This is a genomic window from Pseudomonas sp. S3_A09, assembly GCF_054668065.1.
The window spans coordinates 4,304,344-4,417,068 of the sequence record NZ_CP162752.1 but is presented as its reverse complement, the minus strand read 5'-3'; the positions used below and the strand labels follow the sequence as shown (position 1 = coordinate 4,417,068).

Genomic DNA, 112,725 nt, shown 5'->3' with positions numbered 1-112,725 from the left:
CAAGACCGGGCCATGGGAATTCCCCACTGCATCCTCGGTGCAAGCGGCCTGGAGTTGGACCAATTGCGTAAGTTGCAGGGCGACCTGATTGCGTTGCGCGCTAACCTGCAAGCCAGCATTTAAACCCCTTCCCCTTCAAGGGCGTCGACTCCGCTGCGCCCGCAGACAACGACCGTTCGTCCCGCCCTCTGAATAATTTTATAAATTTATCTTGCGCGCAAAACATTGGCGCTATACATTCTCCTCACCAACTACTTAGCGCGCAAACATTTAGCGCTAAAACAAAGAGGAAAACGCCATGCAAACGCTCTATACCGCAGTAGCTACCGCCACCGGCGGCCGTGATGGCCGTGCTGTTTCCAACGACAACATCCTCGACGTCAAACTCTCCACCCCTAAAGAACTGGGTGGCGCCGGCGGCCAGGCCACCAACCCTGAGCAACTGTTCGCTGCCGGCTACTCGGCCTGCTTCATCGGCGCCCTGAAATTCGTCGCCAGCCAGACAAAACGCAAAATCCCGGATGACGCCTCGATCACCGCCCACGTCGGTATCGGCCAGATTCCTGGTGGTTTCGGCCTGGATATCGACCTGCACATCAGCCTGCCGGGCCTGGCTCAAGACGACGCGCAAAGCCTGGTCGACGCCGCTCACCAAGTCTGCCCGTACTCCAACGCCACCCGTGGCAACGTTGATGTACGCCTGCACGTGACTGTCTAAATGACCTCGGCCGCCCCTGGAGAACGCAATGAACACAATTGGTAAAGCACTCACCGGCACCCTGCTCGCCTTGTCCATCACCAACGCCTTTGCTGCGTCAGGTGAAGTCGAACACTCCACCCAAGCTTTTCTGGACGTGTTGAACGCCGGCACCGGCAAACCGATGGAACAACTGACGCCAAAGGACGCCCGTGCCGTACTGACCGGCGCCCAGGCCGGTGTGAAGCTGACCTTGCCCAAAGCGGATGTGAGCCAGAAGACCATCCAGGTCGATGGCAAGCCGCTGGACCTGACCATCGTGCGTCCGGCCGGGGTCAAGGGCACATTGCCGGTGTTCATGTTCTTCCACGGCGGCGGCTGGGTGCTTGGGGACTATCCGACCCATGAACGCCTGGTGCGGGATCTGGTGGTGGGTTCGGGGGCGGTGGCGGTGTTCGTCAACTACACACCTTCGCCGGAAGCGCACTACCCGGTGGCGATCAACCAAGCCTACGGCGCGACAAAATGGGTGGCCGAGCACGGCCAAGAGATCAACGTCGATGGCAAGCGCCTGGCGGTAGCGGGCAACAGTGTCGGCGGTAATATGGCGGCAGTGGTCAGCCTGATGGCCAAGGACAAGGGCACACCGGCGATCAAGTTCCAAGTGCTGTTATGGCCGGTGACCGACGCCAATTTCGACACAGGGTCCTATAACCAATACGCCGAAGGGCACTTCCTCACCCGCAACATGATGAAGTGGTTCTGGGACAACTACACCACCGACGCCAACCAGCGCGCCGAGATCTACGCCTCGCCGCTGCGGGCGACCATTGACCAGCTGAAAGGCTTGCCGCCGGCGCTGATTCAAACAGCCGGCGCCGACGTGTTACGCGATGAAGGCGAAGCCTATGCCCGCAAGCTGGACGCAGCCGGTGTAGCGGTCACCACCGTACGTTACAACGGCATGATCCACGACTACGGTTTGCTCAACGTGGTCAGCCAAGTCCCAGCAGTCCGCTCCGCGCTGCTCCAGGCCTCGGATGAACTGAAGCAACACTTGAAGTAAAACGTAACGCGCATAAAAAAGCCCGACGCATGGTCGGGCTTTTTTCGTATCGGCAGGGCCAGAATTACTTCTTGGCGCGACCTTTGTACGAACCACCTTCGCGGGTGTCGATTTCGATCAGGTCGTCGATTTCGATGAAATCGGCCACTTGCAGTTCGGTACCGTTGCTCAGCTTGGCAGGCTTCATCACCTTGCCCGAAGTGTCGCCGCGAGCGGAACCTTCGGTGTATGCCACTTTACGCACGATAGTGGTCGGCAGCTCTACGGAAACCAGGCGCTCTTCGAAGAAAATAGCTTCGCAGACGTCTTCCATGCCTTCTTCGATGAACGGCAGAACGGCTTCGATATCTTCAGCGTTCAGCTCGTACATGGTGTAGTCAGTGGTGTCCATGAACGTGTAGGTGTCGCCGCTGATGAAGGACAGGGTCGCTTCTTTGCGGTCGAGGATTACGTCGTCCAGTTTGTCATCGGCGCTGTAGACGATCTCGGTCTTGTAACCGGTCAGCAGGTTCTTCAGCTTGGTCTTCATGATTGCGCTGTTACGACCAGACTTGGTGAACTCAGCTTTCTGAACCAGCCAAGGGTCGTTTTCGAGACGGATCACTGTACCGGGTTTCAGTTCTTTACCAGTTTTCATTGCATATATCCGAAATTTGGATGGGATTTACAAAATTCAAGGTGGCGTATCATATCCAACTTTCATAAAACTTCACCAGCGCCGTCGCAAGATCGGCTTGCAAACCCTGTTCCAGACACCATGTTTCGGCGCGCTGGCTCACCTCCGGCCAGTGCTCCAGCAGCATTTTCCACGGTTGAGCCATATCGGCCTCCGTGTTCCAGGCTTGCCAGAGACCGATCAACGCCGCGCTTGCCGCCGCTGATAAGTCGGCGGTGTACAGCTCCAGGAAGGCGTCGAGCTTGTCGAGATGGATGTCTTCGTCCTGACGGTAGATGTGCCACAACAACGGCCGCCCGGCCCATTGGGCGCGCACGAACGAGTCTTCGCCGCGCACGGCATTGAAGTCGCAGCACCACAGTAGACGGTCGTATTGTCCCTGGCGCACGAACGCGATGACCTGCACCGTCAGCGATCCGCGTTGCTGGATATCGCCCGCGACCAGCCGTTCCACATCGAGCCAGCGCTGCACGTCGCCCAGAATACGCCCCTCCGGAACCAGCAGATGAGTGGCACGCCCGTCCGTCGATAACACGTCGAGCCAGCTGGCGAGGCCAGCATTTTCGTAGGCGAACAGAGAGATCAGCCGCGCATCGACTGCGGGAACTATGCCCAAGGCTTGTAGGAAGTCTCGTTGTGCACCGGCATCCTGCTGAAACGCATTACGTTGTTCCAGCAACCGCGCCTCACGCAATAACCCGCCAGTGCCGGTGCGGAACCCGGGAAAGAAGAAGTACTTCTGCACGCCCTTGAATTTCACCGATGGCAGCCGATGACAGCCCACCACCCACTCTTCAGCACTCAGGTAATCCAGGTTCATCCACAACGGCGTACGTTCGCGTTCAGCCATGGCTTCCATATAGTCGGGCGGTAACTGGCAGGCGAACGCGGCGATCACCACATCCGCTGCCGGTACACTCACCCACTCGGCCGGCCAATGGCGCACTTCGACGCCTTCCTGCCATTGCAGGTCTTGCTCCACATCGATGTCCGGACACATGCGTTCGAACGCGCGCAGGTCGTCGACCCACAAGCGCACATCGCAGGCGTGCTCCGCGACCAATTGCCGGGCCAGGCGCCAGGTCACGCCGATGTCGCCGTAGTTGTCGACGACACTACAAAAAATATCCCAGCGGTCTTTCATTCCGGGCTCCAACGCTCAAAGGCTCGATTGTCCGCATAAATGCGCGGATGCAGAAGACTTGATCGCGATTATTCTGCACGGTGGCTGTGCGACAATTGCCGCCACGCCGTCAATGCCTGCCAGGAGGCCATCATGTCTGATCGTCCGTTGTCGCTGTTCAAGCTCAGTGCTTCCATCGCGTTTGGGGTGTGGTTGGGGTTTATCGCCATCGCGCTGACGGCTTGGCTGGCATCGCGCTATCTGTTCCCGCAGAGCCTGGCACCGGTGGCCCAGGCCGTGCAGCAATTGGGCAAGCCTGCGGTGGTGGCACCTGAACCGCCGAACCGCATGTTCGAGCAGTACCAGCAAAACCTGCAGAAGCAGGAACAACAACAAACCCTGGACCAGGCCCGCAACAATGCGCGTAACTTGTCCAATCCCAAATGCCAGTTCTGGCTGCAACAGGACCAGAACGCCCCCAACGAAAAGACCCGGGCCAATGTCCTGCAATTCTGCGATTGATGACCATGAATAAACACGCCGTGCACCCGCTCGTACTGGAAAAGCTCACCCTCGACCTCGACATTGCCCAACGCGCCGCGCAGACCGCCTACGAAACCGCGACCCACGAAGAAAACATCGCAGAGAACAAATACGACACCCTGGGGTTGGAAGCATCCTACCTGGCGGCGGGGCAAGCCAAACGCGTGGAGGAGATCAAGCAAGCGTTGGCGCTGTGCCAGAACATGCAACTGCGTGCTTACGATGATCAGCGGGGCATTGAAATCGGCGCGCTACTGGGCCTGGAAGACGAAAACGGTCGCCAGCAGTGGCTGTTCCTGGCGCCGGACGCGGCGGGCTTGAAGGTCGATGTGGTCGGGCAACCGGTGACCGTCATCACCCCGCGCTCGCCACTGGGCAAAAGCTTGCTGGGTAAGTTCGAAGGCGATGAGGTGGAGATTCTGGTGGCGGGCGCTCGGCAACATTTTACGGTTACCGAGGCCCGATAACCTGTAGGAGCGAGCGTGCTCGCGAAGCACACAAGCACGCCGCGTTAATCCTGGCGCCCTGCGTTATCGTTGACGATTGTCGCGAGCAGGCTAGCTCCTACAGTGGATCGCATTCATTCACTTAATGGACGGGCAGCTCAACGCCATCAAACAACGCTTCCAGCTCCTGCTTATTGTGGCACTGGATCGCCTTGGCCATGACCTCACGGGTCAGGTGCGGCGCAAACTTCTCGATGAAGTCGCACATGAAGCCCCGTAGGAAGGTGCCACGACGGAAGCCAATCTTGGTCACGCTGGACTCGAACAGCTCGCTGGCATCCAGCACCACCAGGTCTTTGTCGAGCGCAGTGTCGACCGCCATCTTGGCGACGATGCCCACGCCCAGCCCCAGGCGCACGTATGTCTTGATCACGTCGGCGTCGGCTGCGGTGAACACCACTTTCGGCGTAAGACCGCGATGGCTGAAGGCTTCGTCAAGCTTGGAACGGCCGGTAAAACCAAATACGTAAGTCACGATCGGGTATTCAGCCAGGGCTTCCAGGGTCAACTTCGGCAGCTTGGCCAACGGGTGACCTTGAGGCACGACGACGCAACGGTTCCAGCGGTAGCACGGCATCATCACCAGGTCGCCGAACAGCTCCAGGGCCTCGGTGGCGATGGCGAAATCGACGGTGCCGTCAGCGGCCATCTCGGCGATCTGCATCGGCGAACCCTGGTGCATGTGCAGGGCCACGTCCGGGTACTGCTTGATGAAATCGCGGATCACCGGCGGCAACGCATAACGCGCCTGGGTGTGGGTGGTGGCGATGGACAGGGTGCCCTTCTTCTCGTTGGAGAATTCCTGGGCGATCTGCTTGATGCTTTCGACTTTGCGCAGGATCTCGCCAGCGGTGGTGATGATGCGCTCACCGGCCGGGGTGACACGGGTGAGGTGCTTGCCACTGCGCGCGAACACTTCAACGCCCAGCTCGTCTTCGAGCAGGCGGATCTGCTTGCTGATACCGGGTTGCGAGGTGTAAAGGCTTTGAGCGGTAGCGGAAACGTTGAGGTCGTGGTGCGCCACTTCCCAGATGTAGCGCAGTTGTTGAAGCTTCATATGTGTCCCTCAAAGCAGATAGACGCCACGGGTATCAGCGACGGTATATAACTATATTAAAGGTTCGATGGATAAATCTAGAACTTTTTATCGTTCCCAACCATCACACGTCCTCACTGCGTCGACGCTGCAACGAAGGCACCAGGTAAACCGGCACCGTAGACAACTGCAGCACCCGAGCAGCCGTGCGCCCCAACGGGGTGGCCGCCGCGGTTGCATGGCTATGACTACCTACGATCAACAGGTCTACGGAAAGTTTGCGCAGTTGGTCGAGTATCACCTCACACGGGTCCCCCTGGATCACCCGTACCGAGCGAATCAACTTCAGGTCTTGCTCCCCGTCACCCAACTCCTCGCGAAAACTGTCCAGCACCCGCTGTTCGATCGTCGCCATGACCGTGGTCACCCCCTGACTTTGCCACTCACTCAGGGCCTTCTCATCAAGGTAGCTCTGTAACACCGATTCGGCGAACAGCCCGATGGGCTCGACTACGTGAATCACATACAGGTCCGCCTTGAACGTCCGCGCCAGCGCCAGCGCATGCTGCATCACATAAGGCGCATACAGACCGAGGTCCGTGGCGTACAGCATCGAACGAATCATAGAACCTCCTGGGCGGCCAGGATGGCGGAGATGAAATCAGCTTAGCAGCGCCTCGCTGACTTCGACTGACTTACAGCTTCACCTCATTACTGATGCCATGGGGCACATGCCCGGTGGCGACAAACTCCATGGCTTTCTCGCAATGCCCGGCCTGGTCATCGAAGAACACATCGGCAGCAAACGCCTCCAGGAACGCGGATTTTTCCAGGCCGCCCAGGAACAACGACTCGTCCAGGCGAATATCCCATTCACGCAAGGTGCGAATCACCCGCTCGTGTGACGGCGCCGAACGGGCAGTGACCAAGGCGGTGCGGATCGGGCAGGCCTCATCGGGAAACTCGCGCTGCAATAAGTTGAGTGCCGCCAGAAACCCTTTGAAAGGACCGCCGTGCAAAGGCTGGCGCGCCGACTCCCGCTCATTGGCCTGGAACGCCTCCAGCCCCCCGGCCTGGTACACGCGTTCCGACTCATCGGAGAACAGCACCGCGTCGCCGTCGAAGGCAATGCGCAGTTCTTCGCTGGAGGCACGGTTCGGACCGCCGGACAGAATCGTCGCCGCTGCAAACCCGGCATCGAGGGCACTGCGCACGTCTTCAGCGTGGGTTGAAAGAAACAGATGGCAACCAAACGCTGCCAGATAAGGATAAGGACTACGCCCGCCTACGAAAGCGGCGCGGGAAATATCCAGGCCGTAATGCTGGATTGAATTGAACACGCGCAGGCCAGTGTCGGCACTGTTGCGCGACACCAACACCACTTCGACCCGGGCACGGCCGAGACGAGCATTGAGGCTCAGCAGCTTCTTGACCAGCGGGAAAGCGTCACCGGGCTCGAGGATTTCCTCCTCGTGTTCGATCTGGTACTGGCGGTAAGTTTCGACCCCTTCGGCCAGGTAGACCTTGTGGCTTTCACTCAAGTCAAAGAGGGCCCGCGACGAGATCGCCAGCACCAGTTTGTCGCCCAATCCCTTTGCCATCGTGTGCCCTCGAACTCAGCGGTTATGTCGATCAATGAAACTCAAGGCTTGGTACAGCGCCTGCATCCGCGGCAGTTCGCACCCGGCAGCCTTGGCGGCAGCGAGTGGCCGGGCGTAGATCGCCGCCAGTTCCAGCGGGCGTTTGTGCACGTGATCGTGGTACATGCTCGGCAGATAGTCGTCCATGGTTTCGGTCATGGTGAACATCTGCTCGGCGTAGCTTTGCGGGATGTCATGACCACAGGCGTGGGCACCCTGTATCACTTCGGCCATCAGCGCCTGGATCAGCGCGCGACTGGACTCGTCGGCCATCATGGCCGTGGTGCCCGCGCCCAATAATACCGAGAGGCCGTTGTAGGGCACGTTCCACACCAGTTTGTGCCAACGGGCCTGATGCACGCTGGCCATGGCCTGGGACTCAATGCCAGCCTTGTGAAACAGCGCTGCGCCGGCTTCGACGATCGCCTGTTGGGCGGCACCATCATTGGCCGCCGTGCCACTGTGATAACCCAGGTTGACCCGGCCTAACGCCTGATGCTCGATCACGCCGGGGGCAGAGCGGTGCACGCCGATGTAGCACAGGCCACCCAGCAGGTGCAGCGATGCGGGCAGGTGTTGACGCAGGCTGTCTTCGACATCGAGGCCGTTTTGCAGCAGCACCACCTTGGCATCCGGCGCGGCCACCTGGGCGAGGGTCGGGGCCAGCTCGAGGTTGCCGGTCGACTTGGTGCCTACCAGCAACCAGTCGCACGGCGGCATATCGGCCGCACGGGCATACGCTTGTACCGGATGCAGGTGCAAGGGGCCATGCACCGTGCTGTTCAGATGCAGGCCGTGCTCGCTGACCGCCGCGTATTCACTGCGCAACAGGAAGTGCACATCGAAACCGGCGCGCGCCAGCATCAAGCCGTAGAAACCGCCGATGGCGCCGGTGCCGATGATGCCGATCCGCGGCGACTGGGGTGTAACTGCTGTCATGGCAATTCCTCAGGTGGACGGGTGAGTGCCTGTTTTACTGAGTCGAAAACGTCGTCACGCGTAAGACGTGTGTGTATTTGCCCCAGGAATTGACCCTCGCACACCACGAACAGCGCCGGCAAATGAAAGATCTGGTAGCGTTCGACCGCCCCACCGTTCTGCCCGGCGTCCACCCAGCACACGCGGTCCACTGGCAACGGCCAGCCCGGCAACTGTTGGCGCGCCCAACGGCAACTGGAACACCCCTGGCTCGTAAACACGACGAGCGAAATACCTGGCAATCCCAGCAATTGCTGGTCAATATCCAGGTCGGTCAATTCCAGTTCCTTCGCTATACTGCTGCCACCGCCGTCAATTGGACGGTGCTCGGAGTCCGTGTACATGGGTCGTTTTTTACCTCACCCTGATGATGTCGCTGTCGAGTTAATCCAACGCCCCTCTCCTGCTATCCCCCGCCAACGCCTGCACACCAGCGGCCTGGGCGGCATCGCCTGCGACTGGCCACGTGCCTGGCGCGAAGGCACGGCGGTTGATCTGCACATCCCCTCCCTGGGCGCCAGCGCGCGTTATCCGGGCTATGTGGCGTGGTGCCGCAAGGTGGAAACCGGCTACCGCGTCGGTATCTCGTTTACCGACGAACATGCCTTGTTCGGTGCCCGCATGGGTGAGCAAGCATGCCGGATACAGCGCTATTGCCGCCAGCACGAAGATGCCGAGCCGACACCCCAGCAACTCGAAGCCCTCGCCCGCGAGTGGGTATCGCGCCATGCGGGCGAGTTCTCCCATGAGGCCTTTGTGGCGCCAGCACTGGATTAAAGCGGGCTTTGCCCATTGTCGCGGGCCCGTGTTACGCGCTAAGGTTCCTCCCCCTGCATTCAAATCATGCTGTGCTCCGCCGCACGGGGATGGCTGGCGGCCGGCACCCGTGACCCTGACGAGTAACACGATGGCTGATTTACCGATCAATGACCTAAACGTCGAATCCAACGAGACCCTGATCACACCCGATCAGCTCAAGCGCGAAATCCCCCTGAGCGACGCTGCCCTGCAGACCGTCACCAAGGGCCGCGAAGTCATCCGTGACATTCTCGACGGCACCGACCACCGCCTGTTCGTTGTCATCGGGCCTTGCTCGATCCACGACCTGAAGGCTGCCCACGAGTACGCCGAACGCCTGAAAGTACTGGCGGCGGAAGTGTCCGACACGCTGTACCTGGTGATGCGCGTCTATTTCGAAAAACCGCGCACCACCGTCGGCTGGAAAGGCTTGATCAACGACCCGTACCTGGACGACTCGTTCAAGATCCAGGACGGCTTGCACATCGGTCGTCAATTGCTGCTGGACCTGGCCGAGATGGGCCTGCCCACTGCCACCGAAGCCCTGGACCCGATCTCCCCGCAGTACCTGCAGGACCTGATCAGTTGGTCGGCCATCGGCGCACGTACCACCGAATCCCAGACTCACCGTGAAATGGCGTCCGGCCTGTCCTCGGCCGTGGGCTTCAAGAACGGCACCGATGGCGGTCTGACCGTGGCGATCAACGCGCTGCAATCGGTCTCCAGCCCACACCGCTTCCTGGGTATCAACCAGGAAGGTGGCGTGTCCATCGTCACCACCAAGGGCAACGCCTACGGTCACGTGGTATTGCGTGGCGGCAACGGCAAGCCCAACTATGATTCGGTCAGCGTTGCGCTGTGCGAGCAGGCGTTGAACAAGGCGAAGATCAAGCCGAACATCATGGTCGACTGCAGCCACGCCAACTCCAACAAGGACCCGGCTCTGCAGCCGTTGGTGATGGAAAACGTTGCCAACCAGATCCTGGAAGGCAACCAGTCGATCATCGGCCTGATGGTCGAGAGCCACCTGAACTGGGGTTGCCAGGCGATTCCAAAAGACCTGGCCGACTTGCAGTACGGCGTGTCGATCACCGATGCCTGCATCGACTGGTCCGCCACCGAAAACACCCTGCGCAGCATGCACGCCAAGCTCAAGGACGTATTGCCTAAGCGCAAACGCACCTGATTTAAACTGCGCACACAAAAACGCCGGGCTCAGCCCGGCGTTTTTCATTGCATTGTCTATGTCTTACAGCTTGGCGGCATGGCGCTGGTGGCGCTCCATGTAGCGTTCGACGTAGGAGCAGGACGGGATCACCGTGTAACCGGCCTCTTCGGCGAACTTCAAGGCTTCCTCGGTCAATGCCGCCGCAATCCCACGGCCCCGCAGTGCGTTGGGCACGAAGGTCCGATAGATGTCCAGGGTCTGTTTGCCGAGGTCCATATAGGTCAGATAGGCACGATGACCGTCCACATTGGTCTCGAACTGATGACCAGCCTGGTCATGGTGGATGGACAACGCCTCGCTCATCACTACTCCTCGCGGGTCTTGGTTTCTGACCCCTACCTTACCGATGTTTTTCCGGCGAAGGAACATCTACGCCACCCCGTGCCGGTTTCGACAACGAGAAAACCCTGAGCGCTTACAACCAGCACGTAGGGAATAGTAGGCACCAATCCTGAAATTGCTCAAGGCGCACTCGTCATCCGCTGCCGCTGGTGGATATAGAAAGGGCTCCGATCAACCTGGGATCGAAAGCCTGAACATTGCCGGCACTTGAACCTTAAGACGAACAGGCGCTCTTAAAGTCACCTCTACATGCGTAAAAGATGCAGGACAACGCAAAGCCATGCTGAACGGAAGTATCAGCGTGGATATATAAAATTTCATCTGTTTGCAAGGCTTAACACATGCGGGCCGGCCCTTTCAGCCTGGATCCAATTTTCGCCTGTTCGAAAAAATTGGACGGTTTTTATACAAACCTCCAAAAGATTAGCCAAAATAGATTCGGCGCGAGAATTTTTTTTGCTTCTTGCGCTACGTCAGTTTACTTACTACAAGTAATGGGTAGTATGTACGCCGGCTATTAGCTCACTCTGGGCGAACTAGCTATCTAATAGAAAGTCCTTGAAGGGGAACACGATGAACAACGTTCTGAAATTCTCTGCTCTGGCTCTGGCCGCAGTTCTGGCTACCGGTTGCAGCAGCGTCTCCAAAGAAACCGAAGCTCGTCTGACTGCAACTGAAGACGCAGCAGCTCGCTCCCAGGCCCGTGCAGACGAAGCCTACCGTAAAGCTGATGAAGCTCTGGCTGCTGCTCAAAAAGCACAACAGACTGCTGACGAAGCTAACGAGCGCGCTCTGCGTATGCTTGAAAAAGCTAGCCGCAAGTAATAATCCCTCGGGGTTGTTATCAAGCCGATCCATTTATGGGTCGGCTTTTTTATTGCCTGGGGTGTGTACCTCAATCTCGGGCAATAAAAAGCCCGCCCCGGCGCAAGACCGTGGCGGGCTTATGATCGAGCGACTTATTGCTGCAGGTCGATCGGCGCGCTCACGGCGACCGAGGCCGCGCCAGGCTCGCCGATCTCCGTCGGCAAACCATCTTCCGCCGCGACCACGTCGCGCACCTGGTCCCAGTTCACCCGCAATTGATTGGCCAAGTCTTCACGCTTGAGCAAGGCGTTGATGACAGCGGTGTGTTTATCGACCACCGACGGCGTCCCGTCATCATTCAACGGCGTATGTGCTTCCAGGTAGACCTTGCCACCACTGCGACCGAATTTATAGGCATCGTTGATGATGCGCACCGACGTCCCCACCGGCACCATGCCCGCCATCTCCAACACGTTGTTGTTGAACATACGGAAGCAGCCGTGACTTGTACGCGTGCCGATACCAAATTTCATGTTGGAACCGTGGATCAGGTAACCCGGCGTGCCCAGGGTGAACTTGAACGGACCCAGCGGATTGTCCGGGCCGGCCGGCACCACGTTGGGCAGCGGGTCACCATTGGCGGCGTGCTCGGCCTTGATCGACGCGGGCGGCGTCCAGGTCGGGTTGGGTGTCTTGGCGATGATGCTGGTGTGGGCAATAGGAGAACCCCAGCCTTCACGACCGATCCCCAACGGGAACGTGTAGACCACGTTCTGGCCCTTGGGGAAGTAGTAGAGTCGGTATTCCGCCAGATTGATCACGATGCCTTCGCGCGGGCCCGGCGGCAGGATGAAGCGCGTCGGCAGCACGATCTCGGTGCCCGCGCCCGGCAACCATGCATCCACGCCGGGGTTGGCGGCGACCATCTCCGAGTAACCCAGGTCATAGGTGGTGCCCAGGTCGGCAAAGGTGTCTTCGTACTTGGCCTTGATCACCTGGACCTGGCCGACGATGTCTTCACCCGGCGGTGGCAAGGGCAACTGCAGGGCTGACGCAGAACCGGCCGCACAGAGTGCAGCGAGAGACAGGCAGCAGGTGACGACGGAAAGGCGCGACAACATCCGGTAATCCTTCGCAGACGACGGGTAGGTAAACATCGATTGTATACGTGAAGCGCGCTTCTAGCTGCCCCCTACAACTCGAAACGCAGCTCCGGCCAGATCGGCGGCGTACCCCGCTTCTGGGACTCCAGGATCGCACGGCACAAAGGGCACAGGCGCTGGTCCTGGAAAATCGAACGATCCACCCGCGACCAGCGCGGTTGCGCAGGCAAGAGCGTGCCGCAGAGTGTGCGATCGATGGAGCCCCCCAGCTCAAGTTGACGCGCCACCAGATGCACCCGCACTTCCTGACAGGCGAACAGGTCCAGCTGCTCGTCCGGCTCGATCAGTTGGTAGTTAAACAGGGACCAGGCAGGACGCGACATCGGGGGCTCCAAATCGGGGGGGCGCCACCTTAGCCGAAAGCCTGCCGGTAGAAAAGCGTCATAACAGCGGTTTTAGCGTCGGCCAGACATTTTCCAGCAACTTATTCTGGGCGCCGACCGCCGGGTGAAGTTGATCGGCCTGCATCAGCTCCGGATGCCCGCCCACGCCGTCGAGGAAAAACGGCACCAGCGGGACGTTTTTTTGCTTGGCCAACGCACCATAGACCTCGGCAAATGCGGTGGTGTATCGCGGGCCATAGTTGGGTGGCAGTTGCATCCCCAACAACAGCACCTTGGCCCCGCCGGCCTTGGACTGATCAATCATCGACGCAAGATTTTGTTGCAATTGCGCGGGTGGCTGGCCGCGCAAGCCATCGTTGCCACCCAACTCGATCACCACAACGTCCGGCTTATGCTCTGCAAGCGCCGCCGGCAGCCGCGCCAGGCCTCCGGCGCTGGTATCCCCGCTGATGGAAGCGTTGACCACTTTATCGTCGAAACCTTCCTGTTTGAGCCGTTGTTGCAGCAGGGCAACCCACCCTTTGCTGGTATCCAGGCCGAAACCGGCACTGATACTATCGCCAACGATCAGGACTGTACCCGCCGCTGCGTTCTGGGCCATGCACATCAAGGCCAGGCCAGCACTCAAAAACCACATTCGCATCGGATTCTCCATGGGCGCAAGCATTCTCACCGCGCGGAACCTTAGCAAAGTGGTTCCCAGCGCGGAAGGTGAACTGACTATCCTGCACGAACTGAGCCTGGAACTGAACAAGGGCGATAGCCTGGCTATCGTCGGCAGCTCCGGCTCCGGCAAATCCACCCTCCTCGGCCTGCTGGCCGGCCTGGACCTGCCCAGCAGCGGCGAAGTCACCCTCGCCGGGCAAGCCCTCAGCACCCTCGACGAAGACCAGCGCGCACGCATCCGTGCCGAGCACGTGGGCTTCGTGTTCCAGTCGTTCCAACTGCTCGACAGCCTCAACGCGCTGGAAAACGTCATGCTGCCGCTGGAACTGGACGGCCGCAAAGACGCCCGAGAACGCGCCCGACACTTGCTTGAGCGTGTCGGACTGGGCCAACGCCTGACCCACTCGCCGCGCCAACTTTCCGGTGGCGAGCAACAACGGGTGGCGATTGCCCGCGCCTTTGCCGCAGAACCGGACGTGCTGTTTGCCGATGAACCCACCGGCAACCTCGACAGCCACACCGGCGAGCGCATCAGCGACCTGCTGTTCGAACTCAACAAAGAGAGCGGCACGACCCTGGTGCTGGTCACCCACGACGAGCGTCTGGCCCACCGTTGCCGACGCCTGATCCGCCTTGAAGCCGGCCTGATGGTCGCGCCCCTGGAGCCTTGATGGCACGTTTGCCGCTGTTGCGCCTGTTCAGCCTTGCCATGCGCCAATTGCTGCGCGACGCCCGCGCCGGCGAATTGCGCGTGTTGTTCTTCGCCCTGCTGGTGGCCGTGGCAGCCAGCACCGCCATCGGTTACTTCGGTGCGCGTCTCAATGGCGCCATGTTGTTGCGCGCCACCGAGTTCCTCGGCGCCGACCTGGTACTGGAAGGCAGCTCGCCCGCACGACCGGAGCAAATCCGCTCAGGCACCGAACTGGGCCTGGATCACGCCCGCATCGTGGAATTTTCCAGCGTCATTGCCACCGATAACGGCATCCAGCTCTCCAGCATCAAGGCAGTCAACGAGCAGTACCCGTTGCGCGGTGAACTGAAAAGCGCGGCGGCCCCCTTTGGCGCTGAAACCCCAGGCGGCGGACCAAAACCCGGTGAAGCCTGGGTGGAAGCGCGCCTGCTGACCGCGCTGGACCTCAAGGTCGGCGACAGCATCGATGTGGGCATGAAGACGCTGCGCCTGGCCCGCGTGCTGACCTACGAGCCGGACCGCGCCGGCAACTTCTACAGCCTGACGCCAAGGGTGATGATCAACCTGGCGGACCTGGACGCCACCGGTGTGGTGCAGCCCGGCAGCCGCGTGAGTTATCGCGAATTGTGGCGCGGCCCACAGGGCAGCACCGTGCTGCAGACCTATCGAGACCTGGTCAAGCCAGGCCTCGCCGCCAACCAACGCTTGCAGGACTCCCGGGACGGCAACCAGCAGATCGGCGGCGCCCTGGGCAAGGCCGAGCGCTACCTGAACATGGCCAGCCTGGTGGCCGTGCTGTTGGCCGGTGTGGCCGTGGCGCTGTCGGCCAACCGCTTCGCAACCCGACGTTTTGACGCCAGTGCGTTGCTGCGCTGCCTGGGATTATCGCGACGCGAAGCCATGTTGCTGTTCAGCCTGCAACTGAGCGTACTGGGACTGCTGGCGAGCCTCACCGGCGCCGTGCTCGGCTGGCTGGCGCAGTTTGGCCTGTTCTATTTCCTCCACGACCTGCTGCCGGCGGACGTGCCACCCGGTGGGCTGCTGCCAGCGATCGCCGGGATCGGTACAGGGCTGGTCGCCCTCGCCGGTTTCGCCCTACCGCCCCTGGCCGCACTGGGTCGTGTGCCACCGCTGCGGGTATTGCGTCGCGACATGCTGCCGATTCCTTCCAGTACCTGGATGGTCTATGGCGCGGCGCTGTTTGCCTTGGGCCTGATCATGTGGCGCCTGAGCCTCGACCTGGTGCTGACCTTCGCCCTGCTGGGCGGCGGCGTGGTCGCTGCGCTGATACTCGGCGGCTTGCTCCTGCTGCTGTTGCAAAGCCTGCGTCGCCTGCTGGCTCGCGCGTCACTGCCTTGGCGCCTGGGCCTGGGCCAACTGTTGCGTCACCCACTGGCGGCGGCGGGTCAATCCCTGGCCTTCGGCTTGATCCTGCTGTCCATGGGCTTGATCGCCCTGTTGCGCGGCGAGTTGCTCGACACCTGGCAAAACCAGTTGCCCAAGGATGCGCCCAACTATTTCGCCTTGAATATCCTGCCAGCCGACAAGGACGCGTTTGGCGCCCGCCTGCTGGAACTGCAAGCGCAATCCGCACCGCTGTATCCGGTGGTGCCGGGACGTTTGATCAGTATTAACGGCGAACCCGTACAGGAAATCGTCAGCAAGGACTCCAGCGGTGATCGCGCGGTGCAACGCGACCTGAGCCTGACCTGGGCCGCCGAACTGCCGCCGGGCAACGCCCTGACCGCGGGCTCGTGGTGGTCACAACAACCCACCGATGAAGTCCCTGGCGTCTCTGTCGAAGCCAAGGTGGCGGAAAGCCTCAAGCTCAAGCTCGACGACCACCTGGTGTTCACGGTCGGCGGTGAAAATCGTGAAGCGCGGGTGACGAGCCTGCGGACCATCAACTGGGACAACTTCCAGCCCAACTTCTTCATGATCTTCCAACCGGGCACCTTGAAGGATCTGCCGACCACCTACCTGACCAGCTTCTACCTGGCGCCAGGGCATGACCAGCAGATCGTCGACCTGTCGCGGGCCTTCCCGGCGGTGACCATCTTGCAGGTTGAGGCGCTGCTGGAGCAGTTGCGCAGCATCCTTGCGCAAGTGACCCTTGCGGTGGAATACGTGCTGCTGTTTGTGTTGGCGGCGGGGATGGCGGTGCTGTTCTCCGGCCTGCAAGCCACCTTGGATGAGCGCATCCGACAAGGGGCACTGCTGCGCGCACTGGGCGCCGAGCGCAAGCTATTGGTCAAGGCCAGGCGCATCGAGTTCGGTTTGCTGGGTGCCGTGAGTGGCCTGCTCGCAGCGCTCGGGACCGAGTTGGTGACCTTTGTGTTATATCGCTATGCGTTTGACCTGGCCTGGCAGCCTCATCCGTGGCTGTTGCTGCTGCCGGTGATCGGTGCCGTACTGATCGGTGGTGCAGGTGTGTTTGGCACTCGTCGTGCGCTCAATGCCAGCCCACTGACCGTGCTACGCGAAGGCTGAAACGCAGTCGGCCCGCGTTCATTACTGAATGCGGGCCGACTTCGCTCACTTCACATATTCGATGCGGGTGATCCACCAGCACACTTCTCCGCTCGGGGTCTGCACGATAGCCTCATCGTCTACCTGCTTGCGCAACAACGCACGCGCCATGGGTGAATCGATGGAGATGTAGTCCATTCGATCATAAATCTCGTCATAGCCGACAATGCGAAAACGCTTGGTCTCACCCTGCTCGTTTTCGATGTCTACCCAAGCACCGAAGAACACCTTGCCCTCTTGCTCGGGCATGTACTCCACCACACGCATGTCTTCCAGGCGCTTGCGCAGGTAGCGCACGCGACGGTCGATCTCACGCAGCAGCTTCTTGTTGTACTGGTAATCGGCGTTTTCGCTGCGATCTCCCAGCGAGGCCGCCCAGGTCACTTTGCGCGTGGTGTCCGGGCGCTTTTCGCGCCACAGGTAATCCAGCTCCTTCTTCAGCGCTTCATGACCTTCTTTGGTAATCAGCTTGGTACTCAAACGCTTGCATCCCGAGGCAATGTCCATAGGTGCCGATCCGCCTGTGCTCAAAGCCCAGGCGCCGGCTGGCTGGCGTTGATGATAAATGAACCGGCGAAAGTAGCCAGGCCAGTCTAGCCATCCAACGCCTGATCCAGCTCAAGCAGTACTCCCCGCAAACTCTGTCGCAAGCCCGATACCTGCGATGTCATCACCTTCAGGGCTTCGGTCCTCTGGCTGACAGCAAGCGAATGATCATGCAATTGAGTGGTGCGTTGTTCCAATTCTCGAACCTTCTGATCCAATTGTTCCTGCTCCTGCTGCAATCGCGCCTGCCATTGCTCAAGTGCCGATTCCCGTTCGATGGCTGCCAATTTTTGCTGAGTCAGCTCTTGAGCAACACGGGCCAGATTGGTCAACGTGCTGTCCACTTCGAACAGCGTACTGGGGTCTTCGGGCGGTGGGCGTTTCGGTGGTTCCAACCCATCGGCCGGTGAGGCCGGCGCCATCATTGAGGGAGCCTCGACAGGTAGCTGTCGGCTTTCCTCAACGGACTGTTGATGCACAGGTGCCCGGACGGGCTCGGAAGGGGTCATCGCTTTGGGAGATGAACTCATTTGCGACGAGAAACGAATGGATGGCACGATCACTGAAGCGCTTTCTATCGCCGGCAGCGTCGGCGCAGACATGCCCAGGGTGATCACCTTCATCACCAGCGCCTTCTTGATGATCACCGAATGATGGTCCTCGGGCCTGGCATGCGGCAGCTTGCAGCCTTTCAAATCAACAAAATGATAGGGCACCTGGGTTTCCGTAACCCCGCCCGCCTTCATTCCCGAAGCGGCCAACGTCAGAATTTGCTTAAACACATGTAATGCCAACTGCAGATCTTCCCTGGACTCAACCGCGCCCAGGAAGTAGCGATCAACTTTCTTACGTAACACGGCGATATAAACCCTGGAACTTTCCGGCTCTACTTCCTCATCCATACTGTAGACAAGAAAGTTAGAGGCCGTCTGACCTACGGCAAACCCACAGAGCAGTGCACCGTTAACTGGAGCATCTTGACCGTTGCGCTCAAGAACAAGGGTACGTAGCAACATCATGGCATTCAGGCCTCATTGTGCAGGGCAGAAGTTTATCTAAACAATAAATAAACATTCAAAAATTGGACATTCCGAAACCTAGCACATTGTTTCAGCGGCCTGTCTAACCGGCGCGTAGGACTTCTCTTAATAAGCGTTATCGACATTCCCAAAAGTGGCCATTACCCGTACCCTTTTTTCACGCCCCTTACGTCATGCCAAACTTTTTCGGTAAAAAAAATGATCGAAATAAGCAACCTGACAAAACACACGGGTAACACAACCATACTCAGCGACCTTTCATTCAGCGCCACTCAACAAGAATGCCTGGGATTATTCGGGCAGGATCATACGGCGAAAACTACCCTGCTCGACCTATTAGCAGGTTCAACGCAGCCGTCCAGCGGTCATATAAAAATCCAGGGGTTCGATATACAAACCCACGCACTTAAAGCAAAACAACGCGTTGGCTATCAACTGTCCATGGACCTTGGCCATCCAACGATGTCCGTCAGCGCGTTCCTTAAATTCATCGCGGCCGTTCGCGGCCTCCACGGCGCAGACAAACGCGCGCGGCTGGAACAGGCGGTAGCGCGACTGGATCTGTTTGCGGTGCTCAATGCCCCCCTCGATGCGCTCTCCATCGGCTGGAAACGCAAAGTCGCCATCGCCCAGGCCATCCTGCACAGCCCTGCCCTACTCCTGCTGGATGAACCAACCGAAGGGCTCGCGCCTGATCAGAAGCATTCATTCGGGGGGCTTATCCAGTCATTGACGCAAGAAATGACAGTGATCATCGCCTCTCGTCATTGCGATGAACTGTCCGAGTTCTGCACACGTGCACTTGTCATCGCGGGTGGTCGCCTGGTCGCCGACACCCCACTGCCTGATCTACAACGCGACTCGCGTCATTTCCAGGCCGTCACCTTGGCCGCGGACACCCCACTGGACCTGCTGGCGCTGGCCGTACTGCCCGGCGTGGCTGGCATCGAAGAGCATCGACATGCACCCGGCACGGTAACCGTTCTCGCCATGCCGGGGCACACCATTTATCCCCATATCAACACGCTGATTGCCAGTCGCCGCTGGAAAATCAACTCATTGAGCCTGGAACCAGGTCGCTTGAATGATGTGGTCCACCACCTGAGCCAGGAGGCGCCCCTTTGAAATTATTGCCGATCATTTTAAAGCGCCAGCTCGCCAGTTATGCCTGCACACCCAGTACTTACCTGCACATTGCCGTCTTCCTGATACTGTCAGTGACATTGGGAAGATACGTAAGCCCGTGGCCAGAACAGAACAGCAGTGACTTGCAGGTTTTCTTCCAGTTTCACCCCTGGTTGTACTTGTTACTGACGCCTGCCTTGGCCACGCAACTCTGGGCGGATGAATCCAGTGCAGGTTTTCTCGGGCTGATGAAAACCATGCCCATCACAACCTATGAATGGGTGATCGGAAAATTCCTCGCCGCCTGGCTCGTAGCAGGCACAGCCCTGTTACTGATGTTTCCTCTGGTCATCATCGCCAACTACTTGGGCAAGCCCGACAACAGCGTTATTGCTTCGCAATGGGTCGTTAGTTGGTTACTCGCGGGCAGTTACTTGTCGGTGGGTTGTTTTATTTGTGCATTTGTACGCCAACGCACCGTCGTTTTCGGATTGACCCTGGGCCTGCTTCTGACAGCCAGCGGGCTTTCTGCCATCTTGGATGCACTTGAACATCAAGCCCCTATCGGGCTGATTGACAGTTTGGCAGCACTTAGCCCTACGTTGCGATTCAGCAACATCGATGATGGGAAACTCACACTTCGTGACACGCTTTACTTCATCAGTATGATTCTCGCCTTTCTCACTGCGACGACTGTCACCCTCAACTACAAACACAGCTGAGAAGGGAAATTCTTAATGCGGTCCTCGCTGCGCACCAGCATGACACTCACCGTCACCCTCCTGCTTTTCCTGGCGTTCAATCTGGTTTGGGTAGGCAAACTGCCTGATCTACGGTGGGATCTTTCTGAGCAAAAAATCCACACTTTAGCGCCTGCCGTAAAACAGCTGCTGACTGCACTGGAAGACCCGGTGGACTTGTATTATTTCAACTCCAACAACAACCTGAAAAGAAGCTACGCGCTACAACGCTACAGCAAGCGCATTGAAGACCTGCTCAAGGAATATGAGGAAACGGCCAATGGCATGATCAACCTGCACCTTATTGAACCGGCCCCTTTTTCGGAGGACGCCTACAAAGCCCGACTGTCAGGACTTGACGACAATGCGGGTTTTCTCGGCCTCATCGGCACCCGTGTCGGTCACGGTGTGCGGCGCATCGGCGCCTTCAGCCTCGACCAAGAGCCTTTGCTTGAGTATGAAATCGGCCATTTGCTTTATAAATTGCAGCACCCGGAGCGCCCGGTCGTTGCGTTATTGTCGGGGCTGGCGATGGACGAATCTGCAAGCCGGCTGTTGCAGGAACTGCGGCAGGCGTTCGACCTGGTCAACCTGGAGCCGAGTGCCGCATCCGTCCCCCAGCCGATCAAAACGCTGCTGGTCGTGCACCCACAGGCGTTGTCTGAGCGAGCCCTGTATGCAATAGAACAATTTGTCTTGAGGGGTGGCAGATTGATGTTGTTTATCGACCCGTTGACTGAACAACGTTCAAACCTTCCCCCCGAAAACACTCGACTGAACGAGTTGCTGGCGGCCTGGGGTATCCAGATGCCGACGAACAAGCTGGTGGTCGACGACCTCTACACGCCACGGGAAACCCCGGGCGCGCCCAATCAGGTGCGATTGAACCTGCCCCGCCAGGCGATGAACACAAATGACATCAGTACCTGGAACCTCAATAGGGTGACGGTATCGAGCAGTGGCGCCCTCTCCCAACTGGGCAAGAGCCGCACGACCTTCACCCCGATCCTGCAAAGTTCCGAACAGTCTGTCCTGTTGGATGCCAATAGCCTCACGAGCGCAGCCAAGATCGACGCATTGATGGAAGAGGCGTCGAATCAGGAACGATCTCATGTGATTGCTGCGCGTATCGAGGGGCCGAGCTATTCGGTGTTTCCCGATGGCATCAAGGGGCTGCCGCCCGGTTTGCAAAAAGCGGCCAATATTCATGTCGTGGTGGTTGCTGACACGGACATGCTCATGGACAAGGTCAACAACTCCGCGCCGGACGGCAACGCGCTGTTTGTCTTGAATACGCTGGACAACCTGTCCGCCCCCGACACACTCGCCGCCATTCGCCCGCGCGTGGCGCAGGAACGTTCGTCAAACCGGCTGGAAGCTATGCGCAAAGTCGCGAAGCAGGCCTATCGCGTGAAAGCCGGCGAACTGGAGCGGCGTCTGCAACGCACGGAACAAGAATGGCAACGGCTCAGCCCGTGGACTACCGCCCTCGGCACCCAGGCAGTGGATACCACCACGCGGTTGCAGGCGCTCAACAAGGAGCGTCTGCGCCTGCCCATGGAGCTGCATGCCCTGGAGCTCGAAGCTTATGCCCAGGTACGCCATATGGAGTGGGCTATAAAACTGGTCGTGACCTTTGCTATACCCCTGACGTTATGCCTGATCGCCTGGATGGTCTTTCTGGGCCAACGCCGTCGTCGGCTCAAAGCCGGCAGTGTGATTCACTGAACGCTCAACGACGGGCGATCAGCCCTTGCCGAGCAATGCGGGTCAACTGACGGATGACCTCATCGGCGTCGCTTGCACTTGGCGCCTGGATAACGGCAAGGTCGAAACTGTTGCTGGCAAACCGCGCAAGGGAATCGCCATCTTCGACAAACTGGATCAGGAACGCGGAAGGTCGGCCCGTACGACGCGGCCAGCCGTCCAGGTAACGCAACAGCGTCGGCTGGTGCTTGCCGCCCAGGAGGATTTTAGGATTGCGTTGAGTGAGGTCCGCAGTGATCGGAGCCAGGCGTATCAGGGGGCGTAGTGCATTCATCGTGTCGTGTCTCTGCCTCAAAAGTCTGCGGGCAGGTGAGAGGCAACACCGAACCAGCGCTTTAGCGGAATTTCGAAGCATGGAGCATGCTTCTGTCGGGACCGATAACGATCACCCATGGCGCCCCGCAATTAGCTGTTTAAATCGGCGCATGAGCGGCATCCTAGAGAAGCCGGAGGGGCGGTGTCAAGAATCCAGATCAGCAAAAAAAGCCCGCACATGGCGGGCCTCTTGAAGGTTCTACGGGGATCAGTTGGCGATGGCGCGATCCGCAGACAGCTTTCCGGCGCCTTCCAGCAGCACCGCCAGCGAACCACCGAGCAAGGCCAGCGCGAACTCATAACCGTTGTTGGTCATGAACAGGCCGTTATGGATATGCACCGAGAAGATCGCCACCAGCGACAGGATGGTCAGGCCCAGTGCCGCAGGGCGAGCCAGCAGGCCGATAATCAACGCCAGGCCAGCAAAGAACTCGGTGCCGCCCGACAACAGCGCCATCAGAGTACCCGGCGCCAGGCCGATGCTTTCCATCCACTGGGCTGTACCGGCCAGACCGTAGCCGCCAAACCAGCCGAAGAGTTTCTGCGAACCGTGGGCGGCAAAAATGATGCCGACGACAATGCGCAAAATGGTCAGGCCGTAACCGGCGCGGGTGGCCAGGATGCTGTTGATCAGTGGGCTCATGGTGATAATCCTTTTCTAAGTAGGGGGTGGTTGGCCGCTATATTAATCAGTTTAGGCAATGATAAAAGCCGAAAAAATGCCTGATTAATATCGATTAAATCGATTACTTCCGTGAGGCGATTTTCGGCGCTGGCGGCTCCAGGGACTCTCGCTCCCTCTCGAACGCCAAATAGTACTTGTTGACGCTATTAACATAGCTGACGCCGCCCATCCCTACTTGCTCCATGGCGATGCGTTCAACCTGGAAGAACCACTGATTCGGATTCAGCCCCCGGCGCTTGGCTTCGGTGCGCATGCCCTGTACCCGCTCCGGCCCCATGTTGTAGGCCGCCAGTACAAACGCCATACGCTCGCGCTCGTTGAGCTTGGGACTGGCAAAGAACTTGCGGCGGATCATCGCCAGGTAGCGCGCACCCGCCTGCACATTGCTATCAAGGCTCTCGATATTGTTGACCCCCACTCGCTGCGCCGCGGACGGCGTGATCTGCATGAGGCCGGTGGGACCACCACTGTTGCGTGCACCCGGATCAAGCGCCGACTCTTTGAAAGCGAGTGCCGCCAGGTTCAGCCAATCCATGCCTTGCTCGCGGGCATGTTTTTGCAATACCGGGCGCAGTTTTTCCAGGCGTTGGCGGTCAACGCGCGCCAGGGGGTTGCGTACTTGATAGAGACGCCGGTAAATACGCTGGAACGCCACATCCTGGTCGGCCGGCGTCCGGTAGGTCTTGAGGAATCGATCAATGCTGGCCCGCAGCATCGAGGCATCCTGGCGCACGAACCAGTATTCGTCGCCCGGTTCGCTGATCGCTACCTGCTTATCAAATCGCAACTTGGGCAGGATCTTCGACCAGCGTTCGGCAATCGGCTTTTCAACAATAGTCAGATGAAAAATGCCGGCCTGGACCATTTCCAGTACATCTTCCACAGCCAGGGTCGGGTCCACCCACTCCACTTTCACCGGCGGTTGCTTGTGCAACGCCAGCTTCTGATTGACCTGGCTGATGGCATCCGCCGCCGCGCTCCCGGTGGCCAGCGCCAGGGTGCGACCGGACAGTTGCTCCAGTTTGGTGAACCGCCGCTCGCCCTTCACACCCACCAGCCACAGCGGCACATCGCTGACAATCGGATCGCTGGCGCTGATCTTGTGCGCCGCCTTCACATCAAGCAATTCACCCGGTGCCACCAGGTCACCTTCGCCACGGGCCAGGGCGCCGAGCAACTGGTCCTTGGCCTTGGGAATGATCTTGAGGTTGATTTCCTGGCCATCACGGGCATGACCATTGAGGTATTGCTCGAAGGCGCGCAGGCGATGGTATTCGACGCCGATGGCCTGGCCCTGGACCTCGCCGGAGCTGTTACGGCTCTGGTTGACCAATACGCGCAGGGTGCGACTGGAGCGAATCTCTGCCAGGTCGCGGACCTTGCCGGGCTTGGTCACTTCCAGCGGCCCGTCCAGACGCGCAACCGCCGCCATGGGCAGCAGCAACGTCAGGCACAACATAAGCAACGCCGAGGGTCGGATCATCCGCTCTCCGGAAAAGAATACTGGCCAACGCGCTCGCGAAAAACGAGGCGGTGGGTGTCAGAAACAGAGCGCTTTATGCGCAGGCTTTGCGCGCAACGGTGGCACAGGGTAAGGCGTTCGGCCCACCACAATGAACTTGCGACGTTCAAAGACAGCTATAACTCGTTGTAGTTCTTCGTTTTTCTTATAAATCTACAGCTCTGATATGCTTTCCGGCCGCAGGCGGAGATAGCACCATGCAACTCATTGATATCGGCGTCAACCTGACCAACTCCAGTTTCGACGAGAAGCACCAGGCTGTACTCGACCGAGCCTACGCCGCCGGCGTACAGCAATTGGTGCTCACCGGCACCCACATTGAGGGCAGCGAACAGGCCTTGGAGTTATGCGAAAAACTGGATGAAAGCGGCCAACGCCTGTTCAGCACCGCGGGTATCCACCCCCACTCCGCCAGCGACTGGAACGGCGACAGCGCCAAGCGTCTGCGCGGTTTGCTCAGCGAAAGCCGCGTACGGGCTGTGGGTGAATGCGGGCTGGATTTCAACCGGGATTTCTCCCCGCGACCGCAGCAGGAAAAAGTCCTGGAAGAACACTTGGCCCTGGCCGTCGAGCTGAAGTTGCCGGTGTTCCTCCACGAACGTGACGCCAACCAGCGCCTGTTGGAAATTCTCAAGGACTACCGCGACCATCTCACGGCCGCCGTGGTGCATTGCTTTACCGGCGAACAGCAGGCGTTGTTCAGCTACCTCGACCTGGACTTGCACATCGGCATCACCGGCTGGATCTGCGACGAACGCCGTGGGACACACCTGCACCCACTTGTCAGGGAAATTCCTCGTGAGCGTCTGATGCTGGAAAGCGACGCCCCTTATCTGCTGCCACGCACCCTGCGCCCCAAGCCGAAAAATGGCCGGAATGAGCCGGCGTACCTACCGGAAGTCCTGCGCGAAGTCGCCCTGCATCGAAACGAAAGCATGGAAGACCTCGCCCGCCACAGCACGGCATGCGCCCGTCGCTTTTTTGGACTGCCTGAAGTGGATTGATGCGGTGCATTGACCCACGTCAAAACCGTTTGACTCGATAGCGGCACAATAATGGCACCTTGCCAATGCTGTTTCCGCTATCAGAGAAAACCTTCCATGGGTGCCTGGCTTAGCAATATCTCGCTGAAGTACAAATTCTGGGCCGTCAACGCGGTCGCCTTCATCACTACCTTGCTGCTGGTGCTGTATGCCGTGCAACTTGAACAACAGGCGCGCAGCACGGCCTCCCACGCCTCGGCGCAGGCACAAGCGCGGCTGCTAGACGCCTGGCCGGCTGGGGAAACACTGCCCAAGGGCGAGCACTGGCTGACGTTCAAGCGCGGCCAAATCCCACAATTGGCCGATCAGGATCTGTCAGCCCTGGGCAGCGCCACGGGTTGGGTCGAGTTCAACCCTATGCCCGTGTTCGGTGATAACCCGCTGCTGGGCGCTGAAGTCGTCGCCCGCCCTGATGGTCAATACATTGCCGTCCTTGCCTACGCGCCCAGCTTGAGCCAAGTGTTCGAGGAACGCTTCGCCAATTATGCAGTGGCGGTCCTGATCCTGATGCTGGCGATGCTCGGCGCGTCGCAATTGCTGATCCGCTTCCTGCTCAGTCAGCTCAACACCCTCAAGGACGTGATGCTGCACGTAGAGAAAACCGGCGATCTGTCGGCTCGCGTGCCCTTGGCGTGCAAGGACGAAGTCGGCCAGATGGCCAGCGCGTTCAACGCGATGCAGGCCGGTTACCAGCGCGTCGTGAACACCGTGGCGCACACCGCCCGGCAACTGGACGATGGCGCCGCACGGCTGGCCAGCAGCATGAACGAGGTACAGCACGGCATGCTCGGCCAGCAAAGTGAAACCGACCAGGCCGCCACCGCCATCAACGAGATGACTGCAACGGTTCATCACATTGCCCAACACGCAGGCGCCACAAGGGATCTCTCCCAGACCGCCGATACCCTCGCCGGCAGCGGCCAGGAAGTGGTCACCCGGGTACAACGCTCGATCGCCGGCCTGTCCACCGGCGTGCAACAAACCGCCGTAATGATCCAGAAGCTCGCCGAAGACAGCCAGAAAATCAACGGCGTGGTCAGCGTGATCCACAGCATCGCCGAGCAGACCAACCTGCTCGCCCTCAACGCCGCCATCGAAGCCGCCCGCGCCGGAGAAATGGGCCGTGGCTTCGCCGTGGTCGCCGACGAAGTGCGCAACCTGGCCAAGCGCGTGCAAAGCTCCACCGATGAAATCACCCGCATGGTCTCGGCCCTGCAAGCGGGCACCCGCGACGCGGTGGACTTCATGCAGGAAAGCTCATTCAAGGCCGACGACTGCGTGCATCAAGCTCAGGAGGCCGGCGCCGCGCTCGCCGAAATCACCGGTGCCGTGGCGCAGATGCGCGAAAGCAACACCCAGATCGCCGTCGCCGCCGAACAGCAAAGCCACGTGGCCGAAGAAATGAATCGCGCGGTCGTCAGCATTCGCGACGTGACCGAGAACACGGTGCAGCAGACCGTCGACTCGGCGACCACCAGCAATCAACTGGCCACCCTGGCCGGAGAACTGAGCAAGGCGATTGGGCAGTTGAAGCTGTAGGACTGTTCAACCTGTAATCTCCCTCCTACAACCGAGCCTCGGTTTACCCGAGGTCTTGGCGAAACTTCCTAGCCTTCCTGGCGAATAACGCCGACTTCTTTTCCCTGCCAACCTCTCCAAAGTCTCTCGCCTGACCAATCAGCGCGAGGGACCGCCGATGCTCTTCTCTATCAGTGCCCCACTCAATGGGGCCGTTTCATGATTCCCGTTATTGCGCAGTTCGTCCTCTACCCCATGGATGCCGAAACGCCGGACGTGGAAACCGTCTTTCGTGACTTCAGGTCGTGCCTGAACTCATTTGACGAATGGGCCGAGAGCTTCTGGAGTGGTTCAGCGCTGGACGTGGAGCAAGTATTCAGAGTCGGGGAAGACGTTGCCCTCGTCGCTCCCGCGTCCTCCAAAAAACCCAATCGCACGGTCGCCGTCTGCAAGGCTCAGGGCTCATTGACCCTGGTGCACATGTTTGAAAGCACGCGGTTTGTTCCTATCGGCAATACGCCGGTGATGCTGCAAGCCATCGGATCGGACGGCAAGCCGTTCGGTGCCCCTATCCGACGAACCATCGATGCCAGCGGCATTCTTGAAGTCAACGAGTGCGTCCGCGATCAACGCTACCAGGTCACCTTTTACCCCAACGTTTCCAAGGCACACGTCAAGGCGCTGTATGCGTCTTATCAGTCGGTGATCGCCGGGCTGGAACATCGCCTGCGTGATGAATGGACGAAGACCTTCAAGCCGCGATGGAAAGACTTCGCCAGCGCCACGCCGTTCGAGCGAAGTGCGATGCAGGGCGTGGCGTTTGCGGGTGGGATCGGTAAGGCGCTCTATAACCTCTGGGATAACGTCACGCAACTGTACGACCTGTTGGCGGACCTCAAGGCCAATAGCGAGAAATTGCTGCAGTACATCACCCAGGCCGAACTGGACGAGCTGCTGAAACTGGGCAAGGACGCCATCGCCCATGGCCTGCTGATGCTGAGCGATGAGCCACTGTTGTTCATCTATCTGTCGGCAATGGTCGCCTGGATACGCATGCTTGCGCCGCCAGAGATGTATGAACTGGCGGGCGAAATCACCGGTGAGGTGCTGATCAATCTGTTTTTGATCTGGACGACGCGGGGCATGGGCGTACACGTTCGACTGGGTCTGCAGGTGTTGGGGCCTATCAAGTCGGGTCGCGTGCGTAGATGGCTGGAAAGGCTGGCCGATCAGCTCGTCGGGCCTCGGTGGGACGCGCATGTCGAAGCGGCCAAGCCGTTGTTGCTGGGCAGCGCGGCGACGCCGATCAGAGTAATTCCGGATGTGCCATTGAAGGTTGGGGATCAGGTGGTTGCCAACCCGGTACCGCTGGTTCGGGACAAGGCCACGCAACGGACGGTGTTGGTTCGGCAGGAGCCTGTCGACGATGTGCCTGCTTCTGCTCGAAACCCGGCCGGGAATGTCGCTGCGTCTTCGGACAAGACCGCCACCAACGGGTGCCCGGTGTCGATGGTCACGGGCGAGGAACTGCTGACCCTCACCGATGGAACGCTGGACGGGCTCTTGCCGTTTGAGTGGAGCCGCTTGTACCGCACCAGTGCGGTGGAAATGGACTGCGGGTTGGGGTTTGGCTGGAGTCACTCGCTGGCGCATCGACTGAGTGTTTCCGGGGATGCGGTGGTGTGGACCGATCATGAAAATCGCTCGACTGCCCTGCCCTTGCCCACGGTTTCTCGGTCTGCAATCACCAATAGCCTGGCCGAAGCGGCGATCTACTTGGGGTCGCTGCCCGATGAGTTAGTCCTGTCTCAAGGGTCACGTTTCTACCACTTCCACGACGGTGCGCTGACAGCGATCAGCGATGCGTATGACAACCGGCTGCGCATTTCCCGTAATTACCTGGGGCAGATTGAGCGGTTGGATAACGGCGTCGGGCGCTCGTTGTTTTTGCGCTATGCGTCGGGCCGCATTGTGGCGGTGGATTACCAGATTGAGCGGGCTGTGGATGACGGCCCGTTTGTCTGGGTGACGGAGCAGAACGTTGTTTCCTACGCCTATGACGCTGGTGGACGACTGGTTTGTGCGACCAACGCTGTAGGCGAAAGCGAGGTTTATCGGTACGACGAGCAGCACGTGATTCTTGAGCGTGGCTTGGCCGGTGGAGCGAGTTTCTTTTGGGCGTGGGAACGGGCTGGCAAGGCCGCTCGGTGTGTCCGGCATTGGGCCAGTTTCACGCAGATGGACACGCGGTACGCCTGGGATGACAACGGGCAGGTCACGGTGTTTAACGCCGACGGAAGCCAGGAAGTCTACGTGCATGACCAGCGGGCGCGGCTGGTGCAGCGCGTGGACCCTGACGGTGCCCAACACTTTAAATCCTACGATGACAAAGGCCGACTGACGGTTGAGCAGGATCCGCTGGGAGCGATCACGGCGTATCAGTACGACGAAGCCGGGCGTTTGGTGGCGCTGTTTCCGGGGGACGATGAGCCGACGACCTACGAGCATGACAATGGATTCGTACGGGTTGTAAGGCGGGGTCAGGCGGTCTGGAAATATGAGCGTAATGACCAGGGTGACGTGACGCGCAAGACCGATCCTGACGGCAACGCTACTGACTACAGCTACAACAAATATGGGCAGCTGGTTGGTGTCTGGTACCCGGATCACAGCTGTCATCGGCTGGTGTGGAATGAGCGTGGGCAGTTGCTTGAGGAGCAGTTGCCGAACGGCGTCATCAAGCGCTATTGCTATGACGACCTTGGGCGACAGGTTGCCCGTGAAGATGCACAGGGGGCGCTAACCCAGTATCAGTGGGACAGCGTGGGTCGTTTGATCCGTGTTGTGCTACCAGGCGGTGCCACACGGGAATACAGCTACAACGCTTACGGAAAAATCACCTCCGAACGTAATGAACTCGGCCACGTCACCCGCTACGAATACGCCGACGGCCTGCACCTGATCAGCCGTCGCATCAACGCTGATGGCACCCAGGTCAAATACCGGTACGACAACGTTAGGTTATTGCTGACCGAGATCGAAAACGAGGTGGGCGAAACCTACCGACTCCAATACCACAGCAACGGCCTGATCCAACAGGAAACCGGCTTTGATGGCCAGCGCACGGCTTACGTCTACGACCTCAACGGCAACCTTCAGGAGAAGACCGAACACGGCGATGACGGCAGTCAGCTGGTTACCCGTTACGAGCGTGACCATGCCGGTCGACTCGTAAGAAAAACCCTACCCGACGGCAGCCTTGTCGATTACGCCTACGACCGTCAGGGGAATCTCTTAAGCGTCGAAAACGGCCACTGGGCGTTGGCCTACGAGTACGACAGCCAAAACCGTCTCACCGCCGAACACCAAGGCTGGGGCACGCTGCGCTATGGCTACGACGCCTGCGGCCAACTGCAAAACCTGCGCCTACCGGACAACAACCGGGTGACGTTCAATCATGCCAAAGGCGGCCTGCTTGAGAAGGTCGAGGTAAATGGCCAAACGCTCACCGCTCATCTATTCGACACCGGTCGAGAACACCAAAGAGGCCAGGGAAAGCTGCTCAGCAGTTACCAGTACGACACTCAGGGGCGCCTGTTCAACCACGGACTGTGCAACGTCGAAGGTGCCATTTACCAGCGCCAGTATCACTACGACACATGCGGCAACCTCACCCGGCGCCTAGATGCCCGTAAAGGTGAACACCACTACCACTATGACGCACTGAGCCGCCTCATCCGCGCCGACCACTCCCAAGGTGAGCAGGAACGCTTCGCCCACGACCCCGCCGGCAACCTGCTCATGCAAAACCGCCCCGGCCCCGACATCGTCGCCGGCAACCGCCTGATGATCCAAGGTGACCATCACTACGACTACGACGCCTTCGGCAACCTTATCCGCGAACGACGTGGCAAAGGCCACACCCTCGTTACCGAATACCGCTACGACTGTCAGCACCGTCTGATCGGCATTAAAAAACCCAATGGGCAGACCGCCAGCTACCGCTATGACCCGTTTGGGCGGCGTATCAGCAAAACCGTTGACGGCGTCACTACGGAGTTTTTTTGGCAAGGCGACACACTCATCGCCGAGCACCACGCGAACCGCCATCGCAGCTACCTCTACGAACCGGACACCTTTCGCCCGCTGGCCCTGCTGGAAGGCTTCGGCCCAAAGGAAACCAAGGCCTACCACTACCAACTCGACCACCTCGGCACCCCACAGGAACTCACCAACCCCGACGGCGAAATCGTCTGGTCCGCGCACTACCGCGCCTACGGCGAAATCACCCGTCTGGACATAGCAAAGATCGACAACCCGCTGCGCTTCCAAGGTCAATACTTCGACCAAGAAAGCGGGCTGCACTACAACCGCCATCGCTACTACAATCCGGATATCGGCCGTTACCTGACGCCGGACCCGGTGAAGCTGGCGGGTGGGATCAACACGTACCAGTACGTGCCTAATCCGACAGGGTGGATTGATCCTTTGGGCTTAAGTAATTGCCCAGAAGGAGGCCGATGCAAATCGCAAGCTCGAACAGAAGAGCCAATAGATAAAATCAGGGTAACGAGAGCTGAGCCCAATAGCCCGGCTGTATCAAAACGTCCGACGGAATTTGCCAGCGAGCAAAAACTTAACGAACATTACGACAAGCATGGAACTGAATTTCGAGTAGAAAGCAGTCACGAATACCTACTTGCGGCCCGTCATGTCGTAAGCAAAGGTACACCTGTGCAATACGTGTACAGGGGCACACCAACGATCAGCTATGTTTTACTTATGGGAACAAATAGGACAGGGCAAGCCAAATTTGCTTTTGCAGGATCAAATACAAATGGCCACATAACCACCCTGCACACCAAAAGCGGAAAAGACTTCTGGAGGATGATAAATGGCGACGCCACTGACAAAACCATCAGACCTTACAGCAAATAACTATAAAAGAGCGCGCGTTTTAGCACTCAATGATCAGATAGAAGAAGACATTACGCTGCTCATAGAGGGGACGATTGTAAATTGCTTTATCAGTTATTGCCCCTACGAAATAGAAGTTGGGAAATCCTATGACGTGGAACTGACCTTGAACTTTCCCGACACCTGCGAGCTCGAGCGTGCTGAGCCGAGTGGCTTGTTGGTCGAAAAGATAGCTCCTGGTTATTCCTACATCCTTTACGGTGAGCTTTGTGACGATAAATTTTTTACCTTCACATCGCTGAGCGCTCAAGGCATACACTATGACCATCCAGAATTTAACGAGCACTTTGTCAAATTAAGGGTCGAAAGAATCGACGCCAGTTTTCGCTGAAAAATTTAAAACCCAGCAGTCGCTTAATAGGGGGTGCTTGCTGTCTATGACCCCCATAGCCAGCCACAATTCGCCCCCCCGACCAACCCCACCTAAACTCTCTCCATGCCATTTCAACGGACAGAGGATTCACCATCATGGGCAAACGTCACCCCAACCTTCCCGCCTGGCAATGGCGTAACTACCCGCAGAACCATCAGCACCCGACCAATCTGGCGTTGCACCTGATTGCCGTGCCGCTGTTCATCATCGGGTTTCTGTTGATCGTGTCCGGGGTTTTCAGCCTGAGTCTGGCCAGTTTCGCCGTGGGTGTGGTCGGGATCCTGGCCGGCTTGGCGTTGCAGCGTCATGGCCATAGCCTGGAAGCCGAGGCCAGTGAGCCGTTCAGTGATCGTAAAGATGCGGTGCAGCGACTGGTGGTCGAGCAGTTCGTGACCTTTCCGCGTTTTGTCCTAAGTGGTGGCTGGTGGCGCGCCTGGCGACAACGCCACCGGCATTGAGGTCAGGCAAAGACCACCACAGTCTGGCGGCTGATGGCGATCAACTCGCCGCTCGGGCTCCAAAGGGCGGCGGCGGCGTGGCCGTAGCCGTCGCGGGCGTGCTCGATGGTGACGTGGTACTGGCACCAATCGAGGGTCGTCAGATCCTGCAAGGGCTGGATAAATTCGATGGTCCAAGTCAGGGTGCTTCCGGGTGCCGGCTTTTTCAGGTGCGGCAGCAAAGCCGGAGGCCAGGCATCGACCAGGGCGAGGATATGCGCTTCAGTCAGTGGCTCTTCTTTGACATCTCCGCGTAAGCGAACCCAACCGCCCATGTAACGGGATTTATTGCCGGTGAAGGGTAAGCCGCCGACACTCCAGCGCATCGCCAGGTGGCGCATGAATTCGGGGGTGACGCCCTTGATGTAGGGCAGCTCCTGGCATTCATCCCAATGTTTGAACACCGGTGGCGCTGCGCTCTCGACAGCAATTTCCGACTCACGGGACGCACCGAAACTGGCCTGTACCAATGTCGCCACTTCACCGTTCTGCACCACACGGCCAAGCAATTGGCTGACGGCCTTGCCTTCGCGCAACACTTCGACTTGGTAACTGGCAGGAACGTCCGGCGCTACAGGGCCGACAAAGGTGATGGCCAGCGACCGTAGCGGACGCTCGGCGGGCACCTGGGCACGCAGCGCTTCGTATTGCAATGCGGCCACCAGGCCACCAAAGGTCGCGCGGCCCTGGGCCCATTCGGCAGGGATAATGACATCCAGCGGGTTGCTGCGGGCAGCGTCGAGTAAATCACTAAAGCGCATGGCGGTCTCACATCAACAGGAACAGATGAGCGATCTTAACCATCGGACTAGCCAGGTACAGCGCCTATTCCGGCCAAAAGCCGGACCGGTTCAGAAACAATCGGCGCTGAGTTTTTCCAGCACGCGGTCCGCCTGCCCTTCCGCCTTGACCATGGTGCGCTGCCACACCGCAACACAAGGTCGCAGGTCCACCTGCTGCTCAGCCTGGGCCAGCCATTGCCAGCAATCATGCCAATCCCCTAAAGCGCCCTGCGCGTTTTTCAGACGTGACATCGCGTTGGCAGGCAACTTATCCAATTCGGGATAGGCTTCGGCGGCATAGCGCACCCGCTTGATCAACAACCGTAGGCGGTGCCGGTCATGGTCAGGGTCTTTCAAGGCCTTACCGAGTTGCTGCCACTGCTTGGCCAGACGTTTTTCAATGCGCGGGCGCAGGCCTTTGAGCAATTTCTGATGTTCAGAAGCACGGATAAAACGCGGAAAGGCATCCAGGATCAGCAGCAAATGCGCAAGCTCAGGGCTTTTCGCCACCTGGCGATAGGCCTCAGGTTGCAGACGCAAGCGTCGGTTGGCGGCCTCGTGATGACCGTGTTGGTGCAAATACGCCGCCAGCACCTCGCGGTCGCGTAGCGGCGTCGTCAGTTGGCCGACGGTGCTGGCGGCCAACTCAAGCTGTTCCACCCCCGGCAACCCGCGCAAGGGGCGCAACAGGCTGCGCAAACGGCGCACGGTGGTGCGCAGGTCATGCAGGGCTTCATCGTCGGTAACGGCGGCAAGGCGAGCCTGGCAGCTCAGTAACCCTACTTCCAGGCCAATGACCTGAGCAACTAGCTGATCGACCAAAGCTGACATCCTGCCCTCACTTCCAGATGAAAAGTCCTATTCGCTGCTGCAGGTCAACGCCCGGCGCGAGACTCACGAATATAGAACCGCGCTTTCTCGGCCTTGTTGGAGCAGCCTTCAAACGCTTCAAATTGTTGCTGGGTCTTGGCGCCCGTCAATAACGATAGCGCTTTAGAGTAGCTCACCGTGCCAGCAAAGCCTTCAGCCTTGGCAAGATCCAGCTCTTTCCAGGCAGCGTCCAATTGGCTGCCGCAGCTGTCGCGGTATGCGGTCTTACCGGCACAACCGGCCAGGGCCAGCATGATCACAGGTACACACATCCAGGCTTTCATTGATGACACCTCAAAAAGAAAAAACAGTCGTACGTTGTAGACGTTGCCTACATGGAAAAGTGCCTGTCCCTAGCCTGAAATCGATAGTACCTACATACCAGAGCATACCCGAGCACCGTGGCTATTCTGGAAAAATATCGCAGGTCGCCTGCGAAGATTGAAGCCGCCCCCTCAATGGGTGCATTGTGGCACCCTGCCTTGGGGAGGACATGGACCATGAAAAAACGTGTTGCCTTGGTGCTAGGCTCCGGCGGGGCTCGTGGTTACGCCCACATCGGCGTGATCGAAGAGATCGAACGGCGCGGCTATGACATCGCCTGTATCGCCGGGTGCTCCATGGGGGCCGTCGTGGGCGGGATCTACGCCGCCGGCAAGCTGGATGACTATCGGAACTGGATTGAAAGCCTCGATTATCTCGACGTACTGCGCCTGGTGGACGTGAGTTTTCGCCTGGGCGCGATTCGCGGTGAGAAGGTCTTCGGCCAGATCCGCAAGATCGTCGGCGAGATCAATATCGAAGAACTGCGCATCCCCTACACCGCCGTCGCCACCGACCTGACCAACCAGCAGGAAATCTGGTTCCAGGAAGGCTGCCTGCACCAGGCCATGCGCGCCTCGGCGGCGATTCCCAGCCTGTTCACCCCGGTGATGCAGGGCAACCGCATGCTGGTGGACGGCGGCCTGCTCAACCCACTGCCCATCGTGCCGGTGGTGTCGAGCCATTGCGACTTGATCATCGCGGTCAACCTCAACGCCACCAACCAGAAGCACTACCAATTGCCAGTGATCCAGCGCCCGCCCGCCTTCAAGAGTCGCTTCAACAACCTGGCGAAATCACTCGGTTCGCACTTGCCGTTCCGGCGCAAGCAGGCCGAACAATTGATGAAGCTGGAGCAAGAGGCATTGGAAGCGCAGGCGGCGGAGATCAACCCTTGGCTGGACTCCGCCGAGCCGGAATCCCAGCAACCCGCCGCCGCACCGGAAAAACCCGGCGCACCAAAGTCAGCGACCGGGTCATTTATCATCGATAACGTCGGCCCGGCGTCGCTCCTCGACTTGATCAACCAGAGCTTCGAGGTGATGCAGACGTCGCTGGCGCAGTACAAGATTGCTGGCTACCCGCCTGACGTGTTGATCAACGTGCCGAAGCGGGTGTGTCGGTTTTTCGAGTTTTACAAGGCGCCGGAGCTGATCGCACTGGGTCGGGAGATTGCCAGCGATACGTTGGATCGGTATGAGAGTGAGCAGAGTTGAAACCTGTGGTGCTGCTGATAGCTTCTTCGCGAGCAAGCCCGCTCCCGCATTCGACCGCATTTCAAAGGCGGAACTCGTTCAAGTGTGGGAGCGGGCTTGCTCGCGAAGAGGCCCTGCCAGACGCCAAAAATCTAGGCACTCAGCAACCGATAACCCACCCCCGCCTCAGTCACGATAAACCGTGGCTGTGTAGGATCATCCGCCAACTTCTGCCGCAGATGCCCCACCACGATCCGCAGATAGTGGCTGTCTTCGGTATGGGTCGGCCCCCAGATATCTTTGAGCAATTGCTGCTGGGTAATCACCCGCCCCGGATGCCGCGCCAATTGGGCCAGCACCGCGTATTCCTTGCGGGTCAGCGCCACTTCGGCACCGTCCAGGAGCACACGGCGATAGGCCAGGTCCACGGTCAGCGGACCAAAACGCAAGGCCGCTTCCTGGGCTTCCCCTGCTGGAGCCTGACGCAGCAGCGCGCGCACCCGGGCGAGAAACTCCTGGATGCCAAAGGGTTTGGTCACGTAATCATTGGCTCCGCCGTCAAGCGCCTCGACCTTTTGCCCTTCACTGGCCCGCACCGACAGCACCAACACCGGCACCGTCGACCACTCGCGAAACTCGCGCAGCACCTGCTGCCCGTCCATGTCCGGCAGGCCAAGGTCGAGCACGAGCAAGTCCGGCTTGCTCAGCGCCGCCTGGGCCAGACCTTCGTTGCCGGTGCCGGCCTCTATCACTTTGTAGCCCTGGGAGGCCAGGCTGATGCGCAGGAATTTGCGGATCTGCGGCTCGTCATCAATGACCAAAATCGTCGCGGTCTGGCTCATGGTGTCCCATCAAAATCCGTGAAGAAAACAGGGTAGCTCATGCCTCGCGTTCCAGGCCAGGTTGTGTCGGCAAAGGCAGGAACAAGGTGATGCAGGTGCCACGCCCGTCGATCCCGTCGGCCACGCTGATATGCCCACCATGGGCACCGACCATGCCCTGACAGATCGCCAGGCCCAGTCCTGTGCCCTGCCCGCCGCGATCGCCTCGGGCGGCGGTGTAGAACATGTCGAAAATCTTTGCGCGCTCCTCCTCGGGAATACCCGGTCCTTCATCGGCCACGGCGAAAAACAACTGGTTATCCGACACGCCGGCACTCAACTGCAAGCGGCCTTGCGGCGGCGAAAAGCGCGCGGCGTTTTCCAACACATTGACCAGCGCTTGTTCGATCAACGCGGCGTGCACATACAACAATGGCAGCTCAGCGGGCACGTCGGTACTCACCTTTAACGGTGCCAGCACCGCACGCAGACGGCCGAGGGCACTGCCGACAATATCGCCTGGCGACACCCAATCCCGCGCCAGTTTCAACGCGCCGTGGCCGAGGCGCGTCATGTCCAGCAAGTTTTGGATGTACCTATCGAGACGTTCGGCCTCATCACGTGTGCCTTCGAGCAACTCGCGGCGGTCCTCCAATGGAATGGCCTCACCGAGCGCCAGCAGGCTATCGATGCTGCCGCGCATAGAGGTCAAGGGCGTGCGCAGATCGTGGGACACCGACGCCAGCAAGGCACTGCGCAGTTGCTCGGTCTCACCGTGCAGCCTGGCAGACTCCAACTCCTGGGCCAGTTGCGCCCGCGCCAAAGCCTGGGCCAGCGGTTGGCTCAAGGCGGTGAGCAAGCGACGGCGTTGCCCACTTAACTCCAGTCCAGGCTTGGGACTGACGCCCAGCAACCCCAGCGGGCCCTCCTCGCCCGACAACGGCCACCACCACCAACGCCCGAACGGCAAGGTACCGGTGCCCATGCCCGCCGGCTGGTCATGTTGCCAAGCCCAATCAGCCGCGGCGCGCTCGGCTTCGGTGAGCGTCAGCGGGCCGCCGGTCTCGATCGTCCAACCACCCTGCCCATCGCGATTGACCAGGCACAGGTCCAGGTCGCTCCAGCCTTCCAAGTGATGCGCAGCGGCGCTGACCACCGCCTGACGATCAGTAGCAGCGGTGAGTTTGCGTGACAGGTCGAGCAGTTCGCTGGTTTCTTCCTGGGTATCGCGCAACGCCTGCAACTGCCGGCGTTGACGCGCGGCCAGGTTGCCGGTCAACGCCGCCATCAACAGGAAGAACAACAGGGTCAGCACGTCCTCTTCGCGTTGAATCGAGAAAGAAAAATTCGGCGGAATGAACAGAAAGTCATAGGTCAGGAACGACAACGCCGCACACACCAGCGATGGCCCCAGGCTGCTGCGCACCGCCACCAGCAACACAGCGGCGAGAAACACCAGCGAGATATTCGGCAGCGGCAGGACGCTGGACACTGCCCACGCCACCGCAGCCGCCACCACCGTCGCCACGACCGCCAGCGCATAGTCGAACCACACCAGCCCACGCACATCGGGCAACCTTGGCGGTGCCGGGATATCATCGCTGTCGAGCACGTTGATTTCCAAGCCACGCGCATTACGCAGCAAACGCGCGGCCAGGCCACCACCGAACAGTCGGCGACGCCAACGCATTCGTGACTGGCCGACCAGCACCAGGCTGGCACGGCGCTCGGCGGCGTGCTGGATCAGGGTTTTGGCCACCTCCCCCGCCCGCAGCAACACCACCTCGCCCCCCAGACGCTCGGCCAGTTGCTGGGCATTCTGCAAGCGCAAGCGAAACTGCTCGTCCCGCGCGCGGCCGTTATCGATATGCACCAGGCTCCACGGCAAATGCCGACGCTGCGCGACGCGGCTGGCATGGCGCACCAGGCGCTCGGCCTGCGCATCACCATCCACCCCCACCAGCAGGCGACCGCGCACCGCCGGCGCGGCCTGGCCGAGCTGGCGATAGCCTTGGGCCAAATCGTCATCGACGTGGGCGGCGGCGGTTTGCATCGCTAGCTCACGCAAGGCCATGAGGTTGGTCTGGGTGAAAAACGCATCGATGGCCGCGCGGGCCTGCTCCGGCACGTAGACCTTGCCGTCGCGCAGACGCTCCAGCAGCTCGCGGGACGGCAGGTCGATCAGCAGCAGTTCGTCGGCCTCTTGCAACACCCAGTCCGGCAGGGTTTCGCGCACCTGCACGCCGGTAATGCCGCGTACCTGGTCATTGAGGCTCTCCAGGTGCTGGACGTTGACCGTGGTGAATACGTTGATGCCGGCAGCGAGCAATTCCTGGATGTCTTGCCAGCGCTTTTCATGGCGACTGCCGGGCGCGTTGCTGTGGGCCAGTTCGTCCACCAGCACCAGCCTGGGCTTGGCGGCAAGCAGGCCGTCGAGGTCCATTTCTTCGAGCATCACGCCGCGGTATTCGCTGCGCAGCAAGGGTTGCTGCGGTAAGCCGCTGAGCAAGGCTTCGGTCTCGGCGCGGCCGTGGGTTTCGACCACACCAGCGATCAACTTCACGCCTTGGCGCAGCTGGGTGTGCGCGGCCTGGAGCATGGCGTAGGTCTTGCCCACACCGGGTGCAGCACCGAGGAATACTTTGAGTCGGCCACGGCCGTCCCGGGGCAGATCGGCTAGCAGGGCATCGGCGCGGCCGGAGTCGCTCATGCTTGGGGGTTCCTTCAGGTATTCAAGTATTCGGGCCCACTGAAGATCCAATGTGGGAACGGGCTTGCTCGCGAAAGCGGTCTATCAGTAACAAATACATTGGCTGATACATCGCTTTCGCGAGCAAGCCCGCACCCACAGGAGGTTCAGAGTTTTTCCAGCGCCATGTTCAGCGCCAGCACGTTCACCACCGGCGGGCCCACCAGCGGGCTTTCGATATGCTCATCGAGCAACCGCTGCAGGGTCGACACCGGCACATTCCGCGCCGCCGCCACCCGCGCCAGTTGATAGGCAATCGCCTGTGGTGGCAAGTGTGGATCAAGACCGCTGCCAGAGGTAGTCAGCGACGCCAAAGGCACCGGCCCTTGGCTGCGCACCCACTGCTTGTTCGCGTCATCAAAAATGCGCGTCGCCAGCGCCGGGTTGCTGGGGCCAAGGTTACTGGCACTGCTGGAAACCGTCGCGAAAGCGCCGGCCGATGGACGTGGGTGGAACCAGCTGTCGCCGGTAAAATCCTGGGCGATCAGGCTGGAGCCGCGCACCTTGCCACTGTCGTCGCGCACCAGGCTGCCATTGGCCTGGCCCGGGAAGGCGACCTGGGCGACGCCGGTCACCACCAGTGGGTAGGCAACGCCAGTGATCAGGGTCATGAGCACCAGCAGGCTCAGGGCCGGACGGATCATGTTGGACATTTCGGATTCCTCAATTCGGTCATTGCAACCTGTGGGCACCCATCGGGTACCCGCAGGATTCGGGTCAAACCAGGTGCAACGCAGTCAGTAGCATGTCGATCGCCTTGATCCCCACGAACGGCACAAGGATCCCGCCCACCCCGTAGATCAGCAGGTTGCGACGCAGCAGCGCCGCCGCACTCGCCGCTTGCACACGCACACCGCGCAGCGCCAATGGAATCAGCACCACAATGATCAACGCGTTGAACACGATGGCCGAGAGAATCGCGCTCTGTGGGCTTTGCAGGTGCATCACGTTGAGCGCGCCCAGTTGCGGATAGATCGAGGCGAACAGTGCCGGCAGGATCGCGAAGTACTTGGCCACGTCGTTGGCGATGGAAAAGGTGGTCAGCGCGCCACGGGTCACCAGCAATTCCTTGCCGATCTGCACCACATCCAACAGTTTGGTCGGGTCACTGTCGAGGTCGACCATGTTGGCGGCTTCGCGAGCGGCCTGGGTGCCGTCATTCATTGCCATGCCGACGTCGGCCTGGGCCAGCGCCGGGGCGTCGTTGGCACCGTCGCCGCACATTGCCACCAGGCGACCGTCGTTTTGTTCATGGCGAATGCGCGCGAGTTTTTTCTCCGGCGTGGCTTCGGCCAGCACGTCGTCCACGCCCGCTTCAGCAGCAATCGCAGCGGCGGTCAGCGGGTTGTCGCCGGTGACCATCACGGTGCGAATGCCCAGTTTGCGCAGCTCGGCGAAACGCTCACGGATGCCGGGCTTGACCACGTCTTTGAGGTGGATCGCACCGAGCAACTTGCCATCAGCACACACCAGCAACGGGGTGCCGCCGCTTTGGGCAATCTTGTCGATTTCCCGCGACAGTGCCGGTTGCAAGTCGCGGCGTGGCTGACCGATAAACGCCAACAGCGAATCCACCGCGCCTTTGCGGAACACACGACCCTGGTAGTCGACACCGGACAACCGGGTTTCCGCGCTGAACGGCACGGCGGTCAGCTCATCCGCAGAAGGTTCGGCCTGAGGGTGCAAGGCGCGCAGGTATTCGACGATGGATTTGCCTTCCGCAGTGTCATCCGCCAGGGAGGCAAACAACGCGCCCTCGGCCACTTCCTTGCCGCTGACGCCAGGCGCCGCGACCACCGCCGCACACCGACGGTTTCCGAAGGTGATGGTGCCGGTCTTGTCCAGCAGCAACACGTGCACGTCACCTGCCGCTTCCACGGCACGGCCGGACTTGGCGATCACATTGAGGCGCACCAGGCGGTCCATGCCGGCAATACCGATGGCCGACAACAAGCCGCCGATGGTCGTAGGAATCAGCGTCACCAGCAGTGCGACCAGGAACACCAGGGGCAAGCTGCCGCTGGCGAAATGGGCGAACGGCTGCAGGGTCACCACCACCAGCAGGAAGATCAGGGTCAGGCCGATCAGCAGGATATCCAGCGCGACTTCGTTAGGGGTTTTCTGGCGTTTGGCACCTTCCACCAGGGCGATCATGCGGTCGAGGGTCGACTCACCAGGGTTGGCGGTGATGCGGATCAACAGCCAGTCCGACACCAGCCGGGTGTTACCGGTGACGGCCGAACGGTCGCCGCCGGACTCGCGGATCACCGGTGCGGACTCACCGGTGATCGCGGCTTCATTGACCGCCGCAATCCCTTCGATGACTTCGCCGTCACCGGGGATCATTTCCCCGGCGGCGACGCGCACTACATCGCCTTTGCGCAGGCTGGTGGCCGGCACGACCTTGAAGCTGCCATCGGCCTCCTTGCGGCGAGCGCTCAGGCCTTCGCTGCCGGCCTTGAGGCTGTCGGCACGCGCCTTGCCACGCCCTTCGGCCAAGGCTTCGGCGAAGTTGGCGAACAGCACGGTAAACCACAGCCACACCGCGATCTGCACGGCGACATAGGTTGGCACGGTGGTATCGGGCACGAAGCACAACACGGTGGTGAGGATCGCGGTCAGTTCGACCACCAGCATCACCGGCGAGCGTTGCAGTTGGCGGGGATCCAGCTTGACGAAAGCCTGGACCAGCGCCGGGCGCCACAGGGCGGAGATGGCGGTTTTGGCGGGTTCCTGGGTTTGCACCGGAGCCGCGTTTTTTGCAGGCATATTCATTTTCATATCCCCTTAGAAGCCCATGCTCATGTGTTCAGCAATAGGGCCCAGTGCCAGCGTCGGCAGGAAGCTCAGGCCGCCCACCAGCAAAATGGTCACGGTCAACAGGGTCACGAACAGCGGGCCATGGGTCGGGAAGCTGTTCTGGCCGATCGGTGCGGTCTTCTTCATCGCCAGGCTGCCGGCCAGCGCCAGTACCGGGAGGATGTAGCCGAAGCGGCCGATCAACATGCCCAAGCCCAGCATCAGGTTGTGGAACGGGGTGTTGGCGCTGAAGCCGCCGAACGCCGAACCGTTGTTGGCACTGGCCGAGGTGTAGGCATAGAGCAATTGGCTGAAACCGTGGGGGCCGGGGTTACTGATGGCACCGGCCGGGCCTGGCAGGCTAGCGGCGATGGCACCGAGTACCAGCACACCTACCGGCATCACCAGCAAGGTCACCACCAGCAATTGCACTTCCTTGGCCTGCAACTTCTTGCCCAGGTATTCCGGGGTGCGACCGATCATCAGACCGGCGAGAAACACGGCGATCAACACGTTGAGCAACATGCCGTACATACCGGCGCCGACGCCGCCGAAGATCACCTCGCCCACCATCATGTTGACCAGCGCAACCATGCCGCTGAGGGGGCTGAGGCTGTCCTGCATGCCGTTGACCGAACCGTTGGACGCCGCGGTGGTTGTCACCGACCACAACACCGTACCGGTGGTGCCGAAGCGTGCTTCCTTACCTTCCAATGGAGCGGTCTGCTCCACGGCTGGGTTGTTCAGGGTCGGATTGGGCTGGTATTCAGACCACAACGAGGTCGCGCCGCCGATCAGGAACAGCGCCAGCATGCAGCCGAGGATCGCGCGGCTTTGGCGCAGGTCTTTGACGTAGTGGCCGAAGGTGAACACCAGCGCCACCGGGATCAGGATGATCGATGCCACTTCGAACAGGTTGGCCCAGGCAGTCGGGTCTTCAAACGGGTGCGCCGAGTTGACACCAAAGAAGCCACCGCCATTGGTGCCCAATTGCTTGATCGCAATCTGGCTGGCTGCGGGGCCCAGAGGGATCACTTGATCCACGCCTTGCAGGGTGACGGCATCGACATAGTGGGCGAAGGTTTGCGGAACGCCCTGCCACACCAGGAACAACGCCAGCACCAGGCACAACGGCAGCAGGCCGTAGAGGGTGGCACGGGTCATATCAACCCAGAAGTTGCCCAAGGTCTGAGCCGATTTGCGACCAATCCCACGGCAAAGAGCGACCAGGACTGCCAGGCCGGTGGCGGCACTGACGAAGTTCTGCACGGTCAGGCCGGCCATCTGGCTGAGGTAGCTCAGGGACGCTTCACCGCTGTAGGACTGCCAGTTGGTGTTGGTCATGAAACTGACCGCGGTGTTGAAGGCCAAAGTCCATTCCTGACCCGGCAATTTCTGCGGGTTCAGTGGGAGATAGTCCTGGAACACCAGGATCGAGAACAACAGCAAAAAGCCCGCGAGGTTGAAGGCGAGCAAGGCCAGCATGTATTTCTGCCAGCTTTGTTCCTGATGCTCGTTCACGCCCGACAGGCGATAACAGGCGCGCTCCACCGGGCCGAATACCGGCGTGAGCCAGGTGCGCTGCCCTTCCATCACCTTGTAATAGAACCGCCCCAGGAACGGAGCCGGCACCAGCACCACCGCAAAGAAGGCAATGATCAGCCAATAGTCATAACTGTGCATGGCCTGCTCCTAGGTCCGATCCGCGCGTAACAGCGCAACCAGCAAATAAATGAACAGCGCCACGGCCAATAGCAGTGACACCCCGTCCAGAACGCTCATGGAAGTCTCTCCGTTTAGCGGCGAGTGCCGCGTGTGGCGCAATTGTCGGCAGGAGTGGTGTAAAGGAACGAGAGCGAGGGGGTGGGTGGGGCGTAAAGACGGCGTAAAGAGTGGGTTTATGCGGGGTTTACAGGGGGGATTAGCCGTTAGAAAGGCCTCAGCGCGGGCAAGCCCGGCTACCACATCGGTATGCGGTCAACCTGTGGGAGCCGGGCTTGCCCGCGATGACGGCAGTTGCAACCCCACCGCACTCAACTGGTGCAAGGCTGGAAAAATTCAAACACTAAACCATCCCACGCACGACACTTGCTCCGCTTTACGACAATGATTCTCAGCCTGGCATGTCCGCTGCAACACCTTGAATCATTCCAAACGGTTCAGGGAGAGCAACACGATGAACACACAACTCAAACCCACTTTAGGCACCCTGCACTTGTGGGGCATCGCCGTCGGGCTGGTGATCTCCGGCGAATACTTCGGCTGGAGCTATGGCTGGGGCGTCGCAGGGACCCTGGGCTTTCTGGTGACCTCATTGATGGTCGCCGCGATGTACACCTGTTTCATCTTCAGTTTCACTGAACTGACCACCGCCATTCCTCATGCTGGCGGCCCTTTTGCCTACAGCCGCCGTGCCTTTGGTGAGAAAGGCGGCTTGATCGCCGGGCTCGCGACCTTGATTGAGTTCGTTTTCGCACCGCCTGCAATCGCCTTGGCCATCGGCGCCTATCTCAATGTGCAGTTTCCCGCACTCGATCCGAAACACGCAGCCGTGGGCGCCTATATCGTGTTCATGGGCCTGAACATCCTCGGCGTCAAACTCGCCGCCACCTTTGAACTGGTGGTGTGTGTGCTCGCCGTCGCCGAGTTGCTGGTGTTCATGGGCGTCGTCGCACCTGCATTCAGCTTCAGCAACTTCGCCCTGAACGGCTGGGCCGGCTCAGACACCTTTGGCGCACCCGCGATTGCCGGCATGTTTGCCGCGATCCCTTTCGCCATCTGGTTCTTCCTCGCCATCGAAGGCGCGGCCATGGCTGCTGAAGAAGCGAAAGATCCGAAGCGCACCATTCCAAAGGCCTACATCAGCGGCATCCTGACCCTGGTGATCCTGGCCATGGGCGTGATGTTCTTTGCTGGCGGCGTGGGTGATTGGCGCACCCTGTCCAACATCAACGACCCCTTGCCGCAAGCCATGAAAGCCGTGGTCGGCGACAGCTCAGGCTGGCTGCACATGTTGGTGTGGATCGGCCTGTTCGGCCTGGTGGCAAGCTTCCACGGCATCATCCTCGGCTACTCGCGTCAGTTCTTCGCCCTGGCCCGCGCCGGTTACCTGCCGTCTTTCCTCGCCAAACTGTCGCGTTTTCAGACACCCCACCGCGCAATTATCGCCGGTGGCGTGGTCGGCATCGCGGCTATCTATAGCGATGGCCTGATCAACCTGGGCGGCATGACACTGACCGCAGCGATGATCACCATGGCGGTGTTCGGTGCCATTGTGATGTACATCATGAGCATGCTCAGTCTGTTCAAACTGCGTAAGACCGAACCGCTGCTGGAACGCACCTTTCGCGCACCAGGCTACCCGATCGTGCCGGGTATTGCGCTGGTACTGGCGGTGGTGTGCCTGGTAGCTATGGCGTGGTTCAACGCGCTGATCGGGCTGATCTTCCTGGGCTTCATGGTGGTGGGATTCGCCTACTTCCAGATGACTGCGCAAGACCGCGCCGATGCACCGGCAGATGCGATGTTGACCGGGCTCTGATCTACTGAGAGGCAGAACGGGCCTACACTGAACTAGTGAGAAAGCCCGTCACTCAAAGCAGTTATTCCCGTGGGAAAGTTCTCCCACGGCAATCTGCCTCAAGGAGAGCCTTATGCCGTGGTATGCGTGGTTGATTATGGTAGTTGCGATCGGGTCGATCGTCGGTGGGCTGATGATGCTGCGCGACAGCGCCAACAAAGTCGAACTCACCGACGAACAACGCAAGCGCGTGGCCGAGCGCAATGCCCAGGCGGATGCCAAGGACGCGCAGGATCGCTGAACCTTGGGCTATTCCCAGGACGCCTTGGCAATATGCAACCCGTGCTGCCCCTTATAGGCAGCACGTTCGGGCTGACTCCAACCGCTCAGAAGCTCATCCTCCAACGTATAGACCTCAACCCCCAGCGGGCGGCATACCGTCAGCGGGTCCTGTGCATCCGGCCCCCACATCGGCAACGACAGATCCCCACCCGGGCACGTCGACAGCGCGCACAACAAATCAATCTCGGCAAAAAACTCCAGGTAATCGCCCTTCTGCGCCGGGCAGGCTTTCATGAAGTACATATCGTCGTGATTGAGGCCCGTGCACTGGAAAATATTCAGCACGTCATGCACGTCGAATTCCGTCAGACCGTGGGGCAAAACTGCACGGGTCAGGTTCGAATGGCAATGGTGGTGAAAGTCTTCGCCGGTGAGCATGCGGTTCACATAGGGATCGCAACGCGTACCGAGCAAGTCATGCAGACGCCCGCCGTGCTCATCGATGCCGTAACCGGCCAGGCTGTCATCGGTGATCGTCACCAAAGGCCGCAGAAATGGCAGGTTCGACCACAGCCGGTCATGAGTGCTGACATGCGCGCCCTGTAACTGACGCGTACGCGCCGCCCACAAACGCTCGCGGGGGTCATTGGCGTTCCACACGTTGAAGTCCCCCACCTGCGGACCGACTGGCGTGGTCACACGGAAGACATGCCCGGCCGGCACCTTCCACGCCCTGCCCGTGCGAATCGGCACCTCAAACGCCTCAATCAAGCGCCGTTGATCTTTTCGATCACGAATGCGCTCGTAAAACGCCGCATCGACCTGCAGCGCCGAACCTTTACTGACCTGATAAGCGGCCGGATAGTCTTTGTACATGGTGCAGATCCTCGATCAGGGATGGTTGAACAGGGCCAGGGACACGCGTTCCGAGTCATCCAGGTACAGGCTCATCGCCTCCCCTGCCGCCGGTTTATCCTGCTGGACCAATAACGTGTAAATCTCACGATCACGCTCCAACCACGGCGATTGGAAGCGTTGCTCATCAGGCGCAGCGCAGAACACCAGACGCAACTGGGCGATGACCTGGGCAAAAAACTCATCGAACAAAGGGCTGCGCATCAACCCTACGATCTGCTGATGAAACATCAGGCTGTGGGTGGCGACCGCCCGCCAGTCTTCGCGCTCACGGGCCAGGGTGGTGGCGTCGATGGCGTTTTGCATGCGTTCGGATTGGGCTTCTGTCAGAGGACCACTCTGGGCGATGGCCTGCAGTTCCAGGGTGCGACGAACGACAAATAAGTCACGCACTTCCTCACACTCCAGCCGCCGCACCATAACCCCCTTGTTGCGCACATAACGGGTCAAGCCTTCTTGCCCTAAACGGTGCAACGCTTCACGGATGGTATTGCGCGATGCGTTATAGGCTTTCACCAGCTCCACTTCGATCAACGGCATGCCTGGTAGCAGCCGCCCACCGATGATGTCAGCGCGAAGCTCCAAGGCAATCTGGTCGGCTAATGACAAGCTGAGCGTCATGGTCACCTCACGATTGTTGAACAATCTTTTACGTTTAGGTAATCACGTTTCATGCCAACGTGCAGATGTGTAAAAAGATTCAAGTTGGTTAGAATGCCAACCTGTCACTGAGGCCGTCCCATGCGTTACTCACCCGACCACAAAGCCCAGACCCATCAACGCATCATCAAGGAAGCCTCCGTACGCTTTCGACGCGACGGCATCGGCGCGACTGGTTTACAGCCATTGATGAAGGCGCTGAACCTGACGCATGGTGGGTTTTATGCGCACTTCAAATCCAAGGATGAGTTGGTGGAGAAGGCGCTGCAGGCGGCTGCGGCAGAGCTGGATGCTCATTGCGAAATGCTGTTCAGCCAGGAGCGGCCGCTGGAAGCCTTTATCGACAGTTACCTCTCGAAATGGCACATGACGTCTCCGGACCAAGGCTGCCCACTGCCTACCATGTCCTCCGAACTCGGCCTAAGGGGCCAGCACAGTACAACGACGGACGCAGTACTCGACGCGCGGCTAAAGCAGATTGATACGGCTTTAGCGGATGGACGGAGTGATGAACAAAGCCTGGTGATGATGTCGACGCTGGTCGGAGCATTGGTGCTCGCCAGGAGTGTCGAAGATCCGGCATTGGCTATGCGAATCTTGGAGGTTGCGCGCGCGCGTTTGAAAACCCAGGTTTCAACGCGTGAAAAAGCCGGTCAGTGACCGGCTTTCTCGCCTGACTTAATTGATCACCAGCCTTTCGCGGTTCTTCTCCAGCAAAGCCTTACCAATCCCCTTCACTTCCAACAACTCATCTACCGCCGTGAACGGCCCATTGCTTTCGCGATACGCAACGATCGCCCTGGCCTTGGCAGCCCCGATGCCGAAGAGATCACGGCGCAGGGTTTCGGCATCGGCGGCGTTCAGGTTGACCTTGGCGGATTGCTCGGCCTTGGACATCTGAGTGGCGATAGGGGTTGGGGCTTCGGGCTTGATGGAAGGGGCTGCGGTGGTCGTAGCGGAGATGCTGGTGAGAAACGCGAAGATAAGGGCGCAGATGTAGGTGTTTTGCATTGGTGACGCTCCATGACATCGATGAGGGAAAAGCAGCTTTCCTAAGCTGCCTCCCAAACTTAGGTGATGTTGGGTAGGAGTCAAAAACGGGTGGGTTACAGAGTATGACCGCAACCCGCAAGGCCAGTGAGACGGCCTGCTCAGGCCTCGTCCATCCTGCATTTCCAGTTAAGGTCCCAAACAGGTAGAATTGCCGCCACTTATGGGCAGCCCGGCCGCAATGCGAACTTAAACGCCGGTCGACACAGTGCAAGCCTCATCGGGTCGTTCACTATTAAATACACGGCAACTCACTGCGATGTTGCCGTTTGTTATGTATGCGATTCAACGGTGGGGCGTTAGCGCTGGTTGCTTCTATCCGCTTTGAACTCTACTAAAAATGCCCCTCATCAGGGGTGTAGTCTGCGCGTTGAATGCGGTATGACGTTCGGCGTAATGACGACAGGAGATGTAAACGTACATGGGTATCAAAAGCTTCGGGCAGAGGTGCACCGCTCCCCACATGTCAGGGGATGAATTGAATCCTTGTGACGTCAACGTTGAGCGTGGTGCCTGACGCATGTCTATTGTCACGCTGTCGAACCACAAGTCATTCACGGGTGAATCCGGCAAAAGCCTTCTGGAGTGTGCAAAGTCACAAGGTACCGTACTGGAATACAGCTGCCGTACCGGTCGTTGCGGCGTCTGCAAGGCCAACGTGCTCCAGGGTGATACAGAGGTGATGCAACCAGAACTCGCCCTTACGGACGAAGAGCGTGCCAACGGCGCCATCCTGACGTGCTGCCGAGCAGCGTTGACTGATGTTGAACTGGATATCGAAGACTTGGGCTTGCTGGCCGACATCCAGATCAAAACCATGCCTTGCCGCCTCGATACACTGGAGCGCCTAGCGGACGACGTGGTACGGGTCGTCCTCAGGACACCGCCCAAAAGCGCGCTGTTCTACCTTCCTGGGCAGTACATCGACGTCATAGGCAAAGACGGTGTGCGCCGCAGTTATTCGATTGCCAACGCCGTACGCGAGGATGCCAAGCTCGAACTGCATATCCGCCAAGTACCTGATGGAGTGATGAGCCAGTATTGGTTTGGTGAAGCCCAAGTCAATGACCTGCTGAGGCTGGAAGGCCCACTTGGCACCTTCTGCCTGCGTAACGCCAGCACTACAAACTTGGTGTTCATGGCGACAGGTACCGGGATCGCCCCCGTAAAGGCCATGCTCGAAGCCTTGGCGAGTAAATCCGAACCCCTCATCGGCAAGCGCGTTTACGTTTATTGGGGGGGGCGTACGGAAAACGACTTGTACTGGCTCCCTGACTTCCCGACGCTGGGCATGACTTACCGCCCCGTGCTTTCACGCGCGGGTAAACACTGGCCAGGCGCCACCGGATACGTTCAACAGGCCGTCCTTGCAGAAAACCTTGACCTGGCCGATACCTCGGTCTATGCCTGTGGCTCTGAAGCCATGATCCATACGGCGCGCGAGATGCTGACACAGGCTGGCCTGCCCCTCAAACATTTCCATTCTGATGCCTTTGTAAGCTCGAATTGACCCGGAGACAGCATGAAAGCAGTTATTTTGGCCGGTGGCCTGGGAACACGGCTAAGCGAAGAAACCAGCGTGCGCCCCAAACCCATGGTCGAGATCGGCGGCAAACCCATCCTCTGGCACATCCTGAAGATGTACTCCGCGCATGGCATCAATGACTTCATTATCTGCTGCGGCTACAAGGGCTATGTGATCAAGGAGTATTTTGCCAACTACTTCCTGCACATGTCCGACGTCACGTTCAACATGCGCGACAACACCATGAAAGTGCACGACCAACGTGCTGAAGACTGGAACATCACCCTGGTCGATACTGGCGACGAGTCCATGACTGGCGGTCGCCTGCGTCGTGTCGCCGACTACGTCAAGGACGAAGAAGCCTTTTGCTTCACTTATGGCGATGGTGTCAGCGATCTTGATATCAGCGCGACCCTGGCCTTTCACAAGGCACATGGCAAGGCGGCAACGCTCACCGCAACGTTCCCCCCCGGCCGTTTTGGCGCACTGGATATCCAGAAAGGCCAAGTGCTGAACTTCAAGGAAAAACCCAAAGGAGATGGCGCGCTGATCAACGGCGGCTTCTTCGTCTTGAGCCCCACGGTTCTCCAGTACCTGGAGGACGACAGCACAACCTGGGAACAAGAGCCGCTGATGAAGCTTGCAGCCGAGGGCCAACTCATGGCCTACGAACACCCGGGGTTCTGGCAACCTATGGATACGCTGCGTGACAAACACTACCTGGAAGATCTTTGGCAGTCTGGCAAAGCTCCCTGGAAATCCTGGGACTGAATATGAAGTCGACCGTTTCTCCTACCTTCTGGCAAGGCAAAAGAGTCTTCCTGACCGGCCATACCGGGTTCAAAGGTAGCTGGCTGGCGCTATGGCTAACGAGCATGGGCGCGCAGGTTAAGGGGTTTGCCCTGGCGCCACCGACACACCCTGCCCTGTTCGTCGAGGCCAAGGTGGCCCAAGGCATGGAGTCGGAGCAAGGCGATATTCGTGATCGCGCAGTAATCGCCCAAAGCATGGTGAGCTTCAACCCCGACGTGTTGATCCACATGGCGGCGCAGCCGTTGGTCCGTTTGTCCTATCGCGAACCCGTCGAGACCTACGCCACTAACGTAATGGGCACCCTGCATGTGCTGGAAGCCGCACGCCAATGCCCCAACCTGCGGGCTATCGTCAACGTCACCACCGACAAATGCTATGAAAACCGTGAGTGGGAATGGGGCTATCGTGAAGACGAACCCATGGGTGGTCACGACCCGTACAGCAACAGCAAAGGCTGCGTGGAGCTGATCACCAGCGCCTACCGCAAGTCATTTTTCAATGACCCGCAAGGTGCTGCGTTGGCGTCCGGCAGGGCCGGCAATGTGATTGGCGGCGGCGATTGGGCGGAAGACCGGCTGATACCTGATATTCTCGGTGCCTTCGAGAAGGGTCAGCCCGTCACGATACGCAATCCGAAGTCCACCCGGCCGTGGCAACACGTGCTGGAGCCGCTGAGCGGTTACCTTGTGTTGGCACAACATCTCTGGACCCATGGGCATCGTTTTGCCCAGGGCTGGAATTTCGGTCCCAAGGATGAAGATGCACGCCCTGTGGAGTGGATCCTCGATCACATGGTACAGGCTTGGGGTACAGGTGCCCGTTGGCAACTGGACCAGGACCCGCAACCGCATGAGGCCAACTACCTCAAGCTAGATATTTCCAAGGCGCGCGCCCACTTGCACTGGGCCCCCAGCTGGAACCTCGAAACCACGCTCGCCCGGATTGTTACCTGGCATCGTGCCTGGTTGAGCGGCAACGACATGCAGGCCCTTTGCCTGGAAGAAATCAATGCCTACATGCTCGCCATGCATGCCAGCAGCAACTAACTCTATTTTTTAGCAGGATTTTTCATGACACCCGATATGCTCCGCCAGGAAATCAGCAAGCTCGTCGAGCAGTACGCCAACATTGCATTGGCGAGCAAGCCGTTCGTGGCCGGCGAAACTGTCATTCCACCGTCCGGCAAAGTGATCGGTGCGCGGGAGTTGCAGTTGATGGTCGAGGCCTCCCTGGATGGATGGCTGACCACTGGCCGTTTCAATGCCGAATTCGAGAAAAAGCTCGCTGAGTTCATCGGTGTCAAATTCCTACTGTCGGTCAACTCCGGCTCTTCCGCCAACCTGGTCGCCTTCAGCACCCTGACCTCACCCAAACTCGGTGAGCGCGCGATCAAGAAAGGCGATGAAGTGATTGGCGTGGCTGCGGGCTTCCCGACCACGGTCAACCCCATTGTTCAATTCGGCGCGATCCCGGTGTTCGTTGACGTTGACATGGCCACCCACAACATCAACGCCGACCTGATCGAAGCGGCCATCACGCCAAAAACCAAGGCAATCATGCTTGCCCACACCCTGGGCAACCCATTCAACCTGGGCAAGGTCAAAGCCCTGTGCGAAAAGTACAACCTGTGGCTGGTGGAGGACTGCTGTGATGCCTTGGGTGCAACCTATGACGGTAAGCTGGTAGGCACTTTCGGCGACATCGCCACCCTCAGCTTCTACCCCGCGCACCACATCACCATGGGCGAAGGTGGTGCAGTGTTCACCAACAACCCGATGCTCAAGGTGATTGCCGAGTCGTTCCGCGACTGGGGCCGCGATTGCTACTGCGCACCGGGTTGTGACAACACCTGCGGCGACCGTTTCGGCCAGCAATATGGCAGCTTACCCCAAGGTTATGACCACAAGTACGTGTACGCGCATTTGGGCTACAACCTGAAAATCACCGACATGCAAGCCGCCTGCGGCCTGGCCCAGCTCGAACGCGCCCAGGACTTCATCGATACGCGCAAGCGCAACTTCGCGCTGCTCAAGGAGCGCTTGTCCAGCCTGTCCGAATTCCTCGAAATTGCCGAGGCAACCCCTAACAGCGACCCATCGTGGTTCGGTTTCCCGGTGACGCTCAAGGAAAGCAGCGGGGTCAAACGAGTCGACCTGCTCAAGTACCTTGACCAGCACAAAATCGGCACGCGCCTGCTATTCGCCGGCAACCTGACACGCCAGCCTTACTTCCAGAACCTGGAGTACCGTGTGGTTGGCGAACTGACGAATACCGACCGCACCATGAATCAGACCTTCTGGCTCGGTGTACAGCCTTCGTTGGGCCAGGAACATTTCGATTTTGTGGGTGAAAAGCTGGAAGAGTTTTTCGGGATCGGTTTCTAAACAATGAAAGCATCAGATGCGGTAGCGTTGGTTCTTGCGCAGAACAAGGTTCTGTATGGTTATGAGTTGATCGGCGGAATGATCACGCACCTGGTTGACAGCATCAATCAGTTGGGCAAGACCAAACTGGTCTCGGTTCACCATGAGCAAGGGGCCGCGTTTGCTGCATCCGCAGTTTCCCGCGCCACACATCACGAAGTGCTCGGCGTCGCCTTGGGCACAAGTGGTCCCGGCGCCACCAACCTGATCACCGGCATCGCCGATTGCTGGCTTGATAGCCATCCGTGTCTTTTCTTGACGGGCCAGGTCAACACCTACGAACTCAAGGGCGAGAGAAATATCCGCCAACAGGGTTTCCAGGAGCTGGATAGCGTGGCGCTGGTCAGCAGTATTACCAAGTACGCCTATCAGGTCAGGCATGTAGACGAGTTGCTTCCGTGTTTGCAAAAGGCTATCGACCTCGCCAGGGAAGGACGACCAGGCCCGGTACTGCTGGATATCCCGATGGATATTCAGCGAACCGACATCGATGATGCCGCGGTCAGCGCGTTTTTGATGCCTTGCGAGCAACAGATTGCAGCGCCACTGCAAGCAGCCGACCTCGAGACGATCAGCAATGCACTGGCTTGCGCTCGGAACCCGTTGATCCTGCTGGGCGGGGGGGCCGTCAACACGCCTAACTTCGCACATTGGCTCAATCAGTTGGAGACGTCTGGTATCCCTTACGTAGCTAGCTTGAAAGGGGCTGAAAAGATCCCGGCGAGCGCCAATTACCTGGGCATGCTCGGCGCTTATGGAACGCGTGCAGCCAATCATGCCGTGCAGAATTGCGACTTTCTGTTGGTACTGGGCAGCCGCCTGGATGTTCGGCAAACCGGTGCCAAACCCGAGGACTTCGCCCGCAAAGCCAAGGTTTTCCAGATCGACCTGATGGAAGGGCAACTGAACAACCGCGTTAAGGTGCACGCCTCCTACGTGATGGAACTGAACACCTTCTTCGCAGACTTCCCCCTTTGCGAAGTGCAAGAAAACGCGGCATGGAATGCCTGGGCTGCTGATTTGCGAGCTGATTTCGATCAGAGCTTTGTCGATGAATACACTGATTGGTCAGTGAGCCCCTTCGTCATCTGCTCAACCCTTGGCGCTTTGACCAAAGGGCATGGTGTCGATTTCGTTGCCGACGTCGGCAACAATCAGATGTGGGCAGCACACACGTTGCGATTGAGCCCTGGCCAATCCATGCACCACTCAGGTGGCCTGGGCACCATGGGGTTCGCGATCCCCGCGGCCATTGGCGCCTGCAATGCAGGCAACAAACCTGTCATTGTCATAACAGGTGACGGGGGCGCCCAGCTCAATATCCAGGAACTGGATATCATCGCCCGCGATCAACTGCCCGTCTTGATCATTGTGCTTAACAATCACTCTCTGGGAATGGTCCGCGGGTTCCAGGAAATGTATTTCGAAGGCCGTAACTCGTCGACCTACTGGAACGGCTACACCTCACAGTTCAAAGCCATTGGTGAGGCTTACGGCATCAGCTCCACGGTCGTGAGCACCCATGAGGAATTTGCGGCGCAGGTCGGGATGTTTATTGAATCACCCCGTCCCGCACTGATCGAACTGATGATGCCCGACGCCCGAGAATGCCGTCCTCGGCTGGAATTTGGCCGCTCGATTGATCAGCAGTTGCCTGAAAAAACGCGGACAGCACGCTGATGCACATCGCAATATTCGGCGCGAACAGCCAAATTGCCCAGGACCTGACCCGTTCACTCGCCGCAGCTCGAACGTTCGACCTGAGCCTGTTCGTGCGGGACAAAAACAAACTCGACACATCGGCATTGATACCCACAGGACAACGAAGTATCAAAATCTTTGAATACGCCGATTTCGATCGCAACACTCCGTTCGATGCAATCATTAACTTTGTAGGGGTCGGTGACCCTGCAGTGGCATCGAAAATGGGGTCTGCCATTTTCGATATCACCTATGAGTATGACAAACTCGCACTCGACTATCTCAAAGCCAACAACAAGTGCCGCTATATATTTCTGAGCAGTGGTGCAGCTTATGGCGGTGATTTCGAAACCCCCGCGCAAGCCCAGACACTCGCCACGTTTGACATAAACAATTTGAAAACAACGGATTGGTACGCTGTCGCAAAGTTTTATGCCGAGACGAGGCACCGAGCGCTTCAGGGTCTTAGCATTGTGGATATCCGGGTATTCAACTACTTCAGTCACACACAAGACTTGAGTGCACGTTACTTCATGACCGACGCTGTCCGCGCAATCAAGGACAACACCGTACTGACGACGTCTCCCGCCAACATGTTTCGTGACTACATAACCCCTTTGGACTTTTACACGCTGATATCCAAGGCATTGGCCTTCAATGGCGACCTCAATATAGCTGTCGATTGCTATACCAAAGCCCCAGCCGACAAGTTCTCAATACTCGACCATCTTCAGAGTAATTTCGGCCTGCAATACACCACCGAAAAAGCCACCCAACACATTAATGCTACCGGCGCAAAGCAGCACTATTACTCCGAAAACAGAATGGCATCGACATTGGGCTACACCCCACATTTCAATTCCATTGAAGGATTGACTCATGAAATCGAAAGATGTCAATTCATCAAATGAACTATAAAAAAATATTCGATCATGACTTTCGCAACACTGCAATAAATCAGTTATGGCGATTACTCTCGGGACCTGCGTTGCTCATCCTAGTCCCCCTTTACCTGTCGTCCGAAGCCCAAGGATACTGGTACACCTTCATCAGTATGGCCGCACTCGCCGTGTTCGCAGACATGGGATTTTCTGCCGTACTGCTATTGTTCGCCTCGCATGAGTTTGCACACCTCAAGTTCAACAATCAGAAAGAACTTTGTGGCACACCTGAGCACATCAGCCGATTGGCGACATTATTATCGTTCGCCATGCGCTGGGCCGGCGCCATGGCGCTCGTTGTTTTCCCGGCCGTGCTGTTGATCGGGTATTTCATACTCAATGGAAAGACCTCCCTGGTCAACTGGCAACTACCGTGGTTGGTGTACGGTGTGGCATCCGTCATTGTATTCATTAATAGCATTGCATTGTCATTCATCGAAGGATGCGACAGTGTTGGTGACATTCAGAAAATTCGTTTCCACATCAGCGTGATCAGTGTGTGCGTCACCGTCATCCTGCTGATCAGCGGCGCAGACTTGTATGCTCTGGCCTTTTCGTTATTAGCCGGTGCACTGGCAGGCACCTCAATAATCCTTCATCGCTACAAAGCCATGTTGGGACAGCTTTATAAACTGACAAAAGTCAACAGCCACCCTTGGTTCAAGGAAATAATGCCGCTCCTGTGGCGCTTCGCATTGAGCTGGATCAGCGGCTATTTTGTACTGTCTATATTTACCCCGCTGTCCTTCAGCTATCACGGGGCCGTACAAGCGGGCCAAGTTGGCTTTTCAATGGCGATTTGCATGGCCATGTTCAGCATCGCGAACATATGGGTAACCATTATCACCCCAAAAATAAATATGTATGCGGCCCATCGTAATACAACGGCGCTCGATCAAGCCTTCAAAAAAGGCTTAGCACTGGCAATAGCGACTTATGCAATGGGTATGGTAACGCTCTTCACTGGCCTATGGCTGATGGAGGGCCATCCGTTGATAGAGAACCGCCTGCTGCCCACCCTCCCTCTGTTGATGGTCAGTACAGGATGGCTGATGCAGTTAATCGTCAATGCAATGGCAATCTACATGAGGGCCTATAAAAAAGAACCATTGGTCGTGGTATCGGTCGTCAACGGGCTATATGTCGCGATTACTACCTTACTAGCTGCCAAGTACCTTCCATTCGAATACCTGTTTTCTGGCTTCACAAGTGCGTACGTCTTGGTCTTGCCGTGGGTTTATTGGATTTTTAGATCTTTCAAAAGGCGTTCATCATGAGTCTTCAGCCTAACCCTGTATTGTCCATTGCACTGCCTACCTACAACCGAGCGGACTTCCTTGACAGTTCGCTGGCCGCACACCTGCCGATACTAAAGCACCACAACATTCAAATTTTCATTTCCGATAATGCCTCGACAGATGAAACCTTTCAGGTTGTCGAGAAATGGAAAGCCGAATACCCCCTGTTGCACTACTCACGTAACCACGAAAACCTGGGTGCTGATTTAAACTTTGAAAAAGCACTGTCTTTATCGGACACCGCGTACACATGGCTGTTGGGCGATACCTCTCAATTCTGTGCCGACGACCTCGACAAGGTATTGACTCGCTTAAATACAAACACCCCTTACGACGCCGTACTGGTAAATCTGGTAGGCAAGATTGAAACGCCAGAATCCACCTATCAAGACGCCAATGCATTGTTACAAGATCTCGCAGGGCTCATGAGCTGCATGAGTTGCTTGATCTATAGCAAAGCACTGATAAATGATGCCAACTTTTCTCGCTATCACGATTCAAACTTCATACAAACAGGTATCATCTTCGAGTCTATTGCGAACCGCCCCTTTCAAATTCATTGGTTACCCCAGGTGTCCATTACGTCACTTGAAAGCCCGCACCTCACAAAAACCAGCTGGGCCCACACAGACAAAATATTCAAGATCGGCCTGACCTGCTGGGTTAACTTTATATTTTCGTTACCGGTCAGCTATTCATTGCAAGGAAAACTTGAAGCCTGCACCCGCTTTGGCCAAGTATCCGGCGCGTTCACGATCAAGGGTATGCTGTCTCTGAGGGCCAGGGGGTTGTTAAACTATGGCATCTATAAAGCGTACCGACCGGACCTCAGGCTTTCCGTAGCCTACCCTAGCTGGATCGTCATGGTGATATCAGTCGTACCAAGATCGATGCTCAGCAAGGTGGTCAACCTCTATCTCAAACGCACACGCACTCTACCGGTGACAAACCAATAGTTTGCTTCCACCTGTTTACGCCAGCCAACATGAGTAGACCGCGGTGTCCTATTTTTTAAAAAAACTCAAGCAACATCACGTCTTTATCGTTCCTATGGTGTTCGGGCAATGTCTTTTAGTATGGCGAGCGTTTATTCATCTCAGAGCCTTCCCAGCCCCCGGGCGACGTGCCTACCTTGGCCGTGCGCCCAAGGTCTTTGGCCTGGAACACATTACGCTGGGTAATAACTTCAGGGTAGGTGAAGGGCTCTGGCTACACGCGATCTCTCAATACCTTACGTTCAAGTACCAGCCGCAGGTCGACATTGGTGAGAACTTCTCCGCCAGCGACCATTTGCATATAGCGTGTTGCAACAAAATAACGATTGGTCGCAATGTCTTGATGGGCAGCAAGATTCACATCACCGACCATTCCCACGGCGCCTACTCGGGGGAGAACCAATCCAGCCCCTACGAAACACCTTTTGAAAGAAAGCTGGCCAGCAGCGGCCCCGTGACCATTGGCGATAACGTATGGATCGGGGACAATGTCGTCGTACTGCCGAACACCTCTATCGGCAATGGGTCGATCATCGGCGCCAACAGCATTGTCACCAAAGATATCCCCAGTCATGTCATTGCTGTGGGCTGCCCTGCCAGGGTCGTGAAAGTCTGGAGCGATAAAGAGAGCAAATGGTTGAATGTTTAAGCGTGACCCAGCACAGGCGGCTCCACACATCAAAGGTATGGCATGACGCGTAAGATTGCAGTAGGTATTGTTGTCTATCACGCAGGCGCTGAGTTATTGCGCAGGCTCGAATTGACGTCGTCGAATGGATTTGAAGTCTACGTGTTCGACAACTCACCTGACGTTACCAACGTGCGAGAACTCGCTGAGCCTGACCCGCGCATCCATTATTTCACCTGTGGCAAAAATCTGGGGCTGGGCATCGGCATTTCAACAGTGTGTGCCAATGCCTACCAACAAGGTCATTCAGCGCTGCTGTTTTTTGATCAGGACACCGGGTTCAGCAGCGAAACACTGTCTTATATAGAAAACAACTATGCCGACAACATCGACGCCTACAGCGAGTTCAGCGCAATTGCCTTCAAAGCCGATGGAAGCGCCCGGGTACGGGATGTACCTTTACTGATCAACAGCGGCAGCCTTTACTTTCTGGATAAACTCAATGCCCTAGATTGGATGGACTGCAGCTACTTCGTTGACAGTGTGGATTATAAGCTCTGCCTGGATTCGTTAAACAAGGGCTATCGCATTGGCGTCTGCGGTGCCACACCGGGTTTCGATCATGTCACGGAGCAGGCTGATAGTCGCTATCGCATCGCGGGCCGCACGTATTCAATGCGGGCCTATTCAGGGTCCAGAATAAAAGACACTGTTGCTTCGAATCTCAAACTTATCTTTTCTGCGCTCAAGAGCCGCCAGGTTGGTTTCGCGCTGAGAATAACTAGATTACTGACCCTCTATTGCGCCTCCCAGATCCTCGTCAGGGTAATCAATACATTAGGAATTTTTAAACGTGACTGATGAAAAAGGCATGACCGGCGAGCGCTCAGCCATTTTTACCGTATGTAATCTGGCTTATTTATCCAAGGCGCTGGTGCTGGCCGAGTCATTGGATAAATTCGATCAGCCGAAACTGAAGATCTATATTTTTGATCGCAAGGTCGAGATAGACCTCCCGACCGACCTGGCGGAGTTTTATTGGGTTGAAGAGATCGGATTGGCCGACGTACGGCACTACGCCTTCAAATACGACATCGTCGAGTTCAGTACCAGCCTCAAGCCCTGGATCACCTTAAAGCTCCTTGAGCAGCACGACAAGGTGGTCTTCCTGGACCCGGATACCTGCGTATTTAGCCGCCTCGATGGCTTATGGAGAGAGCTCGACACGCGGGATATCATTCTAACGCCCCACTACGTCACACCTCATGTTGAAGGTGATATCGGGATGCTGCGCTTTGGCTCCTTCAACCTGGGCTTCTACGCGGTTTCCAATACCTCAGAAGGCATACGGTTTCTCCAGTGGTGGAATGAGCGCTGCCTGGAGCACTGCTATTTCGAAACGCAATTCGGACTTTCGACAGATCAGAAATGGGTCAGTATCGCTCCCTGTTTCTTCCCGACCCTGCACGTGTCATTCAATCTTGGTTACAACGTGGCTTTTTGGAATAGCCATGAACGAACCCTCTCGCCTGACGGCCGGGGTGGCTATACAGTAAACGGAGAATGCCCACTGGTTTTCTTCCACTTCAGTTCGTTTGACGAGAAGAACCCGGCACTGTTGAGCAAGCGTGCATTTGCGGGAAGAGAGAAAAAACGTGAAGACCTTCAGGAAGTTAGTTTCTATTACAAAGAACGACTCTCCAACTTCTCATCCTTCCCCTCCAGCGCAGCCTATGCATTTGATTACATGAGCGATGGAAAATACATATCCCCCACGCTGAGAAGGGCCTACGCCAGCGTACTGGATGAGCTAACCACCGGCCATGACCCCTTTGATGCCAACGGCCCTGTTTACACATTTGCCAAGAAGAACTACTTGTTCGAGGCAGGTGGGCAATACAAACCCGCCGGGTTTGGCGATGCGCAAACTCACTCCGGAAAGCTCCAGATCATCAATTCTTTACTGAAGGGAATTCTGTACGTGGTAGGCCCCAATCGGTTCATGAACCTATCGAGGCTGTTCGTCTACCTGTCGAGCTTCCGACTGAACAAAAAGTTGTGGAAGCTCTAACGTAAAGGCTATCGCGCTCTATTGTGAGCTCTGATGGACCGGAAGACAGGCCCATCAGAGCGGCATGGCGATGTCAGACTTCGCGGTGTCGCTGAATGTGCATCCAGTCGACAATTTCACCTTCCGGACTGTAGCCACTGACGGTGTTTTTTAAGAGCTGCCTGACGAGCGCAAAATCACCCGCCTCAACCGCCGTCAACAACCCGAGCAACCGGGCCTTGAGCACTTCCCACCCCAACAGTTCTTCATTGGCCCGCATGATCATCGGATGACGAGTAGCAGCCACGTTGTCGCCGATTAACAATTCTTCATACAGTTTTTCACCGGGCCGCAGCCCACTGAAATTGATCAGGATATCCCCATGCGGATTGGTGTCGGAGCGGATACTCAGGCCAGATAGATGAATCATCTTCTCGGCAAGCTCTACGATTTTCACAGGCTCGCCCATGTCGAGCACGAAGACATCCCCTCCCTGCCCCATCGAACCCGCTTGAATAACCAGCTGTGCCGCCTCGGGTATCGTCATGAAATAGCGGGTTATTTTCGGATGGGTCACTGTCAAGGGCCCGCCGGCCTGGATCTGCTTATGGAACAGCGGAATGACCGAACCTGACGAGCCCAGCACGTTGCCAAAGCGAACCATGGTGAAACGGGTCTTGTTGACCCGCGAGATGTTCGAGGCGTCACCAAACAACGTCGGTGCCACTTCTTTGCTCAAGGCTTGCAGAACAAGCTCCGCCAACCGTTTGGTGCTACCCATGACGTTGGTTGGCCGCACGGCCTTGTCGGTCGAAATAAGTACAAAGTTCTCGACACCCGCCTGCAGGGCGGCCTGAGCGGTATTAAGGGTGCCAATTACATTATTGAGAATACCTTCGGCAATATTGTGCTCCACCATAGGCACATGTTTATAGGCTGCTGCATGGTAGACCGTATCGACCGACCAGGTATTCATGACCTCCAGCAGTTTGTCCTGATGCCGCACCGAACCCAGTATCGGCAGCAGCGTTACATTCAATGATTCTGATTGAACGCGCTGTTCAAGTTCGGAGAGGATGCAGTAAAGGTTGTACTCACTGTGATCGAACAACAACAGGCTGGTAGGCTCCAGCGTCAGAATCTGGCGGCAGAGTTCCGATCCGATCGAGCCACCCGCGCCGGACACCATCACGACACGGTGCTTGATGCAGCGCTCCAGCAACTCAGGCTGCGCCGGGACGGGATCTCTGCCCAGCAGGTCGGCAATGTCCACTTCCTGGATATCGTCGACTTTGACTCGACCGCTGGCCAAGTCCATAAAACCGGGAACACTGCGTACATGCAGCGGGTAACCCTCCAGATAACCCAGTATCTCTCTGCGACGAGCCCGCGTGGATGACGGTATCGCCAGCAGCAGTTCCTCAGCGCCAGTCTCGTCGATCATCTGCTGGATACGTTTGGGTTTGTACACCTGCAACCCCGAAATGATGCGATCCGAGATGCCACTGTCATCATCGATAAAAGCGACCGGACGCATTACCCGCCCCATGCGTAAGGCCGCTACCAATTGATTACCCGCCGCACCGGCCCCGTAGATAGCCACCTTGATAAGGCCATCATCACGACTGGTGAAAGGCACGTGCTGCGCAGCGGTAAACCAGTCCCCCTGAAAGTACTGACGCATTGCCAAACGCAAGCCGCCAATGATGACCATGCTTAGCCACCAATAGTTGAATACGATTGAACGTGGCACCACCGTCTGGTGATTGCTGTACAAGTACACCACAAGGGCCAGCAACAACGCGGAGAGACTAACGGCCTTGATGATCGCAATAAGCGCATCATTGCCGAAATAACGCATGACTGCCCGGTACATGCCAAAGTGGATAAAAAGCGGGATGGCAATCACCGGCGCACTGAGAAAGAGCCACAAATGGACTACGAAGGGGTTGTTGAGGTCATCAAACCCGAGGCGCACGACAAATGCCAACCATAACGCCGCCCATACCAGAACGATGTCGGTCGCCACTTGCAAGAAACGTTTCTGCCTGCGCGGCAAGCCCACCAATCGGGCACGTAAACTATCCATAAACCCTTTTATACCTCAGTCCCTAGTACTGCCAGCAAAAAACGACAGTCATGTGAGTGTGCAGCAGCCCCATGAAACTACAGCGCCAGTCAATTATCACGCTTTCTCAAGCTCCCCCGCGTGAAACTTGATAGCCAGCAACACCAACGGAATATACGCCACCAGCAGCCCCAAAACGCCGTCAAACCCCAGGCCGACAAAGAGGGCGATAGGCAATAGCCACAACAAATTAATCGCCATCACCGTCAGCGTAACCGGCAAATGGCGCCCCGCTAGGCGGGATGCAAACTGATAGGCGTGACTGCGATGCGCTTCATAGACCTTGTCCCCACGCAACAGGCGTCGACCTAAAGTGAAGGTCGCATCAACAACGAATACGCCCAGCAAAATCAACCAGACCCAAAGCATCTCAGGTGCAGCCCACGCCGCCTGAAGCGACAAGATGCCAATCACCACTCCCAGGAAGCCACTCCCAGCATCGCCCATGAAAATGCGGGCGGGAGGGAAGTTCCAGTATAAAAACCCAAGCACCGCAACCGCCAACAGCATCGGTGCAAGCATGAGGTTTTCATGACCAGTCAGCCAGTACACCAGGCACGCGCCTGCACAAGCGCAGACGGCCTCGATGCTGGCAATACCGTCAATACCGTCCATGAAGTTATACAAGTTCAGCATCCAGACCAGATACAAGGCTGCCAGTAAGTGCCCGAACCAGCCAAGGTCCAATTCATTGCCGAAAAGACTGATCGTGGGCAGTCCTCCCATCCAGGCCAACGCCCAGATCGCTGCGCCAAAGTGGGCCAATAGACGCCAGCGCGCTGCGATATGACCATGATCGTCGAGAAAACCAACGACCGCGATCAACGCCCCAGCCCCCAACAATGGCCACGCGTCACCCCAACTGATCCAGCCAGCAATAGCTACGACTACCAACGCCACCAGGTAGGTCAGTACGATTGCGACTCCCCCCCTCGCGGCGTCGGTACAGAATGCGAACTGCGACCATTGGGAATGTCCATCAAACTACGCGATAGGGCATAACGGCGTAGGACCCAAGTCAATAGAAGCGATGCTGAGAGCACGGCGGTAAACACTAACCAAATGGTCATGTAGGAAACAGTTCCTGAAACAGATGCGGGCAAAAGGGCTTAGCATTCATTGCTGATCGACACTGACTGGCGCAGGCATCGCCCAGGCTGTACTGCCAAGAGCGGTGCCGGTGAGCATAGATTTCCGGTCATTTTTCGTTCCGCCTCAACGTCGCCTTCCTGAAAAGTGCTTCAAGGCGGTCGAACAAGTTCTCTTTGGAAAAATGCTCAAGGTAGTAACGCCTTCCCAAAAGGCCCATGCTCTCGAGCTCGGACTTGGGCAAGGCGCCCATAGTACGCACGATACTTGCCAGTCCCTGGGCATCGCCTGAACCACAGACCATGCCTGCCCCCGACCTGGTAACGACGTTGGCCGCTTCGCCGTCAATCATGGCGATCACGGGTTTTCCCGATGCCAGGTAAGCCTGGACCTTACCCGGGATGGTTTTCTCGAAAACGTCGTTTGTCCTTAACGAAACCAGCAGTGCGTCAGCCACGGCGAACAGCGCCGGCATTTTTTCCAAAGGGTGCCGGCCGAGCAGCAAGACGTTGTCCATGCGGTTTTCCGCCACATGCTTGGCCAACCATTGACTGGCTCGGCCATCCCCCACAATTACCCAACGCACGGGTAGGTCTGTCTTCACAGCCTTGACTGCAGCCATGATGGCCGGAAAATCCTGAGCATCACCGATATTGCCGGCAAAGAGGATCGTAAACACGGCATCGTCGCTCTGTAGCAGATCGGAAGACGCCTGTACCTCGCCGGAAAAATCATCCTCAGCCCAACTGGGAAAATACACGAGCCGATCTGCGCCCATTGCACGTGTACAGTATTGTTTGACGTTCTCCTCGAACGACCGCGACTGTAACAACAAGTAATCGGTACGGTTGTAGATCCAGGACACTACTTTGCCGACAAGCCCAAGCAGTCTGGGACTCTTGACAACCCCAACCGCCCTCAGGCTCTCCGGCCACAGATCCAACACCCAAATGAGTACCGGGGCCTTTTTCAAGCGGCCAAGCAACAGGGCCGGGATCGCCCCCATGATTGGCGATACCCCATACACAAAAATCGAATCGAATGACTCACCACGCAGTTTGTAACTGCCCACGATAGAGGCACTGCTGAAATACGAAAGGTAATTCAAGGCCAGCGTGAAGTTGCCCTTGCCGCGCGCCAGCATCGGCACCCTGATCACACGAGCCCCTCGAAAGTTCGAAAACTGCGCGGGCTCACGCCGAAAATCGGTAAAGACCTGCCCTTCCGGATAATTGGGCACGCCTGTGAGCACTGTCACCGCATGGCCTTTGGCGACAAAGCCTTCGACCATGTTGTTGATGCGCATATTTTCGGGCCAGAAGTACTGGGTCACCACCAGAATCTTGAGTGGCTTTTGCTGGGAGAGCATGTCCACTCAATATTGCTTCCATACAGTGCGCATGACGTAGTCACGGTAACTATGGATGATCCGAACGACTTTTTCAGCGACATTGGGCATGCTGTAATCCGCGACAAGCCGTAACGTCCGTTCTTGCCCCGCGGCCTGGCTTTCCAGAAGCTGCAAGCCTTGCATGGCGCGCTCGACTTCCAGACCGACCATCATGACCGCCGCCTCTTCCATCCCTTCCGGCCGCTCATGGGCCTCACGCAGATTCAGCGCGGGGAAATTGAGGATCGATGATTCTTCGTTGATGGTGCCGCTGTCCGACAACACCACTTTGGCTGTCAGTTGCAACTTGTTGTAGTCCTTGAACCCCAACGGCTTGAGCAATTGCACATTCTTGTGGAAGCTAACGCCCATGGCATCGACGCGCTTTTGCGTACGAGGGTGAGTGGTCACGATCACCGGCAAGTCGTAATGCGCAGCAACGGTGTTCAATACTTCGACCAACTTGAGGAAGTTCTTGTCGGAATCAATATTCTCTTCGCGATGCGCACTCACGACGAAAAACTTGCCGGCCTCCAAGCCAAGCCGCCCCAGTACATCCGAAGCCTCGATGCCATCGCGGTAGTAATTGAGCACTTCAAACATAGGACTGCCCGTCTTTATCACCCTGTCCGGCGGCAGCCCTTCGCTCAACAGGTAATCACGCGCAATGCTGCTGTAGGTCAGGTTGATGTCAGCGGTGTGATCAACGATGCGGCGATTGATTTCTTCAGGCACGCGCATGTCAAAACAGCGATTGCCGGCTTCCATGTGAAATGTCGGGATCTTACGACGCTTGGCCGGGATCACAGCCATGCAGCTGTTGGTATCACCGAGGATCAAGAGGGCTTCGGGTTTCACCTCCTCCAGCACCTGATCCACCGCAATGATCACGTTGCCGATCGTTTGCGCACCACTTGCGCCAGCAGCGTTGAGAAAATGGTCAGGCTTGCGAATACCGAGGTCCTGGAAAAAAATCTCGTTCAATTCGTAATCGTAGTTCTGCCCGGTATGCACCAGAATGTGTTCACAGTGTTCGTCAAGCTTGGCAATCACTCGTGACAATCGAATGATTTCAGGGCGTGTCCCCACAACCGTGACAACTTTCATTTTTTTCATTTCAACACTCTTCCAGAATCATTGGCATCGGCGCCGTCCGCCCCATGCATTGCCTGATGCACCCATGCTCAGGCTTGAGTACCCACCGGCATTGCAAAGGTGTCCGGGCGCTCACGATCAAAGATCTCGTTGGCCCAGAGCATGACAATCATCTCTTCCTCCCCGACATTGGTAATGTCGTGAGTCCAGCCTGGCACCGTTTCCACTATCCGCGGCTGCTCACCCTCGGTAAACAGCTCATAAAACTCCCCTGATACTATATGGCGAAAGCGAAAGCAGGCCTTGCCTTTGATTACCAGGAATTTCTCGGTCTTGGAGTGGTGGTAATGACCGCCACGCGTCACGCCAGGGTGGGCGGTGAAATAAGAAAATTGCCCACTGTCCCGCGTCTTCAGCATTTCAACAAAAACACCGCGCGGGTCACCGTACTTCGGAACGTCGTAGGTAAATTGCTCGACCGGCAGGTAACTGACGTAGGTCGAGTAAAGTGCTCGCACGAGGCCTGTGCCCACAGCCTCGCTGATCAGCGTGTCGCGACTGTCGCGAAACGCATGCAACTGATCCGCCAACTCGCCCACAGAAATGCTGTACACCGGGGCCACCTGAGCAACTGAGTCCTGAGGCGAGCCGGCGTCCATTAGCTGAGTGAAACAGTCGACCACATCGTCGATGTAAACCAGGCTGACCATCGCGTGTCGATCATTGACCTGGATCGGCAGACCTCGGGTGATGTTGTGGCAGAAAGTCGCCACGGCCGAGTTGTAATCAGGCCGAGCCCATTTTCCAAACACGTTGGGCAGGCGCAGGACATGAACCTTGGAACCGTGGCTCGCCTGTAGATCGTGCAACGCATGCTCAGCAGCCAGCTTGCTGATACCGTAAGCATTATCTCGATCCGCCTGCGTCGAGGAGGTGTAAAGCACGGGAGTGGGCTTGCCACTCATTTTGATCGCGTCGCACAGGGCCAAGGTCAAGTCAGTGTTGCCCACCTTGAACTCATCGGACGATTGCGGACGATTGACCCCTGCAAGGTGGAAGACAAAATCGACCTCAGCAACCAGCGCGGGCAATTGAGAGATGCTGTTATCACGGGTGAAGGCGACCACGTCGATATCATTGCGCTCACTTAAATGCGCAATCAGGTTCCTACCGACAAAACCGTTGGCGCCGGTGATCAGTACCTTCATCACTCACTCCTCCGGCGTAGCGAGTTCGCCACGCTGGATCGCCTTCATGAACTCAAGCTTGAGCAGCAGCCGTTGCATGCCGGCCACATCCAACCTTTCAGTGTTATGAGAGTTGTAGTCTTCCGTGCGAGAGATTTTTTCTTCCCCCTGCTCCACGAATTTCGAATAGTTCAAGTCACGCAGATCAGGGGGGATGCGGTAGTAATCACCCTTGTCTTCAGCGCAAGCCATTTCTTCACGGCTCAGCAACGCTTCAAACAACTTTTCGCCATGACGAGTGCCGATAACCTGAATAGGATGCTCAGGCTTGCCGACCATTGCGGTCAAGGCCTTGGCCAGGGTTTCAACTGTCGCCGCCGGTGCCTTCTGAACAAAAAGATCACCATTGCGACCATGTTCAAAAGCATACAACACAAGGTCTACGGCATCAGCCAGCGTCATCATGAAGCGAGTCATGCTCGGGTCGGTCAACGTCAACGCGTTACCTGCACGAATCTGCTCGATGAACAAAGGAATTACAGAACCCCGTGACGCCATGACGTTACCGTAGCGAGTACCGCAGATAACTGTCTTTGCATCATCCACGTTACGAGATTTGGCAATCATGACTTTTTCCATCATGGCCTTGGAGATACCCATGGCATTGATGGGGTAGACAGCCTTGTCGGTACTCAGGCAAACGACTCGTTTGACCGAATTCTGGATAGCGGCTTCCAGGACATTTTCAGTGCCAATAACGTTGGTCTTGACCGCCTCCATGGGATGAAACTCACAGGAAGGCACCTGCTTCAGCGCGGCAGCGTGAAAAATGTAATCCACGCCGCGAGTGGCATTGAGAACGCTCTGGTAGTCGCGCACATCACCTATGTAAAACTTCAGCTTGGTGTCGGCATAGCGCTTGCGCATGTCGTCCTGCTTCTTCTCATCGCGACTGAAGATGCGGATTTCTGCGATACCACTGTCGAGGAAACGCTTGAGGACGGCGTTGCCGAATGAACCGGTGCCACCGGTGATTAGAAGCGTTTTTCCGCTGAACATAGTAAGTCCTAAAGCAACGCGCACAGCACGACAAGCTTCTAGTCGGCCACTCACCTCAATGCCTGCAGACCAACAAAGCCAACATGCCGCCCCGGAATACTCAACGGTGAAGAGGTTCAAGGAAAACGTCGAAGCTCGTTAGCAAACAGCCCGAAAAATAAGCTTTGTGTGGTGCAGTTAAAGATGAAGGGCATGGAAATTGGTGGCTATTTTAAGGCCTGCGTCCTTAAAGTCAAAAGCGAACACAGATGCGTGAGGGCATGCCTCAACGGTAATGAGAGGACGGGAACCAGACCCGACACCTTGGGGGATTAACGCCTACTGGTTATTGATGTGACATGACGAAAGTTTTCATACAGATAAACGCTCAACAGCCTGATCAGTACAGTAAAGACTCTCACCTTAAAACAGGAGGAATAACTCAGACTTATGTCAGGTTACGTCTACCAAGAGAATAGAACGCCGCAGGGTTCAAGCATTAGACTACGGCAGCCCCCAAGCACATACCGATCAAGCCTTCTGACGGGTTTTCTTACGACCGAACACGACCGCTATCGCCGGACCAACGATCATTCCCACCAGCAACGCCAATAAGGTGAAAACTGAAACTGGCAGCTCAACCGTGGACCAACCGAAAAACGACAGTGTTGCACCTTGCTGATTCTCGAGCACAAAAAAAACGACGACGAGCGCGAAGAACAAAACAGATACAATCGATGCAAAGCGCCTGAGTCTAGCCATAACGTTCTCCTGAAAGTCAATCAGACGCCTTCTTCCTCGTCTTCGTTCACCCGATCACGCAATTCCTTCCCCGGCTTGAAATGAGGTACGAATTTGCCGTCAAGACTGACGGACTGGCCGGTTTTTGGATTACGGCCCACACGCGGTGCGCGATAGTGAAGTGAAAAACTCCCAAACCCACGGATCTCAATGCGATCACCGGTCGCCAGGCATTGGGACATTTGCTCAAGCATAGTCTTGATAGCCAGCTCGACATCCTTGGATGAGAGCAGCCCTTGATGGGTGACAATTCGTTCGATCAACTCCGACTTCGTCATATTTTTCCCTTCTTTTTCAAGCAGCTAGGAAAAGCGCTTCGAAGGTTTTAGCATGACTTGATGAATTTGAACAGCCCGTTAGACAACTTATCTGCAGGACCGATGGCAACCTCCTATAGGCGCATTCCATCATCAATTACAGATAACCAGCATGGTGCGAGTTACTGCGCCGGCGGGGTTCCAGCCGAACAGGTAGTCGCCCTCTTCGTCCGCGGCGTCGCTGGACTTGGTGATGACCCTGTACCCCTGCATCTTGCACTCTCGTGCAGCGCGCTTTTCACACTTCTCCCACTTGTTACCCAGGCCCGAGCAATCGATCTCGATGCCGCCGACGCCGCGCTTGGCGTGGGTCTTCGCGCTGGTGGTGGAGCAGCCCGCAAGCACGACCACTGCGAGCATTACGATAAGCCTGTTCATTCAAATCCTTATTGAAGCGACAACACGAGAACCGCTTTTTTCTTAAGACTACAATCAGTTCTGACACTGAGCTATACGCCTTGGTTCTCGGTGTTGATTCAACGAATTTCAGGCACAAAAAAGGGCGACCGAAGTCGCCCTTTTTCTATGGCCTGACAGAACTTAGTTCTGCTTAGCCATTGCTTCGCGCAGCAGGGAGGCCATGGTGGTCTCGCCTGGTGCAGCTTCCGGAGCCGATTTCAGGCTCTGGATTGCTTCTTTCTCTTCCACTTCGTCTTTCGACTTGATGGAGAGTTGGATTACGCGGCTCTTGCGGTCAACGCTGATGATCTTGGCTTCTACTTCCTGGCCTTCCTTCAGAACGTTGCGCGCGTCTTCAACGCGGTCACGGCTGATTTCGGAGGCTTTCAGAGTCGCTTCGATATCGTCGGCCAGAACGATGATGGCGCCTTTGGCGTCAACTTCTTTCACAGTGCCTTTAACGATGGCGCCTTTGTCGTTCTCTTGAACGTACTCGGAGAACGGATCGCTTTCCAGTTGCTTGATGCCCAGGGAGATGCGCTCGCGCTCTGGGTCAACCGACAGGATAACGGTGTCCAGCTCGTCGCCCTTCTTGAAACGACGAACAGCTTCTTCGCCCACTTCGTTCCAGGAGATGTCGGACAGGTGAACCAGGCCGTCGATGCCGCCGTCCAGACCAATGAAGATACCGAAATCGGTGATCGACTTGATGGTGCCGGAGATTTTATCGCCCTTGTTGAACTGGCCAGAGAAATCTTCCCATGGGTTAGATTTGCACTGCTTGATGCCCAGGGAGATACGACGACGCTCTTCGTCGATGTCCAGAACCATAACTTCCACTTCGTCGCCGACTTGTACGACTTTCGAAGGGTGGATGTTTTTGTTGGTCCAGTCCATTTCGGAAACGTGTACCAGGCCTTCCACGCCTTCTTCCAGCTCAGCGAAGCAGCCGTAGTCGGTCAGGTTGGTCACACGCGCGGTAACGCGAGTGCTTTCTGGGTAACGGGCTTTGATAGCAACCCATGGATCTTCACCCAGTTGCTTCAGGCCCAGGGAAACACGGTTGCGCTCGCGATCGTATTTCAGAACCTTGACATCGATCTCGTCGCCAACGTTGACGATTTCGGAAGGATGCTTGATACGCTTCCAAGCCATGTCGGTAATGTGCAGCAGGCCATCGACGCCACCCAGATCGACGAATGCGCCGTAATCGGTGAGGTTCTTGACGATACCTTTGACTTGTTGGCCTTCCTGCAGGGATTCCAGCAGAGCTTCACGCTCGGCGGAGTTCTCTGCTTCCAGGACGCTGCGACGGGAAACGACAACGTTGTTGCGCTTCTGGTCGAGTTTGATGACCTTGAATTCGAGTTCTTTGCCTTCCAGGTGCGTGGTGTCGCGCACAGGACGAACGTCGACCAAAGAACCTGGCAGGAACGCACGGATGCCGTTAACGTCGACAGTGAAGCCGCCTTTAACCTTACCGTTGATAACGCCCTTGACCACTTCTTCAGCTGCGAAGGCTGCTTCGAGAACAATCCAGCATTCAGCGCGCTTGGCTTTTTCACGGGACAGCTTGGTTTCACCGAAACCGTCTTCAACCGAGTCCAGAGCAACGTGAACTTCGTCACCGACATTGATTGTCAGATCACCAGCATCGTTGTAGAACTGTTCCAGCGGGATCAGAGCTTCAGACTTCAGACCAGCGTGAACGGTTACCCAGCGAGCTTGGTAATCGATATCAACGATAACACCGGTGATGATGGAGCCTGCCTGAAGGTTCAGGGTTTTTAGGCTTTCTTCAAAGAGTTCCGCAAAGCTTTCGCTCATTTTAATTCCTGTTGATAAGGGCGAAGAATACGCCCATCTCCACACCCCAGACGGTGTGGGTCAGTTTCAGTTAAAAGAAGCCACCGCAGGACTATGACTGGTCCCCTGCGGCCTTCTTAATCACCCGGCGATATCGCGAATGGCGATTTCACTCAAGATGCGTTCCAGCACCTGCTCGATGGACAGCTCCGTGGAATCCAGCTGTATGGCATCAGCCGCCGGCTTGAGCGGGGCTACTGCGCGCTGGGTATCACGCTCATCGCGTGCACGGATCTCATCTAGCAGACTCGACAGACTAACACCATCGACTTTGCCCTTCAACTGCAAGTAGCGGCGGCGAGCCCGCTCCTCGGCGCTGGCGGTCAAGAAAATCTTCAAGGGTGCCTCGGGAAACACCACGGTTCCCATGTCACGGCCATCGGCGACCAGGCCCGGCGGCTCCTGGAACGCCCGCTGGCGCTGCAGCAGCGCATCACGCACGGCCGGCAGCGCGGCAACCTGGGAAGCCCACGAACCGACTTGTTCGTTACGCAGGTCATCCGTCACATCGTCTCCTTCGAGGATGATGCGCTGGGGATGACCTTCCGTCGCACCGACGAACTGCACATCGAGGTGCGCTGCCAGCAGCTTCAGGGATTCTTCGTTGGTCAGGTCGACGCCATGGTTGCGTGCGGCGAATGCCAGCAGGCGGTACAGCGCGCCGGAATCCAGCAGGCACCAGCCCAGGCGCTCGGCCAGGATGCCGGCGATCGTGCCTTTGCCCGAGCCGCTTGGCCCGTCGATGGTAATCACCGGTGCTTTGATATTCACAATTGAGCCTCTTGGGCAACACGGATGCCGACTTGGGCACACAGTGTAAGAAAGTTCGGAAAAGACGTAGCAACATTGGCGCAGTCACGGATACGAATCGGCGTCGCCGCCCGCAGGGAGGCCACACTGAACGCCATGGCAATCCGGTGATCACCATGGGCATGGACTTCACCACCGCCTATCAGGCCACCGTCAATGATAATCCCATCGGCGGTGGGTTCACACTTCACCCCCAGCGCCAACAGACCATCGGCCATGACCTGGATACGGTCGGACTCCTTCACGCGCAGCTCTTGAGCCCCACGCAACACGGTTCGCCCCTCGGCACAGGCCGCCGCGACGAAGAGCACCGGAAATTCATCGATCGCCAACGGCACCAGCGCTTCGGGAATCTCGATCCCCTTCAACGCTGCCGCGCGCACCCGCAGATCTGCGACGGGCTCGCCACCTACCTCACGCTGGTTTTCCAGCGTGATATCCGCACCCATCAGCCGCAGAATATCGATCACGCCGGTACGCGTCGGATTGACACCGACGTGCTCCAGCAGCAGCTCAGAACCCTCGGCAATCGAAGCCGCCACCAGAAAGAACGCCGAAGAAGATATATCCCCCGGCACTTCAATATGGGTAGCCGCCAGCGCATGACCGGACTCCACGGACGCCGTCGCCCCCTCCACCGCCACCGGATAACCAAAACCGCGCAACATGCGTTCAGTATGGTCACGGGTCGGAGCAGGCTCGGTCACCACAGTTTTACCTTCAGCGTACAACCCGGCCAGCAGCAGGCAGGATTTGACCTGGGCACTGGCCATCGGCATCGCGTAAGCCAGGCCTTTCAACGACTGCCCACCACGAATGGTCAGCGGCGGACGCCCTTCCGGCCCCGTCTCGATCACCGCGCCCATTTCCCGCAGAGGCTTGGCCACGCGACTCATCGGACGCTTGGACAGGGACGCGTCGCCGGTCAGCACACTGTCAAAGCTCTGCGCTGCCAACAAACCAGACAGCAACCGCATGGAAGTACCGGAGTTACCGAGATAAATCGGCCCCGGCGCCGGTTTCAAGCCATGCAGCCCCACGCCATGAATGGTCACACGCCCATGGTGCGGACCTTCGATCACCACGCCCATGTCGCGAAACGCCTGCAAGGTCGCCAGGGCATCTTCGCCCTCAAGGAAACCTTCGACCTCAGTCACACCCTCAGCCAACGAACCCAGCATGATCGACCGATGGGAGATCGACTTGTCGCCCGGCACCCGAATGCGCCCGCTCAAGCGGCCACCCGGTTCGGCGAGGAAGGTCAGCTCATCAGCGGTCACAGCGGTTTCCATGTAGGCCCGGCGCGCCAGGATCTTGCTGAAATGCTCACGCGCCACCCGCGCACGGGTAAACACGCCCAATAATTGATGGCCATCTCCGGCATCAACCGCGTCGCGCAAGGCGTCGAGGTCGCTGCGGAAGGTGTCCAGGGTGCGCAACACCGCTTCGCGATTGGCGAGGAAGATGTCGTGCCACATCACCGGGTCGCTGCCGGCAATCCGCGTGAAGTCGCGAAAACCACCGGCGGCGTAACGGAAAATATCGAGGTTCTCGTTGCGCTTGGCCAACGAGTCCACCAGGCCAAATGCGAGCAAATGCGGCAGATGGCTGGTTGCGGCCAACACTTCGTCGTGACGCTCGACCTGCATATGCTCGACATCCGCACCCAGCTCACGCCATAGACGGTCCACCACCGCCAGTGCAGCCAGATCGGTTTGCTCCAGCGGCGTCAGGATGACTTTATGGCGACGGAACAGCTGCGCATTGGACGCCTCTACTCCGCTCTGTTCGGAGCCCGCAATCGGATGACCCGGCACAAAGCGCGCCGGCATACCACCAAAGGCCCGTTGCGCCGCGCGCACCACATTGCCTTTGGCACTGCCGACATCCGTCAGGATCGCCTGCCCCAAGTCCATGCCCGCCAGTACGCCGAGCAATTTCTCCATGGCCAGGATCGGCACGGCCAACTGGATCACATCAGCGCCCTGGCACGCGAGCGCCAGGTCCGCTTCACAGCGATCCACCACCCCCAACTCAACCGCCAACTTGCGCGATTGCGGGTCCAGGTCCACACCAACCACTTCGCTACACAGCCCACTTTCACGCAGGCCTTTGGCGAAGGAGCCGCCGATCAACCCCAGACCGACCACCACCAGGCGACCGATCATAGGCACAGCAGGTTTCAATGCAGTGACATCAACCACGGGCCAGAACCTTGGCCAGCGCCTCCAGGAAGCGGGCGTTTTCTGCCGGCAGACCGATGGTAATGCGCAGGTGGTTCGGCATGCCGTAGTTGGCGGTCGGACGCACAATGACGCCTTCGCGCAACAGGCCCTGGAATACCGGCGCAGCGACCTGGCCGAGGTCGACACAAATGAAGTTGCCCTTGGACGGAATCCAGCCCAGGCCCAACTCACGGAAGCCTTCCTGCAACTGCAGCATGCCGCTTTCGTTGAGGCGACGGCCTTCTTCCAGGTACTCGGCATCCTTCACCGCCGCACAGGCTGCAGCCAGCGCGAGGCTGTTGACGTTGAACGGCTGACGCACACGGTTCAGCACGTCGGCAACCACTGCCGTGGACAAACCGTAGCCGACTCGCAGCGATGCCAGGCCATAAGCCTTGGAGAACGTGCGCGAAACCAGCAGGTTCGGGTACGCCGCCAGGAAATCCAGGCCGTTCGGCAGATCACTGCCTTCGGCGTACTCGATGTATGCCTCGTCCAGTACGACCAACACATGCTCCGGCACGTCTTGCAGGAAGTCGCTCAGCGCTTGCGCGTCGAACCAGGTGCCGGTCGGGTTGTTAGGGTTCGCGATAAACACGACGCGGGTCTGGGCATCAATGGCCGCCAGCATGGCCGGCAGGTCATGACCCCACTCTTTCGCGGGGACCACTTTCGCATCAGCGCCCACCGCCTGGGTCACGATCGGATAGACCGCAAACGCATGCTCGCTGAACACCGCATTCAAACCTGGCGCCAGATACGCACGACCAACCAGCTCAAGAATGTCGTTGGAGCCATTGCCCAGGGTGACCTGGTTCAGCTCGACACCGCACTTTTGTGCCAGCAGAGACTTCAAGGCAAAGCCGTTACCATCGGGATAGCGGGTCAGCTCAGCCAACTCTTCACGAATCGCCGCCAACACCTTCGGGCTCGGGCCCAGCGGGTTTTCGTTACTGGCCAGCTTGACGATGTTCGCCGGATCCAGGTTCAACTCACGCGCCAGCTCATCCACAGGCTTGCCCGGAACGTAAGGCGACAGTTGTTGCACGCCCGGCTGAGCCAGGGTGAGGAAGTTGCCACTCATGTTAAAGCCTCACAAAACCGCTTTCGGGTAAGAGCCCAGCACCTTGAGTGCCACGGCTTCCTGACTGATTTTCTCCAGCACACCCTTGACCAGCGGGTCGCGGTGATGGCCGATGAAGTCGATAAAGAACACGTAAGTCCATTTACCGCTGCGCGAAGGACGAGTCTCGATGCGCGTCAGGTCAATCCCGTTATCATGGAACGGCACCAGCAGCTCATGCAGCGCGCCAGGCTTGTTGCTCATGGAGACAATGATCGAGGTCTTGTCGTCGCCAGTGGGCGGCACTTCCTGGCTGCCGATCATCAGGAAGCGCGTGGAGTTGTCCGGGCGGTCCTCGATTTTCTCGGCCAGGCGCGTCAGGCCGTACAGCCCAGCGGCCATATCACCGGCGATGGCCGCCGAATTCCACTCACCCTTGACCCGCTTGGCGGCCTCGGCGTTGCTGGAGACAGCTACCCGCTCGACATTCGGATAATGCGCGTCCAGCCACTTGCGGCACTGGGCCAGGGACTGGGCGTGGGAGTAGATGCGGCTGATACTGTCGGTCTTGGTATTCTCGCCCACCAGCAGGTGATGGTGGATGCGCAGCTCGACTTCGCCGCAGATGACCATGTCGTGTTCGAGGAAGCTGTCCAGCGTGTGGTTGACCGCGCCTTCGGTGGAGTTTTCCACCGGCACCACGCCAAAATTCACCGCGCCGGCCGCCACTTCACGGAACACTTCATCGATCGCCGCCATTGGCTTGCTGATCACCGCGTGACCGAAGTGCTTCATGGCCGCCGCTTGGGTGAAAGTGCCCTCGGGGCCCAGATAAGCCACTTTCAGCGGCTGTTCCAGCGCCAGGCACGAAGACATGATTTCGCGGAACAACCGCGCCATCTCTTCGTTGCCCAGTGGGCCCTTATTACGCTCCATGACACGCTTGAGCACCTGGGCTTCACGCTCGGGACGGTAGAACACCGGCACTTCGCCTTCGGCCAGGGAGGCCATCTTCACCCGTGCCACTTCCTGGGCGCACCGCGCGCGCTCACTGATCAGCTCCAGGACTTTCTCGTCCAGGCTGTCAATGCGCACGCGCAGGGCCTTGAGTTCTTGCTCAGACATTAGCCGTGTTCCTTTTCGAACGCTGCCATGTAGTCAACCAGCGCGTTGATCGCGTGGATGTCGACGGCATTGTAGATGGAGGCGCGCATGCCACCGACCGAACGGTGCCCCTTGAGGTTCAGCAGGCCACGCTCTTCGGCACCGACCAGGAACGGCTTGTCCAGGCGATCATCAGCCAGGCGGAACGGCACGTTCATCCAGGAGCGATCAGTCAGGTTGATCGGGTTGCTGTACAGGCCGCTGGCGTCGATGAAGTCGTACAGGACGCGCTTCTTCTCTTCGTTGAGCTTACCCATGGCGGCGACACCGCCCTGCTCTTTCAGCCACTCGAACACCAGGCCGGAGAGGTACCAGGCAAACGCTGGCGGAGTGTTGTACATCGAGCCGTTATCGGCCGCGACCTTGTAGTTGAGCATGGTCGGGCACAGCGAACGGGCGCGACCCAACAGGTCCTCACGGATGATGTTGACCAGGATGCCGCTCGGGCCGATGTTCTTCTGGGCGCCAGCGTAGATCATGCCGTACTTGGACACATCGATAGGGCGCGAGAGAATGTCCGAGGACATGTCGCACACCAGCGGAACGTCACCGACTTCCGGCACCCAATCAAACTCCAGGCCGCCGATGGTTTCGTTCGCGACGTAGTGCACGTAGGCCGCGTCCTTCGACAGCTTCCACTCGTTCTGACCGGGAATGGCGAAGTAGTCGTACGGCTTGGCGGTACCCGCGACATTGACGTGACCGTAACGCGAGGCCTCTTCAATAGCCTTCTGACCCCAGATACCCGTGTCGATATAGTCAGCCGTGCCGTCTTCCGGCAGCAGGTTCAGCGGGATCTGGGCGAACTGCTGGCTGGCGCCGCCCTGCAGGAACAACACTTTGTAGTTGGATGGGATGTCCAGCAAGTCACGCAGATCCTGCTCGGCCTTGGTGGCGATGGACACGAACTCATCGCTGCGATGGCTCATTTCCATCACGGAGAGGCCTTTTCCATGCCAGTCGAGGAGTTCACCCTGCGCACGCTGCAGGACTGCTTCAGGAAGCGCCGCGGGACCGGCACAGAAGTTATAGGCTCTCTTGCTCACATCCAATCTCACTCTGATTTGGTGGGGCTGCAATCATGTTCGGCAACAACCTTTCTCTGGAGCGAACCCTTGTGGGAGCTGGCTTGCCTGCGATAAGGGCACCTCGGTAGCGCAGTGATACCGCGGCGCTGCCATCGCAGGCAAGCCAGCTCCCACATTGACCGCGTCCAGCCAAAGGACGTGCTATTTCACAAGGGACAAACAACAAGGGGGCGAATCTTCATCCGCCCCCTGTGTGTCCTCTTATTCCTGCGGTTCTTCTTCGTCTGCGGCAGCGTCGAGGGTTGGCTCGTCGACGTTGTCATCGCCTGCTGCGATCACCTCGCCTTCGAATTCCTCGCCTTCCAGCTCTTCGCCTTCGACTTCCGATGGCTCCTGGACACGCTCCAGGCCGACCAGTTTCTCGTCCTTGGCCAGCTTGATCAGGGTGACGCCCTGGGTATTACGGCCCAGGCTCGACACTTCAGCCACACGGGTACGTACCAGGGTGCCCTGGTCGGAAATCAGCATGATCTCCTCGCCATCGAGCACCTGGACCGCGCCGACCAGACGGCCATTGCGGTCGTTGCTGACCATGGCGATCACGCCTTGGCCGCCACGCTTATACTCCGGGAACTCGCTGATGGCGGTGCGTTTGCCATAACCGCGCTCGGAAGCGGTGAGGATCTGGCTGCCTTCTTCCGGGATCAGCATCGAAATCAGCTTCTGCCCTTCTGGCAGGCGCATGCCGCGCACACCGCGGGCGGTACGGCCCATGGCGCGAACGTCGGATTCCTTGAAGCGCGTGACCTTGCCGCCGTCGGAGAACAGCATGACTTCACGCTCGCCATCGGTGATGGCCGCAGAGATCAGCACGTCGCCTTCGTCCAGCTCCAGGGCGATCAGGCCCACGCTGCGCTGACGGCTGAAGGATTCCAGCGGGGTCTTCTTCACGGTGCCTTTGGCGGTGGCCATGAAGATGAAGTGACCTTCGGTGTATTCCTCGACCGGCAGCATGGTGGTGATGTATTCATCACTGTCCAGTGGCAGCAGGTTGACCAGTGGGCGACCACGGGCAGCACGGGACGCTTCCGGGATTTCGTAGGTTTTCAGCCAGTACACCTTGCCTTTGCTGGAGAACAGCAGCAGCGTGGTGTGGCTGTTGGCGACCAACAGGTGAGCAATGTAGTCCTCATCCTTCACGCCGGTCGCCGATTTACCTTTACCACCACGACGCTGGGCCTGGTACGCAGCCAATGGCTGGGTCTTGGCGTAGCCACCGTGGGAGATGGTCACCACACGCTCTTCTTCCGGGATCATGTCACCCAGGGTCAGGTCGAGGCGCGCATCGAGGATTTCGGTACGGCGCACGTCACCGTATTCGGCGCGGATCACTTCCAGTTCTTCGCGGATCACTTCCATCAGGCGCACGGCGCTGCTGAGGATGCGGATCAACTCGCCGATCTGGTTGAGGATCTCCTGGTACTCGGCCAGCAGCTTCTCGTGCTCCAGACCGGTCAGGCGGTGCAGGCGCAACTCCAGGATGGCCTGGGCCTGTTCCGGCGACAGGAAGTACTTGCCTTCGCGCAGACCGTATTGCGGGTCCAGGGTCTCCGGACGGCACGAGTCGGCGCCGGCACGTTCAACCATGGCCACCACGGCGCTGGATTCCCAAGGCGTGCTGATCAACGCTTCCTTGGCTTCCGACGGGGTTGGCGAGGCCTTGATCAGGGCGATTACCGGGTCGATGTTCGACAGCGCAACTGCCTGGCCTTCCAGGATGTGGCCGCGCTCGCGGGCCTTGCGCAGTTCGAACACGGTGCGGCGTGTGACCACTTCGCGACGGTGACGCACGAAGGCTTCCAGCAGGTCCTTGAGGTTCAGGATGCGCGGGCGGCCGTCGATCAGCGCAACCACGTTGATACCAAACACGCTTTGCAGCTGGGTCTGGGCATAGAGGTTGTTGAGGATCACCTCAGGCACTTCGCCACGACGCAGCTCGATCACCACGCGCATACCGTCTTTGTCGGACTCGTCGCGCAGTTCGGTGATGCCTTCGAGCTTCTTCTCTTTGACCAGCTCGGCGATCTTCTCGATCAGGCGCGCCTTGTTCAGCTGGTACGGCAGTTCGGTGATAACGATCTGCTGGCGGCCACCGACCTTGTCGATGTCTTCGATGATCGAGCGGGCGCGCATGTAAATGCGGCCGCGACCGGTGCGGTAGGCTTCGATGATGCCGGCGCGACCGTTGATGATCGCGGCAGTCGGGAAGTCCGGGCCGGGGATGTATTGCATCAGCTCATCGACGGTCAGCTCCGGGTTGTCGATGAGGGCCAGGCAACCGTCGATGACTTCACCGAGGTTGTGCGGCGGGATGTTGGTGGCCATGCCCACGGCGATACCGCTGGAACCGTTGACCAGCAGGTTGGGGATCTTGGTCGGCATGACCGCCGGGATCATTTCGGTGCCGTCGTAGTTCGGCACCCAGTCCACGGTTTCTTTATGCAGGTCGGCCAGCAGCTCATGCGCCAGCTTGGTCATGCGCACTTCGGTGTATCGCATGGCCGCGGCGTTGTCGCCGTCGACCGAACCGAAGTTGCCCTGGCCGTCTACCAGCAGGTAGCGCAGGGAAAACGGCTGGGCCATCCGAACGATGGTGTCGTACACCGCAGTGTCGCCGTGAGGGTGATACTTACCGATCACGTCACCGACAACACGGGCAGATTTCTTGTACGGCTTGTTCCAGTCGTTACCCAGCTCGCTCATCGCGAACAGCACACGCCGGTGCACGGGCTTCAAGCCATCGCGCGCATCAGGCAGTGCCCGACCGACAATTACGCTCATCGCGTAGTCGAGGTAGGACTGTTTCAGCTCGTCTTCGATATTGACCGGGAGGATTTCTTTGGCCAGTTCGCCCATGAGAAGCCTGATTCCTTTTTCGGGTGAAACCTCGTCACATCCATATGGGACGAACGAAGCTCGCCGCTGCCGGCAGAGTGCCTGACAACGACTTACGACAAATCAACGAGTTATGACACGGATCTGCACGTTATAGGCCACCCCTCGGGGCGACCCTGGAAACCGCCGGATGTTATCACAATCGCCGCCACGCACCTATCCCCCTGATGCGCATGGAGCATAGTAAGTTGACGGATGACAGGCTTGAGGGCGACGAGAGGGGCTCAGAGGCAGGGTCGTGCTATTTTTTGAAGGCAGATCCGAAGGTTTTCTTGACTTATAGACCCCTTCGCGAGCAAGCCCGCGCCCACATTTGAGTGGTGAACACATTCAAAATGTGGGAGCGGGCTTGCTCGCGAATGCAATCGGACAGCCGCCAACGCCCTCAATGCAGGCGTTTACGGCACATCAACTTGGCCAGCTTGGCGGTGTCCGGCCGTTCGACGATGCCTTTTTCGGTCACGATCACGTCAATCAGGTCGGCCGGGGTCACGTCAAACACTGGATTGAAGGCGACGACATCCGCGGCGAAGCGCTGGCCGGCGACTTCCAGCAACTCACCGGCGTCGCGCTCTTCCAGCGCTACGTCATCGCCAGTTGCCATCATCATGTCCAGGGTCGAACTCGGCGCCACCACCATGAACCGCACGCCGTGGTGCATGGCACACACTGCCAACTGGTACGTCCCGATCTTGCTGATCACGTCGCCATTGGCGGCAATGCAATCAGCACCGACGATCACCCAGGTCACGCCTTTGGTCTTGAGGATATGCGCGCCAGCCGAATCGGCGTTCACCGTCACCGGGATGCCCTCGCCCGCCAGCTCCCAGGCGGTCAGCCGCGAACCTTGCAGCCAGGGCCGGGTTTCATTGACGTAGACCTGCTCGACCATGCCTTCCAGATAGGCCGCACGAATCACCCCGAGCGCCGTACCCACACCGCCGGTCGCCAGAGCGCCAGCGTTGCCGTGGGTAAGGATCGCCTGGGCATTGCCCTGGTGCTTGCGGATCAAATCGACCCCCAGTTGAGCCATGGTGAGATTGGCTTCGCGATCACTTTCATGGATGGCAATGGCTTCTGCTTCAAGCACCGCCAGCGGGTCGGCGTGCTTTTTGACGCGGTCCAGGCGGTCACGCATGCGTTTCAACGCCCAGAACAGGTTCGACGCGGTCGGTCGGGTATCGGCTAACAGTGCATAGTCTTCTTCCCACGCTGCCTGCCAGTCACCGCCCTCGGCGATCCGCTCACGCGCCGCCAGCACCAGGCCATACGCCGCGCTGATACCAATGGCCGGTGCACCGCGCACCACCATCGAACGAATGGCCGCCGCCACATCATCGACCGTAGAGCAAGCCACCCAGCTTTCCCGGGATGGCAAGGCACGCTGATCGAGCAGGTATAGCGCGCCATCACGCCAATCGATGGCCTTCACTTTCTCCGCTGCCAACAGTCGATCGCGCATCCCTTACTCCGCACTCATAAACAAAGCCGCCGATTATAGCGATCCGCCAGCCAGGACGCTCGGGTATACTTCGCCCTTCTTTTATAGCTGCCTGGGAAGAAGCCTGCGATGACCGCCACTGCCGCCCCGCTCGACTTATTGTTGCTGCCTACATGGCTGGTGCCTGTCGAACCCGCTGGCGTGGTGCTCAAGGAACATGGCCTGGGCATTCGCGATGGGCGCATTGCCTTTATCGGGCCACGGGCGGCAGCGCTCAAGCTGGTGGCCAACGAAGTGCGCGAACTGCCGGGCATGCTGCTCAGCCCCGGCCTGATCAACGCCCACGGACATGCGGCGATGAGCCTGTTTCGCGGCATGGCCGACGACCTGCCGCTGATGACCTGGCTGGAAAAGCACATCTGGCCTGCCGAGGCCAAGTGGGTCGATGAAGCCTTTGTGCGCGATGGCACCGACCTGGCCATCGCCGAACAGCTCAAGGGCGGCATCACCTGCTTCTCCGACATGTACTTCTACCCCAAGGTCGCCAGCGACTGCGTGCACAACAGCGGCATCCGCGCGCAGATCGCAATTCCGATCCTCGACTTCCCGATCCCCGGCGCCAGTACGCCCGACGAGGCGATTCGCCAAGGCGTCGAGCTGTTCGGCGATCTCAAGCACCACCCACGCATCAAGATCACCTTCGGCCCGCACGCGCCTTACACCGTGTGTGATGACAACCTGGAGAAAATCCGGGTGATCGCCGAAGAGCTGGACGCCGCGATCCACATGCATGTTCACGAAACCGCCTCTGAAGTGCAGCAAGCGGTCGAGCAGACTGGCGAACGGCCATTGGCGCGTCTGGGTCGCCTCGGGCTGTTGGGGCCGCGCTTCCAGGCCGTTCATATGACCCAAATCAGCGAGGATGACTTGGCTTTGCTGGTAGAAAGCAACACCAGCATCGTTCACTGTCCGGAATCCAACCTGAAACTGGCCAGCGGCTTTTGCCCGGTGGAGCGTCTGTGGCAGGCTGGCGTGAACGTGGCCATCGGCACCGATGGCGCTGCCAGTAACAATGACCTCGACCTGCTGGGCGAAACCCGCACCGCCGCCCTGTTGGCCAAGGCCGTCGCCGGCTCGGCCACCGCGCTGGATGCCCATCGCGCCTTGCGCATGGCGACGCTCAACGGTGCGCGGGCCATGGGCCTAGAAAGCGAAATTGGCTCGCTGGAGGTCGGCAAGGCGGCGGATATCGTGGCCTTCGATCTTTCCGGGCTGGCGCAACAACCGATCTACGATCCGGTCTCACAGCTTATATATGCCACCGGACGCGATTGCGTGAAACACCTTTGGGTCGCCGGCAAGCAACTGCTCGACGACCGGCAATTGACCCGCATGGATGAACAACAGTTGACCGCCACGGCCATCGCCTGGGGCCAGCGCATCAGCGGGCACCACGAATAACGAAGGTTTTGAACCCTAAGGTTCAGGACTGACAAACCGATTTATCAGATTTAGAGGATTCACCATGAGCAACGTCGACCACGCCGAAATCGCCAAATTCGAAGCCCTGGCTCACCGCTGGTGGGACCGTGAGAGTGAGTTCAAGCCCCTGCACGACATCAACCCGCTGCGGGTCAACTGGATTGATGAACGCGTCAACCTGGCCGGCAAGAAGGTGCTGGATGTAGGCTGCGGCGGCGGCATTCTCAGCGAGGCCATGGCCCAGCGCGGCGCCACCGTAATGGGCATCGACATGGGCGAAGCGCCCCTGGCCGTGGCCCAGCTGCACCAGCTGGAATCCGGCGTGAACGTGGAATACCGCCAGATCACCGCCGAGGCCCTGGCCGAAGAGATGCCCGAGCAGTTCGACGTGGTTACCTGCCTGGAAATGCTGGAACACGTACCGGACCCGTCCTCGGTGATCCGCGCCTGCTTCCGCATGGTCAAGCCGGGGGGCCAGGTCTTCTTCTCCACCATCAACCGCAACCCCAAGGCCTACCTGTTCGCGATCATCGGCGCCGAATACATCATGAAGCTGCTGCCGCGCGGCACCCATGACTTCAAGAAATTCATCCGCCCGTCCGAGCTGGGTGCCTGGAGCCGCCAGGCCGGGCTGACCGTCAAGGACATCATCGGCCTCACCTACAACCCGCTGACCAAGCACTACAAGCTGGCCAACGACGTTGACGTCAACTACATGATCCAGACCCTGCGCGAGGAGTGAGCCTGTGAAGTTGCGAGCGGTTCTCTTCGACATGGACGGTACCCTGCTGGATACCGCGCCGGACTTTATCGCCATCTGCCAGGCCATGCGCGCCGACCGCGACCTGGCGCCGATCAACCCCCAGCACATCCGCGATGAAATCTCCGGCGGTGCGCGGGCGATGGTGGCCGTGACCTTCTCGATGGACCCGGAATCTCCAGGCTTTGAAGAACTGCGCCAGGAATTCCTCGAACGCTACCTTGTGGGCTGCGCGGTCCACAGCAAACTGTTCGACGGCATGGCCGAGCTGCTGGAGGACATCGAGAAGTCCAAGCTGATCTGGGGCGTGGTGACCAACAAGCCACTGCGCTTTGCCGAGCCGATCATGCAGCAACTGGGCCTGGCCGAGCGCTCGGCGCTGCTGATCTGCCCGGATCACGTGAAGAACAGCAAGCCGGACCCGGAGCCGATGATCCTGGCGTGCAAGATGCTCGACCTGGACCCGGCCAGCGTGCTGTTCGTGGGTGATGACCTGCGCGATATCGAATCCGGCCGCGACGCCGGCACGCGCACTGCAGCGGTCACCTACGGCTACATCCACCCGGACGACAACCCACGCCATTGGGGCGCCGATGTGGTGGTGGATCACCCGTTGGAACTGCGCAAGGTGCTGGATAGCGCGTTGTGCAGTTGCTAATTGTTTGCCGCCCCTGCAAACACTGAGGTCAATGTGGGAGCTGGCTTGCCTGCGATAGCGCAGTGTCAGCCAGCACATATGCCAGCTTACAGACCGCTATCGCAGGCAAGCCAGCTCCCACAGGAATTGGATTCCACATTGAGAGCTGTATCACCTTGAATTTTGTCGAGGCTATTTATGTTTGATTACTCCGCACGTCCAGAACTGCTCAAAGGCCGGGTGATCCTGGTGACCGGCGCCGGTCGCGGGATCGGCGCGGCGGCGGCGAAAACCTATGCCGCCCATGGTGCCACGGTGCTGTTGCTGGGCAAGACCGAAGCCAACCTGGCCCAGGTGTATGACGAAATCGAAGCGGCGGGCCAGCCGCAACCGGTGGTGATCCCGTTCAACCTGGAGACCGCCCTGCCCCATCAGTACGATGAACTGGCCGCGATGATCGAAAAGGAATTCGGCCACCTCGACGGCCTGCTGCACAACGCCTCGATCATCGGCCCACGCACGCCGATCGAGCAATTGTCCGGCGAGAATTTCATGCGCGTGATGCACGTGAACGTCAACGCGATGTTCATGTTGACCAGCACGCTGCTGCCGCTGCTCAAGTTGTCCCAGGATGCGTCGGTGGTGTTCACTTCCAGCAGCGTCGGGCGCAAGGGTCGGGCTTACTGGGGCGCCTATGGTGTGTCGAAGTTTGCCACCGAAGGCTTGATGCAAACCCTGGCCGATGAACTGGAGGATGTGGCCGCGGTACGCGCCAACAGCATCAACCCCGGCGGCACTCGCACCAGCATGCGGGCCCAGGCGTATCCGGGGGAAAACCCGATGGAAAGGCCGGCGCCGGAAGAGATCATGCCGGTGTACCTGTACCTGATGGGGCCGGACAGTACCGGCATCAATGGGCAGGCGTTTGACGCGCAGTAACAACTGACACAACCGGAACTAAATGTGGGAGGGGGCTTGCCCCCGATTGCAGGGTGTCAGTCACTGTATCTGTGATTGACCCACCGCTATCGGGGGCAAGCCCCCTCCCACATTTGTATTGCGGTGTTCTCTGGCTCTTAGTTCTTCACCACTTCCTCAAGAGTGAAGCGCCCCAACGGGTTCTGCAGGAAGTTGCTCACGTTCTTGCGTGAGATGTTGATGTAGGGGCTGTAGTACAGGTCGATCCAGTTCACATCCTGTTTCGCCAGTTTCTGCAGTTCCACATACATCTGCTCACGCTTGACCGGGTCAGCCTCGATGCGTGCTTGCGCCACCAGTGCCTTGACCTTGTCGTTCTTGTAACGGGTCATGTAGTTCTGGTTGGTGTCGTGGCCCAGCACGAAGGTGGTCTTCTGGTCCGGGTCGAGGATGTCGTTGGTCCAGTACATCACCGAAATATCGTACTCACCGTCCACCAGCATCTGCCAGCTCTGGGTCGGGTCGACCTTTTGCAGGTTGGCAGTCACGCCGACCTTCGCCAATTGATCCTTGATGATCACCGCAATCTGCTCGTCGGCTTCGTTGCCGGCATTGACCACGTAGTTGAGCTTCAAGTCCTTGGCACCGGCCTGCTCCAGCAGCTTCTTGGCGGCGGTCGGGTCGTACGGGCGTTGCAGGTTGTTGGCGTAGTGGTACAGCGAGCCCTTTGGAATGTAGGAATAAGCCACGGTGCCTTGACCGTAAGTGGCGGTCTTCACCAGCGATTGTTTGTCGATGGCCATGTCAAGTGCCTGACGTACTTCTGGCTTGGCCAGCAGGCCATGCTCGTGGTTGATCAGCAGGTGATCTTCACGGGTGGACGGGTCGGCATGGATCACCACGTTCTTGTCTTTCTTCAGCTCTTCAACCCGCGAGAACGGTACGAAGATCGCCGTGTCCAGCTCGTTGTTCTGCACCATGCGCATGCGCGTATTGTCGTCGGTGACGGAGACCCACTCCACGCCATCCAGGCTCACGTTCTTGGCCTGCCAGAAGTTCGGGTTCTTTTTCAGGATGACGCGATCACCCTTGCGCCACTCGTCCACGGTAAACGCGCCGGAGGTCACGGGGTTTTCCGAGTAGGCGTCTTCGCCCATCTTGGTCATGGCTTTTTCCGACAGGATCGACACCGTCGGCGACGCCAGTTGCGAGAGAAAGGCCACAGCCGGGGTCTTCAGGGTGACCACCAGGGTTTTCGGATCTGACGCCTTGGCCGTGTTGATCAGGTTGAAGGGGTCTGCCCACAGCGAGGCTTTGTTGTCGCGGATGCGCAGCAGGCTGAACGCTGCATCGTCGGCGGTGATCGTCGAACCGTCGGAGAACTTCGCATCACGCAGCTTGAAGGTGTAGGTCAGGCCATCCTTGGAAATGTCCCAGCTTTCTGCCAGGCCCGGCTCCATCTTGGTGCCCAGGTTATCGACGCGCACCAGGGTGTCGTAGACGTTGGCGAAGACCCAGGTGTCGCGGTTTTGCGCGCTTTTGATCGGGTCGAACGTGGTGCTGTCCTCACGGCAGCCGATGGTCAGTACACCGGCGGCTTGCGCCAGGCCGGCAGTCAGGGACCATGCGGTCAATGTAGCGGCGGCGAGCAACTTCAAGTGGCGCGATTGCATATCACAACTCCTTGTTAATGAATGGCAGAGGGTTAAAGCAAAGGTTCTTCAAGCACGCAACTGTACCGATGCTCGTGCAGGAAATGCGTCGGCGGCAACACCACGGAACACATGGTCCGGGCATGCCGACAACGTGGGTGAAAGGCGCAGCCTGCAGGCAAGTTCAGCGGGCTCGGGGGCTCACCCGGCAAGGGCTCTGTCGGCAACGGCCGATGCGGATCGATCTCGGGAATCGCCTGGATCAACGCCGCCGTGTACGGATGGCGTGGCGCCGTGAAGACCGACTCCACCGGCCCCTCCTCAACGATCTTGCCCAGGTACATCACCGCCACGCGATCGCACAGGCGACGCACGATAGCCAGGTCATGGGCGATGAACAGGATCGCCAGGTGCATGCGCTGCTGCAGTTCCAGCAACAGATTGATGATCTGGCCCTGGATCGACACGTCCAGCGCCGCCACGCACTCGTCGGCGATGATCAGGCGCGGCTCCACCGCCAACGCCCGGGCGATGCCGACGCGCTGGCACTGACCGCCGCTGAGTGAGCCGGGTTTACGACTGGCCAACTCGGGCCGCAGGCCGACCAGGTCGAGTAGTTCATTGACGCGATCTGATATCCGCTCCGGCGCAACCTTGCGTTGCACGCGTAGTACTTCGGCAATCGTTTCGCCGATGGTATGCCGCGGGTTCAGTGCGGCGTACGGGTCCTGGAAGATCATTGCGGTTTCATGGCGCAGCCGGGTGATGTCGATGGCGCTGCCGTGGGCCATGTCGATGCCATCAAACAGCACCTGTCCGGCGCTGATCGGGTTGAGGTGCAAAATGGCGCGGCCCAAGGTGCTTTTACCGCTGCCGGATTCACCGACCAACCCGAGGGTTTCACCCGCCGCCAAGCTCAGCGATACACCGTTCACCGCCCTCACCCACTGTTTGTTCAAGCCGAACAAGCCGGTGCCGGACGCGGCGAACTTCACCTCAAGGTCCTTGATCTGCAACAGGCTCATGGCTGCGCTCCCAACGGGTAATGACAGGCGACTCGCTGGCCTTCCGGCAGCACTTCGGTGCACAAGGCCCCGACTTGCGGGCAGCGCGGGTTGAACCGGCAGCCGGCAGGCAAGGCGTCCAGCAGCGGCGGCTGCCCGGGAATCGTGCGCAGCAAAGCGTGGCCGCTGCTGTGAGCAGGTTGGCAGTCGATCAAGCCGGCGGTGTACGGGTGCTGCGGTTGCGCCAGCACATCGTATTTGCTGCCGTGCTCGCACAGGCGCCCCGCGTACATCACGGCGATGGCGTCACAGGTTTGCGCAACCACGCCAAGGTCGTGGGTAATCATGATGATCGACAGGCCACGCTGGTCGCGCAGTTCCAGCAACAGCCGCAGGATTTGCGCCTGCACCGTCACATCCAGCGCCGTGGTCGGCTCGTCAGCGATCAGCACTTTCGGGTTGCAGCCCAAGGCGACTGCGATCATCGCGCGCTGGCGCATGCCGCCGGAAAACTCTTGGGGGTAGTTGTCGACCCGCGCCTGGGGATCGGGGATGCCCACTTGGCGCAGTACCTCGATGGCCTGCAGGCGCGCGTCTTTTTTCGACGCACCTTGATGCAGGCGGATGCCCTCGGCAATCTGCTCGCCGATGCGCATCAGCGGGTCGAGGTGGCTGCTGGGGTTCTGGAAAATCATGCCCAACTGACCGCCACGCACCGCCCGCATGCCAGCGTCATCCAATGACAGCAGGTCCTGGCCGCCCAGCCGGACCGCACCGCCTTGCACGCGCAGGTTGGGCGATGGCAGCAGGCGCATCAAACCGCGACAGGCCATGGTCTTGCCCGAGCCGCTTTCCCCCACCAGCCCGAGGATCTCACCCTCGGCCAAATCGAAAGACACGCGATCGACCAAGGTCACATCACGCCCTGCGTTGTTGGCAATCACACTGAGGTCGCGCACTTGCAACAGGCTCATGAGCGATCCCCCAACACTTGCGCCACGCCATCGGCGAGCAGGCTGAACCCCATGGCCAAGGTCACGATGGCCAGCCCCGGAAAGGTGCAGATCCACCAGGCAGTGGTGATGAAGGCCTGTCCTTCGGCCACCATCGTGCCCCATTCGGCGGTCGGCGGTTGCACGCCCAGGCCCAGGTAACTCACGGCGGCGCCATTGAGCAGCACCAACACCGCGTCCGACATGGAAAACACGATGGAGCCGAACATCGCATTGGGCAGCAGGTGCCGGAACAGAATCCGCCCATGGCCAAAGCCCAGGCTTTTGGCGGCCAGGGCAAAGTCGCTTTCCTTGAGCACCAGGATCTGCGAGCGGATAAGCCGCGCGTAGGACACCCAGCCCACCAAGGCCATGGCGATGTAGAAGCTCTTCAAGCCTGGGCCGAGAATGGCCATGATCGCCAGCATCAGCACCAGGAACGGGAAGGCCAGGATCACATCGATCACACGCATGCAGACACTGTCGAAACGCCCGCCGATGTAACCGGAGACCGCGCCGATGAAGGTGCCGATCATGAACGGGAAGATCACCCCGACGATGGCTAACTGGAGGTCTATACGCGCGCCCCAGATAACCCTCGAAAGAATGTCCCTCCCGTAGTTATCGGTGCCAAATGGATGAGCAAGGCTGGGGCCGAGCAAACTGAAATCGGTGTTCTGCGCAATCGGGTCATATGGCGCGATCCACGGTGCAAACAGCGCAAGCACCAGCCATGCCAGCAGAATCAACAAACCCCACGCAGCCGTCAGCCGGCCATTGCGCAAACCAAAGCGCAGGCGCAAGCGCCAAGGGGCAATCAACGGACGACTGCTCATTGCATCTTCACTCGCGGGTCGAGGGCCACGGTCACGACGTCAGCGATGAAGTTGACGATCACCGTCGCGCAAGCCAGCACCATGGCCACGCCCTGCACCACCATGTAATCGCGGGTGAAGATCCCGCGTACCAACAATTGGCCGATGCCGGGGATGGCGAACAGGCTTTCGATCACCACCGTGCCGCTGATCAGCCAACCGATGTTCACCGCCAGCAGATTGACCGCCGGCACCAGGGAATTGGGTAGCACATGACGGCGAAACACTGCGGCTTCCAACAACCCACGCGCCCGGGCGGCGGTCACGTGGTCGGCCTGTAGTTCCATCAACATGCTCGCCCGCAAGTTGCGCACCAGCACCGCCGACAACGCCAGGGCAATCGTCAGGCATGGCAGCACCATGTGATGCGCTTTATCCAACCAGGTTCGGCCGTAACCGGATACCGGAAACAGGCCCCACTGCACACTCAGCAACAGGATCAGCATCAAGCCCAGCCAGAACGCCGGCATGCCAAGGCCAACCGTGGTGAACACGCGAATCAGGTTATCCGCCCAGCCACCCTTGTTGCGTGCGGCGAAGGTCGCCAACGGCACGGCGATCAGCAGCGCCAGCACCACACTGCCGAGCACCAGTACCAGGGTGGGTTCAATACGCGTGACGATCAGCTTGAGCGCATCGACCTTGTACAGCAGCGATTGGCCAAGGTCGCCCTTGAGCAGGTTCTTCAGAAAGTAGAAATATTGCAGCCACAACGGCTGGTCGAGGCCGTACTGGGCGCGGATTTTCAGCAAAGCGTCCGGCGTGCTGCGCGAACCCAGCAAAGCACGCGCCGGGTCGCCGGGAATCGAGCGCACCAGCACAAAGGTGATCAGGCTGATGCCAAACAGCACCGGCAGCAATTGCAGCGGCCGGTACAAGACAAAACGGTAGCGCGCCAGGTTCATCCGTCAGCCCCGATGACGCGCAAGGAAGTCCAGCAACACCGGAAAATACGCATGGGGCTCCTCATAGAAAGGCATATGGCTGCTGTTGGGGAACACGTGCAGTTCGGCGTGTCGGGCCGCCAGTTTCATGCGCATGGCGCAGGCTGGGGTGAGTTCGTCATGCTGGCCGGTGGTGATCAGGATCGGCATCTTGAAATCGGCCATCTCAGGGATGCGGTTCCAGTCCTTGAGGTTGCCGATGTAGAGGAATTCGTTGGGGCCTTGCATGGTTTCGTAGGGGCCCATGTTCCAGTCGTCAAGGGAGCGTTTGACCGGTGCGGGCCACTCGTCCAGGCGGCACACGTGACGATAGTTGAGCAAGGTGATCGCGGCCTGGTACTGCGGGTGGTCCAGGGTGCCCATGGCTTCGTGGCGTTGCATCATGGCTACCGTCTCGCTGCCAAGGGCGCCGCGCAGGCGTTCCAGCTCTTGGGACAGGTGCGGAATGTCGCCAACGGTATTTTCCAGGATCAGGCTTTTCAGCGCGTCGGGATAATGGATGGCATATTCGATACCGAGCCAGCCGCCCCAGGAATGCCCGAGCAGGTGCACGCGACCGAGATCCAGGGCCTGGCGCACGGTTTCGACTTCTTCGACATAACGGCGGATTTCCCACAGAGAAACGTCGGTGGGCCTGGCTGATGCGCCCGTGCCAAGCTGGTCGAATGCAACCACTCGCAGGTTATGGTCTTTGAGCCAGCCATGGGCGTCTCGCAAGTAGTCACACGGCAAGCCTGGCCCGCCGTTGAGGCACAACAGCACCTCATCGCCTTCGCCAAAGCTGTAAACCACGAGGTTATGGCCGTCGACTTGCACGTTGTACTGCTGGTCGGGGGCAATTTCACGCCACATGCATACATTCCTTGTCTAGTGTCGGGCTGGCAGGCAGCGGCCGTTGATCAGACCAACACTACCTAGGATGTCGTGCGGCCATAACCTAGTATTTCTTATAGGTTTAGCCTGGCAGTCCTTCGCCGGGGCGTGGCATTCTACTTGCAGCAAGTCGAGATTCAAATGAATTCGGGAGCAGAACGGATGCTGGCCAAGCTGACTGCGTTAAATCACCGTCTGATGCCGGGCAGGAGCCTGGATGAGCAGATGGACAATACGTTTATCCTCGCCCAGCAACTGGGCTTCGATGCATTGGTGTATGACTACACCCCCGTGCCGATCGATCAGGATGGCGCATTGATCACACCCTCGGTGCTCGCACTGCGCAATACGCCGCCCGACTGGCACGCCTTGTGGTGCAGCGAAGGGTTCTACCAGATCGACCCGGTGCAACATCTGGCCCTGAGTACGGTGTCACCGTTCGTATGGTCCTACGACGTCAAGGTCGATACCCCGCTGCAAAAGATCATCGATCCCTGCCATGCGCCGGTGTCGTCCTACTTGCACGACCAGGAATTGACCTGCGGCGTCAGCGTACCGATCCACCTGCCTCGGGGCGGCTTCGCGTCGCTGACCGGACTACGAACGGGCAAGGCCCGCAGCGTGCTGCAGGATGTGCAGCAGACCTTGTCGGATTTCAGCCTGATTTCCCATGCCTTGCAGGAAGCAGCCTACCCGCTGTTTAGCAAGGAACTGCGCACTTATCCGCATATCCACCTGACCAAACGCGAACGCGAGTGCCTCAAATGGGCCGCCGATGGCCTGACCGCTGCCGAAATCGCCACGCAATTGAGCCGCTCTCTGGCGGTGGTCACCTTGCACCTGGCCTCGGCGATGCACAAGCTGGGGGCCAAGAACCGCGTGCAGGCGGTGGTGCGCGCCACCCATTACCGCCTGCTAGACGACTGACCACCGGCAAAACCTAGCTGTTTTGCTAGTTACTTAAATTTCGCCCACGCATTATCGTGTCCCTGAGCCTTTTTTCAGAGCAGGGTACGAAATGGAATTCATCGAAAAAATCCGCGAAGGGTATGCGGCGTTTGGCGCCTACCAGACCTGGTACCGCGTCACCGGTGACTTGTCGAGCGGTCGCACTCCCCTGGTGGTTATCCACGGCGGCCCCGGTTGCACCCATGATTACGTTGACGCGTTCAAGGACGTCGCCGCCAGCGGCCACGCCGTGATCCACTACGACCAGTTGGGCAACGGCCGCTCTACTCATCTACCCGAAAAAGATCCGTCCTTCTGGACCGTGGGCCTGTTCCTCGAAGAACTCAACAACCTGCTGGACCACCTGCAGATCAGCGATAACTACGCGATTCTCGGCCAATCCTGGGGCGGCATGCTCGGCAGTGAACACGCGATCCTGCAGCCCAAGGGCTTGCGCGCGTTCATCCCGGCCAACTCGCCGACCTGCATGCGCACTTGGGTCAGCGAAGCCAACCGACTGCGCAAATTGTTGCCGGAAGGTGTGCATGAAACCCTGCTCAAGCACGAGGCCACCGGCACTTACCTGGACCCGGAATACCTCGCCGCCTCAAGGGTGTTTTATGACCAGCACGTGTGCCGAGTCATCCCGTGGCCGGAGGAAGTGGCGCGCACGTTCGCCGCGGTCGATTCAGACCCGACGGTGTACCACGCCATGAGCGGCCCGACCGAATTCCACGTGATAGGCAGCTTGAAAGACTGGACTTCCATTGGCCGCCTGTCGGCGATTAACGTGCCCACGCTGGTGATCTCCGGCCGACACGACGAAGCCACGCCACGGGTGGTCAAACCGTTCCTGGATGAAATCGCCGATGTGCGCTGGGCACTGTTTGAAGACTCCAGCCACATGCCCCATGTGGAGGAGCGCCAGGCGTGCATGGGCACCGTGGTGAAGTTTCTGGATGAGGTGTGTTCTGTGCATTACAAAGAACACAAGGCCGGATAGTTTCCAATGTGGGAGCTGGCTTGTCTGCGATGACGGCGGTGAATTCACCCTTGCTATCGCAGGCAAGCCAGCTCCCACACTGCGCCCCTGTTCGGCGTCAGACCTCGGTGGTCTCTGCTTTGTGCGCTTTCCTCGGCACATCCGCCACCAACGGAATCTCTCTCCCTTCGGCATCAAACAACTTGCCGCCCTTGAAGTAATCCCCATCACGCAGTTCCGACACATCTCGGAAGCACAGACTGCGCTCGGTTCCTGCCACAAACACTGACTGCTGGTCCGAATTACCGGCGGTGAAGTGGTTGAACGCCAGGTTCAACAGGATCGCCATGATCGCCGACGAGCTGATACCCGAATGGAAAATGGTCGCGAACCAGCTCGGGAAGTGATCATAGAAGCTCGGCGCCGCAATTGGGATCATGCCAAAACCGATGGAAGTGGCCACGATAATCAAGTTCATGTTGTTGCGGTAATCCACCTTCGACAGCGTGCGGATACCACTGGCCGCCACGGTGCCGAACAGCACTATCCCGGCACCGCCCAACACGGAGGTCGGCACCGCCGCGATCACCCTGCCCATGAAGGGCAGCAGCCCAAGAATCACCAGAAACAGCCCACCGGTGGCCACCACAAAGCGGCTCTTGACCCCGGTAACCGCCACCAGCCCGACGTTCTGGGCGAACGCACTCTGGGTAAACGAACCGAAGATCGGTGCAAACATGCTCGACAGCATATCGGCGCGCAGGCCGTTACCCAGGCGTTTGGAATCGACCTTGGTGTCGATGATCTCGCCCACCGCCAGGATGTCCGCCGAGGTCTCGACCAGGGTCACCATCACCACGATGCACATGGAGATGATCGCAGCAACGTGGAAGGTTGGCATGCCGAAATGGAATGGCGCTGGGAAACCGAACATCGGCCCCTGAGTCACGCCGGAGAAGTCGGCCATGCCAAGGAACACCGCAATCACCGTGCCGATAACCATCGCCAGCAGGATCGACAAGCGCGAGATGGTTGCGCTGCTGATTTTGCTCAGCAGCAACACCAGCACCAGGGTCAACGCCGCAAGGCCGATGTTGGACATGCTGCCGAAATCCGCCGCGCGACTGTTGCCGCCCATGGCCCAGCGCGCCGCAACGGGCATCAGGGTCAGGCCGATGGTCGTGATCACAATGCCAGTGACCAACGGCGGGAAAAACTTGGTGATCCGTGAAAAAACGGGGGTTATCAATAACCCGATAAACGACGCGGCCATCACCGCCCCAAGAATCGCCGGCACACCGCCGGCGCCATCACTGCCGACAATCGCCACCATGGTTGCCACGCCGGCAAACGACACGCCCTGCACCAGCGGCAATTGACAGCCAAAAAACGGTAGACCCAAGGTCTGCAGCAGCGTGGCCAGGCCGCCGGCAAACAGCGACGCAGCGATCAGCAGGCCGATATCCGCCGGGGACAACCCGGCCGCCTGGCCGACAATCAGGGGGACCGCAACGATTCCGCCGTACATCGTGAGTACATGTTGCAGACCGTAAGCCATGTTGGCGGCGACGCCGAGATTCTCATCTTCTGGCCGCTGCGGTGACGCCTTCGGGATAGTCATGGTGAGGGGTTCTCTGTTTTTGTTGTGCGGCCACTGTATGCAATGTTTGGAGTGGATGTCCATAGAGTTGTATACAATCAATCAGACAAGTTACCCTCCAACGGCGTTACAAAAACAATCCGACCGTGATGAGCCAGAACGCCAAAGGACCCATAACAATGAAAAAGGCACTACAGGGCGCCACCGTCGCGCTTACCCTTCTCGGCGGCGGGGAGGCCGTCGCAGTAGAGTGGATGAACAACAGCGTAGGATTTCGCTACGGCCAGCAGTTCACCAATCCGAATAACCCCGACGAATTCAGCAAGCGCATCTACAGCTTCACTCACGCAAGCGGCTACCAGTACGGCAGCAATTTCCTCAACCTCGATGTGTTTCTGTCCGACAGCCGCGACCCGCGCAAGGGCACCGATCATGGCGGGAGTGAGGTGTATGCGGTGTACCGCCACCAGCTGTATGCGTCGCGGGTATTCGATGTGCCGCTCGGCACCGGCCTGGTCAAGGACTACGCGCTGACGCTGGGTTTTGACGCCAACCGCAACAACAACTTCGCCTCAGCCAAAAAACGCGCGCTGGTGATCGGCCCGACGTTGAAGTTCAACACTGTCGGCGTACTCGACCTGAGCCTGATGTACTACAAGGAAAGGAACCACACCGGCATCCCCGGCGCGCAGGAGTCGAACCACACCTTCGACGACACTTACCTGCTCAACTTGACGTGGATGCGCCCATTCGAAATCGCCAACCATGCGGCGAAATTCCAGGGGTTTATCAATTACGTCGGGGAAAAAGGCGAGGACTACCACGGCCGCGACACCGCGCCGGAGGCCCTGATGCGCACCGCGCTAATGGTGGCGGTGCGACCGGGCAAAAGCGTCAAGCCGAACCTGTACCTTGGGGTGGGTTACGAGTATTGGCATAACAAGTTTGGCGTGGATGGCGGCCGGGGTAGCCGCACATCGACGCCGACGGTGAACCTGGAAGTGACGTTCTAACTGAAGAAGCCCGATCAAACCGTGGGAGCTGGCTTGCCTGCGATGCGGGCGATTGGGTGTGTCAGGTACACCGAGCCGATGCTATTGCAGGCAAGCCAGCCCCCACAGTTTTGACCGCGTCGTTACTTCAGATTCGGTGCCAGGACTGAATTGTCGGCTTTCGGCCGCGCCAGCCAGTAGCCCAGCACGGCCAGCGGCGCGGTCGCCAGCATCACGATCGCGGTAATCAGCAGCGGCTGGTCAAGCATCGACGACACCACCAGGCTGCTGAGAAAACATAGGCCCAGTTGCAGGGTGTTTTGCAATGCCGCCGCCTTGCCGGAATTTTCCGAAAACGGCATCAGCGCATTCGCCACCACGATGGGGTAACTGGCACCGTTGCACAGCGCCATCAGGCAGAACGGAATCAACAAGGTGGTGAGGGTTGGCACCGTCAAGGTGGCGACCAGGTACAGCGCCACCATGCTGATGCAGTACGCCAGCAGCAACCAGGGCAACAGCGTCTTGCCCTGGAAGCGCTGCAAGGCGCTGCGGCAACTGTAGCCACCGACCAGGAACGCCAACGTAGGCAATACGTAACTCAGGCCAATATCATTCGGGCTGTAGCCCATGCCGCCGAGGATGAAGGGCGACGCCGTCAGCCAGGCGAAGAAGCTGGCCGAGCAGGCGGCAAAAATCATCACATTCCCCGTAAATACGCGGGACGTGAGCAACTGTCCATAACCGAGGCGCACCGGCTCGCGCCCCTCCGTCGGGCGTTTCGGCATGCCACGCAGGAATACGGTCGGCAGCAGCAACAGCACCGACACCCCCAGCAACACGCCGAAGATCGCCTGCCAACCGAAGTGATTCAGCACCATCGCGCCCAACAGCGGCGCCAGCGCTGGCGACAACGACATCAGCGGCATGATGCTGGCGAACACGCGATGGGCCTTGTCGGCCGGGTAGCGATCAATCACCAGTGCCTGCCAACTCACGGCGGCGGAACACACACCAATCGCCTGGATAAAGCGCAGCGCCAGCAATTGCGGCGCGGTCTCGACCCAGAACATCCCCGCGCAGCCCAACACAAACAGGCTCAGGCCGGCGAGCAGGATGGGCTTTCGCCCCAAGCGGTCGGACAACGGCCCCCACAACAGCTGCCCCACCGCAAAGCCGGCGAGGAAAATACTCAAGCTGGCACCTACTGCGCCAGCGCCAATCTGCAACTGCTCGCCCATGGCACCAAATGCCGGCAAGTACATGTCCATGGCGAGGTAACCGAGCATGCTCAGTCCCGCCAGATACCAAGTGAAGCCAAAAGAGTTTTTCATTGAAGCCTTGTTCATTCTGCCATCAAACTATTTGCTGACTGGCGCCCATTATGAAGCTGACAGATTCTCTGTGAAGCGATAATAATTGGACACTCTTATCAATAAATTTGAAGGCAGTCAGCATGTGGTCCGAATATTCCCTGGATGTGGTTGACGCCGTGGCACGCCATGGCAGCTTCAGCGCCGCAGCTCAGGAACTGCATCGAGTGCCGTCGGCCGTCAGCTATACCGTGCGCCAGCTGGAAGAGTGGCTAGCGGTGCCCTTGTTCGTGCGACGCCACCGGGACGTGGAACTGACGCCCGCCGGCCGCCTGTTTATCGACGAAGCCCGTGGCGTGATGAAGAAAATGCTCGGCACCCGGCGCCTGTGCCAGCAGGTCGCCAATGGCTGGAGTGGCCAGTTGAAGGTCGCGGTGGACTCCATCGTCAAACCCCAACGCTGTCGGCAGCTGGTGCTGGACTTCTATCGACAGTTTCCCGAGGTCGAGTTGCTGCTGGAGTACGAAGTGTACAACGGCGTGTGGGATGCCCTGGCAGATGAACGCACCGACATTGTGATCGGCGCGACCAGCGCGGTGCCGGTGGCCAGCCACTTCACCTTCCGCGATATGGGTTTGTTGAATTGGCTGTGCGTGGTCAGCGCGCGACACCCGCTGGCCAGCGTCGAAGGATTATTGAGCGACGATCAGCTGCGTCCCTTTGCCTCCCTGTGCATGACCGACACCTCGCGCAACCTACCCAAGCGTGACACCTGGACACTGGATAACCAGCGTCGGCTGGTGGTGCCGAATTGGGCATCCGCGATCGATTGCTTGCGCGACGGTCTGTGTGTAGGCATGGCGCCGGCGCATCAGGTGTTGCCGTGGATCGAACGCGGTGAGCTGGTGGCGCTGCAATTGAGCCGGCCGTTTCCGGCCAGCCCGTCTTGCGTGGCGTGGGCACAGAACAAGCTGTCCCCGGCCATGGCTTGGCTGCTGGAGTACCTGGGCGATACCGAAACCCTGAACCAAGAGTGGCTTAACGGCCCTACGCCAGTAACCGGGTAATGGCCCGCACGATCATCTCGACCTCCTGAGTATCCAGGGTCAGCGGCGGCAACAGGCGAATGATCTTGCCCCGCGTGACGTTGATCAGCAACCCGTGCTCCTGGGCGGCGCGCTGAGCCAGGTCCCGGCAGGGGCTGGCCAACTCGATACCGATCATCAGCCCCTGGCCACGAATCGCCACGACCTGCGCATGCTCATTCAATTCCACGCGTAACCGGGCCAACATGCGTTCGCCCTGTTGTGCTGCGTTCTGCAGCAAGCCTTGCTCTTCGATGATGTCCAGCACGGTGCATCCGACCCGACACGCCAGCGGGTTGCCGCCAAACGTGCTGCCATGACTGCCCGGTGTAAACAATTGGGCCACCGCGGCCCGAGCCAGGCACGCGCCGATCGGCACGCCATTGCCCAGGCCTTTGGCCAGGGTCATCACGTCCGGGACGATGCCTTCATGCTGGAAGGCAAACCAGGTGCCGGTGCGGCCGATGCCGGTCTGGATCTCGTCAAGCATCATCAGCCAGCCCTGGCGTGTGCAGTGATCGCGCAAGGCTTGCAGGTAACCCGACGGTGCCGGCAGCACACCACTTTCACCCTGGATCGGTTCCAGCAGCACCGCGGTGATGCGCGGACCAAATGCCTTGGTGATCGCTTCCAGTGCCGCCAGATCACCAAAGCGCACCTTGAGAAAATCCCCCGGCAACTGTTGGAAGCCCAGGCGGACCGAGGGGCCATCGCTCGCGGCCAGGGTGCCGAGGGTACGGCCATGAAAGGCGTTCTCCATCACCACCACCAACGGCGCTTCAATGCCCTTTTTCCAGCCATGCAGGCGCGCCAGCTTAAGCGCGGTTTCGTTGGCCTCGGCGCCGGAATTATTGAAGAACGCGCGATCCAGGCCTGACAACTGAGTGAGGCGCTGGGCCAGCCGTTGTTGCCAGTCGATGCTGTAAAGATTGGACGTGTGCAACAGCAAGCCCGCCTGCTCGCTGATAGCCGCCACCAGCCTGGGGTGCGAATGGCCGACATTGGTCACCGCCACACCGGCCACCGCATCCAGGTATTCGCGACCTTGCTGGTCCCATAGGCGCGTACCCAAGCCGCGGGTAAAGCTCAGGGCCAAGGGTTGATAAGTGGTCATCAGGCAGGCGGCGGTCATGGTGCGGGCTCCAGTGCATCGTAGTGATGACTGCAGTATCGTTAGCCACCTGAGCTGGATAAACTGCGCATTCCTGCAATGACTTTAAACCAGGGCTTGATAATGGATCTGTTCCAGGCAATGTCGGTGTACGTGAAAGTGGTCGAGACCGGCAGCATGACGGCGGCAGCCCAAGCCTGCGGGATGTCTACCACCATGGTCGGCAACCACCTACGTGCGCTGGAGCAGCGGCTGGGCGTCAGCCTGCTCAAACGCACCACACGCAAACAAAGTCTCACTGAATTTGGTGGCCAGTATTACCAGCGTTGCCTGGAAGTACTGGGGCTGGTAGCCGACTCCGAACAGCTTGCCGAGCAAGCCCACAGTGATGTCCCCAAAGGCACCCTGCGCATCACCGCGCCCCCCGTGTTCGGCACCGAACGCCTTACACCGGCCTTGAGCGAATTTTCCCGACGCTACCCATTGATCAATCTGTACGTGGTACTGAGCAATGAGCGGATGGACTTGGTCGACAGCGGCTTCGACGCGGCGATTCGCCTTGGCGAACTGGAAACATCCAGTCTGATCGCCAGGCCAATGCAGGCCTACACCCTCACCCTCTGCGCATCACCTGATTACCTGGCGCGACGTGGTACACCTCAGACCCCCGAGGACCTGCAGCACCACGACTGCCTGGCGTTCGCCTACCCGGCGAGTGACAACTGGCGCGACGCCGACAAACTGTGGCGCATGACCGGCGAGAGCGGCGAGGTGGAGGTTCCAGTATCCGGCTCTTTGACCATCAACAGCTCGCAAGGCCTACGCCAGGCGGCCGTCAACGGCATGGGCATCATCATGCTGGCCGATGCCCTGGTGCAGCCGGATCTGGAGAGCGGCAAGCTGGTGGCCTTGCTCACCGCCTATCGACTCCCCAGCCGCCCCATGCATCTGCTCTACGGCCAGGACCGTTATCGGCTGCCCAAGCTGCGCGCCTTTGTGGATTTCGCCATGGAAAAATGGGCGCGCTAAAAGCCCACACCCCATTCTCGCAATTGAGCGGCAGTGCGCTCGGCGGACACATGATGAATCCCCCGCCAGCCGAGGGCGATGGCTGCTTCGATGTTGCCGGCAACATCATCGATAAACACCACTTCCGCCGCCTGGATATCTGGCAGGTGGGCCCGTACCTGGCTGAGGCTGGCGTCGTAGATCGCTGCGTCAGGCTTGATCAGTTTCAACTCGCCGGACACCACGATATCGCGAAAAAATTGGAGGAAGGGGTAGTTGGCCCGCGCATACGGGAAGGTCTCAGCCGACCAGTTGGTGAGCCCGAACAGCGGCATATCGGCCTGGTGCAGCGCCTCGAGGATCGCCACGCCTTCCGTCAACGGGCCACGCAGCATTTCGTGCCAGCGATCGTAATAGGCTTGGATCAGGCGTTCATGATGCGGGTATTGCTCGATCAGGCTGCGGGTGCCTTCGGCCAGGGAGCGACCGGCATCCTGCTCGGTGTTCCACGCCTGGGTACAGATATTCTCGAGAAACCACTGCCGTTCGCCATCATCGGCAATCAGCTTGCGGTAAAGGTGCTGCGGGCTCCAATCGAACAGGACCCCGCCGAAATCAAAAACCACTGCACGCACGGTCATATGCGCCTCCCAATTAACTAATGTGCTGCGACAGTCTCCTACAGCAATGACACGCGGCGGCAAGCAATCAACTGTAGGCCCCTTCCGATAATGTCATGGAACGCGCACTACCAGCAGCGCTGTAACCCCCGGCATTCGAGACTTGCACCGTCTTTCGTCGATTCGGCGCCGTACAGCCAGACATACTTTTTTCGCCCCGCCCCTAAAAAATGGCTCTAGTGTCTGCCCTGCAATCGAGGGAATGCTCGGGTCTGGAAGGGATCATCCAACATGCCGATGAAACATGACTTGGAGACATTCAATGAGAGACATCATCTCCCCTGCTATTTCACCTTCCGCACTCAGCCTGCACGTAGTACTGAGCGCTCAAGCCAGTCGGTCGACTGGCATCGCCCAAGAGACGAACAACTCGGTAAATCTCGCACTTGAACGCGTCAGGGGGCAGACCGGAATAGTGCCGAGCCATCTTGCGCCCTTGCAAAATATCGCGGTGGATACCAACTCCATCATCGGTGTACGTCCCGTAGAAACCGTGGCTACCGGGTTGATAGAGGCCGGTCACCCCACCAAGGATTTTCACATCAAGGGAAAAAGTGCCAACTGGGGACCGCAGGCTGGCCTGATCTGTACGAACCAAGCGTTCAGCAAGCTTGAAAAATTCAAGGAGGACGCGCCCGCAAAAGTGACCCGCGCCAACGAACAAATCCAGGAGTGCATCCGCGATGGACATGCCGTCGCAGTGCCTCTGAGTATTTCGAGCCACCGCCTCGGCGAACTGATGAAACTCGGCCAGATCACCGACCTGACAACAAAGACACACAGCGACACGCTGCGTTTCAGTGCTCAAGGCCCCAGCCAGCAGATGTATGCATTCGAAGGCAAACGCACATCGCCCTCAGAAGATAGCTATCTGATCTTCCACGAAGGCAAACCCATTGAAGTGCTGGCAAAACGCGAAGGAGGCAAGGCATTGACGGCCGATTATGACCTGCACATGGTCGCGCCCCACCTCAGCGATTTTGGCCCACAGGACAGAATCCCAGTGCCCGACATAGCGCACAGTGTTTTCACTCAGCGAATCGATCGCTACAGGCAGCAACGACCTGACCCCAGCACTTTTCAAGTGCCGCAAGCGTTACGCGCAGACTATGAAAGCGCTGCACACTTCTATCAAAAGGAAGACCCCGATCTGGGCAATGCCACGCCACGGATAAAGCAAATGATTGAGCTGATCAATCACCGCTTAGTCGGCAATGGAGAGCGGGTGGTACACCACAATGCGGACTCCGGTAGCCCCGCGACGGAAGTCGCCGCCAACTACCCGGCAACCTTCTTTCTACCCACAAAGCTTGGGCGCTTTGACGAGGTCAGCATCATCAACAACAGCAAGGAAATGGCGGAACTGATAACAACAGCCAAAGACAGCGGCTATCACGTTGCTGTTAATCCGCTTTGGGAGAAAGAAGTAACTGGCATCAAACGCTCTGGTTTCACCCATGCGCAGGAGCGGCTGGCGTCGACCTTTCGCCAAGATTGAGCACCTTGGGCGCAAACCAGACAGCAGCCTGATAACAGGCTTATCGAGGCTGCTGTCGACCCCAGCAATTATGCCGAGATGAGACCGTTGATCTTCACGGTCGGGTTCACGTCAGCATCGTAGTCCACGCCATCGATTTCAAAACCGAACAAGCGCAGGAATTCAGCCTTGTAGCCGGCAAAATCGCTGATCTCGTTGACGTTGTCGTCGGTGACCTGGTTCCACAGGGCTGCCACGGCGTCCTGGACCTTCGGTTCCAGCTCGGCCAGGTCGGCACGCAGGCGGCCGTCGGCGTCGAGTTTCGGCTGGCTGCCGTACAGGCTGTCCTTGAACAGGCCGTAGACCTGCTCGATGCAACCTTCGTGGGTGCCCTGCTCTTTCATCACTTTGAACAGCAGAGACAGGTACAGCGGCATGATCGGGATGGCCGAGCTGGCCTGGGTGACCACGGCCTTGAGCACCGATACACGGGCATCGCCCTTGAGTGCAGCGAGGTTGTCGCGCAGGGTCAGGACTTTCTTGTCGAGGTCTTTCTTGGCTTCGCCGATGGAGCCGTTCCAGTAGATGTCCTGGGTCAGCTTCTCGCCAAGGTAGGTGAACGCGGTGGTCTTGGCGCCTTCGGCCAGCACGTCGGCGTCACGCAGGGCGTCGATCCACAGCTGCCAATCTTCGCCGCCCATCACTTTGACGGTGCCGTCGATTTCTTCCTGGGTTGCAGGCTCCAGGGTGGTGTCGACCACAACGCCCTTGTCGGTGTTGATACCGCGCAGGGTCACAGCCTTGCCGATCGGCTTAAGGGTGGAATTGTGCACCACGCCTTGCGGGTCGGTACGGCGTGGCGCGGCCAGGCTGTAGACGACCAGGTCGATCTTGCCCAGGTCTTTCTTGATGGTTTCGATGGTCAGGCGCTTGATCTCGTCAGAGAACGCGTCGCCGTTGATGCTCTTGGCGTAAAGGCCTTTCTCGACTGCAAATTTCTCGAATGCGGCGCTGTTGTACCAGCCGGCGGAACTCAGCTTGCCTTCTTCGCCTTCTTTCTCAAAAAACACGCCCAGGGTATCGGCGCCGCAGCCAAACGCAGCGCTGATGCGCGCGGCCAGGCCGTAACCGGTGGATGCACCGAGGACCAGGACCTTTTTCGGGCCGCCTTCGATGACGCCGTGCTGAGTGACGTAGTCGATCTGCTCTTTGACGTTCGCTTCACAGCCAACAGGGTGAGCGGTCACACAGATGAAGCCACGAACCCGCGGTTTGATGATCATAAAATTTCTGCCTCTTCCAAGGTGCCGAAGGCCAGTGGTGGCCATTCAACTTCAATCGTACCGGTCTATGACGTCCAAAAAACCGAAGCGTCACGATAGTCGCAAATCTTCTGTTTACAAAATCCAATCCGCTCAACGCAGCCAACGTTAAAAACTGTGTAGAGCCTTCACAATTTTGCAATATTTAAAACGCCTCTCCAGCGCCGAACGCCTTATCATGACGCAGTTGTTTCAATATGTTTCAAAACCCCACCACTCGCGGCCACGGATCCGGACCTGTCGAATGGCGTCCTGCTGGAGCTGAGTGTCATGAACAAGCCTGCTTTGCGTAAAAAAGCGGCATCGGTCGCCTGGGTACTCGGCGTCCTGCTGATTATTGATATGTTCCCCGAAACCACATTGGTATTTCTCGGGCTGGTGGTGATCTGCGGTATTTACGACTTCCTGCGCAATGGCCTGTACGACGCGCCCACCATCAAGAAATATTTTATCGGCAGCGGCCGCAACACCTGGCTGCTGGCGCCGTTCAATACCCTGTTCGACCTGTTGAGCTCGCGTAACCGACACGTTTACACCATGGCCGACCTACCGCCAGCCTGGCGTGAAGAGCTGCAACAGGTGATCGAAGACGCCATGGCCCACAAGGACGAAATCATTGGTTACCTGGACGAACGCATGGCCGAGAAGAAGCGCGGCATGTTGTTTTTCCAGTGGTATGGCCAACCCATCGAGACCACCCTCGACATTCCGAGACTGCGCAGAAAACTACCGTTCGTGAAAACCATTGGCGTGTCGGTATTCAATGAAAACCGCTCCACCTCATTTCATTTCGGCCCCCTGCGCATGATGTTCCGCGTGCTCTACAACATGGCACCGGCGCCCCATCACGAGGGCGTCTACATCCAGGTGGGCAGGCACAAGCATTACTGGCACGACGACCCGCTGTTTATTTTCGATGACACCCTGATGCACGCCTCTTTCAACAAAAATGATGCCAAGCGTTACTGCCTGTTTATCGATATCGTGCGACCGACACCGGTGCCCCAGGTTCTCAACGCCGTGATCGCGGGGTTTGCCGGCATGGCCTTTACCCTGCGTCGGGTTTTCTACAAAAACTGGAAGCTGATTCAGTAAGTTCTGCGGCATGATGGTGTTGGACGGTGTTTGCGCTCGGCCTTGCGCCTGAGGTAAATATCCGTCTCGTGCGACCGAATTCGGCGCCCATCATTCTCAAGCCATCGCGGTCCCTCGCGGGTGCGGTGGCTGCGCTTTCAAGGAATCAGAATGCCCCAACGTCAAGTCATCAATGCGTCCGTCAGCCCCAAAGGCAGCCTCGAAACCCTGTCCCAACGTGAAGTCCAGCAACTGAGCGAAGCCGGTACCGGCAGCATCTACACCCTATTCCGCCAGTGCGCCCTGGCGATCCTCAACACCGGCGCGCACATCGACAACGCCAAGACCATCCTCGACGCCTACAAAGACTTCGAAGTGCGCATTCATCAACAGGACCGTGGCGTGCGCCTGGAATTGCTGAACGCCCCCGCCGATGCCTTCGTCGATGGCGAAATGATCGCCAGCACCCGCGAAATGCTGTTCAGCGCCCTGCGTGACATCGTCTACACCGAAAACGAGTTGGACAGCCAGCGCATCGACCTGAGCAACTCCCAGGGCATCACAGACTATGTGTTCCACCTGCTGCGCAACGCCCGTACGCTACGCCCCGGTGTCGAGCCGAAAATCGTGGTGTGCTGGGGCGGGCACTCGATCAATACCGAAGAATACAAATACACCAAGAAAGTCGGCCACGAACTGGGCCTGCGCAGCCTCGACGTTTGCACGGGCTGCGGCCCCGGCGTGATGAAAGGTCCTATGAAAGGCGCGACCATTTCCCACGCCAAGCAACGCATTACCGGCGGGCGCTACCTTGGCCTGACCGAGCCGGGCATCATCGCCGCCGAAGCGCCGAACCCGATCGTCAATGAGCTGGTGATCCTGCCGGACATCGAAAAACGCCTGGAAGCCTTCGTTCGCGTCGGCCACGGCATCATCATCTTCCCGGGCGGTGCGGGCACGGCCGAAGAGTTTCTGTACCTGCTGGGCATCCTGATGCACCCGGACAACCGCGACCTGCCCTTCCCGGTCATCCTCACCGGGCCGAAACATGCCGCGCCGTACCTGCAACAGTTGCACGCATTCGTCGGTGCCACCCTGGGCGAAGCGGCGCAAGCGCACTACCAGATCATCATCGATGACCCGGCCGAAGTGGCGCGCCAGATGACCGTCGGCCTCAAGGCCGTGAAGCAGTTCCGCCGCGAGCGCAACGACGCGTTCCACTTCAACTGGCTACTGAAGATCGACGAAGGCTTCCAGCGCCCGTTCGACCCGACCCACGAGAACATGGCAAGCCTGCAACTGAGCCACGCATTGCCGCCCCACGAACTCGCCGCCAACTTGCGCCGTGCGTTCTCCGGGATCGTGGCCGGTAACGTAAAGGACAAAGGCATCCGCCTGATCGAGCAGAACGGTCCTTACGAAATCCACGGTGACCCGGCCATCATGAAACCGCTGGACGAGCTGCTACAGGCGTTTGTCGCCCAGCACCGCATGAAGCTGCCAGGCGGCGCGGCGTATGTGCCGTGTTATCGAGTGGTTCAGTAAGCTAGCGCTGCACCGCCACGCATTTGATTTCCACCAGCAGACCGGGGTGTGCCAGTTCGGACACCCCGATGGTGGTCCAGGCGCAATGCCCGCGTGGGAACAGGCGGTTTTTCACGTCACGGAAAACTGCCATGTGCTGGCTCATGTTGACGTGGTAGGTCGTCATGTCCACCACGTCTTCGAAGCGGCAACCACCCTCCTCCAATACTTCCCGCAGGTTTCCCGAGGCGGCGATGAATTGCGCCTCGGGATCTTCGATCACGGCCAGTTGCGGAGTGCGGCCGACCTGGCCCGCGCAGTAAAGAGTGTTGCCAACCTTTACCGCTGGCACGTAGCCGGCGCGCTCGACAATGGGTTGCATGGTGGCAGGAATGATCAGATGGCGGTCGGTCATAGCTTGTATCTCTTTGGGCCTGAGGCGGGCGTGTGAGCGTGCAACGTTCGAGCTAGGGTTTTACCTGTTCCCACCTACTCACACCAGCGAGCGACCTATGGACCAACGGATCTTGCCCTTCATAAATCCTTACCTTAGGGTAAGGAATATCACGATGGAGATTTTCACGATGTCGACCGCCACACTGACCTCAAAAGGGCAAATCACCATCCCTGTAAAAGTGCGCACCGCACTTGGCCTGGAAACGGGCGACCGGGTTGAATTTGTCGAAACGGAAGACGGCACGTTTTCCATTATTGCCGCGAGCAGAACCGTCCAGGATCTCAAGGGGCTTGTCCGCAAGCCCGCACAGGCCGTATCGATCGCAGACATGAACCGCGCCATCGCCGTGCAGGGAGCCAAGGCAGGATGATTGGGCTCGATACCAATGTGCTGGTGCGTTACGTCACCCAGGATGACCCCGTGCAATCACCCAAGGCCTCTGCCTTGATCGAATCGCTGACCACCGTTTCACCGGGCTTCGTCAGTCTGGTGTCCGTGGTGGAGTTGGTCTGGGTGCTGCAAAGCTGCTATCAATCGACCAAAAGCGACGTGGTGACGGTGCTGGAAACGCTGCTGCGTACCCGTGAGCTGACCGTTGAGCATGCCGAAATCATCTGGCAGGCACTGCGCCGATTCACGGCCGGTAAAGCCGATTTCGCCGACTACCTGATCGAACGCTGCGCCCATGCGGCAGGCTGTGAGTACACCGCCACCTTTGACCTCGACGCGGCCAAGGGAACGGGCATGAAACGCCTCGCCTGAAGCCTCCGCGTTGCGGGGAGTTCCGGGCTTTGGTAAAAAACGCCTCTACTCCGATCAAGAGAACGACCAACGTGCGCACGCTGCTTCTCGCCGCCATGGCCCTGGCGCCAACCCTCGCCCTGGCCGACACCATCGCCTGGCCCGACTTGCCCAAAACCTGCTTCGTCAGCGGGCGCGCCGCCACAAGTGCAGATATCGACAGCGGCTGCGCGGCGTTCCTGATCAATGTGCAAGGCAAACCGGCGGGAACACCGATCAACGTGGATGTCCCGCAGTACGCCCTGCACGTAGACGAGGCCACCGGCAAGGAAACGCCGGTGATCATCATCCAGGCTGAAGAGAACGGCGCGACCAGGATAGTGGGCTACCAGGAACTGGGCAGCGATCAACTCGGTGCTGCACTGCTGCGGGAGGTTCGGCTCCTGGGCACCCAAAAGCCGATTTAGCCTGACTCAGCGAACCCAGCCCCCACCCTGCCAGTGATACCCATCATTACGCTGCACCCAATGCGGATGCACGTAGCGGTACCCCTCGCGCACCGGCTCCCAGTGGCCATGCACCGCGACATAGCGTCCGCCTTCCCAACGCCAGTAACCGCGCGACCATATATAGCCGTAGCGCACCGGCGGCTCGACTTCGATCACTTGCACTGGCGGCGGTTGCGGCGCGACGACTTCGACATACTCACGTTGCACCGGCCTGCGCTCGTGCACGACGCGCTCTTGCACACACCCGGATGCCGCGACGACCATGGCTACCAATGCTGCATAACGTAGCAACATAAAAAACCCTCGGGCGTTGACGCCCACTACCTGCACCGTTAAAAAATGCCCCCTTGTTTCAACCTCGCTCCTGCTCGGCCCTGAGTATTTTTAACAGGTGATGTCTGTCAGCTTGCTGAACCCGCAGTCCTCAAGAGGCGCAGGCGACGGTCGGTCGCTTGCGGCGTATCAACAACAGCCCGCCGACGACCACGGCAATGCCGGCGTAGGTCGAGACCTGGATCACGTCGCCAAACATCAGCGCCGCCCATACCAGGGTGACCGGCGGTTCCAGGTAGACCAGCGCCGCCACCTGGGTCGCGGTCATCACGCGCAGCAGCATCCACAGGCTCAAATAGGCGACGAAGGTGGAGAACAGGGTGAGCCAGACAATTGAGATCAACACGTCAGGGTCGTGGGGAATACTTAGCGTATCGGTGTAGAGCACGGCGCCGGTAAAACCGATCAAGGTCAGCAACGACTGGATGAACAGCGGCAGCACCAAGCCTGCGTCCTGGCGTTGAACGGTGCGGCGCTCATACAGGGTCGCCAGCGTCAGCCCCAACGCGGCGGCCAGGGGCAACAGGTACATGACCAGGCCGACGCCCTCCCCACCACCGCCGTACTGCCCAGCGATCACGATGGATACGCCTACGAAGCTGATCATCAGCCCCGTCCACTGCCAGCCGCCACTGCGTTCAGCCGCGCTGCCACTCGACAGCGCCGCCGTCATTAACGGTTGCGTCGCCGCGATGATTGCAGCGATGCCGGGAGACAAACCATTCTGGATCGCGACGTAGAGGCAACTCAGGTACAGGAACTGCGAGAGAAATCCGGTGACGGCGTAATGGCGAACCTGCACCCAAGAAACCTTCAGTAACCTGACGTTCAAGAACAGCCCCAGGCACAGCGAGACCAGCAGGAAGCGCCAGAACAGCAGATTGAAGGCACCGCCGCCTTGCGTACCCAGTTTGGCGCCGATATAGCCAGAGCTCCATGAAAGTACAAATGCCACCTGCAACAACAGCCGCTTTAAGGTTGGTCGCGTCATGAAGCCTGCCCGTCAGTCCAAGTTGACTGAAAGGCTAAGGGCAGCACATGCTTCTGTATATTTGAATAAGCTGCACTATCAATTCGCAATAGTGGAATCATGGCCAAACAACTGAATATCGACCTGTTGCGCACGTTCCATGCCGTGGCGCGCTTTGGGCGGTTCAACGAAGCAGCCGAGCATGTGCACCGCAGTGCCTCCACCGTGACGACACAGATACAAAAGTTGGAGGATCAGGTCGGCCAACGCCTGTTCAGCCGTAGCAATCAAGGCGTTGAGCTGACCCTGTACGGCAGGAAACTGCTGGTCGAAACCATCGAGTTCCTCAAGAGTCATGACCGCCTGCTGATCTCGCTGATGCCACAGCGCATGCAGGGAAAAATTCGCTTGGGCATTCCCGACACCTACGCACCGGCGTTTATGCAGGATTTGCTGCCCCAGTTGATCGCCGACAACCCGTTGCTGGAGCTGGAAGTCGAAGCGCGTACCAGCGGTGAACTGTTGAATTTGTTTATGGCCAACCAGCTCGACCTAGCTATCACCGTCAGTGCCCAACCACTGGCACAGGGCGAGCGCCTGGGGCCGGTTCAGCCGCTGTGGGTGGCGGCCGAGCATTTCAGTTATCCGCCGAACGCGGCGCTGCCGATCACCGTGCCTGTCGCCGGCTGCCCGTATCGTGCGGCGGCCTTGCAGGCGTTGAAAGACCATGGGATTTTCCACCGTGTGCTGCTGGAAAGCCCCAACTCATCAGCGGTCGAAGCCTGCGCGCGCAGTGGCGTGGCGGTGGGCCTGATGGAAGAAAGCCGTATGGGCGAAGGGCTGATGCACATGACAGAGCTGCCGCCTCTGCCGGCGCAGCATCTGTACCTGCTGTGCGATACCGGTAATGCGCTGGCGTTGCACTTGCATGAGCAAGTCAGGCATTTCAAGGTCTGAACAGCACGCCTAAAAAAGCCCGCTGACCGTTACCGGTCAGCGGGCTTTTTAACATCAGGCTTGGCTTACAGCGCCAGGTCAGACGCCGGCTTGCTCGGCTCAGCCGCAGGCTTGGCAGCCTCGGTGGCCTTTGGTGCAGCCACTTGCGGAATCACAGGCGGTGTAGGCAGTTGCAGGATCTCGGCGGTG

108 protein-coding genes and 2 pseudogenes (2 of these 110 cut by a window edge) are annotated in these 112,725 nt (G+C 58.7%); 50 read left to right on the top strand and 60 right to left on the bottom strand.

Features of this window, described 5'->3' with window-relative positions:
* From AB4N92_RS20575 to AB4N92_RS20565, 3 genes are all read left to right on the top strand, one after another.
* On the top strand, nt 1-123 hold the end of the coding sequence (locus tag AB4N92_RS20575) for a MarR family winged helix-turn-helix transcriptional regulator (protein WP_010211851.1). The gene continues 330 nt to the left of window position 1, outside the view; the window shows 123 of its 453 coding nt (coding positions 331-453); its start codon lies beyond the left edge, outside the window; it ends in the stop codon at nt 121-123.
* A gap of 175 nt (nt 124-298) precedes the next feature.
* On the top strand, nt 299-718 hold the full coding sequence (locus tag AB4N92_RS20570) for an organic hydroperoxide resistance protein (RefSeq protein ID WP_010211852.1): 420 nt from the start codon (nt 299-301) through the stop codon (nt 716-718).
* Nucleotides 719-746: 28 nt separating this feature from the next.
* A complete protein-coding gene (locus AB4N92_RS20565; protein ID WP_236267178.1) occupies nt 747-1,763 on the top strand; it encodes an alpha/beta hydrolase in 1,017 nt (338 codons plus the stop codon).
* A gap of 64 nt (nt 1,764-1,827) precedes the next feature.
* Here AB4N92_RS20565 and AB4N92_RS20560 read toward each other — a convergent pair whose 3' ends face one another.
* Both AB4N92_RS20560 and earP read right to left on the bottom strand, forming a co-directional pair.
* The gene (locus tag AB4N92_RS20560; protein ID WP_003172723.1) at nt 1,828-2,400 is read right to left on the bottom strand and encodes an elongation factor P; all 573 of its coding nucleotides are present in this window, start codon (nt 2,398-2,400) and stop codon (nt 1,828-1,830) included.
* Nucleotides 2,401-2,449: 49 nt separating this feature from the next.
* Nucleotides 2,450-3,583 carry an elongation factor P maturation arginine rhamnosyltransferase EarP gene (gene earP, locus AB4N92_RS20555; protein ID WP_236267177.1) on the bottom strand — a complete coding sequence of 378 codons (1,134 nt, stop codon included), beginning with the start codon at nt 3,581-3,583 and terminating at the stop codon, nt 2,450-2,452.
* A gap of 132 nt (nt 3,584-3,715) precedes the next feature.
* Here earP and AB4N92_RS20550 point away from each other — a divergent pair, with 132 nt between their 5' ends.
* Nucleotides 3,716-4,084, top strand: coding sequence for a hypothetical protein (locus AB4N92_RS20550; protein WP_010211859.1), 369 nt, complete (start codon nt 3,716-3,718; stop codon nt 4,082-4,084).
* Between the two features lie 5 nt (nt 4,085-4,089).
* Nucleotides 4,090-4,572 carry a GreA/GreB family elongation factor gene (locus AB4N92_RS20545; RefSeq protein ID WP_010211861.1) on the top strand — a complete coding sequence of 161 codons (483 nt, stop codon included), beginning with the start codon at nt 4,090-4,092 and terminating at the stop codon, nt 4,570-4,572.
* 121 nt (nt 4,573-4,693) lie between these two features.
* Here the strand turns inward: AB4N92_RS20545 and cysB are convergent, their stop codons facing one another.
* From cysB to AB4N92_RS20520, 5 genes are all read right to left on the bottom strand, one after another.
* The gene (cysB, locus tag AB4N92_RS20540) at nt 4,694-5,668 is read right to left on the bottom strand and encodes an HTH-type transcriptional regulator CysB (RefSeq protein ID WP_010211864.1); all 975 of its coding nucleotides are present in this window, start codon (nt 5,666-5,668) and stop codon (nt 4,694-4,696) included.
* A gap of 103 nt (nt 5,669-5,771) precedes the next feature.
* On the bottom strand, nt 5,772-6,272 hold the full coding sequence (locus AB4N92_RS20535) for a universal stress protein (protein WP_010211866.1): 501 nt from the start codon (nt 6,270-6,272) through the stop codon (nt 5,772-5,774).
* A 70-nt stretch (nt 6,273-6,342) separates the two neighbouring features.
* Entirely contained in the window at nt 6,343-7,248 is a 906-nt protein-coding gene (locus AB4N92_RS20530; protein ID WP_010211867.1) for a 5'-nucleotidase, read from the bottom strand.
* A 15-nt stretch (nt 7,249-7,263) separates the two neighbouring features.
* Nucleotides 7,264-8,226 (bottom strand): putative 2-dehydropantoate 2-reductase, encoded by a 963-nt coding sequence (locus tag AB4N92_RS20525; RefSeq protein WP_010211869.1) that lies wholly within the window; start codon nt 8,224-8,226, stop codon nt 7,264-7,266.
* Nucleotides 8,223-8,609: a YbbN family protein gene (locus tag AB4N92_RS20520; RefSeq protein ID WP_460128074.1), complete on the bottom strand. Its 387-nt coding sequence runs from the start codon at nt 8,607-8,609 to the stop codon at nt 8,223-8,225. Before AB4N92_RS20520 ends, AB4N92_RS20525 begins: the two co-directional genes overlap by 4 nt.
* Between AB4N92_RS20520 and AB4N92_RS20515 the strand changes: the two genes are divergently transcribed.
* Nucleotides 8,608-9,042: a PilZ domain-containing protein gene (locus tag AB4N92_RS20515; RefSeq protein WP_010211873.1), complete on the top strand. Its 435-nt coding sequence runs from the start codon at nt 8,608-8,610 to the stop codon at nt 9,040-9,042. The genes AB4N92_RS20520 and AB4N92_RS20515 overlap by 2 nt on opposite strands.
* Before the next feature lie 130 nt (nt 9,043-9,172).
* Nucleotides 9,173-10,249 (top strand): 3-deoxy-7-phosphoheptulonate synthase, encoded by a 1,077-nt coding sequence (locus AB4N92_RS20510; RefSeq protein ID WP_010211874.1) that lies wholly within the window; start codon nt 9,173-9,175, stop codon nt 10,247-10,249.
* A gap of 63 nt (nt 10,250-10,312) precedes the next feature.
* Here the strand turns inward: AB4N92_RS20510 and AB4N92_RS20505 are convergent, their stop codons facing one another.
* Nucleotides 10,313-10,594 (bottom strand): GNAT family N-acetyltransferase, encoded by a 282-nt coding sequence (locus tag AB4N92_RS20505; protein ID WP_003189869.1) that lies wholly within the window; start codon nt 10,592-10,594, stop codon nt 10,313-10,315.
* A gap of 612 nt (nt 10,595-11,206) precedes the next feature.
* Between AB4N92_RS20505 and oprI the strand changes: the two genes are divergently transcribed.
* Complete coding sequence (oprI, locus tag AB4N92_RS20500) at nt 11,207-11,458, top strand: outer membrane lipoprotei OprI (protein ID WP_003172710.1); 252 nt, start codon at nt 11,207-11,209, stop codon at nt 11,456-11,458.
* Nucleotides 11,459-11,592: 134 nt separating this feature from the next.
* Here the strand turns inward: oprI and AB4N92_RS20495 are convergent, their stop codons facing one another.
* The 3 genes from AB4N92_RS20495 to AB4N92_RS20485 all read right to left on the bottom strand — a co-directional run bounded on the left by AB4N92_RS20495 (nt 11,593) and on the right by AB4N92_RS20485 (nt 13,590).
* On the bottom strand, nt 11,593-12,561 hold the full coding sequence (locus AB4N92_RS20495) for a L,D-transpeptidase family protein (RefSeq protein WP_010211877.1): 969 nt from the start codon (nt 12,559-12,561) through the stop codon (nt 11,593-11,595).
* Nucleotides 12,562-12,632: 71 nt separating this feature from the next.
* On the bottom strand, nt 12,633-12,926 hold the full coding sequence (locus AB4N92_RS20490; RefSeq protein WP_010211879.1) for a hypothetical protein: 294 nt from the start codon (nt 12,924-12,926) through the stop codon (nt 12,633-12,635).
* A gap of 58 nt (nt 12,927-12,984) precedes the next feature.
* A complete protein-coding gene (locus AB4N92_RS20485) occupies nt 12,985-13,590 on the bottom strand; it encodes an arylesterase (RefSeq protein WP_010211880.1) in 606 nt (201 codons plus the stop codon).
* 10 nt (nt 13,591-13,600) lie between these two features.
* Between AB4N92_RS20485 and AB4N92_RS20480 the strand changes: the two genes are divergently transcribed.
* Both AB4N92_RS20480 and AB4N92_RS20475 read left to right on the top strand, forming a co-directional pair.
* Entirely contained in the window at nt 13,601-14,284 is a 684-nt protein-coding gene (locus tag AB4N92_RS20480; RefSeq protein WP_005786391.1) for an ABC transporter ATP-binding protein, read from the top strand.
* Nucleotides 14,284-16,794, top strand: coding sequence for an ABC transporter permease (locus AB4N92_RS20475; RefSeq protein ID WP_010211881.1), 2,511 nt, complete (start codon nt 14,284-14,286; stop codon nt 16,792-16,794). The genes AB4N92_RS20480 and AB4N92_RS20475 overlap by 1 nt, the downstream gene beginning before the upstream one ends.
* Nucleotides 16,795-16,839: 45 nt before the next feature.
* On the opposite strand, the gene greB is transcribed toward AB4N92_RS20475, so the two are convergent.
* Nucleotides 16,840-17,313: a transcription elongation factor GreB gene (greB, locus tag AB4N92_RS20470; RefSeq protein WP_010211882.1), complete on the bottom strand. Its 474-nt coding sequence runs from the start codon at nt 17,311-17,313 to the stop codon at nt 16,840-16,842.
* A gap of 113 nt (nt 17,314-17,426) precedes the next feature.
* Nucleotides 17,427-18,398 (bottom strand): hypothetical protein, encoded by a 972-nt coding sequence (locus AB4N92_RS20465; RefSeq protein WP_460128066.1) that lies wholly within the window; start codon nt 18,396-18,398, stop codon nt 17,427-17,429.
* A 219-nt stretch (nt 18,399-18,617) separates the two neighbouring features.
* Here AB4N92_RS20465 and AB4N92_RS20460 point away from each other — a divergent pair, with 219 nt between their 5' ends.
* The 3 genes from AB4N92_RS20460 to AB4N92_RS20450 are packed head-to-tail and all read left to right on the top strand — an operon-like array spanning nt 18,618 to nt 22,012.
* Nucleotides 18,618-19,544: an ABC transporter ATP-binding protein gene (locus tag AB4N92_RS20460; RefSeq protein WP_236267176.1), complete on the top strand. Its 927-nt coding sequence runs from the start codon at nt 18,618-18,620 to the stop codon at nt 19,542-19,544.
* Entirely contained in the window at nt 19,541-20,266 is a 726-nt protein-coding gene (locus tag AB4N92_RS20455) for an ABC transporter permease (RefSeq protein WP_047543577.1), read from the top strand. The genes AB4N92_RS20460 and AB4N92_RS20455 overlap by 4 nt, the downstream gene beginning before the upstream one ends.
* A gap of 15 nt (nt 20,267-20,281) precedes the next feature.
* Nucleotides 20,282-22,012: a Gldg family protein gene (locus tag AB4N92_RS20450; RefSeq protein WP_236267175.1), complete on the top strand. Its 1,731-nt coding sequence runs from the start codon at nt 20,282-20,284 to the stop codon at nt 22,010-22,012.
* 4 nt (nt 22,013-22,016) lie between these two features.
* Here the strand turns inward: AB4N92_RS20450 and AB4N92_RS20445 are convergent, their stop codons facing one another.
* From AB4N92_RS20445 to AB4N92_RS20435, 3 genes are all read right to left on the bottom strand, one after another.
* Nucleotides 22,017-22,325 (bottom strand): hypothetical protein, encoded by a 309-nt coding sequence (locus AB4N92_RS20445; RefSeq protein ID WP_010211889.1) that lies wholly within the window; start codon nt 22,323-22,325, stop codon nt 22,017-22,019.
* Between the two features lie 249 nt (nt 22,326-22,574).
* Nucleotides 22,575-23,009 (bottom strand): DoxX family protein, encoded by a 435-nt coding sequence (locus tag AB4N92_RS20440; protein WP_047543583.1) that lies wholly within the window; start codon nt 23,007-23,009, stop codon nt 22,575-22,577.
* Nucleotides 23,010-23,112: 103 nt separating this feature from the next.
* A complete protein-coding gene (locus tag AB4N92_RS20435; protein WP_047543586.1) occupies nt 23,113-24,534 on the bottom strand; it encodes an MltF family protein in 1,422 nt (473 codons plus the stop codon).
* A gap of 236 nt (nt 24,535-24,770) precedes the next feature.
* Here AB4N92_RS20435 and AB4N92_RS20430 point away from each other — a divergent pair, with 236 nt between their 5' ends.
* The 6 genes and pseudogenes from AB4N92_RS20430 to AB4N92_RS20405 all read left to right on the top strand — a co-directional run bounded on the left by AB4N92_RS20430 (nt 24,771) and on the right by AB4N92_RS20405 (nt 32,942).
* Nucleotides 24,771-25,577, top strand: a complete 807-nt coding sequence (locus tag AB4N92_RS20430; RefSeq protein ID WP_010211895.1) for a TatD family hydrolase — start codon at nt 24,771-24,773, stop codon at nt 25,575-25,577.
* Nucleotides 25,578-25,628: 51 nt separating this feature from the next.
* Nucleotides 25,629-26,237: pseudogene (locus tag AB4N92_RS20425) on the top strand (methyl-accepting chemotaxis protein); the annotation flags it as partial.
* A 33-nt stretch (nt 26,238-26,270) separates the two neighbouring features.
* Entirely contained in the window at nt 26,271-27,155 is an 885-nt protein-coding gene (locus AB4N92_RS20420; RefSeq protein ID WP_373422441.1) for a methyl-accepting chemotaxis protein, read from the top strand.
* A 198-nt stretch (nt 27,156-27,353) separates the two neighbouring features.
* Nucleotides 27,354-32,072: an RHS repeat-associated core domain-containing protein gene (locus AB4N92_RS20415; protein WP_460128060.1), complete on the top strand. Its 4,719-nt coding sequence runs from the start codon at nt 27,354-27,356 to the stop codon at nt 32,070-32,072.
* Nucleotides 32,029-32,442, top strand: coding sequence for a hypothetical protein (locus tag AB4N92_RS20410; protein ID WP_156046213.1), 414 nt, complete (start codon nt 32,029-32,031; stop codon nt 32,440-32,442). Before AB4N92_RS20415 ends, AB4N92_RS20410 begins: the two co-directional genes overlap by 44 nt.
* 137 nt (nt 32,443-32,579) lie before the next feature.
* The gene (locus AB4N92_RS20405; RefSeq protein WP_010211905.1) at nt 32,580-32,942 is read left to right on the top strand and encodes an Mpo1-like protein; all 363 of its coding nucleotides are present in this window, start codon (nt 32,580-32,582) and stop codon (nt 32,940-32,942) included.
* Between the two features lie 2 nt (nt 32,943-32,944).
* Here the strand turns inward: AB4N92_RS20405 and AB4N92_RS20400 are convergent, their stop codons facing one another.
* The 3 genes from AB4N92_RS20400 to AB4N92_RS20390 form a co-directional block, all read right to left on the bottom strand.
* The gene (locus AB4N92_RS20400) at nt 32,945-33,742 is read right to left on the bottom strand and encodes an acyl-CoA thioesterase (RefSeq protein WP_047541571.1); all 798 of its coding nucleotides are present in this window, start codon (nt 33,740-33,742) and stop codon (nt 32,945-32,947) included.
* A 90-nt stretch (nt 33,743-33,832) separates the two neighbouring features.
* Nucleotides 33,833-34,594, bottom strand: coding sequence for a CHAD domain-containing protein (locus AB4N92_RS20395; protein ID WP_236267643.1), 762 nt, complete (start codon nt 34,592-34,594; stop codon nt 33,833-33,835).
* Between the two features lie 44 nt (nt 34,595-34,638).
* A complete protein-coding gene (locus AB4N92_RS20390) occupies nt 34,639-34,917 on the bottom strand; it encodes a hypothetical protein (RefSeq protein ID WP_003172685.1) in 279 nt (92 codons plus the stop codon).
* Nucleotides 34,918-35,133: 216 nt separating this feature from the next.
* Between AB4N92_RS20390 and AB4N92_RS20385 the strand changes: the two genes are divergently transcribed.
* Nucleotides 35,134-36,171 carry a patatin-like phospholipase family protein gene (locus tag AB4N92_RS20385; protein ID WP_010211909.1) on the top strand — a complete coding sequence of 346 codons (1,038 nt, stop codon included), beginning with the start codon at nt 35,134-35,136 and terminating at the stop codon, nt 36,169-36,171.
* Nucleotides 36,172-36,302: 131 nt separating this feature from the next.
* Here AB4N92_RS20385 and AB4N92_RS20380 read toward each other — a convergent pair whose 3' ends face one another.
* The 6 genes from AB4N92_RS20380 to kdpF all read right to left on the bottom strand — a co-directional run bounded on the left by AB4N92_RS20380 (nt 36,303) and on the right by kdpF (nt 44,301).
* The gene (locus AB4N92_RS20380) at nt 36,303-36,992 is read right to left on the bottom strand and encodes a response regulator (protein ID WP_010211910.1); all 690 of its coding nucleotides are present in this window, start codon (nt 36,990-36,992) and stop codon (nt 36,303-36,305) included.
* A 37-nt stretch (nt 36,993-37,029) separates the two neighbouring features.
* A complete protein-coding gene (locus AB4N92_RS20375; protein WP_021490934.1) occupies nt 37,030-39,681 on the bottom strand; it encodes a sensor histidine kinase in 2,652 nt (883 codons plus the stop codon).
* 146 nt (nt 39,682-39,827) lie between these two features.
* A complete protein-coding gene (kdpC, locus tag AB4N92_RS20370) occupies nt 39,828-40,373 on the bottom strand; it encodes a potassium-transporting ATPase subunit KdpC (protein WP_045791171.1) in 546 nt (181 codons plus the stop codon).
* A gap of 64 nt (nt 40,374-40,437) precedes the next feature.
* A complete protein-coding gene (gene kdpB / locus AB4N92_RS20365; RefSeq protein ID WP_010211913.1) occupies nt 40,438-42,495 on the bottom strand; it encodes a potassium-transporting ATPase subunit KdpB in 2,058 nt (685 codons plus the stop codon).
* 12 nt (nt 42,496-42,507) lie between these two features.
* On the bottom strand, nt 42,508-44,202 hold the full coding sequence (kdpA, locus tag AB4N92_RS20360; protein WP_236267642.1) for a potassium-transporting ATPase subunit KdpA: 1,695 nt from the start codon (nt 44,200-44,202) through the stop codon (nt 42,508-42,510).
* Nucleotides 44,203-44,211: 9 nt separating this feature from the next.
* A complete protein-coding gene (kdpF, locus tag AB4N92_RS20355) occupies nt 44,212-44,301 on the bottom strand; it encodes a K(+)-transporting ATPase subunit F (RefSeq protein ID WP_010211917.1) in 90 nt (29 codons plus the stop codon).
* 394 nt (nt 44,302-44,695) lie between these two features.
* Here kdpF and eat point away from each other — a divergent pair, with 394 nt between their 5' ends.
* Together eat and AB4N92_RS20345 are read left to right on the top strand one after the other, a co-directional pair.
* On the top strand, nt 44,696-46,060 hold the full coding sequence (gene eat / locus AB4N92_RS20350; protein ID WP_236267655.1) for an ethanolamine permease: 1,365 nt from the start codon (nt 44,696-44,698) through the stop codon (nt 46,058-46,060).
* Between the two features lie 112 nt (nt 46,061-46,172).
* Nucleotides 46,173-46,340, top strand: a complete 168-nt coding sequence (locus AB4N92_RS20345) for a DUF2897 family protein (protein WP_003172675.1) — start codon at nt 46,173-46,175, stop codon at nt 46,338-46,340.
* An 8-nt stretch (nt 46,341-46,348) separates the two neighbouring features.
* Here the strand turns inward: AB4N92_RS20345 and AB4N92_RS20340 are convergent, their stop codons facing one another.
* Together AB4N92_RS20340 and AB4N92_RS20335 are read right to left on the bottom strand one after the other, a co-directional pair.
* Nucleotides 46,349-47,197: an urea carboxylase-associated family protein gene (locus tag AB4N92_RS20340; protein ID WP_010211920.1), complete on the bottom strand. Its 849-nt coding sequence runs from the start codon at nt 47,195-47,197 to the stop codon at nt 46,349-46,351.
* Nucleotides 47,198-47,212: 15 nt separating this feature from the next.
* On the bottom strand, nt 47,213-47,857 hold the full coding sequence (locus AB4N92_RS20335) for a GntR family transcriptional regulator (protein WP_029529202.1): 645 nt from the start codon (nt 47,855-47,857) through the stop codon (nt 47,213-47,215).
* A 120-nt stretch (nt 47,858-47,977) separates the two neighbouring features.
* Between AB4N92_RS20335 and AB4N92_RS20330 the strand changes: the two genes are divergently transcribed.
* Entirely contained in the window at nt 47,978-48,556 is a 579-nt protein-coding gene (locus tag AB4N92_RS20330; RefSeq protein ID WP_236267656.1) for a TetR/AcrR family transcriptional regulator, read from the top strand.
* Nucleotides 48,557-48,574: 18 nt separating this feature from the next.
* Here the strand turns inward: AB4N92_RS20330 and AB4N92_RS20325 are convergent, their stop codons facing one another.
* Entirely contained in the window at nt 48,575-48,907 is a 333-nt protein-coding gene (locus tag AB4N92_RS20325) for a ComEA family DNA-binding protein (protein WP_010211925.1), read from the bottom strand.
* A 559-nt stretch (nt 48,908-49,466) separates the two neighbouring features.
* Between AB4N92_RS20325 and AB4N92_RS20320 the strand changes: the two genes are divergently transcribed.
* The 11 genes from AB4N92_RS20320 to AB4N92_RS20270 are packed head-to-tail and all read left to right on the top strand — an operon-like array spanning nt 49,467 to nt 61,341.
* Nucleotides 49,467-50,456: an FAD-binding oxidoreductase gene (locus AB4N92_RS20320; RefSeq protein WP_047541566.1), complete on the top strand. Its 990-nt coding sequence runs from the start codon at nt 49,467-49,469 to the stop codon at nt 50,454-50,456.
* Nucleotides 50,457-50,468: 12 nt separating this feature from the next.
* Nucleotides 50,469-51,242 (top strand): glucose-1-phosphate cytidylyltransferase, encoded by a 774-nt coding sequence (gene rfbF, locus AB4N92_RS20315; RefSeq protein WP_010211927.1) that lies wholly within the window; start codon nt 50,469-50,471, stop codon nt 51,240-51,242.
* Nucleotides 51,243-51,244: 2 nt separating this feature from the next.
* The gene (gene rfbG / locus AB4N92_RS20310) at nt 51,245-52,330 is read left to right on the top strand and encodes a CDP-glucose 4,6-dehydratase (protein ID WP_021490938.1); all 1,086 of its coding nucleotides are present in this window, start codon (nt 51,245-51,247) and stop codon (nt 52,328-52,330) included.
* Nucleotides 52,331-52,354: 24 nt separating this feature from the next.
* On the top strand, nt 52,355-53,668 hold the full coding sequence (gene rfbH, locus AB4N92_RS20305) for a lipopolysaccharide biosynthesis protein RfbH (protein WP_021490939.1): 1,314 nt from the start codon (nt 52,355-52,357) through the stop codon (nt 53,666-53,668).
* A 3-nt stretch (nt 53,669-53,671) separates the two neighbouring features.
* Nucleotides 53,672-55,387 (top strand): thiamine pyrophosphate-binding protein, encoded by a 1,716-nt coding sequence (locus AB4N92_RS20300; protein ID WP_236267657.1) that lies wholly within the window; start codon nt 53,672-53,674, stop codon nt 55,385-55,387.
* Nucleotides 55,387-56,319 (top strand): NAD-dependent epimerase/dehydratase family protein, encoded by a 933-nt coding sequence (locus AB4N92_RS20295; RefSeq protein WP_021490941.1) that lies wholly within the window; start codon nt 55,387-55,389, stop codon nt 56,317-56,319. The genes AB4N92_RS20300 and AB4N92_RS20295 overlap by 1 nt, the downstream gene beginning before the upstream one ends.
* Nucleotides 56,301-57,626, top strand: a complete 1,326-nt coding sequence (locus AB4N92_RS20290) for a hypothetical protein (RefSeq protein WP_236298258.1) — start codon at nt 56,301-56,303, stop codon at nt 57,624-57,626. The genes AB4N92_RS20295 and AB4N92_RS20290 overlap by 19 nt, the downstream gene beginning before the upstream one ends.
* Nucleotides 57,623-58,603 carry a glycosyltransferase family 2 protein gene (locus AB4N92_RS20285; RefSeq protein WP_021490942.1) on the top strand — a complete coding sequence of 327 codons (981 nt, stop codon included), beginning with the start codon at nt 57,623-57,625 and terminating at the stop codon, nt 58,601-58,603. Before AB4N92_RS20290 ends, AB4N92_RS20285 begins: the two co-directional genes overlap by 4 nt.
* A 43-nt stretch (nt 58,604-58,646) precedes the next feature.
* Complete coding sequence (locus AB4N92_RS20280) at nt 58,647-59,291, top strand: DapH/DapD/GlmU-related protein (RefSeq protein WP_010211938.1); 645 nt, start codon at nt 58,647-58,649, stop codon at nt 59,289-59,291.
* 42 nt (nt 59,292-59,333) lie between these two features.
* On the top strand, nt 59,334-60,131 hold the full coding sequence (locus AB4N92_RS20275; protein ID WP_010211940.1) for a glycosyltransferase: 798 nt from the start codon (nt 59,334-59,336) through the stop codon (nt 60,129-60,131).
* Nucleotides 60,124-61,341: a glycosyltransferase family protein gene (locus AB4N92_RS20270; protein WP_050513961.1), complete on the top strand. Its 1,218-nt coding sequence runs from the start codon at nt 60,124-60,126 to the stop codon at nt 61,339-61,341. Before AB4N92_RS20275 ends, AB4N92_RS20270 begins: the two co-directional genes overlap by 8 nt.
* Before the next feature lie 73 nt (nt 61,342-61,414).
* Here AB4N92_RS20270 and AB4N92_RS20265 read toward each other — a convergent pair whose 3' ends face one another.
* From AB4N92_RS20265 to mtnA, 17 genes and pseudogenes are all read right to left on the bottom strand, one after another.
* Nucleotides 61,415-63,409, bottom strand: a complete 1,995-nt coding sequence (locus AB4N92_RS20265) for a polysaccharide biosynthesis protein (RefSeq protein WP_460128045.1) — start codon at nt 63,407-63,409, stop codon at nt 61,415-61,417.
* A 96-nt stretch (nt 63,410-63,505) separates the two neighbouring features.
* Nucleotides 63,506-64,518, bottom strand: a pseudogene (locus AB4N92_RS20260) (MraY family glycosyltransferase).
* 128 nt (nt 64,519-64,646) lie between these two features.
* Nucleotides 64,647-65,906 carry a glycosyltransferase family 4 protein gene (locus AB4N92_RS20255; RefSeq protein WP_031290440.1) on the bottom strand — a complete coding sequence of 420 codons (1,260 nt, stop codon included), beginning with the start codon at nt 65,904-65,906 and terminating at the stop codon, nt 64,647-64,649.
* 6 nt (nt 65,907-65,912) lie between these two features.
* Complete coding sequence (gene wecB, locus AB4N92_RS20250) at nt 65,913-67,043, bottom strand: non-hydrolyzing UDP-N-acetylglucosamine 2-epimerase (RefSeq protein WP_042570765.1); 1,131 nt, start codon at nt 67,041-67,043, stop codon at nt 65,913-65,915.
* Nucleotides 67,044-67,111: 68 nt separating this feature from the next.
* Nucleotides 67,112-68,230 (bottom strand): UDP-2-acetamido-2,6-beta-L-arabino-hexul-4-ose reductase, encoded by a 1,119-nt coding sequence (gene wbjC, locus AB4N92_RS20245; protein ID WP_236298261.1) that lies wholly within the window; start codon nt 68,228-68,230, stop codon nt 67,112-67,114.
* 3 nt (nt 68,231-68,233) lie between these two features.
* Nucleotides 68,234-69,268 (bottom strand): polysaccharide biosynthesis protein, encoded by a 1,035-nt coding sequence (locus tag AB4N92_RS20240; RefSeq protein WP_010211948.1) that lies wholly within the window; start codon nt 69,266-69,268, stop codon nt 68,234-68,236.
* 510 nt (nt 69,269-69,778) lie between these two features.
* Nucleotides 69,779-70,009 (bottom strand): lipopolysaccharide assembly protein LapA domain-containing protein, encoded by a 231-nt coding sequence (locus AB4N92_RS20235; protein WP_010211950.1) that lies wholly within the window; start codon nt 70,007-70,009, stop codon nt 69,779-69,781.
* Between the two features lie 20 nt (nt 70,010-70,029).
* On the bottom strand, nt 70,030-70,326 hold the full coding sequence (gene ihfB, locus AB4N92_RS20230) for an integration host factor subunit beta (protein WP_003218804.1): 297 nt from the start codon (nt 70,324-70,326) through the stop codon (nt 70,030-70,032).
* A gap of 132 nt (nt 70,327-70,458) precedes the next feature.
* Nucleotides 70,459-70,743, bottom strand: a complete 285-nt coding sequence (locus AB4N92_RS20225; RefSeq protein ID WP_042570764.1) for a lipoprotein — start codon at nt 70,741-70,743, stop codon at nt 70,459-70,461.
* A 162-nt stretch (nt 70,744-70,905) separates the two neighbouring features.
* Nucleotides 70,906-72,591 (bottom strand): 30S ribosomal protein S1, encoded by a 1,686-nt coding sequence (gene rpsA, locus AB4N92_RS20220; protein ID WP_010211953.1) that lies wholly within the window; start codon nt 72,589-72,591, stop codon nt 70,906-70,908.
* Nucleotides 72,592-72,711: 120 nt separating this feature from the next.
* Nucleotides 72,712-73,401 carry a (d)CMP kinase gene (gene cmk, locus AB4N92_RS20215; RefSeq protein WP_010211955.1) on the bottom strand — a complete coding sequence of 230 codons (690 nt, stop codon included), beginning with the start codon at nt 73,399-73,401 and terminating at the stop codon, nt 72,712-72,714.
* Complete coding sequence (locus tag AB4N92_RS20210) at nt 73,398-75,608, bottom strand: bifunctional prephenate dehydrogenase/3-phosphoshikimate 1-carboxyvinyltransferase (RefSeq protein ID WP_236267347.1); 2,211 nt, start codon at nt 75,606-75,608, stop codon at nt 73,398-73,400. Before AB4N92_RS20210 ends, cmk begins: the two co-directional genes overlap by 4 nt.
* 28 nt (nt 75,609-75,636) lie before the next feature.
* Nucleotides 75,637-76,749: a histidinol-phosphate transaminase gene (hisC, locus tag AB4N92_RS20205; RefSeq protein ID WP_021490947.1), complete on the bottom strand. Its 1,113-nt coding sequence runs from the start codon at nt 76,747-76,749 to the stop codon at nt 75,637-75,639.
* Between the two features lie 9 nt (nt 76,750-76,758).
* The gene (gene pheA / locus AB4N92_RS20200; RefSeq protein WP_003172650.1) at nt 76,759-77,853 is read right to left on the bottom strand and encodes a prephenate dehydratase; all 1,095 of its coding nucleotides are present in this window, start codon (nt 77,851-77,853) and stop codon (nt 76,759-76,761) included.
* On the bottom strand, nt 77,853-78,938 hold the full coding sequence (gene serC / locus AB4N92_RS20195; protein ID WP_042570762.1) for a 3-phosphoserine/phosphohydroxythreonine transaminase: 1,086 nt from the start codon (nt 78,936-78,938) through the stop codon (nt 77,853-77,855). Before serC ends, pheA begins: the two co-directional genes overlap by 1 nt.
* A gap of 243 nt (nt 78,939-79,181) precedes the next feature.
* The gene (gyrA, locus tag AB4N92_RS20190) at nt 79,182-81,836 is read right to left on the bottom strand and encodes a DNA gyrase subunit A (protein WP_010211963.1); all 2,655 of its coding nucleotides are present in this window, start codon (nt 81,834-81,836) and stop codon (nt 79,182-79,184) included.
* A 424-nt stretch (nt 81,837-82,260) separates the two neighbouring features.
* Nucleotides 82,261-83,337 (bottom strand): S-methyl-5-thioribose-1-phosphate isomerase, encoded by a 1,077-nt coding sequence (gene mtnA, locus AB4N92_RS20185; RefSeq protein WP_021490949.1) that lies wholly within the window; start codon nt 83,335-83,337, stop codon nt 82,261-82,263.
* Between the two features lie 108 nt (nt 83,338-83,445).
* Here mtnA and AB4N92_RS20180 point away from each other — a divergent pair, with 108 nt between their 5' ends.
* From AB4N92_RS20180 to AB4N92_RS20165, 4 genes are all read left to right on the top strand, one after another.
* A complete protein-coding gene (locus AB4N92_RS20180) occupies nt 83,446-84,777 on the top strand; it encodes a TRZ/ATZ family hydrolase (protein WP_045791177.1) in 1,332 nt (443 codons plus the stop codon).
* Nucleotides 84,778-84,841: 64 nt separating this feature from the next.
* Complete coding sequence (ubiG, locus tag AB4N92_RS20175; protein WP_010211967.1) at nt 84,842-85,540, top strand: bifunctional 2-polyprenyl-6-hydroxyphenol methylase/3-demethylubiquinol 3-O-methyltransferase UbiG; 699 nt, start codon at nt 84,842-84,844, stop codon at nt 85,538-85,540.
* A gap of 4 nt (nt 85,541-85,544) precedes the next feature.
* On the top strand, nt 85,545-86,216 hold the full coding sequence (mupP, locus tag AB4N92_RS20170) for an N-acetylmuramic acid 6-phosphate phosphatase MupP (protein WP_187517181.1): 672 nt from the start codon (nt 85,545-85,547) through the stop codon (nt 86,214-86,216).
* A gap of 177 nt (nt 86,217-86,393) precedes the next feature.
* Nucleotides 86,394-87,134: a YciK family oxidoreductase gene (locus AB4N92_RS20165; protein ID WP_010211973.1), complete on the top strand. Its 741-nt coding sequence runs from the start codon at nt 86,394-86,396 to the stop codon at nt 87,132-87,134.
* A gap of 137 nt (nt 87,135-87,271) precedes the next feature.
* Here AB4N92_RS20165 and AB4N92_RS20160 read toward each other — a convergent pair whose 3' ends face one another.
* The 6 genes from AB4N92_RS20160 to AB4N92_RS20135 are packed head-to-tail and all read right to left on the bottom strand — an operon-like array spanning nt 87,272 to nt 93,432.
* Nucleotides 87,272-88,786 (bottom strand): ABC transporter substrate-binding protein, encoded by a 1,515-nt coding sequence (locus tag AB4N92_RS20160; protein ID WP_042570759.1) that lies wholly within the window; start codon nt 88,784-88,786, stop codon nt 87,272-87,274.
* A gap of 32 nt (nt 88,787-88,818) precedes the next feature.
* A complete protein-coding gene (locus AB4N92_RS20155; RefSeq protein WP_042570758.1) occupies nt 88,819-89,790 on the bottom strand; it encodes an ABC transporter ATP-binding protein in 972 nt (323 codons plus the stop codon).
* A complete protein-coding gene (locus AB4N92_RS20150; protein ID WP_236267342.1) occupies nt 89,787-90,743 on the bottom strand; it encodes an ABC transporter ATP-binding protein in 957 nt (318 codons plus the stop codon). Before AB4N92_RS20150 ends, AB4N92_RS20155 begins: the two co-directional genes overlap by 4 nt.
* The gene (locus AB4N92_RS20145; RefSeq protein ID WP_021490954.1) at nt 90,740-91,597 is read right to left on the bottom strand and encodes an ABC transporter permease; all 858 of its coding nucleotides are present in this window, start codon (nt 91,595-91,597) and stop codon (nt 90,740-90,742) included. Before AB4N92_RS20145 ends, AB4N92_RS20150 begins: the two co-directional genes overlap by 4 nt.
* Nucleotides 91,594-92,541 carry an ABC transporter permease gene (locus AB4N92_RS20140; RefSeq protein ID WP_010211982.1) on the bottom strand — a complete coding sequence of 316 codons (948 nt, stop codon included), beginning with the start codon at nt 92,539-92,541 and terminating at the stop codon, nt 91,594-91,596. Before AB4N92_RS20140 ends, AB4N92_RS20145 begins: the two co-directional genes overlap by 4 nt.
* Before the next feature lie 3 nt (nt 92,542-92,544).
* Nucleotides 92,545-93,432: a proline iminopeptidase-family hydrolase gene (locus tag AB4N92_RS20135; RefSeq protein WP_010211983.1), complete on the bottom strand. Its 888-nt coding sequence runs from the start codon at nt 93,430-93,432 to the stop codon at nt 92,545-92,547.
* A 183-nt stretch (nt 93,433-93,615) separates the two neighbouring features.
* On the opposite strand from AB4N92_RS20135, the gene AB4N92_RS20130 reads away from it, so the two are divergent.
* Both AB4N92_RS20130 and AB4N92_RS20125 read left to right on the top strand, forming a co-directional pair.
* Entirely contained in the window at nt 93,616-94,380 is a 765-nt protein-coding gene (locus tag AB4N92_RS20130; RefSeq protein WP_010211985.1) for a LuxR family transcriptional regulator, read from the top strand.
* Between the two features lie 91 nt (nt 94,381-94,471).
* The gene (locus tag AB4N92_RS20125; protein WP_010211986.1) at nt 94,472-95,404 is read left to right on the top strand and encodes a proline iminopeptidase-family hydrolase; all 933 of its coding nucleotides are present in this window, start codon (nt 94,472-94,474) and stop codon (nt 95,402-95,404) included.
* 97 nt (nt 95,405-95,501) lie between these two features.
* Here the strand turns inward: AB4N92_RS20125 and AB4N92_RS20120 are convergent, their stop codons facing one another.
* On the bottom strand, nt 95,502-97,004 hold the full coding sequence (locus AB4N92_RS20120) for a nucleobase:cation symporter-2 family protein (RefSeq protein ID WP_460128033.1): 1,503 nt from the start codon (nt 97,002-97,004) through the stop codon (nt 95,502-95,504).
* A 158-nt stretch (nt 97,005-97,162) separates the two neighbouring features.
* On the opposite strand from AB4N92_RS20120, the gene AB4N92_RS20115 reads away from it, so the two are divergent.
* The gene (locus AB4N92_RS20115; RefSeq protein WP_010211988.1) at nt 97,163-97,996 is read left to right on the top strand and encodes a hypothetical protein; all 834 of its coding nucleotides are present in this window, start codon (nt 97,163-97,165) and stop codon (nt 97,994-97,996) included.
* 122 nt (nt 97,997-98,118) lie between these two features.
* Here the strand turns inward: AB4N92_RS20115 and punC are convergent, their stop codons facing one another.
* Nucleotides 98,119-99,309: a purine nucleoside transporter PunC gene (punC, locus tag AB4N92_RS20110; RefSeq protein ID WP_010211991.1), complete on the bottom strand. Its 1,191-nt coding sequence runs from the start codon at nt 99,307-99,309 to the stop codon at nt 98,119-98,121.
* Nucleotides 99,310-99,431: 122 nt separating this feature from the next.
* On the opposite strand from punC, the gene punR reads away from it, so the two are divergent.
* Nucleotides 99,432-100,355: a DNA-binding transcriptional activator PunR gene (gene punR, locus AB4N92_RS20105; protein ID WP_044286841.1), complete on the top strand. Its 924-nt coding sequence runs from the start codon at nt 99,432-99,434 to the stop codon at nt 100,353-100,355.
* On the opposite strand, the gene AB4N92_RS20100 is transcribed toward punR, so the two are convergent.
* Entirely contained in the window at nt 100,336-101,505 is a 1,170-nt protein-coding gene (locus AB4N92_RS20100) for an aspartate aminotransferase family protein (protein WP_154846930.1), read from the bottom strand. The genes punR and AB4N92_RS20100 overlap by 20 nt on opposite strands.
* Before the next feature lie 102 nt (nt 101,506-101,607).
* On the opposite strand from AB4N92_RS20100, the gene AB4N92_RS20095 reads away from it, so the two are divergent.
* Nucleotides 101,608-102,513 (top strand): LysR family transcriptional regulator, encoded by a 906-nt coding sequence (locus AB4N92_RS20095; protein ID WP_047541546.1) that lies wholly within the window; start codon nt 101,608-101,610, stop codon nt 102,511-102,513.
* Here the strand turns inward: AB4N92_RS20095 and AB4N92_RS20090 are convergent.
* Nucleotides 102,510-103,133 (bottom strand): HAD family hydrolase, encoded by a 624-nt coding sequence (locus AB4N92_RS20090; protein WP_198730013.1) that lies wholly within the window; start codon nt 103,131-103,133, stop codon nt 102,510-102,512. The two genes, AB4N92_RS20095 and AB4N92_RS20090, sit on opposite strands and share 4 nt — an antisense overlap.
* A gap of 301 nt (nt 103,134-103,434) precedes the next feature.
* Here AB4N92_RS20090 and AB4N92_RS20085 point away from each other — a divergent pair, with 301 nt between their 5' ends.
* Complete coding sequence (locus AB4N92_RS20085) at nt 103,435-104,670, top strand: anthrax toxin-like adenylyl cyclase domain-containing protein (RefSeq protein WP_198730012.1); 1,236 nt, start codon at nt 103,435-103,437, stop codon at nt 104,668-104,670.
* A gap of 68 nt (nt 104,671-104,738) precedes the next feature.
* Here the strand turns inward: AB4N92_RS20085 and fabV are convergent, their stop codons facing one another.
* Nucleotides 104,739-105,932, bottom strand: coding sequence for an enoyl-ACP reductase FabV (gene fabV / locus AB4N92_RS20080; RefSeq protein ID WP_010211998.1), 1,194 nt, complete (start codon nt 105,930-105,932; stop codon nt 104,739-104,741).
* A gap of 309 nt (nt 105,933-106,241) precedes the next feature.
* Between fabV and AB4N92_RS20075 the strand changes: the two genes are divergently transcribed.
* Nucleotides 106,242-107,066: an aspartyl/asparaginyl beta-hydroxylase domain-containing protein gene (locus tag AB4N92_RS20075; protein WP_010211999.1), complete on the top strand. Its 825-nt coding sequence runs from the start codon at nt 106,242-106,244 to the stop codon at nt 107,064-107,066.
* 150 nt (nt 107,067-107,216) lie between these two features.
* Entirely contained in the window at nt 107,217-108,590 is a 1,374-nt protein-coding gene (gene ppnN, locus AB4N92_RS20070; RefSeq protein ID WP_010212000.1) for a nucleotide 5'-monophosphate nucleosidase PpnN, read from the top strand.
* A 1-nt stretch (nt 108,591) separates the two neighbouring features.
* On the opposite strand, the gene AB4N92_RS20065 is transcribed toward ppnN, so the two are convergent.
* On the bottom strand, nt 108,592-108,984 hold the full coding sequence (locus tag AB4N92_RS20065; protein ID WP_236267340.1) for a RidA family protein: 393 nt from the start codon (nt 108,982-108,984) through the stop codon (nt 108,592-108,594).
* Between the two features lie 154 nt (nt 108,985-109,138).
* On the opposite strand from AB4N92_RS20065, the gene AB4N92_RS20060 reads away from it, so the two are divergent.
* From AB4N92_RS20060 to AB4N92_RS20050, 3 genes are all read left to right on the top strand, one after another.
* On the top strand, nt 109,139-109,396 hold the full coding sequence (locus AB4N92_RS20060; protein WP_236267339.1) for an AbrB/MazE/SpoVT family DNA-binding domain-containing protein: 258 nt from the start codon (nt 109,139-109,141) through the stop codon (nt 109,394-109,396).
* Complete coding sequence (locus AB4N92_RS20055) at nt 109,393-109,788, top strand: PIN domain-containing protein (RefSeq protein WP_010212003.1); 396 nt, start codon at nt 109,393-109,395, stop codon at nt 109,786-109,788. Before AB4N92_RS20060 ends, AB4N92_RS20055 begins: the two co-directional genes overlap by 4 nt.
* A gap of 71 nt (nt 109,789-109,859) precedes the next feature.
* Nucleotides 109,860-110,234, top strand: coding sequence for a hypothetical protein (locus AB4N92_RS20050; protein WP_010212004.1), 375 nt, complete (start codon nt 109,860-109,862; stop codon nt 110,232-110,234).
* Between the two features lie 6 nt (nt 110,235-110,240).
* On the opposite strand, the gene AB4N92_RS20045 is transcribed toward AB4N92_RS20050, so the two are convergent.
* Both AB4N92_RS20045 and AB4N92_RS20040 read right to left on the bottom strand, forming a co-directional pair.
* On the bottom strand, nt 110,241-110,570 hold the full coding sequence (locus AB4N92_RS20045; protein WP_010212005.1) for a YXWGXW repeat-containing protein: 330 nt from the start codon (nt 110,568-110,570) through the stop codon (nt 110,241-110,243).
* Between the two features lie 130 nt (nt 110,571-110,700).
* Nucleotides 110,701-111,600 carry a DMT family transporter gene (locus AB4N92_RS20040; RefSeq protein ID WP_031290448.1) on the bottom strand — a complete coding sequence of 300 codons (900 nt, stop codon included), beginning with the start codon at nt 111,598-111,600 and terminating at the stop codon, nt 110,701-110,703.
* Between the two features lie 99 nt (nt 111,601-111,699).
* Between AB4N92_RS20040 and AB4N92_RS20035 the strand changes: the two genes are divergently transcribed.
* The gene (locus tag AB4N92_RS20035; protein WP_236267338.1) at nt 111,700-112,536 is read left to right on the top strand and encodes a LysR family transcriptional regulator; all 837 of its coding nucleotides are present in this window, start codon (nt 111,700-111,702) and stop codon (nt 112,534-112,536) included.
* 65 nt (nt 112,537-112,601) lie between these two features.
* On the opposite strand, the gene mqo is transcribed toward AB4N92_RS20035, so the two are convergent.
* Nucleotides 112,602-112,725, bottom strand: the 3' portion of a protein-coding gene (mqo, locus tag AB4N92_RS20030) for a malate dehydrogenase (quinone) (protein WP_010212011.1). It continues 1,523 nt past the right edge of the window; only the last 124 of its 1,647 coding nucleotides appear in the window; the start codon falls outside the window, past its right edge; its stop codon occupies nt 112,602-112,604.

What these genes read in the sequence shown, in the direction of transcription:
- AB4N92_RS20240 (WP_010211948.1), bottom strand. Translation starts at nt 69,268, where the DNA reads ATGTTCAGCGGAAAAACGCTTCTAATCACCGGTGGCACCGGTTCATTC.
- AB4N92_RS20130 (WP_010211985.1), top strand. Translation starts at nt 93,616, where the DNA reads ATGCTGGCCAAGCTGACTGCGTTAAATCACCGTCTGATGCCGGGCAGG.
- mtnA (WP_021490949.1), bottom strand. Translation starts at nt 83,337, where the DNA reads ATGCGCGATCGACTGTTGGCAGCGGAGAAAGTGAAGGCCATCGATTGG.
- AB4N92_RS20345 (WP_003172675.1), top strand. Translation starts at nt 46,173, where the DNA reads ATGCCGTGGTATGCGTGGTTGATTATGGTAGTTGCGATCGGGTCGATC.
- AB4N92_RS20430 (WP_010211895.1), top strand. Translation starts at nt 24,771, where the DNA reads ATGCAACTCATTGATATCGGCGTCAACCTGACCAACTCCAGTTTCGAC.
- AB4N92_RS20495 (WP_010211877.1), bottom strand. Translation starts at nt 12,561, where the DNA reads ATGTTGTCGCGCCTTTCCGTCGTCACCTGCTGCCTGTCTCTCGCTGCA.
- AB4N92_RS20395 (WP_236267643.1), bottom strand. Translation starts at nt 34,594, where the DNA reads ATGTCAGCTTTGGTCGATCAGCTAGTTGCTCAGGTCATTGGCCTGGAA.
- AB4N92_RS20340 (WP_010211920.1), bottom strand. Translation starts at nt 47,197, where the DNA reads ATGTACAAAGACTATCCGGCCGCTTATCAGGTCAGTAAAGGTTCGGCG.
- AB4N92_RS20140 (WP_010211982.1), bottom strand. Translation starts at nt 92,541, where the DNA reads ATGAACCTGGCGCGCTACCGTTTTGTCTTGTACCGGCCGCTGCAATTG.
- AB4N92_RS20285 (WP_021490942.1), top strand. Translation starts at nt 57,623, where the DNA reads ATGAGTCTTCAGCCTAACCCTGTATTGTCCATTGCACTGCCTACCTAC.
- AB4N92_RS20125 (WP_010211986.1), top strand. Translation starts at nt 94,472, where the DNA reads ATGGAATTCATCGAAAAAATCCGCGAAGGGTATGCGGCGTTTGGCGCC.
- ubiG (WP_010211967.1), top strand. Translation starts at nt 84,842, where the DNA reads ATGAGCAACGTCGACCACGCCGAAATCGCCAAATTCGAAGCCCTGGCT.
- rfbF (WP_010211927.1), top strand. Translation starts at nt 50,469, where the DNA reads ATGAAAGCAGTTATTTTGGCCGGTGGCCTGGGAACACGGCTAAGCGAA.
- AB4N92_RS20485 (WP_010211880.1), bottom strand. Translation starts at nt 13,590, where the DNA reads ATGCGAATGTGGTTTTTGAGTGCTGGCCTGGCCTTGATGTGCATGGCC.
- cysB (WP_010211864.1), bottom strand. Translation starts at nt 5,668, where the DNA reads ATGAAGCTTCAACAACTGCGCTACATCTGGGAAGTGGCGCACCACGAC.
- AB4N92_RS20045 (WP_010212005.1), bottom strand. Translation starts at nt 110,570, where the DNA reads ATGTTGCTACGTTATGCAGCATTGGTAGCCATGGTCGTCGCGGCATCC.
- kdpA (WP_236267642.1), bottom strand. Translation starts at nt 44,202, where the DNA reads ATGCACAGTTATGACTATTGGCTGATCATTGCCTTCTTTGCGGTGGTG.
- wecB (WP_042570765.1), bottom strand. Translation starts at nt 67,043, where the DNA reads ATGAAAAAAATGAAAGTTGTCACGGTTGTGGGGACACGCCCTGAAATC.
- AB4N92_RS20420 (WP_373422441.1), top strand. Translation starts at nt 26,271, where the DNA reads ATGGCCAGCGCGTTCAACGCGATGCAGGCCGGTTACCAGCGCGTCGTG.
- kdpB (WP_010211913.1), bottom strand. Translation starts at nt 42,495, where the DNA reads ATGAATATGCCTGCAAAAAACGCGGCTCCGGTGCAAACCCAGGAACCC.
- AB4N92_RS20145 (WP_021490954.1), bottom strand. Translation starts at nt 91,597, where the DNA reads ATGAGCAGTCGTCCGTTGATTGCCCCTTGGCGCTTGCGCCTGCGCTTT.
- AB4N92_RS20135 (WP_010211983.1), bottom strand. Translation starts at nt 93,432, where the DNA reads ATGTGGCGTGAAATTGCCCCCGACCAGCAGTACAACGTGCAAGTCGAC.
- AB4N92_RS20480 (WP_005786391.1), top strand. Translation starts at nt 13,601, where the DNA reads ATGGGCGCAAGCATTCTCACCGCGCGGAACCTTAGCAAAGTGGTTCCC.
- AB4N92_RS20385 (WP_010211909.1), top strand. Translation starts at nt 35,134, where the DNA reads ATGAAAAAACGTGTTGCCTTGGTGCTAGGCTCCGGCGGGGCTCGTGGT.
- AB4N92_RS20325 (WP_010211925.1), bottom strand. Translation starts at nt 48,907, where the DNA reads ATGCAAAACACCTACATCTGCGCCCTTATCTTCGCGTTTCTCACCAGC.
- AB4N92_RS20065 (WP_236267340.1), bottom strand. Translation starts at nt 108,984, where the DNA reads ATGACCGACCGCCATCTGATCATTCCTGCCACCATGCAACCCATTGTC.
- oprI (WP_003172710.1), top strand. Translation starts at nt 11,207, where the DNA reads ATGAACAACGTTCTGAAATTCTCTGCTCTGGCTCTGGCCGCAGTTCTG.
- AB4N92_RS20115 (WP_010211988.1), top strand. Translation starts at nt 97,163, where the DNA reads ATGAAAAAGGCACTACAGGGCGCCACCGTCGCGCTTACCCTTCTCGGC.
- AB4N92_RS20410 (WP_156046213.1), top strand. Translation starts at nt 32,029, where the DNA reads ATGGCGACGCCACTGACAAAACCATCAGACCTTACAGCAAATAACTAT.
- AB4N92_RS20510 (WP_010211874.1), top strand. Translation starts at nt 9,173, where the DNA reads ATGGCTGATTTACCGATCAATGACCTAAACGTCGAATCCAACGAGACC.
- AB4N92_RS20465 (WP_460128066.1), bottom strand. Translation starts at nt 18,398, where the DNA reads ATGATGTTGCTACGTACCCTTGTTCTTGAGCGCAACGGTCAAGATGCT.
- rfbH (WP_021490939.1), top strand. Translation starts at nt 52,355, where the DNA reads ATGACACCCGATATGCTCCGCCAGGAAATCAGCAAGCTCGTCGAGCAG.
- AB4N92_RS20570 (WP_010211852.1), top strand. Translation starts at nt 299, where the DNA reads ATGCAAACGCTCTATACCGCAGTAGCTACCGCCACCGGCGGCCGTGAT.
- AB4N92_RS20095 (WP_047541546.1), top strand. Translation starts at nt 101,608, where the DNA reads ATGGATCTGTTCCAGGCAATGTCGGTGTACGTGAAAGTGGTCGAGACC.
- AB4N92_RS20405 (WP_010211905.1), top strand. Translation starts at nt 32,580, where the DNA reads ATGGGCAAACGTCACCCCAACCTTCCCGCCTGGCAATGGCGTAACTAC.
- AB4N92_RS20225 (WP_042570764.1), bottom strand. Translation starts at nt 70,743, where the DNA reads ATGAACAGGCTTATCGTAATGCTCGCAGTGGTCGTGCTTGCGGGCTGC.
- AB4N92_RS20320 (WP_047541566.1), top strand. Translation starts at nt 49,467, where the DNA reads ATGTCTATTGTCACGCTGTCGAACCACAAGTCATTCACGGGTGAATCC.
- AB4N92_RS20490 (WP_010211879.1), bottom strand. Translation starts at nt 12,926, where the DNA reads ATGTCGCGTCCTGCCTGGTCCCTGTTTAACTACCAACTGATCGAGCCG.
- eat (WP_236267655.1), top strand. Translation starts at nt 44,696, where the DNA reads ATGAACACACAACTCAAACCCACTTTAGGCACCCTGCACTTGTGGGGC.
- AB4N92_RS20180 (WP_045791177.1), top strand. Translation starts at nt 83,446, where the DNA reads ATGACCGCCACTGCCGCCCCGCTCGACTTATTGTTGCTGCCTACATGG.
- AB4N92_RS20380 (WP_010211910.1), bottom strand. Translation starts at nt 36,992, where the DNA reads ATGAGCCAGACCGCGACGATTTTGGTCATTGATGACGAGCCGCAGATC.
- ihfB (WP_003218804.1), bottom strand. Translation starts at nt 70,326, where the DNA reads ATGACGAAGTCGGAGTTGATCGAACGAATTGTCACCCATCAAGGGCTG.
- earP (WP_236267177.1), bottom strand. Translation starts at nt 3,583, where the DNA reads ATGAAAGACCGCTGGGATATTTTTTGTAGTGTCGTCGACAACTACGGC.
- AB4N92_RS20090 (WP_198730013.1), bottom strand. Translation starts at nt 103,133, where the DNA reads ATGACCGTGCGTGCAGTGGTTTTTGATTTCGGCGGGGTCCTGTTCGAT.
- AB4N92_RS20505 (WP_003189869.1), bottom strand. Translation starts at nt 10,594, where the DNA reads ATGAGCGAGGCGTTGTCCATCCACCATGACCAGGCTGGTCATCAGTTC.
- gyrA (WP_010211963.1), bottom strand. Translation starts at nt 81,836, where the DNA reads ATGGGCGAACTGGCCAAAGAAATCCTCCCGGTCAATATCGAAGACGAG.
- AB4N92_RS20120 (WP_460128033.1), bottom strand. Translation starts at nt 97,004, where the DNA reads ATGACTATCCCGAAGGCGTCACCGCAGCGGCCAGAAGATGAGAATCTC.
- AB4N92_RS20075 (WP_010211999.1), top strand. Translation starts at nt 106,242, where the DNA reads ATGAACAAGCCTGCTTTGCGTAAAAAAGCGGCATCGGTCGCCTGGGTA.
- AB4N92_RS20415 (WP_460128060.1), top strand. Translation starts at nt 27,354, where the DNA reads ATGATTCCCGTTATTGCGCAGTTCGTCCTCTACCCCATGGATGCCGAA.
- wbjC (WP_236298261.1), bottom strand. Translation starts at nt 68,230, where the DNA reads ATGAAGGTACTGATCACCGGCGCCAACGGTTTTGTCGGTAGGAACCTG.
- AB4N92_RS20235 (WP_010211950.1), bottom strand. Translation starts at nt 70,009, where the DNA reads ATGGCTAGACTCAGGCGCTTTGCATCGATTGTATCTGTTTTGTTCTTC.
- pheA (WP_003172650.1), bottom strand. Translation starts at nt 77,853, where the DNA reads ATGTCTGAGCAAGAACTCAAGGCCCTGCGCGTGCGCATTGACAGCCTG.
- AB4N92_RS20265 (WP_460128045.1), bottom strand. Translation starts at nt 63,409, where the DNA reads ATGGATAGTTTACGTGCCCGATTGGTGGGCTTGCCGCGCAGGCAGAAA.
- AB4N92_RS20035 (WP_236267338.1), top strand. Translation starts at nt 111,700, where the DNA reads ATGGCCAAACAACTGAATATCGACCTGTTGCGCACGTTCCATGCCGTG.
- AB4N92_RS20335 (WP_029529202.1), bottom strand. Translation starts at nt 47,857, where the DNA reads ATGACGCTCAGCTTGTCATTAGCCGACCAGATTGCCTTGGAGCTTCGC.
- AB4N92_RS20060 (WP_236267339.1), top strand. Translation starts at nt 109,139, where the DNA reads ATGGAGATTTTCACGATGTCGACCGCCACACTGACCTCAAAAGGGCAA.
- punR (WP_044286841.1), top strand. Translation starts at nt 99,432, where the DNA reads ATGTGGTCCGAATATTCCCTGGATGTGGTTGACGCCGTGGCACGCCAT.
- AB4N92_RS20150 (WP_236267342.1), bottom strand. Translation starts at nt 90,743, where the DNA reads ATGAGCCTGTTGCAAGTGCGCGACCTCAGTGTGATTGCCAACAACGCA.
- AB4N92_RS20295 (WP_021490941.1), top strand. Translation starts at nt 55,387, where the DNA reads ATGCACATCGCAATATTCGGCGCGAACAGCCAAATTGCCCAGGACCTG.
- AB4N92_RS20100 (WP_154846930.1), bottom strand. Translation starts at nt 101,505, where the DNA reads ATGACCGCCGCCTGCCTGATGACCACTTATCAACCCTTGGCCCTGAGC.
- AB4N92_RS20390 (WP_003172685.1), bottom strand. Translation starts at nt 34,917, where the DNA reads ATGAAAGCCTGGATGTGTGTACCTGTGATCATGCTGGCCCTGGCCGGT.
- fabV (WP_010211998.1), bottom strand. Translation starts at nt 105,932, where the DNA reads ATGATCATCAAACCGCGGGTTCGTGGCTTCATCTGTGTGACCGCTCAC.
- AB4N92_RS20565 (WP_236267178.1), top strand. Translation starts at nt 747, where the DNA reads ATGAACACAATTGGTAAAGCACTCACCGGCACCCTGCTCGCCTTGTCC.
- AB4N92_RS20440 (WP_047543583.1), bottom strand. Translation starts at nt 23,009, where the DNA reads ATGAGCCCACTGATCAACAGCATCCTGGCCACCCGCGCCGGTTACGGC.
- AB4N92_RS20375 (WP_021490934.1), bottom strand. Translation starts at nt 39,681, where the DNA reads ATGAGCGACTCCGGCCGCGCCGATGCCCTGCTAGCCGATCTGCCCCGG.
- AB4N92_RS20460 (WP_236267176.1), top strand. Translation starts at nt 18,618, where the DNA reads ATGATCGAAATAAGCAACCTGACAAAACACACGGGTAACACAACCATA.
- AB4N92_RS20560 (WP_003172723.1), bottom strand. Translation starts at nt 2,400, where the DNA reads ATGAAAACTGGTAAAGAACTGAAACCCGGTACAGTGATCCGTCTCGAA.
- AB4N92_RS20450 (WP_236267175.1), top strand. Translation starts at nt 20,282, where the DNA reads ATGCGGTCCTCGCTGCGCACCAGCATGACACTCACCGTCACCCTCCTG.
- AB4N92_RS20330 (WP_236267656.1), top strand. Translation starts at nt 47,978, where the DNA reads ATGCGTTACTCACCCGACCACAAAGCCCAGACCCATCAACGCATCATC.
- AB4N92_RS20055 (WP_010212003.1), top strand. Translation starts at nt 109,393, where the DNA reads ATGATTGGGCTCGATACCAATGTGCTGGTGCGTTACGTCACCCAGGAT.
- AB4N92_RS20535 (WP_010211866.1), bottom strand. Translation starts at nt 6,272, where the DNA reads ATGATTCGTTCGATGCTGTACGCCACGGACCTCGGTCTGTATGCGCCT.
- AB4N92_RS20550 (WP_010211859.1), top strand. Translation starts at nt 3,716, where the DNA reads ATGTCTGATCGTCCGTTGTCGCTGTTCAAGCTCAGTGCTTCCATCGCG.
- ppnN (WP_010212000.1), top strand. Translation starts at nt 107,217, where the DNA reads ATGCCCCAACGTCAAGTCATCAATGCGTCCGTCAGCCCCAAAGGCAGC.
- AB4N92_RS20040 (WP_031290448.1), bottom strand. Translation starts at nt 111,600, where the DNA reads ATGACGCGACCAACCTTAAAGCGGCTGTTGTTGCAGGTGGCATTTGTA.
- AB4N92_RS20165 (WP_010211973.1), top strand. Translation starts at nt 86,394, where the DNA reads ATGTTTGATTACTCCGCACGTCCAGAACTGCTCAAAGGCCGGGTGATC.
- AB4N92_RS20515 (WP_010211873.1), top strand. Translation starts at nt 8,608, where the DNA reads ATGGGTCGTTTTTTACCTCACCCTGATGATGTCGCTGTCGAGTTAATC.
- AB4N92_RS20155 (WP_042570758.1), bottom strand. Translation starts at nt 89,790, where the DNA reads ATGAGCCTGTTGCAGATCAAGGACCTTGAGGTGAAGTTCGCCGCGTCC.
- AB4N92_RS20085 (WP_198730012.1), top strand. Translation starts at nt 103,435, where the DNA reads ATGAGAGACATCATCTCCCCTGCTATTTCACCTTCCGCACTCAGCCTG.
- AB4N92_RS20210 (WP_236267347.1), bottom strand. Translation starts at nt 75,608, where the DNA reads ATGATCGGTCGCCTGGTGGTGGTCGGTCTGGGGTTGATCGGCGGCTCC.
- hisC (WP_021490947.1), bottom strand. Translation starts at nt 76,749, where the DNA reads ATGAGTGGCAACTTCCTCACCCTGGCTCAGCCGGGCGTGCAACAACTG.
- AB4N92_RS20475 (WP_010211881.1), top strand. Translation starts at nt 14,284, where the DNA reads ATGGCACGTTTGCCGCTGTTGCGCCTGTTCAGCCTTGCCATGCGCCAA.
- kdpF (WP_010211917.1), bottom strand. Translation starts at nt 44,301, where the DNA reads ATGAGCGTTCTGGACGGGGTGTCACTGCTATTGGCCGTGGCGCTGTTC.
- AB4N92_RS20530 (WP_010211867.1), bottom strand. Translation starts at nt 7,248, where the DNA reads ATGGCAAAGGGATTGGGCGACAAACTGGTGCTGGCGATCTCGTCGCGG.
- AB4N92_RS20435 (WP_047543586.1), bottom strand. Translation starts at nt 24,534, where the DNA reads ATGATCCGACCCTCGGCGTTGCTTATGTTGTGCCTGACGTTGCTGCTG.
- AB4N92_RS20520 (WP_460128074.1), bottom strand. Translation starts at nt 8,609, where the DNA reads ATGTACACGGACTCCGAGCACCGTCCAATTGACGGCGGTGGCAGCAGT.
- AB4N92_RS20545 (WP_010211861.1), top strand. Translation starts at nt 4,090, where the DNA reads ATGAATAAACACGCCGTGCACCCGCTCGTACTGGAAAAGCTCACCCTC.
- AB4N92_RS20255 (WP_031290440.1), bottom strand. Translation starts at nt 65,906, where the DNA reads ATGCTCTCCCAGCAAAAGCCACTCAAGATTCTGGTGGTGACCCAGTAC.
- AB4N92_RS20300 (WP_236267657.1), top strand. Translation starts at nt 53,672, where the DNA reads ATGAAAGCATCAGATGCGGTAGCGTTGGTTCTTGCGCAGAACAAGGTT.
- AB4N92_RS20445 (WP_010211889.1), bottom strand. Translation starts at nt 22,325, where the DNA reads ATGAATGCACTACGCCCCCTGATACGCCTGGCTCCGATCACTGCGGAC.
- AB4N92_RS20275 (WP_010211940.1), top strand. Translation starts at nt 59,334, where the DNA reads ATGACGCGTAAGATTGCAGTAGGTATTGTTGTCTATCACGCAGGCGCT.
- rfbG (WP_021490938.1), top strand. Translation starts at nt 51,245, where the DNA reads ATGAAGTCGACCGTTTCTCCTACCTTCTGGCAAGGCAAAAGAGTCTTC.
- punC (WP_010211991.1), bottom strand. Translation starts at nt 99,309, where the DNA reads ATGAAAAACTCTTTTGGCTTCACTTGGTATCTGGCGGGACTGAGCATG.
- AB4N92_RS20160 (WP_042570759.1), bottom strand. Translation starts at nt 88,786, where the DNA reads ATGCAATCGCGCCACTTGAAGTTGCTCGCCGCCGCTACATTGACCGCA.
- AB4N92_RS20525 (WP_010211869.1), bottom strand. Translation starts at nt 8,226, where the DNA reads ATGACAGCAGTTACACCCCAGTCGCCGCGGATCGGCATCATCGGCACC.
- kdpC (WP_045791171.1), bottom strand. Translation starts at nt 40,373, where the DNA reads ATGTCCAACATGATCCGTCCGGCCCTGAGCCTGCTGGTGCTCATGACC.
- rpsA (WP_010211953.1), bottom strand. Translation starts at nt 72,591, where the DNA reads ATGAGCGAAAGCTTTGCGGAACTCTTTGAAGAAAGCCTAAAAACCCTG.
- AB4N92_RS20400 (WP_047541571.1), bottom strand. Translation starts at nt 33,742, where the DNA reads ATGCGCTTTAGTGATTTACTCGACGCTGCCCGCAGCAACCCGCTGGAT.
- AB4N92_RS20290 (WP_236298258.1), top strand. Translation starts at nt 56,301, where the DNA reads ATGTCAATTCATCAAATGAACTATAAAAAAATATTCGATCATGACTTT.